This is a genomic window from Maritimibacter alkaliphilus HTCC2654, assembly GCF_000152805.1.
GTDB lineage: Bacteria > Pseudomonadota > Alphaproteobacteria > Rhodobacterales > Rhodobacteraceae > Maritimibacter > Maritimibacter alkaliphilus.
Map to the genome: position 1 here is coordinate 2,483,168 of NZ_CH902578.1, position 112,993 is coordinate 2,596,160.

Annotated in this window: 111 protein-coding genes and 1 tRNA gene (1 of these 112 only partly in view); 53 read left to right on the forward strand and 59 right to left on the reverse strand. The window is 62.3% G+C overall.

What is annotated here, in order from left to right:
- Positions 1-41: 41 nt before the first annotated feature.
- The 3 genes from RB2654_RS13135 (at position 42) to RB2654_RS13145 (ending at position 2,871) form a co-directional block, all read left to right on the forward strand.
- Positions 42-824 (forward strand): hypothetical protein, encoded by a 783-nt coding sequence (locus RB2654_RS13135; RefSeq protein WP_008332331.1) that lies wholly within the window; start codon positions 42-44, stop codon positions 822-824.
- A gap of 99 nt (positions 825-923) precedes the next feature.
- A complete protein-coding gene (locus tag RB2654_RS13140; protein WP_008332333.1) occupies positions 924-1,895 on the forward strand; it encodes a ketopantoate reductase family protein in 972 nt (323 codons plus the stop codon).
- 13 nt (positions 1,896-1,908) lie between these two features.
- Positions 1,909-2,871 carry an alpha/beta hydrolase gene (locus RB2654_RS13145; RefSeq protein WP_008332335.1) on the forward strand — a complete coding sequence of 321 codons (963 nt, stop codon included), beginning with the start codon at positions 1,909-1,911 and terminating at the stop codon, positions 2,869-2,871.
- A gap of 50 nt (positions 2,872-2,921) precedes the next feature.
- On the opposite strand, the gene lysM is transcribed toward RB2654_RS13145, so the two are convergent.
- Positions 2,922-3,335 (reverse strand): peptidoglycan-binding protein LysM, encoded by a 414-nt coding sequence (lysM, locus tag RB2654_RS13150; RefSeq protein WP_008332337.1) that lies wholly within the window; start codon positions 3,333-3,335, stop codon positions 2,922-2,924.
- 161 nt (positions 3,336-3,496) lie between these two features.
- On the opposite strand from lysM, the gene RB2654_RS13155 reads away from it, so the two are divergent.
- Positions 3,497-3,838 (forward strand): DUF2853 family protein, encoded by a 342-nt coding sequence (locus tag RB2654_RS13155; protein ID WP_008332339.1) that lies wholly within the window; start codon positions 3,497-3,499, stop codon positions 3,836-3,838.
- Between the two features lie 255 nt (positions 3,839-4,093).
- On the opposite strand, the gene RB2654_RS13160 is transcribed toward RB2654_RS13155, so the two are convergent.
- The 5 genes from RB2654_RS13160 to tsaD form a co-directional block, all read right to left on the reverse strand.
- The gene (locus RB2654_RS13160) at positions 4,094-4,486 is read right to left on the reverse strand and encodes a DUF1761 domain-containing protein (protein WP_008332341.1); all 393 of its coding nucleotides are present in this window, start codon (positions 4,484-4,486) and stop codon (positions 4,094-4,096) included.
- 67 nt (positions 4,487-4,553) lie between these two features.
- Positions 4,554-4,967, reverse strand: a complete 414-nt coding sequence (locus RB2654_RS13165; RefSeq protein WP_008332342.1) for an EVE domain-containing protein — start codon at positions 4,965-4,967, stop codon at positions 4,554-4,556.
- On the reverse strand, positions 4,967-5,236 hold the full coding sequence (locus RB2654_RS13170; protein ID WP_008332344.1) for a YciI family protein: 270 nt from the start codon (positions 5,234-5,236) through the stop codon (positions 4,967-4,969). Before RB2654_RS13170 ends, RB2654_RS13165 begins: the two co-directional genes overlap by 1 nt.
- Entirely contained in the window at positions 5,237-6,181 is a 945-nt protein-coding gene (locus tag RB2654_RS13175; RefSeq protein WP_040884847.1) for an NAD(P)H-dependent glycerol-3-phosphate dehydrogenase, read from the reverse strand.
- Positions 6,178-7,275: a tRNA (adenosine(37)-N6)-threonylcarbamoyltransferase complex transferase subunit TsaD gene (tsaD, locus tag RB2654_RS13180; RefSeq protein ID WP_008332346.1), complete on the reverse strand. Its 1,098-nt coding sequence runs from the start codon at positions 7,273-7,275 to the stop codon at positions 6,178-6,180. The genes RB2654_RS13175 and tsaD overlap by 4 nt, the downstream gene beginning before the upstream one ends.
- 72 nt (positions 7,276-7,347) lie before the next feature.
- Between tsaD and RB2654_RS13185 the strand changes: the two genes are divergently transcribed.
- From RB2654_RS13185 to RB2654_RS13200, 4 genes are all read left to right on the forward strand, one after another.
- The gene (locus RB2654_RS13185) at positions 7,348-8,013 is read left to right on the forward strand and encodes a uroporphyrinogen-III synthase (RefSeq protein WP_008332347.1); all 666 of its coding nucleotides are present in this window, start codon (positions 7,348-7,350) and stop codon (positions 8,011-8,013) included.
- An 88-nt stretch (positions 8,014-8,101) separates the two neighbouring features.
- Positions 8,102-9,355, forward strand: coding sequence for a COG4223 family protein (locus RB2654_RS13190; RefSeq protein ID WP_008332348.1), 1,254 nt, complete (start codon positions 8,102-8,104; stop codon positions 9,353-9,355).
- A gap of 10 nt (positions 9,356-9,365) precedes the next feature.
- On the forward strand, positions 9,366-10,880 hold the full coding sequence (locus RB2654_RS13195; RefSeq protein WP_008332350.1) for a heme biosynthesis protein HemY: 1,515 nt from the start codon (positions 9,366-9,368) through the stop codon (positions 10,878-10,880).
- Between the two features lie 51 nt (positions 10,881-10,931).
- Positions 10,932-11,007, forward strand: a tRNA-Thr gene (locus RB2654_RS13200).
- Between the two features lie 29 nt (positions 11,008-11,036).
- Here RB2654_RS13200 and RB2654_RS13205 read toward each other — a convergent pair.
- From RB2654_RS13205 to RB2654_RS13225, 5 genes are read right to left on the reverse strand one after another with little or no spacing between them, the layout of a single operon-like run.
- Complete coding sequence (locus RB2654_RS13205) at positions 11,037-12,272, reverse strand: Tm-1-like ATP-binding domain-containing protein (RefSeq protein WP_008332351.1); 1,236 nt, start codon at positions 12,270-12,272, stop codon at positions 11,037-11,039.
- Positions 12,269-13,753, reverse strand: coding sequence for an aldehyde dehydrogenase (locus tag RB2654_RS13210; RefSeq protein WP_008332352.1), 1,485 nt, complete (start codon positions 13,751-13,753; stop codon positions 12,269-12,271). Before RB2654_RS13210 ends, RB2654_RS13205 begins: the two co-directional genes overlap by 4 nt.
- Before the next feature lie 9 nt (positions 13,754-13,762).
- Positions 13,763-15,286: a tripartite tricarboxylate transporter permease gene (locus RB2654_RS13215; RefSeq protein ID WP_008332353.1), complete on the reverse strand. Its 1,524-nt coding sequence runs from the start codon at positions 15,284-15,286 to the stop codon at positions 13,763-13,765.
- Positions 15,287-15,293: 7 nt separating this feature from the next.
- Entirely contained in the window at positions 15,294-15,836 is a 543-nt protein-coding gene (locus tag RB2654_RS13220) for a tripartite tricarboxylate transporter TctB family protein (protein WP_008332354.1), read from the reverse strand.
- 54 nt (positions 15,837-15,890) lie between these two features.
- Positions 15,891-16,826 (reverse strand): tripartite tricarboxylate transporter substrate binding protein, encoded by a 936-nt coding sequence (locus tag RB2654_RS13225; protein WP_040884848.1) that lies wholly within the window; start codon positions 16,824-16,826, stop codon positions 15,891-15,893.
- A 129-nt stretch (positions 16,827-16,955) separates the two neighbouring features.
- Between RB2654_RS13225 and RB2654_RS13230 the strand changes: the two genes are divergently transcribed.
- Both RB2654_RS13230 and RB2654_RS13235 read left to right on the forward strand, forming a co-directional pair.
- A complete protein-coding gene (locus tag RB2654_RS13230) occupies positions 16,956-17,741 on the forward strand; it encodes an IclR family transcriptional regulator (protein ID WP_008332356.1) in 786 nt (261 codons plus the stop codon).
- 42 nt (positions 17,742-17,783) lie between these two features.
- Entirely contained in the window at positions 17,784-19,136 is a 1,353-nt protein-coding gene (locus tag RB2654_RS13235) for an aminotransferase class III-fold pyridoxal phosphate-dependent enzyme (RefSeq protein ID WP_008332357.1), read from the forward strand.
- A 6-nt stretch (positions 19,137-19,142) separates the two neighbouring features.
- On the opposite strand, the gene RB2654_RS13240 is transcribed toward RB2654_RS13235, so the two are convergent.
- The 13 genes from RB2654_RS13240 to RB2654_RS13295 form a co-directional block, all read right to left on the reverse strand.
- The gene (locus RB2654_RS13240) at positions 19,143-19,859 is read right to left on the reverse strand and encodes a hypothetical protein (RefSeq protein ID WP_008332358.1); all 717 of its coding nucleotides are present in this window, start codon (positions 19,857-19,859) and stop codon (positions 19,143-19,145) included.
- A 66-nt stretch (positions 19,860-19,925) separates the two neighbouring features.
- Positions 19,926-20,987: a DUF1513 domain-containing protein gene (locus tag RB2654_RS13245; protein WP_008332359.1), complete on the reverse strand. Its 1,062-nt coding sequence runs from the start codon at positions 20,985-20,987 to the stop codon at positions 19,926-19,928.
- Between the two features lies 1 nt (position 20,988).
- A complete protein-coding gene (locus RB2654_RS13250; RefSeq protein ID WP_040884849.1) occupies positions 20,989-21,966 on the reverse strand; it encodes an imelysin family protein in 978 nt (325 codons plus the stop codon).
- Positions 21,963-23,426 carry a di-heme oxidoreductase family protein gene (locus RB2654_RS13255; protein WP_008332361.1) on the reverse strand — a complete coding sequence of 488 codons (1,464 nt, stop codon included), beginning with the start codon at positions 23,424-23,426 and terminating at the stop codon, positions 21,963-21,965. Before RB2654_RS13255 ends, RB2654_RS13250 begins: the two co-directional genes overlap by 4 nt.
- A gap of 46 nt (positions 23,427-23,472) precedes the next feature.
- A complete protein-coding gene (bfr, locus tag RB2654_RS13260) occupies positions 23,473-23,958 on the reverse strand; it encodes a bacterioferritin (protein ID WP_008332362.1) in 486 nt (161 codons plus the stop codon).
- A complete protein-coding gene (locus RB2654_RS22925; RefSeq protein WP_008332363.1) occupies positions 23,933-24,199 on the reverse strand; it encodes a (2Fe-2S)-binding protein in 267 nt (88 codons plus the stop codon). Before RB2654_RS22925 ends, bfr begins: the two co-directional genes overlap by 26 nt.
- Before the next feature lie 13 nt (positions 24,200-24,212).
- On the reverse strand, positions 24,213-25,472 hold the full coding sequence (locus tag RB2654_RS13265) for an imelysin family protein (RefSeq protein WP_040885700.1): 1,260 nt from the start codon (positions 25,470-25,472) through the stop codon (positions 24,213-24,215).
- Between the two features lie 179 nt (positions 25,473-25,651).
- Positions 25,652-26,950: a TRAP transporter large permease gene (locus RB2654_RS13270; RefSeq protein ID WP_008332371.1), complete on the reverse strand. Its 1,299-nt coding sequence runs from the start codon at positions 26,948-26,950 to the stop codon at positions 25,652-25,654.
- Positions 26,947-27,465 (reverse strand): TRAP transporter small permease, encoded by a 519-nt coding sequence (locus RB2654_RS13275; protein WP_008332373.1) that lies wholly within the window; start codon positions 27,463-27,465, stop codon positions 26,947-26,949. The genes RB2654_RS13270 and RB2654_RS13275 overlap by 4 nt, the downstream gene beginning before the upstream one ends.
- Positions 27,466-27,528: 63 nt before the next feature.
- On the reverse strand, positions 27,529-28,617 hold the full coding sequence (gene dctP, locus RB2654_RS13280) for a TRAP transporter substrate-binding protein DctP (RefSeq protein ID WP_008332374.1): 1,089 nt from the start codon (positions 28,615-28,617) through the stop codon (positions 27,529-27,531).
- Positions 28,618-28,643: 26 nt separating this feature from the next.
- Positions 28,644-29,531: a 4-hydroxyphenyl-beta-ketoacyl-CoA hydrolase gene (locus tag RB2654_RS13285; RefSeq protein WP_008332376.1), complete on the reverse strand. Its 888-nt coding sequence runs from the start codon at positions 29,529-29,531 to the stop codon at positions 28,644-28,646.
- On the reverse strand, positions 29,522-29,995 hold the full coding sequence (locus RB2654_RS13290) for a MarR family winged helix-turn-helix transcriptional regulator (protein ID WP_008332377.1): 474 nt from the start codon (positions 29,993-29,995) through the stop codon (positions 29,522-29,524). Before RB2654_RS13290 ends, RB2654_RS13285 begins: the two co-directional genes overlap by 10 nt.
- Positions 29,995-30,777, reverse strand: coding sequence for a crotonase/enoyl-CoA hydratase family protein (locus RB2654_RS13295; protein ID WP_008332379.1), 783 nt, complete (start codon positions 30,775-30,777; stop codon positions 29,995-29,997). The genes RB2654_RS13290 and RB2654_RS13295 overlap by 1 nt, the downstream gene beginning before the upstream one ends.
- 112 nt (positions 30,778-30,889) lie before the next feature.
- Between RB2654_RS13295 and RB2654_RS13300 the strand changes: the two genes are divergently transcribed.
- From RB2654_RS13300 to rpe, 9 genes are all read left to right on the forward strand, one after another.
- Complete coding sequence (locus tag RB2654_RS13300; protein WP_008332380.1) at positions 30,890-32,716, forward strand: feruloyl-CoA synthase; 1,827 nt, start codon at positions 30,890-30,892, stop codon at positions 32,714-32,716.
- A gap of 64 nt (positions 32,717-32,780) precedes the next feature.
- The gene (locus tag RB2654_RS13305) at positions 32,781-33,506 is read left to right on the forward strand and encodes a GntR family transcriptional regulator (RefSeq protein ID WP_008332382.1); all 726 of its coding nucleotides are present in this window, start codon (positions 32,781-32,783) and stop codon (positions 33,504-33,506) included.
- Between the two features lie 113 nt (positions 33,507-33,619).
- Positions 33,620-35,026, forward strand: a complete 1,407-nt coding sequence (gene ligM / locus RB2654_RS13310; RefSeq protein ID WP_008332384.1) for a vanillate/3-O-methylgallate O-demethylase — start codon at positions 33,620-33,622, stop codon at positions 35,024-35,026.
- A gap of 210 nt (positions 35,027-35,236) precedes the next feature.
- On the forward strand, positions 35,237-36,223 hold the full coding sequence (locus RB2654_RS13315; protein WP_008332390.1) for a TRAP transporter substrate-binding protein: 987 nt from the start codon (positions 35,237-35,239) through the stop codon (positions 36,221-36,223).
- A gap of 3 nt (positions 36,224-36,226) precedes the next feature.
- The gene (locus RB2654_RS13320) at positions 36,227-36,745 is read left to right on the forward strand and encodes a TRAP transporter small permease (protein WP_008332391.1); all 519 of its coding nucleotides are present in this window, start codon (positions 36,227-36,229) and stop codon (positions 36,743-36,745) included.
- Complete coding sequence (locus RB2654_RS13325) at positions 36,742-38,046, forward strand: TRAP transporter large permease (protein WP_008332393.1); 1,305 nt, start codon at positions 36,742-36,744, stop codon at positions 38,044-38,046. The genes RB2654_RS13320 and RB2654_RS13325 overlap by 4 nt, the downstream gene beginning before the upstream one ends.
- Positions 38,046-38,720 (forward strand): alpha/beta fold hydrolase, encoded by a 675-nt coding sequence (locus RB2654_RS13330; protein WP_008332395.1) that lies wholly within the window; start codon positions 38,046-38,048, stop codon positions 38,718-38,720. Before RB2654_RS13325 ends, RB2654_RS13330 begins: the two co-directional genes overlap by 1 nt.
- A gap of 4 nt (positions 38,721-38,724) precedes the next feature.
- Positions 38,725-39,048 (forward strand): YciI family protein, encoded by a 324-nt coding sequence (locus tag RB2654_RS13335; RefSeq protein ID WP_008332396.1) that lies wholly within the window; start codon positions 38,725-38,727, stop codon positions 39,046-39,048.
- Between the two features lie 56 nt (positions 39,049-39,104).
- Positions 39,105-39,800 (forward strand): ribulose-phosphate 3-epimerase, encoded by a 696-nt coding sequence (rpe, locus tag RB2654_RS13340; RefSeq protein WP_008332398.1) that lies wholly within the window; start codon positions 39,105-39,107, stop codon positions 39,798-39,800.
- Here rpe and RB2654_RS13345 read toward each other — a convergent pair.
- From RB2654_RS13345 to RB2654_RS13355, 3 genes are read right to left on the reverse strand one after another with little or no spacing between them, the layout of a single operon-like run.
- Positions 39,797-40,963, reverse strand: coding sequence for a lytic murein transglycosylase (locus RB2654_RS13345; protein WP_083783394.1), 1,167 nt, complete (start codon positions 40,961-40,963; stop codon positions 39,797-39,799). The genes rpe and RB2654_RS13345 overlap by 4 nt on opposite strands.
- Before the next feature lie 33 nt (positions 40,964-40,996).
- Positions 40,997-43,252, reverse strand: coding sequence for a ribonuclease R (gene rnr, locus RB2654_RS13350; RefSeq protein ID WP_008332401.1), 2,256 nt, complete (start codon positions 43,250-43,252; stop codon positions 40,997-40,999).
- A gap of 31 nt (positions 43,253-43,283) precedes the next feature.
- Complete coding sequence (locus tag RB2654_RS13355) at positions 43,284-43,859, reverse strand: TIGR04282 family arsenosugar biosynthesis glycosyltransferase (protein ID WP_008332402.1); 576 nt, start codon at positions 43,857-43,859, stop codon at positions 43,284-43,286.
- 135 nt (positions 43,860-43,994) lie between these two features.
- On the opposite strand from RB2654_RS13355, the gene RB2654_RS13360 reads away from it, so the two are divergent.
- From RB2654_RS13360 to RB2654_RS13370, 3 genes are all read left to right on the forward strand, one after another.
- Positions 43,995-44,606 (forward strand): ribonuclease D, encoded by a 612-nt coding sequence (locus tag RB2654_RS13360; RefSeq protein WP_008332403.1) that lies wholly within the window; start codon positions 43,995-43,997, stop codon positions 44,604-44,606.
- Positions 44,607-44,844: 238 nt separating this feature from the next.
- Positions 44,845-45,420: a ribosome hibernation-promoting factor, HPF/YfiA family gene (gene hpf, locus RB2654_RS13365; protein ID WP_008332404.1), complete on the forward strand. Its 576-nt coding sequence runs from the start codon at positions 44,845-44,847 to the stop codon at positions 45,418-45,420.
- Between the two features lie 48 nt (positions 45,421-45,468).
- Positions 45,469-45,933, forward strand: a complete 465-nt coding sequence (locus tag RB2654_RS13370; RefSeq protein ID WP_008332405.1) for a PTS sugar transporter subunit IIA — start codon at positions 45,469-45,471, stop codon at positions 45,931-45,933.
- On the opposite strand, the gene RB2654_RS13375 is transcribed toward RB2654_RS13370, so the two are convergent.
- From RB2654_RS13375 to cysQ, 7 genes are all read right to left on the reverse strand, one after another.
- Entirely contained in the window at positions 45,934-47,373 is a 1,440-nt protein-coding gene (locus RB2654_RS13375) for a hypothetical protein (protein WP_008332407.1), read from the reverse strand.
- A 7-nt stretch (positions 47,374-47,380) separates the two neighbouring features.
- On the reverse strand, positions 47,381-49,075 hold the full coding sequence (locus tag RB2654_RS13380) for a DUF5927 domain-containing protein (RefSeq protein WP_008332409.1): 1,695 nt from the start codon (positions 49,073-49,075) through the stop codon (positions 47,381-47,383).
- A complete protein-coding gene (locus RB2654_RS13385; RefSeq protein WP_008332411.1) occupies positions 49,072-50,058 on the reverse strand; it encodes a glycosyltransferase family 2 protein in 987 nt (328 codons plus the stop codon). The genes RB2654_RS13380 and RB2654_RS13385 overlap by 4 nt, the downstream gene beginning before the upstream one ends.
- Positions 50,059-50,121: 63 nt before the next feature.
- Positions 50,122-51,342 carry a glycosyltransferase family 4 protein gene (locus RB2654_RS13390; protein WP_008332412.1) on the reverse strand — a complete coding sequence of 407 codons (1,221 nt, stop codon included), beginning with the start codon at positions 51,340-51,342 and terminating at the stop codon, positions 50,122-50,124.
- Positions 51,343-51,352: 10 nt separating this feature from the next.
- Positions 51,353-52,249 (reverse strand): UTP--glucose-1-phosphate uridylyltransferase, encoded by an 897-nt coding sequence (locus RB2654_RS13395; protein ID WP_008332414.1) that lies wholly within the window; start codon positions 52,247-52,249, stop codon positions 51,353-51,355.
- A gap of 136 nt (positions 52,250-52,385) precedes the next feature.
- The gene (locus tag RB2654_RS13400) at positions 52,386-53,612 is read right to left on the reverse strand and encodes a glycosyltransferase family 2 protein (protein ID WP_008332416.1); all 1,227 of its coding nucleotides are present in this window, start codon (positions 53,610-53,612) and stop codon (positions 52,386-52,388) included.
- Between the two features lie 84 nt (positions 53,613-53,696).
- Positions 53,697-54,476 carry a 3'(2'),5'-bisphosphate nucleotidase CysQ gene (gene cysQ / locus RB2654_RS13405; RefSeq protein WP_425463156.1) on the reverse strand — a complete coding sequence of 260 codons (780 nt, stop codon included), beginning with the start codon at positions 54,474-54,476 and terminating at the stop codon, positions 53,697-53,699.
- A 142-nt stretch (positions 54,477-54,618) separates the two neighbouring features.
- Here cysQ and RB2654_RS13410 point away from each other — a divergent pair, with 142 nt between their 5' ends.
- Positions 54,619-55,440 carry an ABC transporter permease gene (locus tag RB2654_RS13410; RefSeq protein ID WP_050772038.1) on the forward strand — a complete coding sequence of 274 codons (822 nt, stop codon included), beginning with the start codon at positions 54,619-54,621 and terminating at the stop codon, positions 55,438-55,440.
- Positions 55,437-56,039: an SH3 domain-containing protein gene (locus tag RB2654_RS13415; protein WP_008332429.1), complete on the forward strand. Its 603-nt coding sequence runs from the start codon at positions 55,437-55,439 to the stop codon at positions 56,037-56,039. Before RB2654_RS13410 ends, RB2654_RS13415 begins: the two co-directional genes overlap by 4 nt.
- Here RB2654_RS13415 and RB2654_RS13420 read toward each other — a convergent pair.
- Complete coding sequence (locus RB2654_RS13420) at positions 56,036-56,641, reverse strand: alpha-ketoglutarate-dependent dioxygenase AlkB family protein (RefSeq protein ID WP_008332432.1); 606 nt, start codon at positions 56,639-56,641, stop codon at positions 56,036-56,038. The genes RB2654_RS13415 and RB2654_RS13420 overlap by 4 nt on opposite strands.
- 211 nt (positions 56,642-56,852) lie before the next feature.
- On the opposite strand from RB2654_RS13420, the gene dnaK reads away from it, so the two are divergent.
- The 3 genes from dnaK to radC all read left to right on the forward strand — a co-directional run bounded on the left by dnaK (position 56,853) and on the right by radC (position 60,815).
- Entirely contained in the window at positions 56,853-58,763 is a 1,911-nt protein-coding gene (gene dnaK / locus RB2654_RS13425; protein WP_008332435.1) for a molecular chaperone DnaK, read from the forward strand.
- Between the two features lie 78 nt (positions 58,764-58,841).
- The gene (gene dnaJ, locus RB2654_RS13430; protein ID WP_008332437.1) at positions 58,842-59,990 is read left to right on the forward strand and encodes a molecular chaperone DnaJ; all 1,149 of its coding nucleotides are present in this window, start codon (positions 58,842-58,844) and stop codon (positions 59,988-59,990) included.
- A 51-nt stretch (positions 59,991-60,041) separates the two neighbouring features.
- On the forward strand, positions 60,042-60,815 hold the full coding sequence (gene radC, locus RB2654_RS13435; protein WP_008332438.1) for a RadC family protein: 774 nt from the start codon (positions 60,042-60,044) through the stop codon (positions 60,813-60,815).
- Positions 60,816-60,820: 5 nt separating this feature from the next.
- On the opposite strand, the gene RB2654_RS13440 is transcribed toward radC, so the two are convergent.
- The 3 genes from RB2654_RS13440 to secA all read right to left on the reverse strand — a co-directional run bounded on the left by RB2654_RS13440 (position 60,821) and on the right by secA (position 66,810).
- Complete coding sequence (locus RB2654_RS13440) at positions 60,821-62,380, reverse strand: substrate-binding domain-containing protein (RefSeq protein ID WP_040884856.1); 1,560 nt, start codon at positions 62,378-62,380, stop codon at positions 60,821-60,823.
- A gap of 55 nt (positions 62,381-62,435) precedes the next feature.
- A complete protein-coding gene (locus RB2654_RS22455) occupies positions 62,436-63,716 on the reverse strand; it encodes a hypothetical protein (protein ID WP_008332440.1) in 1,281 nt (426 codons plus the stop codon).
- A 394-nt stretch (positions 63,717-64,110) separates the two neighbouring features.
- Positions 64,111-66,810: a preprotein translocase subunit SecA gene (gene secA / locus RB2654_RS13450; RefSeq protein ID WP_008332441.1), complete on the reverse strand. Its 2,700-nt coding sequence runs from the start codon at positions 66,808-66,810 to the stop codon at positions 64,111-64,113.
- 177 nt (positions 66,811-66,987) lie between these two features.
- Between secA and RB2654_RS13455 the strand changes: the two genes are divergently transcribed.
- From RB2654_RS13455 to mutT, 3 genes are read left to right on the forward strand one after another with little or no spacing between them, the layout of a single operon-like run.
- A complete protein-coding gene (locus RB2654_RS13455) occupies positions 66,988-67,890 on the forward strand; it encodes a peptidylprolyl isomerase (RefSeq protein WP_008332442.1) in 903 nt (300 codons plus the stop codon).
- Positions 67,891-67,950: 60 nt separating this feature from the next.
- Entirely contained in the window at positions 67,951-69,216 is a 1,266-nt protein-coding gene (argJ, locus tag RB2654_RS13460) for a bifunctional glutamate N-acetyltransferase/amino-acid acetyltransferase ArgJ (RefSeq protein WP_040885706.1), read from the forward strand.
- A complete protein-coding gene (gene mutT / locus RB2654_RS13465) occupies positions 69,216-69,614 on the forward strand; it encodes an 8-oxo-dGTP diphosphatase MutT (RefSeq protein ID WP_008332446.1) in 399 nt (132 codons plus the stop codon). The genes argJ and mutT overlap by 1 nt, the downstream gene beginning before the upstream one ends.
- 174 nt (positions 69,615-69,788) lie before the next feature.
- Here the strand turns inward: mutT and infB are convergent, their stop codons facing one another.
- The 4 genes from infB to rimP are packed head-to-tail and all read right to left on the reverse strand — an operon-like array spanning position 69,789 to position 75,152.
- The gene (gene infB / locus RB2654_RS13470; RefSeq protein WP_008332448.1) at positions 69,789-72,287 is read right to left on the reverse strand and encodes a translation initiation factor IF-2; all 2,499 of its coding nucleotides are present in this window, start codon (positions 72,285-72,287) and stop codon (positions 69,789-69,791) included.
- Entirely contained in the window at positions 72,284-72,922 is a 639-nt protein-coding gene (locus tag RB2654_RS13475; protein WP_008332449.1) for an RNA-binding protein, read from the reverse strand. Before RB2654_RS13475 ends, infB begins: the two co-directional genes overlap by 4 nt.
- 23 nt (positions 72,923-72,945) lie before the next feature.
- Positions 72,946-74,565 carry a transcription termination factor NusA gene (gene nusA / locus RB2654_RS13480; RefSeq protein ID WP_008332451.1) on the reverse strand — a complete coding sequence of 540 codons (1,620 nt, stop codon included), beginning with the start codon at positions 74,563-74,565 and terminating at the stop codon, positions 72,946-72,948.
- A gap of 2 nt (positions 74,566-74,567) precedes the next feature.
- The gene (gene rimP, locus RB2654_RS13485; protein WP_008332453.1) at positions 74,568-75,152 is read right to left on the reverse strand and encodes a ribosome maturation factor RimP; all 585 of its coding nucleotides are present in this window, start codon (positions 75,150-75,152) and stop codon (positions 74,568-74,570) included.
- Positions 75,153-75,372: 220 nt separating this feature from the next.
- Between rimP and RB2654_RS13490 the strand changes: the two genes are divergently transcribed.
- Positions 75,373-76,386, forward strand: a complete 1,014-nt coding sequence (locus RB2654_RS13490) for a ligase-associated DNA damage response exonuclease (RefSeq protein WP_008332454.1) — start codon at positions 75,373-75,375, stop codon at positions 76,384-76,386.
- Positions 76,383-77,942, forward strand: a complete 1,560-nt coding sequence (locus RB2654_RS13495; RefSeq protein ID WP_008332455.1) for a cisplatin damage response ATP-dependent DNA ligase — start codon at positions 76,383-76,385, stop codon at positions 77,940-77,942. Before RB2654_RS13490 ends, RB2654_RS13495 begins: the two co-directional genes overlap by 4 nt.
- Here RB2654_RS13495 and RB2654_RS13500 read toward each other — a convergent pair.
- Entirely contained in the window at positions 77,939-78,553 is a 615-nt protein-coding gene (locus tag RB2654_RS13500) for a class I SAM-dependent methyltransferase (protein ID WP_008332456.1), read from the reverse strand. The two genes, RB2654_RS13495 and RB2654_RS13500, sit on opposite strands and share 4 nt — an antisense overlap.
- Positions 78,550-79,539, reverse strand: a complete 990-nt coding sequence (pip, locus tag RB2654_RS13505; RefSeq protein WP_008332458.1) for a prolyl aminopeptidase — start codon at positions 79,537-79,539, stop codon at positions 78,550-78,552. The genes RB2654_RS13500 and pip overlap by 4 nt, the downstream gene beginning before the upstream one ends.
- Positions 79,540-79,591: 52 nt before the next feature.
- On the opposite strand from pip, the gene ubiG reads away from it, so the two are divergent.
- On the forward strand, positions 79,592-80,338 hold the full coding sequence (gene ubiG / locus RB2654_RS13510) for a bifunctional 2-polyprenyl-6-hydroxyphenol methylase/3-demethylubiquinol 3-O-methyltransferase UbiG (RefSeq protein WP_040884859.1): 747 nt from the start codon (positions 79,592-79,594) through the stop codon (positions 80,336-80,338).
- Positions 80,339-80,375: 37 nt separating this feature from the next.
- Here the strand turns inward: ubiG and hslU are convergent, their stop codons facing one another.
- The gene (gene hslU / locus RB2654_RS13515) at positions 80,376-81,683 is read right to left on the reverse strand and encodes an ATP-dependent protease ATPase subunit HslU (RefSeq protein ID WP_008332460.1); all 1,308 of its coding nucleotides are present in this window, start codon (positions 81,681-81,683) and stop codon (positions 80,376-80,378) included.
- A 9-nt stretch (positions 81,684-81,692) separates the two neighbouring features.
- Positions 81,693-82,244 carry an ATP-dependent protease subunit HslV gene (gene hslV, locus RB2654_RS13520; protein WP_008332461.1) on the reverse strand — a complete coding sequence of 184 codons (552 nt, stop codon included), beginning with the start codon at positions 82,242-82,244 and terminating at the stop codon, positions 81,693-81,695.
- 98 nt (positions 82,245-82,342) lie between these two features.
- Between hslV and RB2654_RS13525 the strand changes: the two genes are divergently transcribed.
- The gene (locus RB2654_RS13525; protein WP_008332462.1) at positions 82,343-83,260 is read left to right on the forward strand and encodes a hypothetical protein; all 918 of its coding nucleotides are present in this window, start codon (positions 82,343-82,345) and stop codon (positions 83,258-83,260) included.
- A gap of 3 nt (positions 83,261-83,263) precedes the next feature.
- Here RB2654_RS13525 and hemH read toward each other — a convergent pair whose 3' ends face one another.
- Together hemH and RB2654_RS13535 are read right to left on the reverse strand one after the other, a co-directional pair.
- The gene (hemH, locus tag RB2654_RS13530) at positions 83,264-84,301 is read right to left on the reverse strand and encodes a ferrochelatase (RefSeq protein WP_008332463.1); all 1,038 of its coding nucleotides are present in this window, start codon (positions 84,299-84,301) and stop codon (positions 83,264-83,266) included.
- Between the two features lie 28 nt (positions 84,302-84,329).
- Entirely contained in the window at positions 84,330-85,139 is an 810-nt protein-coding gene (locus RB2654_RS13535) for a methyltransferase domain-containing protein (RefSeq protein WP_008332465.1), read from the reverse strand.
- A 30-nt stretch (positions 85,140-85,169) separates the two neighbouring features.
- Between RB2654_RS13535 and RB2654_RS13540 the strand changes: the two genes are divergently transcribed.
- The 4 genes from RB2654_RS13540 to RB2654_RS13555 are packed head-to-tail and all read left to right on the forward strand — an operon-like array spanning position 85,170 to position 87,446.
- Entirely contained in the window at positions 85,170-85,886 is a 717-nt protein-coding gene (locus RB2654_RS13540; RefSeq protein WP_008332470.1) for a ComF family protein, read from the forward strand.
- 41 nt (positions 85,887-85,927) lie between these two features.
- Positions 85,928-86,182 carry a glutaredoxin 3 gene (gene grxC / locus RB2654_RS13545; protein WP_008332471.1) on the forward strand — a complete coding sequence of 85 codons (255 nt, stop codon included), beginning with the start codon at positions 85,928-85,930 and terminating at the stop codon, positions 86,180-86,182.
- The gene (locus tag RB2654_RS13550; RefSeq protein WP_008332472.1) at positions 86,182-87,000 is read left to right on the forward strand and encodes a carbon-nitrogen hydrolase family protein; all 819 of its coding nucleotides are present in this window, start codon (positions 86,182-86,184) and stop codon (positions 86,998-87,000) included. The genes grxC and RB2654_RS13550 overlap by 1 nt, the downstream gene beginning before the upstream one ends.
- On the forward strand, positions 87,000-87,446 hold the full coding sequence (locus RB2654_RS13555) for a MarR family winged helix-turn-helix transcriptional regulator (RefSeq protein ID WP_008332473.1): 447 nt from the start codon (positions 87,000-87,002) through the stop codon (positions 87,444-87,446). Before RB2654_RS13550 ends, RB2654_RS13555 begins: the two co-directional genes overlap by 1 nt.
- A gap of 56 nt (positions 87,447-87,502) precedes the next feature.
- Here the strand turns inward: RB2654_RS13555 and secB are convergent, their stop codons facing one another.
- On the reverse strand, positions 87,503-87,997 hold the full coding sequence (gene secB / locus RB2654_RS13560) for a protein-export chaperone SecB (protein ID WP_008332474.1): 495 nt from the start codon (positions 87,995-87,997) through the stop codon (positions 87,503-87,505).
- 104 nt (positions 87,998-88,101) lie between these two features.
- On the opposite strand from secB, the gene idi reads away from it, so the two are divergent.
- Positions 88,102-88,623 (forward strand): isopentenyl-diphosphate delta-isomerase, encoded by a 522-nt coding sequence (gene idi / locus RB2654_RS13565; protein ID WP_008332486.1) that lies wholly within the window; start codon positions 88,102-88,104, stop codon positions 88,621-88,623.
- Here the strand turns inward: idi and RB2654_RS13570 are convergent.
- Positions 88,603-89,097: an FxsA family protein gene (locus RB2654_RS13570; protein WP_008332488.1), complete on the reverse strand. Its 495-nt coding sequence runs from the start codon at positions 89,095-89,097 to the stop codon at positions 88,603-88,605. The genes idi and RB2654_RS13570 overlap by 21 nt on opposite strands.
- 104 nt (positions 89,098-89,201) lie before the next feature.
- Here RB2654_RS13570 and RB2654_RS13575 point away from each other — a divergent pair, with 104 nt between their 5' ends.
- From RB2654_RS13575 to RB2654_RS13585, 3 genes are read left to right on the forward strand one after another with little or no spacing between them, the layout of a single operon-like run.
- Positions 89,202-89,861: a Tim44/TimA family putative adaptor protein gene (locus tag RB2654_RS13575; protein WP_008332489.1), complete on the forward strand. Its 660-nt coding sequence runs from the start codon at positions 89,202-89,204 to the stop codon at positions 89,859-89,861.
- Position 89,862: 1 nt separating this feature from the next.
- Positions 89,863-90,903, forward strand: a complete 1,041-nt coding sequence (gene mltA / locus RB2654_RS13580) for a murein transglycosylase A (protein WP_008332490.1) — start codon at positions 89,863-89,865, stop codon at positions 90,901-90,903.
- 2 nt (positions 90,904-90,905) lie between these two features.
- Positions 90,906-91,499, forward strand: a complete 594-nt coding sequence (locus RB2654_RS13585; protein WP_008332491.1) for a Smr/MutS family protein — start codon at positions 90,906-90,908, stop codon at positions 91,497-91,499.
- On the opposite strand, the gene dnaQ is transcribed toward RB2654_RS13585, so the two are convergent.
- From dnaQ to RB2654_RS13605, 4 genes are read right to left on the reverse strand one after another with little or no spacing between them, the layout of a single operon-like run.
- Complete coding sequence (gene dnaQ / locus RB2654_RS13590; RefSeq protein WP_008332492.1) at positions 91,496-92,188, reverse strand: DNA polymerase III subunit epsilon; 693 nt, start codon at positions 92,186-92,188, stop codon at positions 91,496-91,498. The genes RB2654_RS13585 and dnaQ overlap by 4 nt on opposite strands.
- A complete protein-coding gene (gene coaE, locus RB2654_RS13595) occupies positions 92,181-92,774 on the reverse strand; it encodes a dephospho-CoA kinase (RefSeq protein WP_008332493.1) in 594 nt (197 codons plus the stop codon). Before coaE ends, dnaQ begins: the two co-directional genes overlap by 8 nt.
- Entirely contained in the window at positions 92,771-93,604 is an 834-nt protein-coding gene (locus tag RB2654_RS13600; RefSeq protein ID WP_008332494.1) for a shikimate dehydrogenase family protein, read from the reverse strand. Before RB2654_RS13600 ends, coaE begins: the two co-directional genes overlap by 4 nt.
- On the reverse strand, positions 93,601-94,200 hold the full coding sequence (locus tag RB2654_RS13605) for a Maf family protein (protein ID WP_008332497.1): 600 nt from the start codon (positions 94,198-94,200) through the stop codon (positions 93,601-93,603). The genes RB2654_RS13600 and RB2654_RS13605 overlap by 4 nt, the downstream gene beginning before the upstream one ends.
- A gap of 526 nt (positions 94,201-94,726) precedes the next feature.
- Between RB2654_RS13605 and rho the strand changes: the two genes are divergently transcribed.
- The 6 genes from rho to RB2654_RS13635 are packed head-to-tail and all read left to right on the forward strand — an operon-like array spanning position 94,727 to position 101,477.
- Positions 94,727-95,995 (forward strand): transcription termination factor Rho, encoded by a 1,269-nt coding sequence (gene rho / locus RB2654_RS13610; protein ID WP_040884862.1) that lies wholly within the window; start codon positions 94,727-94,729, stop codon positions 95,993-95,995.
- 26 nt (positions 95,996-96,021) lie between these two features.
- Positions 96,022-97,293 (forward strand): tRNA uridine-5-carboxymethylaminomethyl(34) synthesis GTPase MnmE, encoded by a 1,272-nt coding sequence (gene mnmE / locus RB2654_RS13615; protein WP_008332501.1) that lies wholly within the window; start codon positions 96,022-96,024, stop codon positions 97,291-97,293.
- An 8-nt stretch (positions 97,294-97,301) separates the two neighbouring features.
- The gene (gene mnmG / locus RB2654_RS13620; RefSeq protein ID WP_008332502.1) at positions 97,302-99,179 is read left to right on the forward strand and encodes a tRNA uridine-5-carboxymethylaminomethyl(34) synthesis enzyme MnmG; all 1,878 of its coding nucleotides are present in this window, start codon (positions 97,302-97,304) and stop codon (positions 99,177-99,179) included.
- On the forward strand, positions 99,176-99,796 hold the full coding sequence (rsmG, locus tag RB2654_RS13625; RefSeq protein ID WP_008332503.1) for a 16S rRNA (guanine(527)-N(7))-methyltransferase RsmG: 621 nt from the start codon (positions 99,176-99,178) through the stop codon (positions 99,794-99,796). Before mnmG ends, rsmG begins: the two co-directional genes overlap by 4 nt.
- Positions 99,789-100,568, forward strand: coding sequence for a ParA family protein (locus tag RB2654_RS13630; protein WP_008332504.1), 780 nt, complete (start codon positions 99,789-99,791; stop codon positions 100,566-100,568). The genes rsmG and RB2654_RS13630 overlap by 8 nt, the downstream gene beginning before the upstream one ends.
- Positions 100,569-100,577: 9 nt before the next feature.
- Positions 100,578-101,477: a ParB/RepB/Spo0J family partition protein gene (locus tag RB2654_RS13635; protein ID WP_008332505.1), complete on the forward strand. Its 900-nt coding sequence runs from the start codon at positions 100,578-100,580 to the stop codon at positions 101,475-101,477.
- Here RB2654_RS13635 and hemW read toward each other — a convergent pair.
- Genes hemW through rph form a run of 3 tightly spaced genes read right to left on the reverse strand, consistent with a single transcriptional unit; the run spans position 101,474 to position 103,945 of the window.
- Complete coding sequence (hemW, locus tag RB2654_RS13640) at positions 101,474-102,631, reverse strand: radical SAM family heme chaperone HemW (protein WP_040884867.1); 1,158 nt, start codon at positions 102,629-102,631, stop codon at positions 101,474-101,476. The two genes, RB2654_RS13635 and hemW, sit on opposite strands and share 4 nt — an antisense overlap.
- Positions 102,621-103,235 (reverse strand): RdgB/HAM1 family non-canonical purine NTP pyrophosphatase, encoded by a 615-nt coding sequence (rdgB, locus tag RB2654_RS13645; protein WP_008332507.1) that lies wholly within the window; start codon positions 103,233-103,235, stop codon positions 102,621-102,623. The genes hemW and rdgB overlap by 11 nt, the downstream gene beginning before the upstream one ends.
- The gene (rph, locus tag RB2654_RS13650) at positions 103,232-103,945 is read right to left on the reverse strand and encodes a ribonuclease PH (protein ID WP_040884868.1); all 714 of its coding nucleotides are present in this window, start codon (positions 103,943-103,945) and stop codon (positions 103,232-103,234) included. Before rph ends, rdgB begins: the two co-directional genes overlap by 4 nt.
- A gap of 85 nt (positions 103,946-104,030) precedes the next feature.
- Between rph and hrcA the strand changes: the two genes are divergently transcribed.
- Positions 104,031-105,095 carry a heat-inducible transcriptional repressor HrcA gene (hrcA, locus tag RB2654_RS13655; RefSeq protein ID WP_008332509.1) on the forward strand — a complete coding sequence of 355 codons (1,065 nt, stop codon included), beginning with the start codon at positions 104,031-104,033 and terminating at the stop codon, positions 105,093-105,095.
- A gap of 11 nt (positions 105,096-105,106) precedes the next feature.
- Positions 105,107-105,706, forward strand: a complete 600-nt coding sequence (locus RB2654_RS13660) for a nucleotide exchange factor GrpE (RefSeq protein WP_008332511.1) — start codon at positions 105,107-105,109, stop codon at positions 105,704-105,706.
- Between the two features lie 3 nt (positions 105,707-105,709).
- Here RB2654_RS13660 and mutS read toward each other — a convergent pair whose 3' ends face one another.
- Both mutS and galE read right to left on the reverse strand, forming a co-directional pair.
- Positions 105,710-108,334 carry a DNA mismatch repair protein MutS gene (gene mutS / locus RB2654_RS13665; RefSeq protein ID WP_008332512.1) on the reverse strand — a complete coding sequence of 875 codons (2,625 nt, stop codon included), beginning with the start codon at positions 108,332-108,334 and terminating at the stop codon, positions 105,710-105,712.
- A 92-nt stretch (positions 108,335-108,426) separates the two neighbouring features.
- Positions 108,427-109,434: a UDP-glucose 4-epimerase GalE gene (gene galE, locus RB2654_RS13670; RefSeq protein ID WP_008332513.1), complete on the reverse strand. Its 1,008-nt coding sequence runs from the start codon at positions 109,432-109,434 to the stop codon at positions 108,427-108,429.
- A 235-nt stretch (positions 109,435-109,669) separates the two neighbouring features.
- On the opposite strand from galE, the gene RB2654_RS13675 reads away from it, so the two are divergent.
- The 3 genes from RB2654_RS13675 to RB2654_RS13685 form a co-directional block, all read left to right on the forward strand.
- Entirely contained in the window at positions 109,670-111,928 is a 2,259-nt protein-coding gene (locus RB2654_RS13675; protein ID WP_008332514.1) for an NADP-dependent malic enzyme, read from the forward strand.
- Entirely contained in the window at positions 111,928-112,794 is an 867-nt protein-coding gene (locus tag RB2654_RS13680; protein ID WP_008332515.1) for a ribokinase, read from the forward strand. The genes RB2654_RS13675 and RB2654_RS13680 overlap by 1 nt, the downstream gene beginning before the upstream one ends.
- A gap of 112 nt (positions 112,795-112,906) precedes the next feature.
- Positions 112,907-112,993: the start of a DUF7282 domain-containing protein gene (locus RB2654_RS13685; RefSeq protein WP_040884871.1), read on the forward strand. It continues 330 nt past the right edge of the window; the window shows 87 of its 417 coding nt (coding positions 1-87); its start codon is at positions 112,907-112,909; its stop codon lies beyond the right edge, outside the window.

Genomic DNA, 112,993 nt, shown 5'->3' on the forward strand with positions numbered 1-112,993 from the left:
CGGTTTGATCGGCAATACAGCGACCGAAAAGGAGGATCGTTATGAAACTCAAGACCCTTATGATGGGTGCCAGCCTGGCCGCTCTCGTGGCAGGTGGTGCCTACGCGCAAGACACCGACGAACCCATGGCGGCAGAAGAGCCGATGGCGGCCGAAACCGAAATGGGCACCGACATGACCGGCACGACGGACATGGAAGGTGACGTGGCTGCGGCCCCGACCTTCGCCTCGCTTGACGAGATGACCGTCGGGGACGTCGTCGGCTTTGTCGCCTATGACCCCGAAGACAACCGGATCGGCGAAATCGACTATGTCGTCGCCAATGGTGACGGTGCGGATGCCGTGATCGGTATCGGCGGCTTCCTGGGCCTCGGCGAATACACCGTCGCCCTGCCGCTGGAAGACTTCGAGCTGCGCGAAGACGGCATGTCCTTCGTCCTCTCGACCGACAAGGAAACGCTGAAGGAACAGCCGGAGTTCGATGAATCGGACGTCGAGGGCCTGCCGGACGAGACGCCGGTTGCCGACCTTCTCCCGGCTGAGGAAGAAGCGCCGGCGGCTGACGACGCGACCGGATCGGACGCATCGGCCAGCGCGGATGACGCGATGGAAGGTGAAGACGCGACCGAAGACATGGCCGCGGAAGAACCTGCTGCGGAAGACGGCGTGGTGGAAGAAGACGTCGCCACCGATACCGAGGCGACGACCGAAGGTGCCGCCGAGGAAGACATGGCGGCCGACACCGAAGCGACGGATGAGGAAGCGACCGAAGACGATATGGCCGCGACCGAAGAGGAAACTGAGACGGAAACGACCGCCCAGTAATCCGACATCCCTGAGTGTTGTTGAGGGCGCGTCTTAGGGCGCGCCCTTGCATGTGCGCCGTATACCGGCAGGATCGCATCGAGTTTGCAGGAGGACGTGATGCGGTTCGTTGTTTTCGGTACGGGTGCCATCGGAGGGGCGGTCGCGGCGGCCCTTCATTTGGCGCAAAAGGATGTCATCGCGATCTCGCGCGGGGCGCAGCTTGACGCGATCCGGTCCAGCGGATTGCGGCTTCGGACACCCTTGATGGACGAGGTGGTGAAGCTTCACGCCGTCGGCGCGGCCGACGACATCGAATTCGGTCCTGACGATATGATTCTGCTTGCCATGAAGGGTCAGGATACCGGCGAGGCGCTTGAAGACCTGCGCGCGGCGGGTGTGACCGATCAACCGATCTTCTGCCTCCAGAACGGGGTCGCGAACGAGTCAAAGGCCTTGCGGCTCTTTCCGAACGTGCACGGCGTGACGGTGATGATGCCCGCGCTGTTTACCGTGCCCGGCGAGGTCGTCGTGCAATCGGCACCCAAGACCGGGCTGTTCTACATCGGTCGGTATCCGGGCGGCATGGACGACGCCGATCGAAACCTGTGTGCGGCACTGACCGACGCTGGCATCGCCGCTTTCCCGAAAGACAACGTGATGGCCACGAAATACGGGAAGCTGCTCATGAACCTGTCGAACATCGTCGGCGCTGCGCTGGGCCATGGCGCCCCCGCCCCCGGACTGCGCGAAACGATGCGCGCCGAGGCCGAAGCGGTTCTGGCCGCCGCGGGCATCGATTGGGAAGACGTGGGAATGGATCACCCGGACCGAAAAGCCCACATGTCGTTCACCAAGGTTCCCGGTGTCGAGAACGCCGGAACCTCGACGACCCAGAGTTTTCTGCGAAAAACTAAACGTGTCGAAACGGATTGGCTGAACGGCGAGATCGTCTGGCTTGGGCGAATGCATGGGGTTCCGGTGCCGGTGAACGCGGCCCTCACCCGGATCGCGGCCCGCATGGCGCGCGACGGGGTTGCGCCCGGCAGCGTGACAATGGATGAGATCGAAGCAGAAATTCGAACGTCTTGAAGGCATTGCACCCGTGAAATTCATTCTCATCCCGGCGATTTCGGTCGGCATCTTCTTTGCCATCGCATTTGTTCTGATCCTGTCCCAGCCGCCCAAGGGTTTCGTCTCGGCCGAAACGCTCGACTTTCCCGAGGGCGATTCCGGCGCGTCGGTGTCGGAACTCTTGACCTTTACCGCGCGGGATGGGGCGACGCTTGGCTATCGCGATATCGCGGGAACGGGTTCGGGCGACATGATCCTGGTCCACGGGTCAGGGTGGCACGGCGCGGCCTATGAGCCGCTTGCCCAAGCGATCTCGCAGCGGTGCGGCTACCGCGTGATCGTTCCCGACCTGCGCGGACACGGGCCGCTGGCCGATCCGCGCGGCGATATCGCCTATGTCGGACAACTGGAAGACGACCTTGCCGATCTGCTGGATCATCTGGGGTTGGACCGCGCCGTGTTCGCGGGGCATTCGTCGGGGGGCGGTCTGGTCATCCGGTTTGCGGGCGGTGCCCATGGGGCACGCATGGACCGTGCGGTTCTGATCGCGCCCTTTTTGAAATACAACGCGCCGACCGCCACCGAGGGGTCCGTCTGGGCCCGTCCGTTGACGCGCCGGATCATTGGTCTGTCGATGCTGAACGCGGTGGGCATCCGCGCACTGAACGGCCTGACCGTGATCGAGTTCAACTTGCCCGAAACCGTGCGAGCCACCGAACAGGGGCAATGGGCCACAGCGTCCTATAGCCACAGGCTGAACACCGGATATGCACCCCGTTCCGACTATCTCGCCGATATCGCCGCGCTTCCGCCCTTCCTCCTGCTGGCCGGGTCCGATGACGCGGCCTTTCGGCCCATGGAGTATGAGCCGGTGATGTCCGGCGCCACGACCAACGGGAACTACGAGATCCTTCCCGGTCTCGGTCACCTTGGCATTCTCGACGCGGCGGAAACGACCGAGGCGATTGCGGGTTTCCTCGGCTGCCCCAAATAAGAAAGGCCCGGAACTCAGCCGGGCCTTCCGCTTGAAGAACGATGCGCCGATCAGGTCGGAATGCGCAGCACCTGACCCGGGTAGATTTTGTCCGGGTGCTTCAGCATTGGCTTGTTCGCCTCGAAAATCTCGTTGTAGCGCGAACCATCGCCCAGTGTTTTCTGGCTGACCGCCCAAAGCGTGTCGCCCTTTTCGACGGTATGGAACAGCGTCTCAGTCTCGACATCGGCTTCGACCTCGGAAATGCCTTCGACGTTACCGACGGCAAGGATGACCTTTTCCTTTTCTTCGGTCGTCATCGAGCCGCCGGTCACCTTGACCTTGTCACCCTCGACCTTGATCTCGAGCCCCTCGGTCGAAACGCCGAGCTCCTCGACCTCTTTCTTGAGCGCGTCCTCGTTCTTGGCGTCTTCGCCGCCGAAAAGCGACTTTCCCGCCCCTTTCACAAAACTCCAGAGTCCCATCGTACCCTCCGATTGATAAAATGCGCCCCCATGTTGCGCCATCCGGGCCGTGATGGGTAGAGGGAATGATCGGGGGATAATTTTCTTTCGATTTGGCACATTTGCGCCTAGGCTCCCCGGCGAGGGACGGACGCCCTCGGGACAGAACTGGGAGTCTTTTCATGGGAAAACGTGACGACAAGATCGCCACTTACGCGGACGATCTGAAGAACAAGTGCGGGATGACCCCCGACATGGACCTGCTGACCAAGGTGACGATCGGCTGCGGTCCGGCGATCTACAACCCCGACGCCGAAACGGTGGCCGGAAGCCAGGCGCACGAGCTTGAGACCGTCAAAAACAATTTCCTCATCAAGAAACTTGGCCTGACCGATGGCCCGCAACTGATGGACGCGATCAACGCGGTGATCGAGACCTACGGCAAGTCCGAGCGCAACAAGTACCGGGCCGTGGTCTATTACATGCTCGTCAAGCATTTCGGCAAAGAGTCGGTCTACGCCTGACCCCATACCTTTCGTTGTCATGCTTCGAGGGCGGCCGCTGGTCGCCCTTTGTCGTTCTGCCCTTCGCGTCGAATTTGGCTAAAATCCCAGAGACTTGGAGATTGAGCGACTCGATGGGATGCCCTATCTCTCTTCTCGAAGGCCAGGACGGTCGGACCCTAAATTCAGAGACACGTGCGGTGCTGAGGGAGCACGTGGGGTGGATGGAGGGTTCGGCGCGGGGCCGGACCCTCCAGTTTTTTCGGGCTGCGTTTCTCAGAACGCCATCAGGATTGCGCCGATGATCGCGCAGCCGCCGACGGCGTAGCCTCCGTCGATCACGGTCAGCATGAACGGCCGCCCCGGGTAGGCGTTGTTTATCATCGTCCACGGCGTGATGAAGAACAGACCAATCCCCAGACCAGCGACAAAGCCCTTGCCGATGGTGTCGATGGTAGTCATCGCGAAGATGTGCCGCATGAAGCCGGCAACGACGATCATCGCCACGGCCGACAGGATGAAAGGAAGCGCCCCGCCCATCGGGCGCCCAGTCTGTTCGTCGATCTTGACGCCAGACACCCGCATCCACGGTTTCGACAGCACCATGTACCAGACGGCCCCGAAGACCCACGCCGCGGCAGCCGCGACCAGAACGTTGACGATTTCCATGATTGTCCCTCACTGACACAGTTTGTTGTGAGCCAATCATGCCGTGAGGGGGCAATTTCCCCTAGTCCTATTCTCCGGCCAGTTCGAGAACGACGTTCCATTCCGCTTCGGTCACGGGCTGCACCGACAGGCGGGTGTTGTTCACCAAGACCATGTCGGCAAGGCGCGGATCGTTCTTGCACATATCCAGCGTCACGGGTTTTTTCACCGGGCGGACCGCCTTGATGTCCACGCATTCCCAGCGGGGATCGTCGGTCGTGCTGTCGGGATGGATCTCCTTGCAGACCTCGACGATCCCGACCACGCGTTTTTCGTCGACGGAATGGTAGAAGAAGCCAAGGTCGCCCAGCTTCATCTCGCGCATGTTGTTGCGGGCCTGATAGTTGCGTACACCGTCCCACTCCTCGCCCGCCTCGCCTTTGGCGACCTGATCGTCCCATCCCCAAGCGTTCGGTTCGGATTTGAACAGCCAGTAACGCATCAGCCGACCACCTTTTTCCATTCCTCGATCCGCACGTCGGCGAACAGATCGGCCTTGGCATACGGGTCACCCTTGGCCCAGTCGAGTGCCGCCTCGCGCGAAGTAACGGACAGGATGACGAGTGAGCCGTTCATGTCGCCGTTGTCGTCAAGAAACGGCCCCGCCATGACGACGACGCCGGTGTCTTCGATATAGCCGAGGTGCGCGTCACGGTTGGCTTTGCGGATGTCCAGGCTTCCGGGCTTGTCGGTGCAGATCACTGCGAACATTCATTCCTCCTTGAGCGGGCGGGCGAGCAACAGATCGCTCGCCTCGTTGATCGTAATATGGCCGGACATGACCGCGACGACCATATTCGTGATCGGCATCTCGATCCCGGCCTTCGTGGCGGCGCTCGCGACGGCCTTGGCCGTGGCCTTGCCTTCGATCGTCACGCCTTCGGCCTGCGGCTCGCCCCGGCCAAGAGACAGGCCATAGGCGAAATTGCGGGATTTTTCCGAAGTGCAGGTCAGAGTCAGATCGCCGAAACCGGACAGGCCCTGAAGTGTGTCGGCCTCGGCCCCCCGCGCGACGGCGAAGCGGTTCATCTCGGCGAACCCGCGCGTCATCAGGGCGGCGCGGGCGGATTCGCCAAGCCCGGCGCCGATGGCAAGCCCGCAGGCAATGGCGATCACGTTCTTCATCGCCCCGCCGGTTTCGACCCCGATCATGTCCGTCGACCGATAAAGCCGCAGATTGCCGCCCGTCAGCGCATGTTGAAGCGGTTCAGGCTCGGATGCGGCCAAGGTCAATGCAGTGGGCAGGCCCGCCGCGACGTCGACGGCAAAACTGGGACCGGACAGAAGCGCGGGCGTCGCGTCGGGGCAGAGACGGCGAATGATCTCGCCCGGCCCTTCGCCGGTCTCGACGTCGATGCCCTTGCAGGTCGCGACCAAGGTGCGCCCTAACAGCACTTCACAATACTCGGACAGGAACGCGCGCAGCTTCTGCATCGGGACGGCGAGCAACACGACATCGTCCGTGACCGCGGATATGTGTTTTGTGATCACAAGCTTGTCCGGGAAGGCGAAGCCGGGCAGGCGAAGAGTATTCTCGCGCTGGTCCGCCATATCCCGAACATCGCGCGCCCAAAGTGTCACGCCCTTGCCGGACCGCGCCATGGCGATGGCCAGCGATGTTCCGAAAGCCCCTGCACCAAGGACAGCCACGCTCATGCTTTCGCTCCCTTCTTGCCGAACCCGAGCATCGGCGCCGCACCCTGATCCAACGGCCAGCGCGGGCGGGCGGCCAGCGTCATGTCGTCGGTGTCCCCGGATCGGAATTTCTCGATCCCGGCCCAAGCAATCATCGCTGCATTGTCGGTGCACAGGGCCAGCGGCGGCGCGATAAAACGGACGCCCGTTTCGGCCGAAACAGTCTCTAACGCGGCACGAATGGCGGAATTCGCGGCCACACCGCCCGCGACCGCGATCACGGGTTCCGTTGGCGACAGGGCCAGATATTCGGCAATCGCGCGGCGGGCTTTTTCGGCCAAGACATCGGCAACAGCCGCCTGAAAGCCCGCGCAAAGGTCGGCTCGATCCTTGACCGTGATCCCGCCTTGAGCGGTGACGAGTTTGTCCCGTTCGCGCAGAAGCGCCGTCTTGAGGCCAGAGAAGCTCATATCGCATCCCGGCCGATCCAGCAGGGGCCGCGGGAGGCGAAACCGCTTCGGGTCGCCCGCGCGCGCCTCGGTTTCGACCGACGGGCCGCCGGGTTGCGGCAGGCCGAGCAAACGCGCGGTCTTGTCGAACGCCTCGCCGGGCGCGTCGTCGATGGTGCCACCCAGCCGCGTGAACCGATCCGGTCCATGCGCGATCAGGAACTGGCAATGACCCCCCGATACGAGAAGCATGAGATAGGGATAGGATGTGCCATCGGTCAGACGCGGTGTAAGCGCGTGGCCTGCAAGGTGGTTCACCCCGACAAGGGGCAATCCCGTCGCCACCGCAAGACCTTTGGCCGTCATCACCCCGGCCAGAACGCCGCCGATCAGACCCGGTCCCGCCGTCACCGCGATGGCGTCGAGGTCACGCAGCCGCAGCCCGGCAGCCTCAAGGGCCTCTTCGACGCAGAGGTCGAGCTTCTCCGTATGCGCCCGCGCGGCGATTTCCGGCACGACACCCCCGTATGCCGAATGCAACTCGGTTTGACCGGCCACGACCGATGACAGGATCTCGGGATCGTGCCCCGGACGGTGGCGCACGACCGCAGCTGCGGTGTCGTCACAGCTGCTTTCCAGCCCGAGAATCGTGATGGTGCGCGACATGGTGCGGCGGTTGCTCCGAAGGTCTCGCCGGGATACCAAGACACACCGTTCCCGTCCATCCCGCGAGACGCCATGACCCCGAAACCCACGGTGATACTGACCCGCCCGCGCGAGGCGAGCGAGCGTGTCGCGGCGGCCTTGTCGGGGATCGATGTGATCGTGTCGCCTGTGACCGAGATAAAGGGGACGGGCGCTTCGGTCGATCCGGGGGAATATGCCGGTCTGATCCTCACCTCGGCACATGCCGTTTCGTTCCTGCCGGATCTGGCCGGAGTTCCGGTCTATTGCGTCGGCGCACGCACCGCCGAAGCCTCGGGCGGGGAGGTCAGGCTCGTCGCGCGGGATGCCGACGATCTGGTGCAGCGCATCGAAGCGGAGGGGCCGCTGCTTCACGCAAGGGGACGCGAGACGCGCGGCGAGATTGCAGAACGGCTGAACTCCGCCGGAATAGAGACACATGAGTGCGAGGTTTACGCGCAGATCGCGCGCGACCTCAGCCCCGAAGCGAAAGCCGCGCTCGAAGGACAGGACCGCATGATCCTGCCCCTGTGGTCACCACGATCTGCCGAGCGTGTGGGAGACCAGTTGGCAAGGATTGGATCCAACCTCCACGTGATTGCGTTGAGCCCGGCGGTCGCCACTGCGTGGACAAGCGCGACCGGCGGACGAAGCGAGGTCTGCACCGATCCGGACGGCGACGAGATGATCGCGCGAATTGTCGCTGCGGCATCTCGGTGACCCGCCTTGAGACCTTGGTGCGCCGTAGCTAAGTTTGAACCGAAGTCCGGCTTGTCCGACAATGAGTTAAGATTCGAAAGGTGCACGCGTGGCGAATACCCCGAAATCCGACGACACGACCGAAACGGGCGAGCCCGACTCGCCCAAGGTTGCTCAGGATGCCGTGGAAGACGCGGTCGTCATCGAAGAAATCGCGCCTGAGGACGAGCCTGAAGTCACCATCCTGACCGATCAGGACGGGACGCGTGACGACAGCGGGGCCGACACCGACGAAGAGGCGCCAGCGCAGGACGCGGACCCCACGCCGAGCATCGCGCCCGTGGTGCGTGAAGAACCGCGGCGCGGCGGCGCGGCGCTCCCGTTCGGGGGCATGATCGTCGGTGGGCTGTTCGCGGGTGCAATCGGGTTCGCGGCGGCGCAGGCGTTTGTGCCCGGCAGTTGGCCGTTCGGTTCAGACCCCGACCCGGACCCGGTGCAGGAGGCGCTGAACGCGCAATCGGAGCAGATCGCGACGCTTCAAAGCACCATCGACGAACAATCCGCGACCATCAGCGCCCTTCAGGTCGACACATCGGTCGAAGATCTGGGCGGCACGCTGCGCGCGGACATCGTCGCGACCCAGAACCGGATCGAGGATCTAGCGGCCACCGTCAGCGGATACGACGAGCGTATCACCGCGCTTGAAAAGATGCCTCAGGGCGACAGTGCGGAAGCGGCGGAAACCGCGGCTGCCGCCTACGAACGGGAGTTGGCGAGCATCCGGTCGATGCTCGAAACCGAACTTGAAAAGCTGCGCGCCGAACAGGCCGACGCGGAAGAGCTTCAGGCCAGCGCGGCGCAGGCCGCGCAGGCGGCGACGGGGCGCGCCGCCTTGTCCCGGATCATGGCCGCGCTGGACTCCGGTCAGCCGTTCGAGGACGCGCTTTTCGACCTGACGACCGCGACGGGGGCCGAAGCACCTGACGCACTGGCCGCAGTCGCTGGCGACGGTGTGCCCACGCTGGGCAGCCTTCAGGAAAGCTTCCCCGACGTGGCGCGAGAGGCGCTTGACCTCAGCCTGCGCGCGATGGTCGAGGCGGGCGAGATCGGGCGGGGCGAGGCGTTCCTGCGGACACAGCTTGGAACCCGGTCGCTGGAGCCGCAGGAGGGCGACGACCCGGATGCGATCCTGTCGCGCGCCGAGTTCGCCCTGAACAACGGTCGCATTGCCGAGGCACTCGACGAACTGTCGGCGATGCCGGACGCCGCACAACCGGCGATGACCGACTGGATCGACCGCGCGCAGACGCGGCTTGCCGCGCTCGAGGCCGGATCGGCCCTTGCCCAAGACCTGAACCAATAAGGAAGACGTAATGCTCTGGTCCCTGTTCAAGATCATTCTGTTCGTCGTCCTGATCGGTGCGGCAACGGTCGGCGCGACCTATCTGCTGGAAACCGACGGCGGCATCCGCGTCGACATCGGCGCACAGGAATACAACCTTGGTGCGCTTCAGGCGGTCATCGCCCTGATCGTTTTGGTCGTCACGCTTTGGATTTTGTTGAAGCTGGCTGGCCTGATCGTCGCCACGATCCGGTTCCTGAACGGAGACGAAACCGCGATTTCCCGGCACTTCGACCGCAATCGCGAGCGAAAAGGGTATGAGGCGCTCGCGGATGGGATGATGGCGCTCGCCTCGGGCGAAGAGCGGACGGCGATCACCAAAGCCGCACGGGCAGAACGGTATCTGCGCCGGCCGGAACTGACCAACCTCATCACCGCGCAGGCCGCCGAAATGGCCGGCGACCGGAAGAAGGCGACCGAGGTCTACAAACGGCTTCTGGCCGATGAGCGCACGCGGTTCGTCGGCGTGCGGGGTTTGATGAAGCAAAAGCTGGAAGAGGGCGACACGGACACGGCGATGAAGCTGGCCGAGAAAGCCTTTGCGCTCAAACCCCAGCATGCCGAGACCGGAGACGTGCTGCTCGCCCTGCAAGCCACCCAGAACGACTGGCACGGCGCGCGGGAAACGCTGGGCAAGAAGGTCAAGCATGGCGCGCTTCCCAAGGACGTCGGCAAGCGCCGGGATGCCGTGCTCGCCCTTCAAGAAGCCAAGGGCATTTTCCAGGACGGCAATTCGATCCGCGCCCGCGAGGCGGCGATCGAGGCGAACAAGCTGTCGCCGGATCTGATCCCCGGATCGGTGCTCGCCGCGCGCAGCTATCTGGAGCAGGACAACAAACGGTATGCGGCACGGGTGCTGACGAAGACCTGGAAGGTGCAGCCGCACCCGGACATTGCCGAAGCCTTCGCCGAGATCGAGCCGAACGAAACGCCGGAGCAGCGGCTGAAACGGTTCAAAGCCCTGACCAAAGAGCATCCGGATCATCCCGAGAACAAGATGCTTCTGGCCGAGTTGCACATCGCCGCCGAACAATTCGACAAGGCGCGTGAGGCTTTGGGCGATCTGCCCACGACCAAGCCGACGCAAAGGGTGCTGACCCTGATGGCGGCCATCGAACGCGGGCTCGAAGCGCCGGACAGCGAAATCCGCGCATGGCTTGCCAAGGCCGTCGTCGCGCCGCGCGGACCGCAGTGGGTGTGCGACAAGTGCCATACGGTTCATGCCGACTGGGGCCCGGTCTGCGAGAACTGCGGTGCCTTCGACACCCTGTCATGGAGCGAACCGCGCGAGACGGACATGAAAATGCCGGGCGGAACGCGGATGGACGCGCTGCTCGTCGGCGCTCCGGACATCGCCCCGGACCGTGAGATGGTCGCCGAAGCCCGCGCCGAGGACCACGAAGCACTGGTCGGCGGCTCCGATCCTGCCGACGAGGCGGTCGACGTGACCCCGGCGGAAGCCACGGAAACCGAGAGCAAAAATTAGGGCTACACACCGCGCAAAGGTGGTGATAATGACCCCGCACCGAAGCGGTGTGCCGCTGTAGCTCAGCTGGTAGAGCACGTCATTCGTAATGATGGGGTCGGGGGTTCGAGTCCCTTCAGCGGCACCACTTCGGGACCAGTCCGACAGACGCGACCATCAGGGGCGGGGCACGATGCCCCGGGCCAGCCAGTCGTCGAAGGTCGCCAGCACCGTATCGACGAAGGCATCGTCATTGATGTGGGCGTCCAGAGCCTTGAGCGTCACGTTGTCCGGGCAGACTTTCGTCAGTTCATCCACGAAAGCGGCAAGTCCGTCAGGATCGCACAGATCGGCCCCCGGCCGGTCCAGGGCGTGGCATCCTTGCGTGGGCAGGACGAACACCGTCTCGCCCTTGGCGCCTGCCACCCGTTCGGCCAAAGCGCGCGCCACATCGCGGCGGCGGGGTGCATCCAGAACGACGGACGTCAAAAGACGGTTGTGGGCATGGGACGGCAGGCCCTGCAACGCTTCGGGCATCGGCTGCCACCCCGCCAGATCCACAAGGTCGTAGCAGCCCGACGACACGATCTGCGGTATGCCTGCGCGTCCAGCGGCGGTCAGGCGCGATTCGCCTGCGTGGATGGCGGACCCGTTGATGAAATTCCCGACCTCCTGCGTGGCGAAATCCATAACGCAGGCAAACGCGCCTTGGGCGGCAAGGCTTTCGAACGCCCGGCCCCCCATCCCCGTCGCATGGAACACCGCGACATCGAAACCACGGGATTCCAGTGCCGGTTTCAGCGCGACCATGTAGGACAGGAAGGATTTGCCGAAGCTCGTCATGCCGATAAGCAGGCGTTTCGTATCCGGCTTTTCCACGGCGCGAGCCGCCCCCAGAACGGCCCCCGCGGCTTGGGAGAGAGACGCTTTGCAGACGGCATTGAGCCCGTAAAGCCCCCCGGCCCAGAGGATCATCTGCACATCGGCCGGCAAACGCTCGGCCGGGATCAGGGGTGAAAACGAGACGGTCGAAACGATGTATTTGGGAACGCCAAGCGGCACCGCGTTACAGACATCGAGGGCAAGGTCCGTGCCCATCGTGCCCCCAAGCACCAGAAGGCCATCGAAGCGTCCATCGGCACACAGGCGAGACACGAGCGTCGATGCACCCTGCGCCATGATCTGCATCGCCGTGTTTTCGTCGCCGCTGTCGATGGCGGCTTGAATGGAACTGCCGCCCGCCTCGGCCACGTCATGCTTGGAAAAATCCGTCGGTTCGGTCGGGTCGCCAAGCACGGACACGTCCATCGTGACCACCCCGCCGCCTTGCCCCCGGATCACCCCGGCGATGTAGTTCAGTTCGTCGTCCTTGGTGTCGTAAGTCCCGACGATCAGGATCGTGCGGTCGGTCATAGTTTGATCCATGCGGTTTTCAGGTCGAGGTACTTGTCGAAGGCATGGAGCGATTTGTCATGCCCGTTTCCGGATTGCTTCACGCCCCCGATCGGCACGGTCACGTCGGGTCCGCCGTATGTGTTGACGTGAACGACCCCTGCCCTGATCGCCCGGATCATCCGGTGCGCGCGGGAAAGATCGCGGGTCCAGACCGCTGCGGCAAGGCCGTAGTCCGTGCCGTTGGCGATCCTGACCGCCTCGCCCTCGCTGTCGAACGGGATGACGGCAACGACCGGTCCGAACACCTCGTTCTGGGCGATCGGATCGCTTGGGTCGACGCCGGTGACGATGGTCGGCTCCATGAAGTAGCCCCCCGTCTCTTCGAGGATGCGCGCCCCGCCGATGACGACACGCCCGGCCGACCGTGCCTCATCCACGAAACGAAGGTTCTGATCGAGTTGGCGCAGGGAATTGACCGCCCCCGCGCTGGTCGAGAGATCAAGCGGGTTGCCGACCGACATCGTTTTCACGAATTCGGCCAGTTTAGAGACGAATTCGTCGTGGATCGCACGCTCGACCAGCAGTCTCGACCCGGCAACGCAGACTTGCCCGGCATTGCGGAAAATGCCGTTGGCCGAAACCTTGACCGCCTCGGTCAGGTCCGGGGCGTCTGCGAAAACGATGTTCGGGGATTTCCCGCCGAGTTCGAGGTACACGCGTTTCAGATTGGACTTCGCAGAATACTCCAGAAGCCGCCTGCCCACCGGACCGGACCCGGTGAAGACGAGCACGTCGACGTCCATCGACAGCCCCATCGCCTCACCCACAACAGCGCCTTCGCCCGTGACCACGTTGAACACGCCGGGCGGGATACCGGCCTCGAGCGCCAGCTCCGCGATGCGAAGAAGCGTGAGCGATGCGGTCTCGGCGGGTTTCAGGACGACCGAGTTTCCGGCGGCCAGTGCGGGCGCGACTTTCCACGCGCCGATCATCAGCGGAAAGTTCCACGGAACGATGGCGCCGACGACCCCGACCGGGGCGCGGTGCACGAGGGCGAGGACAGAGGGGTCGGTCGGGGCGATCTCGCCATAGAGCTTGTCGATCGCCTCGGCGTAGTAGCGGATCGTCGCGACTGCCGACAACGGCTCGGCCTTGAACGCCATTCCGATTTCGGTCCCGTTGTCACGCACGCCCAGAACCGCAAGTTCCAGGGCGTTCGCCTCGATCAGATCGGCCCATTTGAGGAGCGTCCGCTTGCGGGCTGCGGGTGGAAGTTCGGCCCAGCGGCCATCCTCGAACGCACGACGAGCGGAGGCGATTGCGCGTTCGGCGTCCACACGCGTTCCGCGCGGGATGGTGGTCAGAACCTTGCCGTTGAGGGGTGAAATCACATCCATTTCGCCACCATCGGACGCGCCGCGCCGCTCGCCGTCTATGATATGCGCACCGGGGCGCACATCCTGTGCTGCCAAGGTGTCGATGCGTGCCTGATCGAGCATGAAACCCCCTTACCGCGTCTGGCTGTCATGGATGTCGTGATCGTGTTCGTTTTCCGGCACCGCGCGGCGTTTCTCGCGAAACAGACCCCAGACATGACCGACGATCAGCAGGACGATTGCGATGGCGAGAAGCGCGGCGATGGGCCGATCCACGAAGTCGAGCGGCGTCTTCACCCGGGCCATCGCAGCGCGCAGTTTGACCTCCATGATCCCGCCAAGGACCATGCCGAGAACGATGGGCACCACCGGCAGGTTCATGCGTTTGAGCACAAGGCCGATGATACCGAAGCCTGCCGCCAAGGCGCAGTCGATCACCGAATTGCGCAGCGAATAAACCCCGACGAATGACAGGGTCAGGATCATCACGCCCAGAAAACGGGTCGGCACGCGGATGATGCGGATCAGCCAGTTCGAGGCGAACAGCATGAACACCACGACGATCACGTTAAGCAGGATCATCGCGATATAGAGCGCATATACGAAGTCCATGCTGTTCTGGAACAGCCCCGGACCCGGAACGACGTTGTGGACGTAGAACACCGACAGCATCATCGCCGTCAGCGCCTCGCCCGGGATGCCCAGCGCGAGCAGGGGGATCATCGCGGCGGCGGGCACGGCGTTGTTGGCCGATTCCGAGGCGACGAGGCCCTCGGGGCTGCCGTTACCGAAGGCGTCGGGGTCTTTGGAGGTCTTCTGCGCATAGGTGTAGGTCAGAAACTGCGCCGTGAACTCCCCGACGCCGGGGATCATGCCCATGAGCACGCCGAAGAACGACCCTGCCCCCGCAACCCGTTTGTGCCGGAACACGCCGAGCATCGCGGTGAACATGTTGCCTTGGACCCGTTGCGTGATGGGCGCGCGTTCCGGGTCGGTGAGCAGCACGAAGGCCTGACTGAGCGCGAAAAGGCCCAGAACCACGACGATCAGGTCGACGCCGGACGACAGCCAGTCCTGCCCGAAGGTGAACCGCTGGGTGTAGCGCACAGGCTCCAGCCCGATCGTATTGATGAGGATGCCGAAGGCGGCGAGCGATCCCGCGACGAGCGTCTGGCCACGATGCGCGATGACCACGAGGACGATACCGAGCAGGGCCGCGAGAAAGATTTCACGGCTGCCGAACAGGGGCGCGACCTTGGCCAGCACCGGCGACAGCAGGATCAGGGCGGCGATGGACAGGATGCCGCCCACGAAGCTCGCCCCATAGGCCAGACCCAAAGCTCGCAGCGCCTCGCCCCGCCGGGTCATCGGGTGTCCGTCATAAGTGGTCAACGCGTTGACGGCCGTGCCCGGGGTGTTGATGAGGATGGCGGGGAGGGAGCCGCCATACATCGACGACCCGTAGATGCCGAGCAGCATGGTCAGACCGACGAGAGGTTCGAGCGCGAAGGTGGCAGGCAGCAGGATCGCGATGGCGACCGCCGCACCGACACCCGGAACGGCACCGATCACGACTCCGCCGATGGACCCGATGAACAGTGCAAAGACGACCGCCGGATCGGCGAGCAGATTCAGACCGGATAGAAAATCGCTCATGCCGCCCTCACAGCCAGATCATCACGAAAAGTCGGAATTTGCCCGATGGCAGAAGCGAATAGATCTCGCCCGATGGGATTTTCACATGCAGGAGGCCCTTGAAGATCACGACGACCGCGATTGAGAACAGGGTTGCAAAGGCGAACCAGCGTGCTTGCCGGTATCCCAGACGAAAGACGAGGAGGTTCGTGAATATCAGCGTCGAGGGCAGGTATCCAAGACGCGGCACGATCAGCACATAGGCGATGAACCAGATCGCGAACTCGATGGATCGCAGCCAATAGACCACCTCTTCCGTTCGGCCCCGGATGCGTTCGGACAGCATGGCGCCCAAAAGGTGAAGGCCGGAAAAGACGACCATCGCCCAGACCGCAACCGTGGGCCAGAATGCCGGTTGGCCGAAAAGCGGCTGACCGTCGACCCATGTCGTCTGGCGCGGCAATGCGGCAAGGAGAGCCAGACCGAACAGGAACGAGACAAGCGAAATGATGAAATCGCCCGGTCGCCGGTAGCGTTTGAACAGATCCTGAAACGTCTTGCTGCGTGCCATGTCCTGCCTCGTGAAGGACGCGCCCCGATGTGACCGGGGCGCGCGTTGATGGCGTTACTCGAGCATGGACGAGATGGTGCCGAGCGTTTCGGTATCCGCCTCGATCTGGGCCGCCGATTCCTCGGCATTCTGCCAATAGATCAGGGCGCCCGTGTCCTCGGCCAACTGCTTGGCCGCGTCGGAGGTGACGACCTTCTGGGCCACGGCGACGATCTTTTCGCGCACATCTGCGGGCGTGTCCTTGTGAACGAACAGACCGTTCCACAGCGACACGTCGAGCGCCGGGGCGACCTCCCCGACCGTCGGGGCGTCGGGCGTCAGCGGGATGCGTTCCGCACCGATGGACGCAAGAACCTTCACGTCGTCGAGGCAGGGCAGGATAAGTTGCAGCGTCGTGTTGATGACATCGGCATCACCCGAGGCCAGCGTGTTGCAGTCCAGCGCGTCGAACGCCGCGTCCGAGGCGAACGAGAACCCCTTTTCCTTGGCGAGGGCCAGCGTCACCTGCGTCGGGACGAGCGGCGCACCGAAGTGGCCCAGAACGACGTCGTTGTCCTGCGCATAGGCGGCGAGTTCGTCGACCGAACCATAGGGCGCATCGCCGGAGGCCGCGATCACGAAGGGATAGGTCAGGAAGATGCCGAGCGGATCGAAGGGGTTCGGGTTCAGCGCCGGGATGCCGACCTCGGGCCCGACGATCGGCACGGCGATGACGAACGACCCGATGGTGTAGCCGTCCGCCGGAGCACTGGCGACTTCGGCGGCACCGGGGAACGGCCCACCGCCGCCACCCGGCTTGTTCACGACCGCGGCCGGAACGCCATAGGTGGCCTGAAATTCGTCCGCGATCATGCGGGTCAGAACGTCTTCGAGGTCACCGGGCGGAAACGGCACGACGAACTCGACCGGCTTTTCAGGATACTCGGCCTGCGCGGCCATCGGCAGGGCTGCGGCGGCGAGTGCCACGGCGCTTGCAAGGACTGTCTTCATGTCTGGCTCCCGTTGGTTGGGTTCATTATTTGAACCACTGGTAGCATTTATTCTTGCAGCTTCGAATCTTTTCTGTCAACGTCGAGACGAAAAAATTGCACTCGCAACGATCGGACGACCGGCCCGCAGATGGGAACGATTACCAAAGCGCTGGACCTGCTGAATTTCTTCGCAAAGCAGAAACCCGAGATCGGGCTGACCGAGTTCGTGCGCCTCGTGAACCGGGACAAGGCGACCGTGCATCGCCACCTTACCGAGTTGATGGAAAACGGTTTTCTCGAACAGAATCCGGTCACGCGGGCCTATCGTCTTGGCCCTGCGATCCTGCGTTTGTCCGGGGTGCGCGAAGCGACCCATCCGCTGAGATCCGTCCTGCGCCCTATCGTCGAAGACATCGCGAGACAGGTGGGAGAGCTCACTCACGTCTCGCTGTTGCAGGGCGATGTCCTGTCCCCCGCGCTGCATTTCGACCCGATGACCCATGGCACGCAGGTGGCCTTCGACGAATCAGAGATCCTGCCTTTGCACGCCACGTCATCGGGGCTCGCCGTTCTTGCCTTCGCGGATGAGGACGTGACCCGAAGCGTTCTGAAGCGACCCCTGACCAAATACGCGGACGGGACGATCACCACGGCAGACGAGCTTCGGTCGGTTCTGGACGAGGTGCGACGCACCGGCACCGCATCGCAGGACCGGACATTCGACAGCGAAGTCTGTTCGCAAGGCGCCCCCCTGTTCGGCGTCGGCGGCAAGGTCGTCGGCGCGGTGTCCATCGCGCTGCCCGCCGTGCGCGACACGGACGAGAAACGGGCCGAGATCCGCGAAGCCCTGCGTGATGGAATGGTCAGGATCACCCAACAGCTTGGCGGCGACCTGCCGCCCGAACACGCCGAAAAATGGCAGTCCGCCGTCTGAGGCAGGCTTTCCAAGAACCCCGAGACGACAGAGGACCGGACCATGAAAGACGCGAATTTCCTCAAAGAACGCAACGCCCGTGCGATCTGGCATCCGATGGCGCATCCGGCCGACAGTATCGCCAACCCGCCCGACATCATCGTGGGTGGCGAAGGCGTCACCATCACCGATGTGGACGGCCACACCACGGTCGATGCCGTCGGCGGCCTGTGGAACGTGAACCTCGGGTTCTCCTGCCAGCCGGTGAAGGATGCCATCGCGGCCCAGTTGGACCGCCTGCCCTATTACTCGATCTTTCGCGGCACATCGAACGATCAGGTCATCGAACTGGGCGAGATGCTTGCGGATTTCTTCGCGCCCGACGGCCTGACGCGCGCATTCTACACCTCCGGCGGGTCGGATTCGGTCGAAGTGGCGCTGCGACTGGCGCGCCAGTATCACAAGGTGCGCGGCGAAGCGGGCCGGGTGAAGTATCTGTCGTTGAAAAAGGGCTATCACGGCACGCACACGCTGGGGGCATCGGTCAACGGTAACGCCAATTTCCGCACGCAGTACGAGCCCTTGATGCCGGGCTGCTACCACGTGCCGGCCCCCTACACCTATCGCAACCCGTTCAACGAGACGGACCCCGCGAAGCTCGCCCAACTCTGCCTCGCCGCGATCGAGGACGAGATCAAGTTTCAGGACGCTTCGACCATCGCGGCCTTCATCATGGAGCCGGTGTTGGGCGCGGGCGGGGTCATCCCGCCGCATGAGAGCTTCATGCCGGGGGTTCGCGAGATTTGCGACAAGCACGGCATTCTGTTGATCGCGGACGAGGTCATCACCGCTTTTGGCCGCACCGGCGACTGGTCGGGAAGCCGCCATTGGGGCGTGCAACCGGACCTGATGTGCACGGCCAAGGCGATTACGAACGGCTATTTCCCGTTCGGCGCCGTCATGATTTCGGAAAAGGTGTCCGACGTGTTCGAGAACGACACCACCGGCAAGGGGGCCATCGGGTCGGGATACACCTATTCCGGTCACCCGGTCGGTGCGGCGGCGGCAATCGCCTGCCTCGGCGAAACCGTCCGGTTGAACGTCAAAGACAACGCGGCAGCGCGGGGCGAACAGCTTTTCGCCGGTCTGAAGGCCTTGCAGGACGAATACGACGTTATCGGCGATGTGCGTGGGGGACATGGCCTGATGCTCGCGCTGGAACTGGTCTCGGACCGCGCCACCAAGACGCCCATCGACAAGCAGGCCATCGGCAAGCTGCACCGCGTGACATATGAAAGCGGGGCGATGGTCCGGGTTTCGGGCAACAACGTGATCCTGTCCCCCTCGCTCATCCTGAGCGAAACGGAAGCCCGCACGATTCTCGACGCTCTCCACAAGGGATTTGCCGCGATCTGATCCGGGTCAGCCGCCGACCGCGCCCTTTTCGCGCAGGTTGACCCCTTCCCAGCTTCCCTCGGCCCAAAGAAGGGTCATGCGCGTGAACGACCCTCGGGCAAGGTCGGGGTGATCCGCGACTTTCATGGCCGAGCGATGGGGTTCGCTGCGGTAGGCGGCCGAAATCACGGCGCCCTCGTTTTCCCAGAGCGATAGGGTCGGCGCATCCAGACGTTGGTCGTCCGGCAGTAACTGCTGTTCGAGGATCACGGACGGCAGGTCGGAAAAGGCCTGCCTTACCGCGCGCGTCCCTTTGCCGAAGGCGATCATGCCTTCGCCGGGATTGCCGATCCCCAGTGTCGTAAGGACGAAGACGGGCCGGGACGACTTCGGTCGCGGGCCGAGGTCATGGAACACCGATGCCGCCTTGCCGTCAGGGTGCCAGTTCAGGTCGCCGTGGCTTTGGTAGGGCAGCAAAAGCCCGCTCCACCACTCTTCCGCCTGCGTCAGCAGGGGAATGTTTTCGACCCGCCGCTTCAGAAATCGTCGTCCGGCATCGCGATCCGGCCACAGCGCGATCCAGGTCCGAATGGTCCGGTTGCGAGAGGGCAGCCCCGCCTCGTTCCACGCCACCTCGGACCCGGCAAGGGCAAAGTCCGCGCCCTCCGGCCCGCCGCTCGTGTCGTCGGTCGCGGAGAGGTCGCGGGGAAATCTGGCAGAAATGATCGTGAATGCCTGTGCCACCCGAACCCCCTTTCGACCCGGAGCCTAAGGGGTAAGTGGCGAATTACCAAGCATTTGGCCGCGCGATCAGATCGCGATCAGATGATTGTCCCAAGCCGAGGGCGTTCGGTTCAGGGCGCGTGGCCCGGCATGGTCGAGGGCGATCAGGCCGCCAAGCCCGTCCGACGCCAGATACCCATCCCCCAACGTGGCAAGTCCGCAAACGTCGCTTCGCGCGAAAGACGCGATGAAATCGCCGTCGGGTGTGAACCGATGCAGGCGCCCGCCGCGGGGCGAGGTGATGGCGACCTCGCCACCATTTCCCGCGAAGGCGATGCTGCCCGCATAACCCTGCATCAGCAACTGTTCGTCCAGCGGGGCGCTCGCCAAGATTGGTGCCTCGGTCATCCGGTGCAGGCCAAGCAGAGGCATCGCCGCGCCCTCTTCGCCCTGCCATTGCATCGCGAATGCCACCAGACCGTCGGGGCGGATCGCAAGGTGGCGGATCGAGTTCTGGTGGAGGTCCGGGTCGAGGATCAGTTTGTCGAGCACCCGGCCCGACAGGTCCGTGTAGACGAGGCTCGGCTCCATCCGGTCGATGTTCATCTTTTCCCGGTCATCGGTTTCGATCCCGCCATTCGCGACCACGAGCCGGGCGCCGTCCGGCATAAGCCGTATCTCGTGCGGGCCTAGCCCGGTCGTCGGGAAGCTGCCGAGGCGCGTGTAGCTGTCGGTATCCCAGATCCCGACATGGCCCGCGCTTCCAACGATCTCCTGCTCGGAAGTGAACAGCGTCGATCCATCCTTGGAATAAACGCCGTGCCCGTTGAAATGACGGTCCGCTGGCGGTTCGAGATTACGCAGGACGACGCCTGTTGCGCAGTCGATCACAAGCGCGAAACGTCCGGGGCGGCGCGCGAACCCGATCGCTTCTGCCCGCGTCGGGTGCCCGCAGGCCGCATGGCCGCGTGCGGGCAGTGGGATCGAGAATGTTTCGCGTCCGTCCGCGTCGATCCCGTGGATCGCGTAGGTTCCATCGGGTTCCCTGGCTGCCGCGATGTACGACGGCGAGCCGACCGCCGACCATCCCAGTCGCGGCGCACCGGCGGCTGCGATCAGCCCACCCAGAAACGCGCGTCTGTTCGTCATGTCAGTCTCCGTCCGACGAATTGAAGCCGGGCGTGATCCCGTATCGGGTACCCACTTCGACTTCGACCGCGTTCTCGACCGCATCGATTTTCTGCTGAAGAATCTCGACGTCCAGACGCTTCATGAGATCGCCGATGTTCTGAAAAGACGGGTCGGTGATGGTTTCGGCCTGCTCGCGAACAGCGTCGAGCGCCGCACGGGTTTCAGGGAGTTCCCAGTCGGCCAGAGCCTCGGCCAGCCCGACCGCCGCTTCGGTCGCCAGCACGGATTGAGTGAGGCTGCGCCCGGACCGCCAGGCTTCGGCGCGCGTCGGTCGAGCGCGGGCGACCTCACCCAGCGGCCGCCCAAGCCGCGTGTCTTTCGTGAATTCGAGGGCTGAAAGGATCTGCGTATAGATCGCGCGCTGGGCCTCGGCTTCGTCGAGGTAGGTCGTGTTGCCCGCGCTTCCCGGGTCGAGGAGGAGCGGCGCGAAATCGTTCCATTGCGCTTGAAGCGCAGTCGCCTGATCCACCACGTCGCGCGTCAGCGCCCGGACCAGCGTGCAGGCATAATCGCCCTCGGCATAGTCGTTGAATTGACTGTCATAGAGCATCCGCTCCAAGGCGAAGAACCCGCGTGCCGCGATGGAAATTTCTTCGAACGCCGCCTGATCTTCGACCACCGGGTCTTTGTTCGAGATCAGGTCCGCGAGCGTTCTCTCGGTGAAGCCGCGTTTGTCAGGCCAGAAAGACAGGGACAGGGCGCCCTGTTCGCTTGGCCCCAGCCGCACGTCGGCGACCGCCATCCAACCGTCGAACGCGGCGTTGTATGGCCCGACAAGCCCCTCGGCCTCGCAGCTTTCCTGCGCGGCGTCGTCCAGCACCTCGGCGGCCTCGGTGAAGGCGGCGAGATGTGGAAGGATGTAATCGTTCACGGCCTCTTCGACGCCTGCGACGGCGGGCGTGGCGATCAAGGCGGCAGCGTAGATCAAGTGTCTCACAGCGACTCCAGATATTTTACAAGAGCGTCACGATCCGGCTTCGGTCGCGCGACGATGGCGTCTCGGGCGGCTTGCGCTTCCCCGCCATGCCAGAGAATCGCTTCCATCAGGGTGCGCGCACGGCCATCGTGCAGATAGTTTTCGTGGCCCGACACGAGCTTCGTCAAACCGATCCCCCAAAGCGGTGCGGTGCGCCATTCATTGCCGGTCGCGCGCCCCTCGGGCCGGTTGTCCGCCAGCCCATCGCCCATGTCGTGCAGGAGCATGTCTGAATAGGGCCAGATGAGTTGGAAACTCTGGGCGGGCTGGTCGGCTAGGCGGTGGGTCACGAATTTGGGGGTGTGGCAGGCGGTGCAACCCGCGTCGTAGAACACCTGTTTGCCGCGCAGAACATCGGGATCGTCCGAACCGCGCCGGGCGGGCACCGCAAGATTCCGGGCGTAGAAGGTGACGAGGTCCAGTCCGGTGTCGTCGACTTCGAACCCGCCCTGTGCATCGTCATCGCCGTGGGCCGCCCCCACGCAGTCGGTCTGGTTGTCGGTGCATTCGCCCCAGGCATTCGGAAACAACGGTGTCGAAATTCCGATGTCGCCGGAAAAGGCGGCGGCGCTCTGGTGCCGGATCGTCGGCGTGCCGGCCTTGAGCCCGAAACGTCCGAGCATGATCTTTTCATGTTCGATCGACCAGACGAGGTTCGGGCGACCCGATATTCCATCCCCATCCTCGTCCGCCTCGTCGACATGGGCGAGGATGTCCTGCGCGGGAATCGCCTCGAGCAGGCCGAGACCGATCATCTGCGGCGTCAGTCGCGGCGACAGCATCGCATCCGGGTGCAGGGGACCATAACCAAGGTCCGTCAGGGCGTAGGTCGGGCTGCGAAGGGTGACGATTTCGCCCCCGGCCAGCTCGACCGGAATATCCTCATAGGTGATCGAGACCTGCGCTTCGGCGGGCAGGCCGGAGGTGCCGAAATCCTGTATCTGGCCGCCATAGTTGGGTTCTTCGGTGGCCCCGATGAAATCCTCGACCTCCTGCATGTCCCACGCGACTTCGGCCGGAATAGACACGCGAAAGAAGAACGAAACCGCATTGTCGTCGGGCCCTTCGGGCAGATGCCCGCGCCCGTCCTTGATGTGGCAGTTTTGGCAGCCCCTGGCGTTGTAGAGCGGGCCGAGACCATCGGACGCCTCGGTCGACGAGGGTGCCGTGACCCAGATCTTTCGGAAAAGGCCGTTGCCGACCTTGAACTCCAACTCCCCCTCGAAGCCGATGTTGGCCGAGGGCTGGCTGAAGGCGTCGGCATTGTCACGCGCCCGCACGGTGGCGGCGCCGGCCGGACGTTCTTCGAATTGCTCGGGCGCAGAAAAATCTGTCGTCGGCGCGGTCACCTTGGCGATCCGCGCCGCTTCTTCTTGCGTGCGTGGCACGACGTGCAGATGCTCGTCGTCAAGCGTCGTCATGTCGAACCCGACGACTGGCCCGGCGGCGATCAGAAAAGCGGCAAGGCTACTCGTCGCTATCCATTTTGGCGGCGTTGAGATGCGCGTAGTTTTCGGCCCCGATCCTTTCGTAGAGGTCGATCTGGGTTTCAAGAAAGTCAATGTGGCCCTCTTCATCGGCAAGCAGGTCCTCGAACAACTTCATGCTCACATAGTCGTTCTCGTCCCGGCAGACATCGCGCGCTTCTCGGTACAGTTTGGCCGCCGAATACTCTGCCGCAAGGTCGCAGTCGAGCGTCTCGCGGGGTGTTTCCCCGATCCGGAGCGGGTCGAGTTTCTGAAGGTTCGGATGCCCTTCCAGAAAGATGATCCGCTCGATCAGCTTGTCGGCGTGCTGCATCTCTTCGATGCTTTCTTCGCGGCTCTTGGCCGCCATGTGCTTGAGCCCCCAGTCATCCTGAAGACGATAGTGCAGCCAATACTGGCTGACCGCCGTCAATTCGTGCCGAAGCGCCGAATTGAGGTATTCAATAACTTTCTCGCTGCCCTTCATGGCGCTTCTCCTCTGCCGGGTGCCTGCGCAGATTGCGCAGGCTTAAAGGTACATGGAGGCTATCACTTTGGCGCATCGTCGCAACGAAGAGCGACATGCAGCCACCGCAATCCGCGGATTTCCCGAGCGCATGGTAGATGCGCCCGGGGGTGATGATCGTCCGTTCATCCGCGGCGCGCATCCAGTCGATTGCGGCGTGGATGTCGCGATCCGAGATGTTCTGGCAGTGACAGACGATCATACCGCGTAGCGCCTTACTGAAAGACCGCGTTGGGGTTGTCGAGGCTGTCGGAGCCTTCGAACTCGATCGCCTCGAGGCCCAGATCGGCCACGATACGTTCGATCGTCGCGGTCTGGTCGATAAGGCCGTCGATGGCGTCCATCATCAGCTTTTCGCCTTCTTCATTGCCGGGAGCGAGCATCTGATCCACGGCCATACCGTTTTCGGCCGCGTCCGAAATCGCCGTCATGGCGGTCATGGTGGTGTCCAGCTTTTCCTTCATCTCGGCGTCGAGATCGGCGTTGGCTTCGGCCACCAGATCGGACAGCGACGGCCCTTCGACGACCGTTCCGTCCACGCGGGTGTAAGACCCGAGGTAGACGTTCTGCACACCGAGGCCGTCGTTGTAATGCGACCGATGGGTGTTGTCCGAGAAGCAGTCATGCTCTTCTTCCGGGTCGTTCAGCATCAGGCCAAGGCGCATACGCTCACCAGCCTGTTCACCGTAGGAGAGAGAGCCCATGCCAGTCAGGATCGCGATGATCCCGGCGTCTTCGTTCGCCATCACGGCTTCGCGGGCTTCGCCGCCCTGACCCCATGCCGCGACCATTTCTTCGAGGTCGGAAATGAGCAGGTCCATCGACGCTTCGAGATAATCGACGCGGCGGTCGCAGTTGCCATTGGTGCAGTCGTCGCCCTGAGCGAAATCGGAATAGGGGCGGTCGCCTGCGCCGGCGTCGGTGCCGTTCAGATCCTGACCCCAGAGCAGGAATTCGATGGCGTGGTAGCCACGCGCGACGTTCGATTCGATCCCGTCGGCTTCGTTCAGCGTGTCCGCGATCAGTTCAGGCGTGATGGACGAAGCGTCGACCTCTTGCCCCGCGATGGTGAGCTGCGGGTTCGCGATCACGTTGACCGCAGCGAAGGGGTTTTCGTCGGTGGCGCCGCCATAGCTTTCGTCGACATAATCGATAAGGCCCTCGTCCAGCGGCCACGCGTTCACCTTGCCTTCCCAATCATCGACGATCGGGTTGCCGAAACGGTATACTTCGGTCTGCTGATAGGGCTCGCGCGCCGCGACCCATGCCGCGCGTGCCGCAGCGAGCGTGTCTTCGGACGGGCTGGCGATCAGCGCCTCGACAGCATCGTTCAAAGCCTGCGCGGTGGTCAGGCTGTCTTCATAGCCCGCGTGTGCGATATCGGCGTAGGTCGTGAGCACTTCGCCCTTGGTTGCCGCAAAAGCCGGAACGGTGCCGAGGATCAGGCCAGCCGCCGTAAGTGTCGCGCGTTTCATCATATCAGTCCCTTTGGTCACTTCGTAATTCTGGTGCTTGGCCGAATAGCTGATTGATTTGGTCGGATATGTCAAGGAATGCCCGAGTAAAGTGATCGGGAATTTGGAATGGTTCCAATCAGAAACGAAAAAGGGCGGCCCAGCGGACCGCCCAGATGCGTTTTTCATGGCCTATGGCGTCAGAACAGGTCCGGCAGGAACAGAACGAGCGCCGGGAAGGCGATCACCAGCGCGACCACGAGGATGTCGGACAGCAGAAAGGGAATCACCCCTTTGAACACCTGCACGACGCTGACGTATTTGCTCGCCACGTTCTTGATGACGAACACGTTCAACCCGACTGGGGGCGTAATCATCCCGATCTCCAGCAGTTTCACCACCAGCACCCCGAACCAAACGAGGTCGATGTGCTGGGCTTCGAGCACGGGCAGGAACACCGGCAACGTGACCAGCATCGCGCCGAACGGCTCCATGAACGTGCCCAGCGCGAGGTAGATCAGAACGATGATGAACATCAGACCGACATAGCTGATGTCCGCCCCCGCGACGGCCTGCGCGATGAAGCTTTGCAGACCGGACAGGCCAAGGAACCGCGTGAACATCGTTGCCGCAAACCCGATGATGAGCAGCGATCCGGTGGTGGTCACCGTTTCGATCAGGGACCGCGAAATCGCTTTGCGGGTGAGCTTTCCGGTCGCGCCCGCGACGACGAAGGTGCCGAGCGCGCCGATGGCCCCGGCCTCGGTGGCCGTGAACAACCCGCTGAAAAGCCCGCCGAACACGATCAGGATGAGCACCAAAACGGGGAGGAGCGACAGGAACACGCGCGCACCCTCGCCTTCGTCCACTTCGGCGCGACGGGGGATGACGTCAGGCCGGGTCAGGCTGATGACAAGGATCACGAGCGTATAGGCGATTGCAGTCGCGATCCCGATACTGATGCCGCCAAGAAAGACCTTGGTGACCGAGGTTTCGGCGATGATGCCGTAGATAATCATCAGGATCGAGGGCGGGATCAGCGCCCCGATGGTGCCACCCGCCGCGATGGATCCGGACGCGATAGACGGTCGATAGCCCGCCTTGACCATTTCCGGGATCGCGATGCGTCCCATGGCCGCTGCCGTGGCGAGCGAAGATCCGGAGAGGGCGGCGAAGCCGGAACAGGCGAAGATGGACGAGATCGCCAGACCGCCGGGCAATCGGGCGAGGAACACCTTCGCCGCATCGAACAACCCCGCCGTCAGGCCGGTGTGAAACGCGACGAAGCCCATCAAGAGGAACATGGGAACCGCGCTCATCGTCCAGCTTGCGACGAAGCTGTAGGGCGTGTTCTCGAGGATGCCGAGCGCGGGTTTCAGCCCGATCATCGCCCAGATACCCGAAAAGGACACGAGGATCAGGGCAAGCGCGACGGGCAGACGCAGGACAAGCAGGATGGCGAGCGCGATGACGCCATAAATGCCGGTTTCGACGCTCATTCTGTGGCCTCATCCAGTTGCGCGGCAAGTGTCGGGTTCAGATAGCCGATCGCCAGCAAGGCGGAGATGACGGTCGCAAGCGTGAACCCGATCGGCGCGAAGTAGAACGAATGCCAGACCGGCATCTTGTAGGTCGCGATCTCGACGAGGGTACCGACCCGCGTTTCGGAAAGGGCCTTGTCCCAGTTGGTCCAGGCGAGAAAGCCATAGATCACCGACGCAACGACCATGACGAGTGCGTCGGAATACTGCCGGACCCGTTCGGACAGCGCGAAGTCGATCAGTTCGACCGAGATCATCTGTCGGCGAAGCTCCAGCCAGCCGAGCGGCAGAAACGCAAGCGCCGTCATGTAATACCGCGCCACGATTTCAGGCACGGTGTTCATGGAGATACGGAACAGGTTGCGCAGAACGACGTCAAGCGAGATGTGAAGCATCATGGCGACGACGGCGAATGCGCCGATATACCCCATCGTTCGGGCAATCATCCGCGCGATGGCGACCAGCTTTCCCATAGTGCGACCCCGAGATGAGTGGTTGGGGTGCCCCGGCCCACGAACAGGGCCGGGGCGTCGGCATCACATGCCGTAGGTTTCAAAGTCGACCTTGGACCAGATCTCGTCCCAGGCGCGGGCGGCGAGAGCTTCGGGGTCTTCACCCACTTCGGCCACGATCCCGTCCCACTTCTCGATCAGCGCGGCGAAGTCGGCGGCCAGCGGGTTGCTGTCGATGCGCGACTGCACGTCCTGTTCGGCGAAACCGTTCGATGCCGCGAGGAACTCTTCCGACGGTTCGGTGTCTTCGATCCCAGCCTCCGCCACGGCGGCGTTGGCTTCACCCGGCATCTGGTAACCCCAGCGGTCGGTCAGCTGCGGGTCGGCGCGGTTGGCGGCTTTGGCGAACTGGGTCCGCTGTTCCACCGACATATCCGCCCAGACATCTGCGGCGACGGTGAAGTTGGACGTCACGTGATAGGTGCCCAGCGGCACGCGCAGCACGTTGGTCGCCACGTCGACGAGACGGTAGGACAGCATGTCCGCGATAGACGCCATGGTGCCGTCGATGGTGCCCTGGCTCAGGGCTTCGAAGGTCTGGCCGACCGGCAGGTTCACCGGGGTCGCGCCGAAGTTCTCGGCCCAGCGCGAATACGGCGCGCCGCCCGAACGCAGGCGAAGGCCCTGAAGGTCTTCGATGGTGTTGACCGGCTTGGTGGTCATCAGCACGTAGACGTCAGACGACCCGGAACCCAGGAACACGCCGCCGAAAGCCTTGTATTCTTCCTGACAGGGCGCGCAGTTCACGACCCATTCGGTCATCGCCCAACCCATCGCGTGCGGATTGCGCCCGGCCAGGGCGAGGTCGCCCGCCACGCCGGTTTGCGGGAAGTCAGCCGCGAAATAGAGCGGGAGCGAGTTGCCGACGCCGGCAAGCCCGGTCTGAAGCGCATCCTTCATCTGGGGCAGCGAGACGACCTCGGGCCCGATGACGTTCGCGGTCATTTCGCCGCCGGTTTCCTCGGCGAGGAACTCGGCGAACTTACCGTACATATAGGCCGCCGGGTGCGCCGGAGGGGCGGCCGGGGCGGCGACGACGGTTTCGGCCTGCGCCGGAACCGCGAAGGCGAGGGCAGCGGCAAGGGCCGCACCCGTTACGTTCCAAGTCTTCATTGTGGTTCTCCTCCCAATCAGACGTCCTAAAGGTTCAGAAGACGCTTCGCGTTTTCCTTGAGGATGAGCGGACGTACCTCATCCTTGAATGGAGCTTTCTCGAAATCGGCCAGCCAACGGTCCGGCGTGATCGCGGGCCAGTCGGAACCGAAGAGCATCTTTTTCTTCAGCATCGAATTCGCGTATTTCACCAGAATTTCCGGGAAATACTTCGGGGACCAGCCGGACAGGTCGATGTAGACGTTCGGCTTGTGCTGGGCGACGGCCAGCGCCTCTTCCTGCCAGGGGAAAGACGGGTGGGCCATGATAATCTTGAGGTCGGGGAAATCCACCGCCACGTCGTCGATGGACATCGGGTGCGAGTATTTCAGCCGCATCCCCATGCCGCCGCGCATCCCCGAACCGACCCCCGTCTGCCCGGTGTGAAACAGGGTGATGACGCCTTCTTCTTCCAGCACTTCGTAGAAAGGATAGGCCATGCGATCATTGGGCCAGAAGCCCTGCATGGTCGGGTGAAACTTGAACCCGCGCACGCCGAAATCACGGATAAGCCTACGCGCCTCCCGCGCGGCCATCTTGCCCTTCCACGGGTCGATCGACGCGAAGGGGATCAGGATGTCGTCGTTCTCGGCGCAGATCTCGGCCACTTCTTCGTTCGAGTAGCGGTGGAAGCCGGTCTCGCGCTCGGTGTCGACCGGAAAGATGACGGCGCCGATCTTGCGCTCGCGGAAGTATGCGGCGGTCTGGCCGGGCGACGGAAGCATCCCGTCGGCCCCTGCGGGGTTGCCGAAATACTTGGCCATCCCGGCCTGAAACTCCATGTAACCGTCGTCACGGGTTTCGCCGTGTTTGCACGGCTCCTCCGCGTGGGTGTGGATGTCGATGGCGACGAGTTCGTCGACGTTCAGTGGCATGCGTTCAGTCCTGTGAATTTCTTGAGCAGCGAGGTCAGTTGATCCGCCTCTTCCTGGCTCAGGTTGTCTTTTTCGGTGAAGTTGAACGAAAGGAAGTTCTCGCGGTGCGCTTCGACAAAGCCGCTCCCCTCCTCGGTCAGATAAAGCCGCACCGCCCGCCGGTCCGACTTCGGCGTCTTGCGCGTGACGAGCCCGCGCTGGACCAGCCGCGCCGTGAGTTTGGTCATATGGGCCGGCTTGATCCGAAGCGTGTTCGCGATACTGCCCTGCCGCAGTCCGGGGTTCAGACCGATCACCCAGAGCACCGTGAACTCGCCCGGCTTCAGCCCATGGTCGCCCAGATTCTCGAAGAAGTTGTCGAACGCCTTGATCTGGGCCAGACGGATAAGGAAACCGAGCGAATCCGTGATGGCGCCCATCCGGATCGGTGCGTCTTCGGCTTCCTGTTCCATCGCGTCCCGCATCAGTCGTCCTTGGTCACCGCGACCTTGCCCGCTTTCTTGTTCAAGAATGCGTTCAGCCGCTCTTCCGCTTCCGGGCTCGTCGCCGTGAACGAGGCGATGAAGCTTTCCACGAACAGGCCATCGTCCGAGGCCATATCCTGAATGCGGGGCAAGGCATTGATGATCGCGTAGTTCGAGATTTCGGCATTGGTGGCCGCGTGCGAGGCCAGCGCGATCGCCTTTTCCAAAGCCTCGCCTTCGGGCACGACATACTGAACGATATTCCAGCGTTCAGCGGTGTCGGCATCGACCGCGCGACCCGTCAGCATCATGTCGGTCATCCGCGCCAGTCCCATAAGGCGCGCGGACCGGACCGACGCCCCGCCGCCGACGAAAATGCCGCGCTGGCCCTCGGGCAGCGCGAAAAAAGCCGACTTGTCGGCAACCCGCACGTGAACGGACGAGGCCAGTTCCAGACCACCGCCCACGACGGCGCCGTGAAGTGCGGCGAACCACGGCAGTTTGCCCTTTTGAATCCAGCCGAACACCTCGTGCCAGCGGCGCGATCCATGAACGCCCTCAAAAGGGGTCTTTTTCACATGCTCGGCCAGATCGAGGCCCGCGCAGAAATGGGTGCCATGCCCGTGAATCACCGCCGCTTTGGCCTCGGCTTCCGCCTTGCGCACGATCAGCGCGAGCTCTTCGACGAAGGCATCGGAAATCGCGTTACGCTTTTCGGGCCGGTTCAGGCCGACGAGCGCCACGTTCCCCCGCAGCTCGTAGGTGAGGTATTTCAGGTCCAACGATGTCCTCCCAACCGACTTTTCGAGTCGCGTTGAAACCACTATCCACGGATTTAGTTTCCGCGTAAACTAAATTTTGTAACGCGTCGGGAGGGACGCAAGGGAGGAATGAATGACGAAGGCAAAGCTGCGCCCTGTCAAACTCTGGCAACCGGACATCGCGTGGGAAGAATCGGACGATGGCACGATCTTGGTGCGTCAGACCGCGCCGTTGGGCGACTACCCCGACAAGATCACGGACCGACTGGATCACTGGGCGGATGTCGCGCCGGACCGTCTTTGGATGGTGGAACGGGGCGTCGGCGAGGCGGAGTGGACCGGGCTGACCTATGCCGAAGCGCGCGCTCAGGTCCGTTCGATCGGGCAGGCGCTTCTCGATCTGGGCCTTTCGACGGACAGGCCGCTTGTCATTCTGTCGGGTAATTCGGTCGCCCACGCGCTGATGGCGCTTGGCGCGCAGTATGTCGGCGTGCCCTCTGCGGCCATCGCCCCCGCCTATTCGCTGGTGTCGACGGACCACGGCAAACTCAAAGGCGTCCGGGATCAGATCACGCCCGGCGCGGTCTTCGTCGATGATTTCGCGCCGTTCGAGCCGGCGATTGCGAATGTCTTTCCAGAACTGACGATCATCGCGAAGACAGGCAACGAATGGTCGTGGAGCAGCCTGGTGAACACGCCGGTGACCGACGCCGTCGATGTGGCGAATGCGGCGATCACGCCCGATACCGTCGCGAAGTTCCTGTTCACCTCCGGCACCACCGGCAGCCCGAAAGCGGTCATCCAGACCCAGCGTATGCTTTGCGCGAACATCGAACAGGTGACGGATTGCTATGCCTACCTGCGGGACGAGCCGCCCATCGTCCTCGACTGGGCGCCGTGGAACCACGTCGCGGCGGGCAACCTGATGTTCAACATCGTGCTGCACAATGGCGGCACGTTCCATATCGACGCGGGGCGGCCCACCAAGGACATGATCGGAGAGACGATCCGAAATCTTCGCGATGTCTCGACGAACTGGTATTTCAACGTGCCCGCCGGGTTCGAGATGATCCTGCACGAGATGGAGCGCGACCCGACATTCGCCGATGCCTTCTTCCGCGACATGAAACTGATGTATTACGCCGGGGCGGCGATGGCCCAGCATACGTGGGACGACCTGAAAGCGATGGCCGTTCGCACGACCGGCGAGGAAATCCTGCTCGCCACCGGGCTTGGCGCCACGGAAACGGCGCCGTTCGTCCTGTTCCAGACCGAGCCTCAGGCAAGTCCGGGCAATATCGGCGTTCCCGCAAAGGACATCACCATCAAGCTGGTTCCCAACGAGGGCAAGCTTGAGGTCCGCGTCAAAGGCCCAAACGTGACGCCCGGCTACTGGCAGAACGAGAAACTGACCGCCGAGGCCTTCGACGACGAAGGCTTCTACATGCTGGGCGACGCGCTGAGGTTCGCCGCACCGGGCGATCCGTCCAAAGGGTTCTTCTTCGACGGGCGCGTGGCCGAAAACTTCAAACTCCAGACCGGAACATGGGTGTCGGTCGGTGCCGTGCGCGCGAAACTGACCGATGCGCTGGGCGGCCTTGCCCGCGATGTCGTGTTGACCGGCGACGGCGAGGAAAAGCTGGGTGCCCTTCTCGTGCCGTTCCGTCCCGCCATCGCGGCGCTCGTGCCGGGTGGGGCCGAGATGAGCGATGCCGATCTGTTCACCCATCAGGCGCTGCGCGACGCAGTCGCCGAACGGCTCGCCGCCTACAACGCGAAGGCGACAGGTTCGTCGATGCGGGTGCCCATCGCCATGGTGCTGGTGGACCCTCTCGACCTCGACAAGGGCGAAGTGACCGACAAGGGCTCGGTCAATCAACGCGCCGTCCTGCGCGAGCGCGCCGATCTGGTCGCCCGGCTTTACGAGGAGGGGCCCGAGGTCATCCGTTCAGGGCGCTGACGTCGATTGTCTTTGCCTTGCCGCGCCAATTGTATACATTTCAGTGTATACATGGGAGCGGTAGATGACTGAAACGCGCGGCAGCACACATGCGAAACGGGCAGCCTACGATCTGCGTCAGCGGATCGTGAAGGGCGAGTTGCCGGGCGGAACGCGGCTTTACGAGGTCGCCCTCGCGGAAGAACTGGAAATATCCCGCACGCCCGTGCGCGAAGCGATGAGCCGTCTTGCCGAAGAGGGCCTGTTGGAGCGCGCCCGGGGCGGGGGATTCGTCGTGCGGTCCTTCACCTATGCCGATGTCCTCGACGCCATCGAACTGCGCGGCGTGCTGGAAGGCACTGCGCTTCGGCTGGCGGCCGAGGCCGGCGTTTCGTCGGAAAAAATTCAGCATATCAAGGGTTTGATCGCGCAGATCGACGCGGGTTTCAGTGCTGCCGGCGATCCGCCGGACCTTGAGGCCTATTCGGGTCTGAACGAGCAGTTTCACGACGATATCGCGGATCTGTGCCCGTCGGGTATCGTCCGGTCCGAATTGCAGCGGGTCAAATCGCTTCCCTTCGCCTCACCCTCGGCCTTCGTCTTCCGTCGCCGCGAATCACAGACGATGACTCAGTCCATCGTGATCGCTCAGGCGCACCACCACGCTATGATCGAAGCGATCGAACGGCGGGAAGGCGCACGGGCCGAGGCGCTTGCGCGGGAACACGCGCTGATCGCCCGAAGAAACCTTGAAGAAAAGGCACTTGCGCCGGGCGAAGGCAATCCGGCGCTCGCTCTGATCGTCGATTAAGACCCGCCCGCGCATACATTCTGGGGCCGATTCAGCGCAGTTCGCCGGATTTTGCTTGCAAAATCGCGTCAATCGTCGTTCCATGTATACATTCTGATGGTAGGGAGGTCATCATGGCGAAGAGCCTTGAGCAAATCATGCAGGAGACGAACATCGTCACGCACCTGCGCAATTCCAAAATCGGCATGTACATCTATCCGGGCGTCGCCCCGGAGTTCACGAACTGGCGTTCGGAACAGATGGCATGGCGTGACTCGGTCGTTCTTTACGACCAATCGCACCACATGGACGAAGTGACCGTCGAAGGACCGGACGCGCAGGCGTTCCTCGCCCACGTCGGTATCAACGACTTCGGCAATTTCGACATGGGCCGCGCGAAGCACTTCGTGCCCGTGACCCCGGCGGGCCACGTGATCGGCGACCACATCATCTTCCGTCTGGACGAAAACAAGTACGTGACCGTGGGCCGCGCCCCGACCTCGAACTGGATCATGTTCCAGGCCGCGATCGGCAAGTGGAACGTCAAGGTTTCGCACGATCCGCGCTCGGATTCGCGTCCGGACGGCAAGGCGATCTACCGCACGCACTACCGCTTCCAGATCCAAGGCCCCGACGCCGACAAGATCTTCGAAGAGGTCAACGGCGGCCCGGTGCCTGAAATCAAATTCTTCCACGTCGACACGATCAACATCGGGTCGCGCAAGGTTCAGGCCCTGCGTCACGGTATGGCCGGTGCGCCCGGTCTGGAAATCTGGGGCCCCTACGCGGACAAGTCCTACATCCAGTCGACCATCGCCGAGGCCGCCAAAAAGGTCGGTGTCGAGATGCATTTCGTGGGCTCGCGCGCCTATTCGACCAACACCGTCGAATCCGGCTGGATCCCCTCGCCGCTGCCCGGCATCTACACCGGCGACGGCATGATGAAGGACTACCGCGAGTGGCTGACCGAACAGTCGTATGAGGCCGCAGGCTCCATCGGCGGGTCCTATGTCTCCGACAACATCGAAGACTACTACGTGAACCCGTTCGAACTGGGTTACGGTTTCTACATCGGCTGGAAGAAGGACGACTTCATCGGCAAGGACGCCCTGACCAAGATGAAAGGCGCCTCGTCCAACCGCAAGAAGGTCACCTTCGAGTGGAACGCGGAAGACGTGATGAAGGTCATCGCTTCGAACTTCGCGCCGGGCGAGAAGAACTACAAGTGGATCGACTTCCCGCAGCCCAACTACGCCTCGTCCACCGCGGACAAGGTGATGCAGGGCGACAAGATGGTCGGCATGTCGATGTTCAACGGCTACTCGTTCAACGAACGCTGCCTGCTGTCGCTTGGCGTCGTGGACCAATCGGTCGAAGTCGGCGATGTGCTTGAAATGGTCTGGGGCGAGCCCGACGGCGGGTCCAAGAAGACCTCGGTCGAGCCGCATGAGCAGACCACGATCCGCGTTCGCGTGTCGCCGACGCCGTATTCGACGGAAGCGCGCACCAACTATGCCGACAGCTGGCGCACCAAGACCTGATCGGTCTGGCCAAGCTTTCCTGCGGCGGGATGGGTCATCCCGCCGCAGACAACCCCGAGATGCCTTGTTCAAGCGGTAATCATCGGGGAAGAATAGACAAACCTTATGGGACAACGCTGAATGTGACTTGACCGGCCCCACGGCTCCCATACCGTGCGGCCACCTCTATAGCCCGAATTCGGGCGCGACATCTGACTGGGAGGACTACAGATGATCCAAGGAAACATTTTCCGCACTGCCGCCGCAGCCGCGGCCGTCACGGTGGCAGGCATGGCTCCAGCCCTTGCCGAAACCGTAAAGTTTGCGCACTGGGTTCCGCCCGCGCACACCCTCACCGCTTCCACCATCGAACCGCTTCAGGCCGCCGTCGAAGGCTCCGGTCTTGAGATCGAAGTCTACCCCGGTGGTGAGCTTGGCGCCGGTCCGCTCGAGCAATACGTCCGCGTCGTTCAGGGCGTGGCCGACATCGTGTGGGGGCTTCAGGGCTATACCTCGTCTCAATTCCCGCTGACCATGGTGTCGGAACTGCCGGGCGCCCTGCCCGAGGGCATGACCGGCTACGACATGCTGTGGAACGCCTATGAGGCCGGGCAGCTCGACGGCGAGTTTCCGGGCACCGTTCCGCTCGCCCTGTGGCTGTCGGAACCGAACATCTTCATCATGAAAGACGTCGACGTTCGCACGCCCGCCGACCTTCAGGGTCTCAAGATCCGCGTGTCGGGTTCCGCTGCGGCGGCCGCCGTCGAAGCCCTTGGCGCGACGCCCGTCCAGATGCCCGCTGGCGAAATCTACAACTCGCTCCAGACCGGCCTGATCGACGGTGTCATCACCGGCGCCTCCGCCGTCGGCGACTTCAAGCTCGACGAAGTGGCGAACAGCTACACGCTCAATGCGCCGCTCGGCCACATCTCGTTCTACGTCGTCATGAACAAGGCGAAGTACGAAGGGCTGCCCGCCGAGATGAAGGAAGCCATGGACTCGATCATCGGCCGCAAGCTGTCGCAGTCGGCGGAAGAGGGCTGGAACGCCCGCGCCGCGAGCGTGATCGAAAGCCTCGAAGCCGCGGGTGACAACACCGTCTATACGCTGTCGGACGACGAGCGTGCCGCCTTCGAAGAGCTGACCTACCCGATCCGCGAGAAAGTCGTCGGTGAAGTGGGCGGCGAGGACGTGCTCAAGACCATGCAGGGCATGTAAGCCTTGGGCGCACGCGTAAGCACCTGGGCAGACGGGCTTATCCGCCTGTCTGCCCTTGTCGGCACCATCGGCCTCGTCATCGAGGTGGTGGTGATCCTGATCGACGTCATCGGCCGTTTCTTCGGCAGCCCCCTGACCGGAGCGCAGGACATCAGCCAGATGAGCATGGTCCTGATCGTGTTCGGCGGCATGGCGCTGTGCGACAAGATCGGCGGTCACGTGAACGTCGACCTTCTTGAAAACGCCATGCCACGCTGGATGATCTGGGCCGGCGATTTCGCCTCGGCCGTCATCGGCGCGGTTATCTTCATCGGGATCGCATGGACCACTTGGTCTTCGATCTACCTGATGCGGTTCCAGCTTGGTGTCGTTCAGAAAACCAACATCATTGACCTTCAATTCGACTGGTTCAAAGGCGCCATCGTCGTCATGTCGATCATCACCGCAATCGGGATGATCCTGCGCGCGATCGGATTGGTCCTGACCGGCGACAACGGTCAAGAATCTCGAGGCCACGCATGAGCGTTGAAATGATCGGCCTGCTCGGGCTGGTGGCGTTGTTCGTCCTGCTCGGGCTGCGCATCCCCGTAGCCTTCGCCATGTTCACCGTCGGGTTCATCGGCAACATGATCCTGAACTCCCCGCAGGCCGCGATGAGCCAGCTCGCCTCGGACAGCTTCTCGCTTGCCGCGACCGTGGAACTGGTCGTCGTGCCGCTCTTCATCCTGATGGGCAACGTGGCCACCGAAACCGGGATGAGCCGTAAGCTTTACGATGCCGCCTATGCCTGGATCGGATCGATCCGGGGCGGGCTGGCCTCGGCCACCGTCGTCGCCTGTGGTGGGTTCGCCGCCCTGTCCGGCTCGTCCGTCGCGTCGGCCCTGACCATCGGGCGCGTGTCGCTGTCGGAGATGGAGCGGTTCAAATACGACAACCGCCTGTCGACGGGCGTGGTTGCGGCCGGCGGGACGCTCGGCATTCTGATCCCGCCTTCGACCGGGTTCGTGATCTATGCGCTGCTGACGCAGCAATCCATCGGCCGCCTGTTCCTCGCGGGCGTTCTGCCCGGCCTTCTGCTTTTGTCCATGTTCATCCTGACGATCCTCGTCATCACGTGGTTCAAGCCGGAGATGGGGCCGAAAGGCCCGAAAACGACCCTGTCCGACAAGATGCGGTCAACGGGTGGCGCGACCCCGATCCTGCTGGTCATCGTGCTGACCATCGGCGGCATCTACACCGGCATCTTCTCGCCCGTCGAAGCCTCGGCGGTCGGCGCGGGCCTCATCATCCTGATCGGCGCACTGTCCGGCAAACTGACGCTCAAGACGTTCTGGAAAGCTGCGCAGGACAGCGTCGTGACCACCGCGACCGTCATGCTGATCCTGATTTCGGCCTACATGATCAAGACCTTCCTCGCCCTCAGCCACATTCCGCAATGGCTTGGCGGGTTCCTTGAAACCGCCGACATCTCCACGCTTGGCGTCTTGTCGATCATGCTGCTGATCTACCTGATCCTCGGCTGCTTCCTCGAAGGGTTCGCGATGATGGTGCTGTCGATGCCCATTTTCTTCCCTGTGGTGCAGCAGCTTGGCATCGATCCGATCTGGTTCGGTGTGCTGGTCGTTCTGACGTTGGAAATGGGCCTGATTTCACCGCCCGTGGGATTGAACGTGTTCATCGTGAAAAGCGTGGCGCCGAACGTGTCGCTCGGACGGATGTTCCGGGGCGTGGCACCCTTCTGGCTGGCCATGTTCATCACGCTCATCATCCTCGTCGCCTTCCCGCAGATTTCGCTGATCCTGCCGGACACGATGATTAACTGATGACCGCGATCCTGATCCCCGGCCTGCTGTGCGACGGGTTCTGCTGGGAACCCGTCACCGCCAGAATGCCCGCCTACGTGGCCGAAGTCTCGTCGCAGGACCGGATCGAGCAGATGGCGGTCGATTGCCTTGCCATCGCCGAGGGGCCGCTCGAGGTCGCCGGGCATTCGATGGGGGCCCGCGTCGCGATGGAAATGGCGCGGATCGCACCCGGGCGCGTGCGCAAACTCGCGCTTCTCGACACAGGTTTCGGGCCGCTCAAGGACGGCGAGACCGAGAAGCGGGCGGACATCGTGGCCTATGCCCATGAACACGGGATGCAGGCCTTGGCCGACCGATGGTTGCCGCCGATGGTGTATGAACCGAACCAGACGCCGACGCTCATGGGTGCTTTGACCGAAATGGTCCTGCGCAAGACGCCTGAGCAACATGAACGGCAAATTCATGCTTTGGTGCACCGGCCCGATGCCTCGGCGTATCTGGATCAGATCGCCTGTCCGACGCTGGTGATGGTCGGGCGGCAGGATGCATGGTCGCCCGTCGAACAGCACGAGGAGATGGTGAAGCTGATACCCGACGTGCGGCTGGAGATCATCGAAGAGGCCGGCCATTTCGCGCCTGTCGAGCGCCCGAACGAGGTCGCGGACCTTCTGGTGCCGTTTCTGAAAGGGTAACCTTATGTTTTTTCTCATGGAAAACATCCATCACCCCGGCAAACAGGACGAGCGGGACCGCCTGCGACCCGATCACCGCGATTGGGTCGGGTCCGGGGGAAACGGGCTGTGTTCGGTCCTGATCGGCTCGGCGCTTTGGAATGACGACGGGGACGCGATCGGTCACTGGGGCGTGCTGGAGGCCGACACGCTTGCGGATGCACGCACTTTCGCCGAAGGCGACCCGTTCTACACGCAGGGGGTCGTCGCAGACCTCAAACTGACCCGTCTGGCGGACGGTTTTCAGGCCCAGCGCATATCGGAGCGCATGAGTCCCGCGATTCCGTAACTGGACCCACACGGGCCGGGGCGCTATGTGCAGGGAAACCGCACATGAGGCCTGCCATGACTTTCGACCGTTCCATCAAGATCGCCCCGTCGATCCTGTCCGCCGATTTCGCCAACTTCGGCGAGGAAATCCGCGCGATCGAAGCTCAGGGCGCGGACTGGGTGCATGTCGACGTGATGGACGGGCATTTCGTTCCGAACCTCACCTTCGGCCCGCCCGCCGTCAAAGCGTTCCGCCCGCATGTGAAGACCGTCATGGACGTCCACCTCATGATCGCGCCGGTCGACCCCTACATCGACGCCTATGCCGAGGCGGGGGCCGATATCCTGACTGCGCATATCGAGGCCGGGCCGCACACCCACCGGACGCTTCAGGCCATTCGGGGCGCGGGAATGAAGGCGGGGGTCGCGCTCAACCCCGGCACGCCGGCGGACGCGGTCGAGCACCTGCTGGATCTGACCGACCTGATTTGCGTGATGACCGTTAACCCCGGTTTCGGCGGTCAGAAGTTCATCGACATGACCGCCAAGGTGCGCCGCCTGCGTGAGATGATCGGTGATCGTCCGGTCCACATCGAAATCGACGGTGGCGTCGATCCGACGACGGCCCCCTTGGTGGTCGAGGCGGGTGCGGACGCGCTCGTCGCCGGGTCCGCCGTGTTCAAGGGCGGTTCGGTGGGCAATCCGGACGTTTACGGCGACAATATCCGCGCCATCCGCGCGGCGGCGGAAGGCGCGCGCAAGGCAGCCTAGGCCGCGCCGCCTTTTTCACGCAGAAGGTCTAGGACCGTGCCCGACAGGTAACCGTCGGGCACCAGCCCTTCATCGGTCTGGAAAGCGCGCACGGCGCGGCCCGTGTTGGGGCCGCGCATTCCATCGACGCCCTGCGTCGAATAGCCAAGACCGCTGAGCAGTTCCTGCGCCTCGCGCACCTCGCTTCGGGTCAGAACGCGATCATCGAAAGGCCATGGTTGCACCAGCCCCTTGTGGCCACCGATCCGGTCAGCCAGCACTCCGACACCCAGCACATAGGCTTCGGCATTGTTGTAGCGAAGAAGCGCATGGGCATTGCGCAAGAGCATGACGGCCACTCCGCGCGCCCCTGCCGGCAGCAGGATCGATCCGACGCCATAATCCGGCAGCCTGTCCCCCGTCACGGTCCGAACACCGCGATCATCCCAGAACGGGGCGCCATGCGCCTGATCCATTCCGACGAGCGCATAGTCGAACCCTTCCGGCAACGACACCTCGTAGCCCCAGGGCTGCCCCCGCCGCCATCCGTGCTTGGACAGGTAATTCGCGATGGACGCGACCGCGTCGGTCGGGTCGTTCGACCAGATGTTCTTGCGCCCGTCGCCATCGAAATCGACGGCGAAGTTCAGAAAGCTCGACGGCATGAATTGCCCGTGACCCATCGCACCGGCCCATGACCCGACCATCTTTTCGGGCGTCGTGTGGCCGGATTGAAGGATACGAAGGGCTGCGACCAGTTCATCCTCGAAAAACGCCTGCCGGCTGCCGCGCCACGCCAGCGTCGCGAGGGCGGACAGGATGGGCACCGAACCCCGGTTCACGCCATAGCCGGATTCCAGCCCCCAGATCGCGGCGACGACTTCGGGTTCTACCCCGAACCGGCGCTCGATCTCGATGAACAGTTCCCGGCGCTTGCGAAGGGCGGTGCGGCCATTGCGAACACGCTCCTCCGATGCGGCGATGTCGAGGTATTCCCAGATCGGCAGGACGAATTCCGACTGGTTCATCTGCCGTTCGACGACATCGGGCAGGAACTGCGCGGACCCCATCGCCTTGTCGAAAACGTCTGCCTGGATCATGCGACCCAGCGCGCGCGGGCGAACCACGCGCGCAATCCAGTCATGGAAATCCGCCTGACTTATGTCAGATTGCGGGACGGTCATGCTCCAACTCCTCGCGTCGCCGGAGCGACGTTCTTATTTCCGCGTTCGACGCACCTTGGCACGTGTTTTCGCTGATTTTTTTCCGGCTCGCGCAGGTTTTCTCCTTACGCCTTTCCCGCCCGGGGTGCGACCTGTCGTTTTGACAGGTTTGCCAGCAACTTCAAGAAGCTGGAACATGAGACCACCTGTCACAGGCACCGCTTCCGAAAGCCTGACAAGGACCGGAAGGCCCACCGTCAGCTCCAATCCGGAGCGCTCGCCGACAAGGCTCTGCGACGGCTCTTCGTAGCGGAAATATTCCGCCCCGATGCTTGAAACCGGCACCAATCCATCGGCGCCTGTTTCATCGAGCCTGACGAAAATCCCGAATCGTTGGACGCCCGCGATGCGCCCGGTCATCTCGTTCCCGACGCGATCCGACAGGAAGGCGGCAAGGTAACGGTCGGTCGTATCGCGTTCCGCTTCCATCGACCGCCGCTCGGTCTGCGAGATATGGGTCGCCGTCGCCTCCAACTGGTCGATGTCGTCCTGCGACAGACCATCGGTGCCCCAGTTGTGCCCCGAGATCAGCGCGCGGTGCACGATCAGGTCGGAATACCGGCGGATCGGCGAAGTGAAATGCGCGTAGTTCTTCAACGCCAGACCGAAGTGGCCGAAGTTCTGCGGGAAGTAATAGGCCTGCGTCATCGACCGCAGCGTCGACATATTGATGAGTTCGTCGAATTCGCTGCCTTCGGCCTGAGACAGAAGTTGGTTCAGGTGCCGGGTCTGAAGCACCTGCCCTTTCGCCAGCGTGAAGCCCGAGGCTTGCGCCACCTCCCGCAAGGCTTCGAGTTTTTCCTGCGATGGTTCCTCGTGCACCCGATACAGAAGCGGGCGGCCAAGCCGGTTGAGTTCCTCGGCCGCGGCGACGTTGGCCAGAACCATCATTTCTTCGATCAGCCTGTGGGCGTCGAACCGTTCGGCGAACCGCACGCTTTCGACCTTGCCTTCGTCCGAGAGCACGATCTTGCGCTCCGGCAGATCGAGGTCGAGCGGCTGACGCGCCTCGCGCGCCCGGCGCAGGGCAAAGTAGGCGTCGTAAAGCGGCGTGATGACCTCATCCATGAACGGCGCGACCTTGTCGTTCGGGCTGCCGTCCTGCGCCTGCTGCACCTCGCCGTAGTTCAGAGAGGCGTGAGATTGCATTAGGCCGCGAATGAACGAATGGCTTTTCTTTTCGCCCTGCGCGTCGATGACGATCCGGGCCGCCAGCACGGCACGCGGCACGCCTTCGTGCAACGAACAGAGATCGCCGGACAGCCGGTCCGGCAGCATCGGCACAACCCGGTCGGGGAAATAGCTGGAGTTGCCGCGATTGCGCGCCTCACGGTCCAGGGCGGACCCCGGCGTGACGTAATGGGCCACATCCGCAATGGCGACCCAGATGACGAAACCTCCGGGGTTCTTCGGGTTGTCGTCGGGATGGGCATAGACCGCATCGTCGTGGTCGCGGGCATCATGCGGGTCGATGGTGATGAGCGGCAGGTGACGCAGATCTTCGCGCCCTTTCAGTCCCGCGGGCTTCATCTTGTCGGCTTCCGCGATCACCTCATCCGGGAATTCATCGGGAATGCCGTGCTGATGAATGGCGATGAGCGAGACGGCACGCGGCGCGGTGGGGTCGCCCAGACGCGCGACGATCTGCGCGCGCGGCAGGCCCATCTGGCCTTTCGGGCCGGATTGCTTGGCCTCGACCAGCTCACCATCCGTGGCACCGTTCACGGCACCTTCCGGCACCATCCATTCCTTGTCCGATCCCTTGTCGACGGGAATGATCCGCCCGCCTTCGTGGCCTTTGCGGTAGATGCCAAGGATGCGGCGGGCGTTCTCGCCGATCCTGCGAATAAGCCGCGCCTCGTAGTCGTGGTCGCCGCCATCCACCTCGGTCATCCGACACAACAGGCGGTCGCCCTTCTTCAGCGCGGGATCGCCTTGCTTTGCCACGTACAGCACGCGCGGCTTGTCGCCCTCCCCCTGCCACTCCAGCGGGTCTGCGAAGATGTCGCCGTCAGGCGTGATCTCGGACACTTCGAGGATCGACACGGGCGGCAGTTTGTCCGGATCGCGATAGGTCTTTTTCCGCTTTTCCAGATGCCCCTCCGCCTCAAGCTCCTTGAGCAGGCGCTTCAGGTCGATCCTGTCCTGCCCCTTGATGCCGAAGGCCCGCGCGATATCGCGCTTGGAGGTCTGGGTCGGGTTCTCGGAAATCCACGCGAGGATTTCCTCTTTGCTGGGAATACGTGCCATGTCATCGGCGTATCACGGCGCCACGAGGCCGTCAGTCGGAAAGTCGTGCGAGATCCGAGGCCGTATCGACGTCATCCAGCAAAGGCAGGTAGGCAGGCGGCGGGCAGGTCGCCAACGTGTCGGACAGGGCGTTTTCCGTAGACCAGCGGACACCTTGGAACAGGTTTGCCGGTATGGGCCGCCGGGTGTCGAGGCCGATGGCCCAGAAACCCCCGTCGCTTGCGGGACCGATCACTGCCTTGTGCCGCGCGATCAACTCGAACCCCCGTGCGACGTGATCGCGGGTCAGTCCGGGGATATCCGTGCCGACGACAAGCACCGGGCCGGGCGGGGCCACCCTGAACGCACGCGCCATGCGATCACCCAGGTCACCCGGTCCTTGTGGAATGCGGAGGGCACGTGGAATCAAAGCCGACGTCATGGCGCGGTTCGGCGCAACCGCCAGCACGACCGTCCATCGCTCATGCGCAAGCGTGCGAACCATGGTTGCGATCCGGTGGCGAACCCAGAGTGCTGCGGGCAAAGCGCCGATATCCGCAGCCAGCCGCGTCTTGACCAGACCCGGTCGCGGTTCCTTGCACATGATGACAAGCGTGTGCGCGGCCATATGCCGACCTCCATTCGGACCGCCAATGAGGCATGGTTCCGCCGGAACAGCCAGCGGAAAGACGCAGGTCGCGGCCGGGCGCCGGAGTTGATCCGCAGAACCGCGCGCCGTATCACGAAGGAAACGGAGGCTCCCATGGCGAACCATCTTTACAAATGCGATCTGCCGGACGGGCTCGACCTTGGCCCCGTTGTGGCCATCGATTGCGAGACAATGGGCCTGAACCCCCACCGGGACAGGCTTTGCGTCGTCCAGATGTCGGGCGGTGACGGCCACGCACATATGGTGCAGGTCGAACGGGGACAGACCGAGGCGCCGAATTTGACCGCGATGCTCACCGATCCGAACGTCCTGAAGATCTTTCACTTCGGCAGATTCGATATCGCCGCCCTGCTCAATGCGTTCGGCGTCGTCACCGCGCCGGTCTATTGCACCAAGATCGCGTCCAAGCTGATCCGAACCTACACGGACCGGCACGGCCTTAAGACCCTGCTCGAAGAGATCCTCCGAATCGATATCTCTAAGTATCAGCAGCAGACGGACTGGGGCGCGCGGGAACTGACCGAAGCGCAGCTCGACTATGCCGCATCCGACGTTCTTTACCTGCATCGCCTGCGCGAAAAGCTGGACGGGCGGCTTGCCCGCGAAGGCCGGGCGGAGCTTGCTCAGGCCTGCTTCGACTTCCTGCCCGCGCGTGCGCAGCTCGATCTGGCCGGTTGGCCGGATACCGACATCTTCACTCACTAAAGGCTGCCTTCGCAGCATCTTATGTGGATTGACATGGGTTCAAATCGGGCGCTGAATGAAGTTGATGCATGAGTACGCGCCACTTGTTTCGTGCTGCAAGAGAACCACTCGCAGCACGTCATGCGCCCAGGGAAACCGGGCGGCGCGCCTCGCACAACTCCCTGAAATCCGTCCCTTTTTCGTGTCTTTGCGCGCGTCGCGCTAAGGCTCGGGGGCATTCCATCCAAGAGGAGGAAACATGCAGTATCAAATCAGTGGCAAGCAGATCGACATCGGCGAGGCGCTTCAGGTCTATGTGAAAGACGGACTGGGTGCCGTGGTCGAAAAATACGCCGAACGGCCGACCGATGCGCATGTGATTTTCTCCAAGGTGGCGAGCGAATTCTCATGCGAGGCCATCGTGCACCTGTCGACCGGCCTGACGGCGCAAGCCTCGGCCAAATCGCACGATATCCACTCGGCTTTCGACCAATGCGCTGAAAAGATGGAGAAACAGCTTCGCCGTTACAAACGCCGTCTGAAAGACCATCACAAAGCGCGCGTTGACCCGGTTGAAGTTTTCGGAGGGGCCTCGTATATCCTCGCCGCGGAAGATGGGTCCGACTCGTCGGAACCCGAAGGCATGGAGCCAATGATCATCGCCGAGATGGAGACGCGGATCCCCGCGCTTTCGGTTGGCGAAGCGGTCATGCAGATGGAGTTGGCCCATGCGCCGGTTCTGGTCTTCCGCAACGAAAAATCGAACGGCGTGAACGTTGTGTATCGCCGTGAAGACGGAAACATCGGTTGGATCGACCCCGGCAACCTCGCCTGAGTTTGGCAGGTTAGAGCAGGAACAGGCCCGGGTCAGCAAGTGGGACTTATGGAACTATCCGAAATCCTTCGGCCCGCCGCCGTGAAGGTGGTCGCCAACGTTTCTTCGAAGAAACGTCTGTTTCAGGATCTGGGTGATCTTGTGTCGGCCACCTATGGGATCGACAACGCCGCCGCCTTTGCCGCTCTGCAAGAGCGCGAGACGCTGGGGCCCACCGGCGTGGGCCACGGCATCGCTCTGCCGCATGCAAGGATCGAAGGTCTCGACCGTGTGGTCGGGGCCTTCTTCCGGATCGAAAAGCCGGTGGATTTCGACTCCGTCGACCGTCAGCCGGTGGATCTGGTATTCGCGCTTTTCGCGCCCGATGGCGGCGGGGTCGACCACCTGAAAGCTCTCGCTCTCGTGTCGCGCACGATGCGGGATGCGGGCGTCACGGCCAAATTGCGCGCCAATGCGGACCCTGAGACCCTGCACACCATCCTGACGGAAGCGCAGGCCACGCGGGCGGCCTGATCAGCGCCCGTCTCGGTCCCATTTCTTGAAGCCGAAAGCCATGTAGTCGCGCGCATATGCGTCGCGCACGGCTTTTTCCACCTCGTCGTCATAGATCGACGCCAGCGGGAACGGCTCATCCGGGATGGCGTCTCCCAAGGGCGGCGGGTCGATCCCGATCTCCATCGCCAAGACGGCCAGCCCTTCGTTGATCTGCGTCTCACGCAGAACGTGATCCGGCGCCACGAACTCGGAAAACCCACGGAGGAGGTTGTCCTGAGTCGCCCAGATCGGTTCCACCCCATGCACGCTGGACCCGCCCAGCGACCCGGTCACGAAATGCAGGAACCGCAGGAACGCCTTGCGGTGGCGCACGCGGTCATACCCTTCACCGATGGGCGTGTCCCACGGGATGTCTAGGTCATATCGTTCGATCAGCCCGTGCCGAAGCTCCCACATCGTCCAGGGCGTGTGGTTCAGCACGTAGCGGCAGAAGACCGAATGCGCGCGCGCGACCGGGTGACGCAGCACCGTGAAGCTGCGGTGGCCCTTGTTCTGGTTCTTCCACTGCCGCAGCTCTTTCTGCGTAAAGCCGGTGTCCAGCACATCGCGGTGGACGTCGTCGATGGCGCCCAGCCAGTCGCGGATTTCCTGATCCAAGGCCCCCGGCACCGGCATGAAACATAACGGCGCCTTGTGGGCGGTGACATAGGTCGGAACGGACGGGCCGCGCGGGGGTTCGAAATTGGGCAGCGCGCCAAGATCGTATCGGTCGATCTCGTTCACCGTCTTTTCGATATCTTCGAAATTGCGGACCTTGTCCGCCAAAGGCTCGGGGTTCTGCTTCTTGAACTTGCCCGAGAAGTGCTTGATCTCTTCGGTTTCACCCAGAAATCTGGCGAGACCGTTGACCACCTTGAGGTCCTGAATGTCGTCGTAGTCGATATAGAACCCTGCCTGCCCCTCGACCTGAAGCCGCCGCGCGATGCCGCGTTGCCGGTCCTTGACCGTGAAGTAGAAGTGCTTGAAATCCTTGGGGTCGAACTTGACCTTCCACTTCTTCACGTCGGCATGGTCGCCAAGCTGCCACTGCTTCGTCGACCATGCGATTCGCTGGCTGACCCATGCATCGACGAGGTTGCGGTTCAGGATGATCTTGGCGCAGCGCCGGTCCCCCATCACATGCTCGAATACGCGCGGATCATGGTCATGGAACAGGCGGAAACCCGGAATGCCGTCCGTGTTTTCCTTCATCGCTTCGATCATACCGATGGGGTCGGCATCCCGCTTGGCCATGGTGAAGCCGAACAGCTCGGTCCGGTCGGGATCGACGATGAGGTAGGGGTTATAGGCCTCGCCATAGCAGGTGATGCCGGGAAAGGCGTTGAGATTGGATTCGAGGAAATTCGACCCTGTGCGCATCTCGGCAAGGATGACGAAATAATCGAAGGGGCGGTCCATCGCGGTCCTACTTCACGAGGTATGGCTTGCGGGGTTTCTGGCGCGACGGCACATTCGCCCCGGTCGGGAAATCGCCCATGAGGTGTGGCTGCATCCCCTGATTCTTCAGGTTTTGCAGGAATTGTCCGAAACCCTCAAGCGATCGCATCCTTGGCGCTTCGGTCAGGCGGTTGGCATTGCGCGCCCCGATCTCGTCGATGATCGTCTGAAGCGGCTCCATCGGCGATTCCACGAAATCGGCGAGTGTCCAGATCCGCACGCGCGCCTTGGTCCAGACCGACCGCAGCACCTCCAGATGAACCGCCTCGATCTTTTGAAGCGCGGCCGCTTCGCGCCGGATTTCCGAAAAGTTCGCGTTGGAATAGAACAGCGGTACGGCCCAAGCGCCCGAAATGACGCTGATCTGAGCGTTCGGGTCTTTGGCGATATCCCACGAGATATCCTGCGTATCCGCCGGGCCGAACATGAAACACTGTCGCTCGCCCCGCGTGTTCCAGATCAGGTTGGTCAGGAACGCGCGCGGGTTGTAGTCGCGCAGTTCGGCGCTGTCGGTCAGCGCGCCGGCAAAGACCTTTTGCCCCCCGGAAAACTCGACCCTGTCGGGGCCAAAGATATGCCCATGAACACGGGTGCCGGTGACACGGGCCAGCCAATCCTCGAAATCCTCGAACAGTTCGGTGAACCCCTCGAACACCGAATATTGCGACGATGTCAGGCCGTTTTCCCAATTGTCGTTCGGAAACCGGCTTTGCATGTACAGCCCCGGCCGCCCCTTCGTGCGCCGTTCGACTGCCTTGGAGAAAATGCGGTCGATCTTGCCGGGGTTCGGTTCGGCGCCCGTGAAGATCGAGCCATCGTCGGACAGGAACCCGGAGTAGAGCTTTTCGGCTTCGGGCCAGATCTTTCGCGCCACGAAACAGTCGGACCGGCGCAGAAGCTGCATGTGGTCGTCGTAGAAAATGTGCGGTTTGCCCTGAAAGTCGAACTTACTCAGCGTCAGCGAGCGGCTTTCGATATTCGTGGAATAGAGCCTGACGAGGGTCTGAAAATAGCTTTCGTCGGGTATCCAGACCTTCGAGAAATAGCGGTCGAACGCCGGGCGCTGCGGATCTTCGAGAATGGCGGTCAGGGTCTGACGGGTCAGGCACCACCACTGGCTTCCCAGATGCGGCACGAGCCCCTCGGGAATGCGCCGTTTGAATTTCCATCGGCGCTGAAAATTGACGTACCAGTCAAAGGCGCGACGCTGGCGTTTCCATGAAAAAGGGAATCTGAACGTGAACCGTTCGATATCCAGACCGCCGACCGTCCAAGGCACATCCTCGGTCGTGACGCTTTCGATGAAGTTGGTCATCGGCCGTTCGGCGAGGTATTCCTTCATCTCCTCGACCGGACGAAGCGGCAGGCACGACCCCGACGCGAGGTAGACGTGCCGCACCTCGGGAAATTCGGCGAGCAGCAACTCCGAAGCCGATTGGCTAGCCTCGACAAGGCTCCATGTCCCCCAGTCGCAACTGTGCCGTTTGCAGAACTTGACGTTGTCGAGGTCCGCAAGGCTCGCCGTCAGTTCAAGGTATTTGCGGCGCTTCACCTTCTTGTCGACATGGATCACCACCGGGCAGTCGTTCTTGGCCCAATGGCGCGCAACCTGCGCCGCCCGGCCCAGCGCGGTATGGACCAGCATGGCGAACCCGACCGTCACGCCCAGTTCCCCTTGGACATGATCCCGAGAATCTCGAGCTGCCGCCAGTTGATGTATTTTTCGGACCACTTGCACCACAGGTCCGGGTCATCCTCGAGTTTCTCGTGATACGCCTTGTATTCATGGCTGGCGGCATAGTGCTGCTTGCGCTCCAACTCCTCCGCCGCCTTGATCGCGAAAGTGTCGAGGAACTTGGCGTGCAGCAGGCAGCCGGACGCCTTTTCCCCGCCCCACTCGTCGTAGACGAGGTTCAGACCGCGGGGCAGCAGGTTATGCGTGGACGAGACATAGGTGTAGTTGCGATGCCATTTGACCAGCGGAATCTTGTTCAGCGCGGGGGCGCGGGCCGGGTTGTCGGGAAAGAACATGCGCGCGCGCGGACCGCCCTGAATCCAGAGGTTTCCGAACTTCTTGTTCTTCTCGATCATGTAGTTGCCGGCGTCGAACCAATTCGCGATCTCGAACGGGTCCTGCCCTTCGCGGTAGGGCTGCCGACCCATCGGACCCTTCGGATACATATCCAGTAGCATGGCCCCGAAACTTTTGATCGAAGACGCGTCGAGCCAGTCGGTCAGCGCCCGTAACCCCCGCGTGTCGCAGAACGGAAAAACGAGGAACTCGTCCGGGTCGATGGTCAGGCACCAGTGGCCATGACCGTGGCGCCGCATCAGCCAGTTGAGCCAATCCATCCCGAACCGCGCGCGCTTGTAGCTCGCTTTCGAGGTCCAGACCGACACATCGGGTTGCTGCGCCAGATACTCGGCAGACCCGTCGTCGCTGTCGTTGTCGACGAAGATGAAGTGCCCGACACCCATGTCACGGTAGAACCGCAGAAAATACGGCAGTCGCACACGTTCGTTCCGCGCGGTGCAAAAAACAAGAATGTCACGAGGCTTGATTGTGTCGGTTTTGTCGACAATCGGCTTGATCTCGCGACGTTTGCGGAAGGCACGAATACGCCAGCGCTTTCGCAGGAGACGCAATCGGTATGTCCGCACAATGCCCAAAATCGCCCCTTCCACGCCGCACAAGCTTGGTCGCCTGTATCATAGGCACTTTAAGACAAGGTTGAAGTGATCATCCCACGTTGGAAGCGATGATGCCGTTGCCTGTGCCCCGCGGTTCTTTGTCGCGAATGTTCTTATCTGTTCCACCCAAGAATACAGATCGTGTGGATCGAGGTAAACGAGATTGTTTCCAAACACTTCACGATAAACTGGAAGGTCCGAGGCGATCACGGGGCAGCCCAGCGCAAGCGCCTCGCCTGGCGGCAGTCCGAACCCTTCGACGAGGCTCGGCATGAGCAGGGCTTGCGCGCGTGTCAGCAGGCTGGCGACCGCGCCATCGGGAAGCGGACCAAGCTCCCGCACATGGGCCGGGCCTTTGTCCAGCCGATCGAAGACGGGTTCATTGCGCCAACCGCGCGATCCGACGATGTAGAGCATGGGCATATCGTCGCCCGGCAACCGGGTGGCGAGTTTGGCCCAAGCGTCGAGAAGCAACGCATGGTTCTTGCGCGGTTCGATGGTGCCCAGCACAACGAAATAGGGTCTATCCCGCCTGATATTGGCCGAAAGCTGCGTGTCGTCGGGGACCGGTGCGTCGATACCGAGATGCGCTACGATGCCGTCCGGCACCCTGCCCTCACGTGCGAAATGGCGTTCGGTCAGCTCGCGCGTGGCCTGCGCCGTATGAACCACCAGATCGGCCTTGCCCGCGACTTGCTGTATGCGGGCGCGGAAACTGTCGACCGTCCCTTCGCGCTGCCAATCCGGGTGGTCGAGCGGGATGGTGTCATGGACAAGCACGACGACCATTCCGCCCAGCCGATGCACGGCGTCGAACACGCTGACCTGAAGATCGGAATGGCCGACGTTGATCCAACAGGGTGGGCCGGGAAGCGTATCCCTCAACAGACCCGGCAAAGCACGACGATTCGCACGACCAAGGCTCAGGCGGCGCACGTCGGCCTCGGCCCGCCGTTTCTCGGGATGCGCCTTCAGAAACAGACGTGACAGCGTATCGGCCTGACCCCATGGAATGCGGCCGAACAGCCGATCGGCGAGCGCGTGTGATCCGGCCCGGTCGAAAAGCGTGAACCCGAACGAGGATCGAACGAGCGCGAAAAGGGGCTCATCCTCGGCGAGCAGCCGTTGCAGATAGGCCGCTTCGACCCGGTCGATCCCGGTCCACGCGCCCCGTCCGACGCGGGAAACAAGGCGCGACAGGTCGAGAAGTCGAACCGTGCCCGTCGCGCCCGTGGTCAATCCGCGCCCCTTATTCGGCGGCGCGTTTCATCGCGACGATCTGCTCGAGGTGCTCCATAAGCTCGTCGTGCAACTCTTCGCGTTCCAGCCCGAAGGAAACGGTCGCTTGCAGGTATCCGGCCTTCGACCCGCAGTCAAACCGCTGGCCATCGAACCGATAGCCATGCACCGCTCGGCCCTGCGTGATTTCATCCGCAATCGCGTCGGTGAGTTGAATCTCACCGCCTGCCCCCTTCTTGAACGACCCGAGGTTGTTCAGCACGTCCGGCGTCAGGATGTAGCGGCCGATCACGGCAAGGTTCGTGGGCTGGGTGCCCGCTGCGGGCTTTTCGACCATCGCTTTGACCTTGGCCAGACGCCCGTTCTCGCTTTCGACGTCGAGGATACCATAGGACGACGCCTTGTCCTCCGGCACTTCCATGCAGGCGACCATCGCGCCCCCGGTTTCCTCATAAGCTTCGACCATCTGTTGCAGGCAGGACTTGCCATTGGTCGCGATCACGTCGTCGGGCAGGATCACCGCGAACGGTTCGTCGCCGATCAGGCGGTGCGCGCAATAGATCGCGTGGCCCAGACCCAACGCCTTGTGCTGGCGGATATAGGCGATGGCGCCCGATTCCATGTTCGTCGCATTCAGGACATCGAGAAGCTTGTCCTTGCCCTTTTCCTTCAGGTCCTCTTCGAGGATCGGGGCACGGTCGAAGTAATCTTCGAGCGAGCCCTTGCCGCGTGACGTGACGAAGATGAACTCCTCGATCCCGGCCGCGCGGGCCTCGTCGATCGCGTATTGGATAAGCGGTCGGTCAACCAGCGTCATGATCTCCTTGGGGATCGACTTGGTCGCGGGCAAAAAGCGCGTCCCAAGCCCCGCCACGGGGAAAATCGCCTTGGTTACCTTGTTCGTCATTTGGATCTCACCTTTTGAAATCTTGCCGTGCTGCACGTGCGTATCAATTGAACGCAGTGGCGGGAACCTTAGGTCCCGATTGCGACAACCATATGTTCAGCCCATGGGCACGTCACCCAGATATTGGGCAATCTGCCTATTTGAAACGCAGCTTGGAAAGTCTTGCCTGTTCTTTTTGCACCCGTGCGCTGAAGCTTGCCCATCTGAACCATGGGCCGTCACGGACCGAGCGACCGAACAATCCCCCCCATTGTTCCCAATATCCCTCTGGGTTGAACGCCGCGCGGTGCGACAGGGCTGTCGGAGAGAACCGAAACACCGTCGCGACCTCACCCTGCGCCACCGCTCGTTTCGCTTTCACGGCAAGTGTTCGTCGTTGCCACGAGCGACCCGAGAAGACTGACGATTGCCCGGATGAAAGCGGAGCGTAGGGCAGGAACGGTTCAGGCGTGGCCGGGAACTCCACCGCTTCGCCAACCGACGTTTTGCGACCCTCTGCGATGCCGGTTTCCAGCGTGACGAGAAGCGGCGCGATCTCGTCAGGCGAAAGCGCACCATCGACCATTTGTCCGATCAATCGCGCTTTCTGGCTTGAATAGAGTCTGTTCAACGCCCCTTCCAGCACGCTGTGAGGCGCATGTTTTCGCAGAAAAGCCGCCGTAGACACCCCGATATCCGTAAGGTCCGATGCGCCACGATTGGCGCGCCGTCGGGCCGATCCGGCAAAGCCGTGATGCACCTGCGCCAAGGGAACAATCACCGTCTTTCGGTCACGCAGACGGTAGTTCACTTCGGTCTCGTCCAGATAGAACCGGAACGCGGGATCGAAGCCGCCGAGGTTTGTGATCACATCGCGCCGCACGGCCATGTTCGTGCCTTCGGTCTTTATGGCCTCACCTTCCTTCACGGCGGGCGTGAACGGCGCGTCCTGATCCAGTGACAGGTTACGGGTCTCGCCCAGCGCGTTCACCGCGCGGACGGGCCATTGGAACGTGATCCCGTTCCGCCCCCGCACCAAACCGCCGACCTGCACGACCTCCGGGTCACGGAAGGGGTCACAAAGGTGGGTAAGCCATGTCGGTTCCGGCACGGCGTCGTCGTCGATGAAGGCTACAATCTCGCCCGTCGCACGGTCGATGCCGATGTTGCGCGCGACCGAGATGTTCGCTTCGTCACAGGCAGCGAGCTTGACGCGATCCTGCCAGCCCATCCCGACCACGGCATCGCGACCCTGTTCGTCCGCAACGACGACGATTTCGAATTGCGGATACCAAAGCTGCCCGATCCCGGTGAGGGCACGTTGCAGCAAACCGGGCCGACCGCGGCTGACGACGATCACCGACACGGGGATCGCGCCAGTCACGCCATGCTCCCGTTTGTCGCCACGGCCCGCCCGCCGCACATGATGGTGCGGACTTGTCGTCGGTGTCCCGTGGCGGTGCTCACGTCACGCCGACTTCAACTCCACGCCCGGGGCGTAGGCGATGAAGAAGGGGTTTTCGTAGATCGGTTTGCCATAGGTCAGGGGCTCGTGGTTGTCGAAACGCACAACCTCACCCCCCGCGCCCTTTAGCACGGCGTGCCCTGCGGCGGTGTCCCACTCCATCGTGCGCCCGAGACGGGGGTAAAGGTCCGCCTCGCCCGTCGCGACAAGGCAGAACTTCAGGCTCGATCCCGCGCTGGTCATGTCCTTGACGGCGTATTTGGCGATGTAATCGTCGGTCGCCTGATCCCGGTGCGATTTCGAGGCGACGACCATGAGGGCGCCGTTGTCCGGGTGCGACACGCGGATCGGGGTGCAATGGCCGGGCATGTCGGGGTGCAGGTCGCCGGTTTCCTCGACCGAGGCGCCGTCTTCCATCGTATAGAACATCCGCTTGCGGGCGGGTGCATAGACGACGCCGCGCACGGGGGTGCCGTCGACGACATAGGCGATATTCACCGTGAAATCGCCGCGCCGCTTCACGAATTCCTTGGTGCCGTCGAGCGGATCGGCGATCAGGAATTCCGAGGCGCTTTCGCTGTGGCTGTCGGCCTGTTCTTCGGTCACGACCAGCACGTCGGGAAACGCTTTCTTCAACCCGGCCGAGATCAGGGCATCCGCCGCTTCATCGGCTTCGGTTACAGGGCTGTCGTCCGACTTCGAGCGCACCTCGAAATCGTCGGCGTCGTAGATCTCCATGATCCTGTCGCCCGCCTCGATCGCCAGACGCCGCATTACGCCCATAAGCTTTTCGTAATCCAAGGCCGCTCCTCTCGCCGGACCCTCCGGCATCATTGAATTAACACATCATGCCCCTTATGCTGCCGCATCAAGGGAACAGCAAGATTTCCAAGCGAAAATTGGCGGGCAGGCCACAGGACGCATGATGTTCAGAGTAGACACCCGACCCAGCAGACTGACCGTGATCGTCGGCCTTCTCGAGCTGATCTATCACGCGACCGTCCACAACCTGCGCAAAACGCATTCCAATGCGCTCATGGGGCTGTTCATCAACATGCTCCAGACCATGATGCTCGTCGCGGTGTTCTACGTGATGTATTCCGTGCTCGGCCTGCGCGGCGCGATGATCCGGGGCGACTTCTTGCTCTACATCATGTCCGGCATCTTCCTTTACATGACGCAGACCAAGACGATGGGTGCGGTCGTGGGTGCCGATGGTCCCGCCTCGCCCATGATGCAGCACGCGCCGATGTCGACCTTCGTGTCGATCCTGTCGAATGCACTGGGCGCGCTCTACATCCAGATCCTGTCTGTGCTGGTCGTGGTCTACATCTATCATATCGCGGTCAATCACGTGACGATCCACAATCTTGCGGGCGTCTTCATGATGCTGCTTCTCGCGTGGTTTTCGGGCATCGGGATCGGCATGGTGTTCTATGCGCTCAAGCCGTGGTTCCCGCAGTTCGCGACCGTTGGCTCGACGATCTATGCCCGCGCCAACATGATCGCATCCGGCAAGATGTTCGTGGCCAACACGGTGCCGTGGAACATCATCGTCCTGTTCTCGTGGAACCCGCTCTTTCACATCATCGACCAATGCCGCGGGTTCATGTTCATCAACTACAACCCGCATTACTCGAACTGGCTTTATCCCCTGATCGTCTCGACCGTCCTGCTGGTCATCGGGTTCATGGGTGAAAGCTACACGCGCAAGCACGCGTCGTTGTCTTGGAGTGCCCGCCGATGAAACGCCTTTTGCTCGCCCTGTTCCTTGCCCCGACGCTTGCGTTTGCCCAGTCCGTCGAATTGCCTGCGCTGTACGATGTGACGGGTGTGGCCGCGGACGACACGCTGAACGTCCGCGCCGGGCCGACAGTGAATGCCGAGGTGATGGACGAGCTTGGACCTGAGCGTGACGGGGTCGAGGTCGTCGCCTTTGCCGACGACCGCAAATGGGGCCAGATCAATATCAGCGAAGGGACCGGCTGGGTTTCCATGGCCTATATGGAACGGCAGTCGGGGCAGGATCCGGTGTCGAAAACGCCGGTGCCGCTGTGGTGTTACGGGACCGAACCGTTCTGGTCGCTGGAAATCGGCCAGTCCGACGTTAATTTTACCGATCCCGGCATGGACGCGCCGGCGCTGGTTCAGCCGACCGAGTATTACGCGTCTGTCCCGCACAGCCCGCGCGGCGCACTGGTCGCGGGCGACATCACCGGGTTCGTGTCGCGTGAGATGTGTTCGGATGGCATGTCGGATCGTCAATACGCGTGGCGGATCGATTTTCTTCGCACCGGGAACGGCGGGCAGTTCATGTTTTCGGGGTGCTGCACGCTCCAGCCCTAATCCACCACCCGCAGCGTCAGGTTGATCCGCCCCCCTTCGGCCAAAAGCTGGCTGGTCCCGAAGCGTATGCGGTCGATCCCGTGATAGGCCAGCCGCGCCTCACCGCCCAGCATGAGCACATCGCCGGACCGCAGCCAGACCGACTGCGTCTTGCCGTCCCGCTCGGTCCCGCCGATCCGAAAGAGGCCGTCATCGCCGAGGCTGATCGACAGGACGGGCCAAGAGAAATCGGCTTCGTCCCGATCCTGATGCAAACCCATCCTCGCCTTCTCGCGGTAGAAGTTCACGAGACAGCAGTCGGGTTCGCGCGCCACCCCCGTGACCTCGTGCCAGAGCTTCAGGATGCGCGCCGGGATCGGCGGCCAGTCCACACCCGTCGGGTGCTTGCGTTCGTAGCGGTAGCCCCGCCGATCCGAATACCATCCGTATTTCCCGGCCGACGTCATGCCGACCGACATCGGTTTGCCGAACCGCGTTTCGGGCGAGAAAAGCGGCGCGGCGGATACGACATCGCGCAGGTCCGCAACGATCTTCGCCTGCTCATCCGCAGGGATGAGACCCTCATAGACCGCGGCCCCGCCGACGGTCAGCGATGGCACCATTCCCTTTCCTTGCTCATCCATTGCCAAAACCCTGAAAACGACTCGCTTTTTTCCGCGAAATGGCGGTTTTCGCCGCCTTGCAGGCCCCAAATCCCCTCCTTATATACGCCCAGACGCCGGTTAGGATCATCCCTGCCGGTTACCTTATGGGATCGGGCGACGGTGCCTTTCGGGCCAGAGCCCAACACATCGCCAAAGAGAGGAAAAGAGCATGGGTAAAGTCATTGGTATCGACCTGGGGACCACCAACTCCTGCGTCGCCATCATGGACGGCTCGCAACCGCGGGTCATCGAAAACGCCGAAGGTGCACGGACGACCCCGTCGATCGTCGCTTTCAAAGACGAGGAACGCCTCGTCGGTCAGCCGGCCAAGCGTCAGGCTGTCACCAACCCCGACAACACCATCTTCGCCGTGAAACGCCTGATCGGCCGCCGCGTCGGTGACGCTGCTGTCGAGAAGGACAAGAAACTCGTCCCCTACGCCATCGTCGATGGCGGCAACGGTGACGCGTGGGTCGAAGCGGCCGGTGAAAAGTATTCGCCGTCGCAAATTTCGGCCTTCATCCTCGGCAAGATGAAGGAAACGGCGGAAAGCTATCTTGGTGAAAAGGTCGATCAGGCCGTCATCACCGTGCCCGCCTACTTCAACGACGCCCAGCGTCAGGCCACGAAGGACGCCGGCAAGATCGCCGGTCTGGAAGTGCTGCGCATCATCAACGAACCGACGGCGGCTGCGCTTGCCTATGGTCTCGACAAGAAAGAGGCGCGCACGATCGCGGTCTATGACCTTGGCGGCGGTACGTTCGACGTCACGATCCTTGAGATCGACGATGGCCTGTTCGAAGTGAAATCCACCAACGGCGACACGTTCCTCGGCGGTGAAGACTTCGACATGCGGATCGTCAACTACCTCGCCGAAGAGTTCAAGAAAGAGAACAACGTCGACCTGACGAAAGACAAGATGGCCCTCCAGCGGCTCAAGGAAGCTGCGGAAAAGGCCAAGATCGAGCTTTCGTCGGCCTCCCAGACCGAGATCAACCAGCCGTTCATCTCGATGGGTTCGGACGGTCAGCCGCTCCACATGGTCATGAAACTGACCCGTGCGAAGCTGGAAAGCCTTGTCGGCGATCTCATCAAGAACTCGCTCAAGCCCTGTCAGGCCGCTCTGAAAGACGCGGGCGTGTCGAAGGACGAGATCGACGAAGTCATCCTCGTCGGCGGTCAGACGCGTATGCCGAAGGTCGTTGAAGAGGTGACCAAGTTCTTCGGGAAAGAGCCGCACAAGGGTGTGAACCCGGACGAAGTGGTGGCCCTCGGCGCCGCCATTCAGGCGGGCGTTCTGCAAGGTGACGTGAAAGACGTCGTCCTGCTCGACGTGACCCCGCTGTCGCTCGGCATCGAAACGCTGGGCGGCGTGTTCACCCGCCTGATCGACCGCAACACGACGATCCCGACGAAAAAGTCGCAGATCTTCTCGACCGCGGAAGACAACCAGAACGCCGTGACGATCCGGGTGTTCCAGGGCGAGCGTGAAATGGCTGCGGACAACAAGATCCTCGGTCAGTTCAACCTCGAAGACATCCCCCCGGCACCGCGCGGTATGCCGCAGATCGAAGTGACCTTCGACATCGACGCCAACGGCATCGTGTCGGTTGGGGCCAAGGACAAGGGCACCAACAAGGAACAGAAGATCACGATTCAGGCGTCGGGCGGTCTGTCGGACGACGAGATCGAACAGATGGTCAAGGACGCCGAGGCGAACGCCGAAGCCGACAAGGGCCGCCGCGAGCTGGTCGAAGCCAAGAACCAGGCCGAGAGCCTTGTGCACTCGACCGAGAAGGCGCTCGAAGAGCATGGCGACAAGGTCGACCCCACCACGGTGGAAGCCATCGAACTGGCCATCGCCGCGCTCAAGGACGAGCTGGAGACCGACAACGCCGACAAGATCAAGGCGGGCATCCAGAACGTGACCGAAGCGTCGATGAAGCTGGGCGAAGCCATCTACAAGGCGCAGCAGGCCACGGACTCGGGTGAAGCCGACGAAGATCAGGGCCCGTCCAGCGTGGACGATGACATCGTCGACGCCGACTTTGAAGACCTCGACGACGACAAGCGGTCGTAAGACCCATGACGCGAAAGGGCCGGTCCGTCACATGCGGGCGGACCGGCCTTCGCGTTCCTGACAAGGGGACGACGATCCATGTCGAAACGTGACTATTACGAGGTTCTCGGAACCACCAAAGGCGCATCGGCGGATGAGATCAAAAAGGCCTATCGAAAGAAGGCCAAGGAACTCCACCCTGACCGGAACGCCGACAATCCCGACGCCGAGAACCAGTTCAAAGAAGCGAACGAGGCCTACGACGTCCTGAAGGACCCCGAAAAGAAAGCGGCTTACGACCGTTTCGGCCATGCGGCCTTCGAAGGCGGTATGGGTGGCGGTCCGCGACCGGGCGGTCCGGGTTTCGGGCAGCAAGGCGACTTCGCCAGCGCATTCTCGGACGTGTTCGACGACCTATTCGGCGACTTCATGGGCCAGCGTGGCGGCGGTCGGTCGCGGGCGACCCGCGGATCTGACCTGCGCTACAACCTGCGCGTGACGCTGGAAGAGGCCTATGAGGGTCTGCAAAAGACCATCAACGTGCCGACCTCGGTCATGTGCGACACCTGCGAAGGCACCGGGTCCGAAGCGGGCGCCGATCCCACGACCTGTCCGACCTGTTCGGGCATGGGCAAGGTGCGCGCGCAGCAAGGCTTCTTCACCGTTGAGCGGACCTGCCCGACCTGCCAGGGCGTGGGCCAGATGATCAAGAACCCGTGCAAGACCTGCCATGGTCAGGGTCGGGTCGAGAAAGAGCGCGCGCTGTCCGTCAACATCCCTGCCGGTGTCGAAACCGGCACCCGTATCCGTCTTGCCGGTGAAGGCGAGGCCGGGATGCGCGGCGGGCCGTCGGGCGACCTCTACATCTTCATCCAGGTCGCTGAACATCCTCTGTTCGAGCGCGACGGGGTGAGCCTGCATTGCCGTGTGCCGGTGTCGATGACCTCGGCCGCAATGGGCGGCGACATCGAAGTGCCGACGATCGACGGCGGACGGTCTCGGGTCAAAATCCCGGCCGGGTCGCAATCCGGGCGTCAGATGCGCCTGCGCGGTAAGGGTATGCCCGCGCTGCGGGGCGGCGGTCATGGCGATATGTATATCGAATTGGCCGTCGAAACGCCGGTGAACCTGACGTCCAAACAGAAAGAGCTTCTGCGGGAGTTCGAGAAGCTGTCGGAAGAGAACAATCCCGAAAGTTCGACCTTCTTTTCGAAGGTGAAAAGCTTCTGGGACGGGATGAAGTACTGACTCCCTTACGGCGTTAACCTTTCATTCACCGACTCGTAGCAGGCTGGGATCATGTCCCAGCCTGTTTCACATCTGGCCGAAGTGGCCCTTCCGCTGTTCGAAACCGACGAGGCGCAGCCTGTTCCGGTCATGGGAACCAAGGCGCGACTGCCCTCCTACATCTCGGACCATCGCGCGCGTCTGCGTGAACGGTTCATGTCGGGCGGTGCCGCCGCCTTGCCCGATTACGAGATGCTGGAGCTTGTGCTTTTTCGTGCGATCCCCCGCCAGGATGTCAAACCTCTCGCCCGGCGGCTGCTGGACCGGTTCGGCGACTTCAACGGGGTTCTGTCCGCGTCACCGTCGCGCCTCAAGGAAATGCACGGGGTCGGCGATGCGGTCGTGCAGGAGTTGAAGATCGTCGAGGCTGCCGCGCATCGCCTGTCACGTGCCCGCGTCATGGGCCGGCGGGTGGTTTCGTCCTGGGACCAGTTGATCGACTATTGCCACACCACGATGAGCCACCGGGAAACCGAGCAGTTTCGGGTGCTCTACCTCGACCGCAAGAACACCCTGATCGCAGATGAGGCCGCGGCCGAAGGCACGGTAGGGCACGTGCCGGTCTATCCGCGCGAGATCGTCAAACGGGCGCTGGAACTCAGCGCCTCGGCCCTGATCCTCGTGCACAACCACCCTTCCGGGGATCCCAGTCCGTCGCGTGACGACATCGACATGACCGAGCGGGTTCGGTCGGCCGCCGCTGCGCTGGAGATCACGCTGCACGACCACATCATCATCGGCAAGTCGCGCGAAGTGAGCTATCGGAGCGACGGGTATCTGACCTGACCGGCCTATTCGACCCAGACTTCCACACGCCTGTTGATCCGCCGGCCCCAATCCGTGTCGTCGCAGGCCATCGGAAGCGCCTCGCCAAAGGCCTCGGCCTCGATCACAACGCGCTCAGGGTCGAATGTCTCGGCCGCGTCGAGAACGGCACGGCGAACCGCGTCCGCCCGCCGAGCCGCGAGCCTCAGGTTCAGCGCGGCCGCGCCCTGACCGTCCGAGAACCCGACGAAGGTCAACCTGCGCCCGTCAAAAGCGCCTGCCTCGAGCGCATCGGCAAGCAAAGCCACGTTCGAGCGGGAGGGGGCGTCCAATGCCGTCGATCCACCCTTGAATCGATACGTGAGCGTCAGCCGCCGCATACCATCCATCAGCGCCACCATGCGCTGTAACTCGGAAAGCCCGACTTCCGGACCGGCTTGCGCGATGGCGTTCGCCAACCTCGTCCCCTGCACCGAAAACGGGATTTCCTCGATCTCCTGATCGACGAGCCCGATGCGCTGGATCACCCGGCCCGCCGATGCGGTCCGCAAATAGCGCATGAAATCCCGGCCGACTTTCGGCAGTCGGATCGCAGGACGGTAAAGATAGATCGGGGCGGCGAGCGGATAGTCCCCGGCCTTGATCGCCATCTGGCTTGGCGCGATCTCGAAGGCGCACGCGCCGGTCAGCGTCACGATTTCGGTCAGGCCGGGGCGAGAAAAGCTCGCGATCCCCAGGCCGAAAGGGTCTTCTTGAACCGCGAGCGTCACGCCATCGTTCGAAGCCTTGGTGAGAATGGAGGGCGACAGGGCCCTGTCCTGCGCGGTCACCACGTCCCGCGCAAAAGCCATCCCGAAACCAGCGTCGGGGTCGCGCAGATAAAGCGTGACGGGTGCCGCCTCGCCGCCTATCGCGTCCCAACGCCCGATCTCGCCCGCATAGAGCGCCGCCAAAGTCTCGAGCCCCAGTCGCCGGATCGGGTTTCCGGGGTTCACGACGGGAACAAGGGCATCGAGCGCGATGACACGCGACTGCCGCACCGCGTCGAGGTCGCCCAGACCCGCGTCGCGCGCCATCAACCGCTCCGCGCGCGTCGGTTCACGCAGGGACAGGACCATGTCGGCCTCTTCGCCCAGAAGATCCGCGAAGCCCTCGGAGGAGGTGGTCTGCCGAATGGTGAAACGCGCTGCCGGAACCGAGTTGTCGGCTTCGTAGAGGCTGTAGGTCAGCCCGATCCCCGCCTTTTCCTCCCGCGTGACGGCGTAGTTTTCCGATAGCGCGAAGGCTTCGATCAGGGCGGGCATCAGGGTCGATCCGATCTCGGCCTCACCCGAGATGGTGATGTCGGCGGTGAACGACATCAGGTTCGGGCAACCGGGCCCCTCGCAGTTGACCCCGGAGCCATCGACGGTCAGCACGCCGTATTCGGTGTCGATCCGATAGAACTGGCCGTCATAGCCAAGCAGGGTGCCGGACATCTCCATCGACCCGTCGCGAGAGGTCAGGGTGACGTCGTCGGCCGCCGCGAAAGACGAAAGAACGATTGAAACGAGTGCGGCGCACACCGCCACACGCAGATGTCTCATGGTGACTGCCCCGCACCCCGCCGCTGCTCTTGTCGGGCGGGTGGATCACCCGCCTTTAGTTGCGGGCGATTGTCAGGTCTTGGGGCAGGTTTTTCAACACAAGATATTCGCCGACCGCATCACAGTCCGGTACGACCATACCGACTTGAGTTCCGGTCGGTTGACCGTTCTGCACAGAACGAAGGTAATCACCGACGATGGCCTGTTCGCAGGTGGTTTCCAGAACCTGCGCTTCGATGGAAACGGCCGGGGCCGTCGGCATGGACACCGGATAGGTGTAGACGTCGGCGGCATAGCCCCCCGTCGTCGACCCGAGCACGGTGATGAACCCGCCCTGACCGTCCGTGGCACGTGCCGGAAGGCCCGGCTCTTCGGCCCAGACATGCCCTTCTTCGCCGTAGTAGGCCCCATTCTCGAGCGCATGAAGCTGAAGCCCGGTGCCGCCTTTCCAGATCAGCGCGATACGGTCGTAGTCGTCCATATCCTCGATCTGAATGCGTGCTTCAGTCATCTTTTCCTGGTCACCGAACGTCGCGGTGATCGCGGCTTCGCGGGTCATCGCCGGCACCATGACCGTGAGAGCGCCATCCTGATCGAGCGTTTCCGTGAACTTCAGACCCGCGTGGTCGAACTGGACCTCACCCCCGGCGTCGCACGGCGCGCGAAGCTCGGTGTAGATGAGTGCGCCGGGCAGCGGGGCAAGCGACAGGGTCGGCGTACAATCCTCGGCCGCCGTTTCATCAGTTTCCGGCTGCGCGATGACATCGGCCGGGGCCACATCGAACTGGGTCTCGGGCAGGGCCGGACGCGGCAGATCTTCGGTCGTGGCGGCACGCGAAACTTCGGCAATCTCCAACGGTTCGACCAAACCCTGATCCGGACGGGCCGCCGTTTCAATCGGCTCGGCCTGTTCTTCGCGCTCCGGCGCGCTTGCCGCAATTCGATCGTCACGCATGACGTCGGGCGAGGTCGGGCTGTCCGGCGCGGGGCGGTCCGCCACCTGCGGTTCCGGCAATGGCGCAATCGGGTCGGTGGCCGGCGCGTTGTCGGCCTTGGTAACCTCATCCGGTGCCGCGTCTTTGGCAGGGACGGGAAGCGGTTCCGGCGTCGCTTGTGCCGTTTCGACGGGTGCGGCAGGGGGTGTCGACATGGCTGGAATGACCTGCCCCTGTGTCACCTGGGCCTGCTGCACACGGGCATCCACCGGCGCGTTCGGCTGATTGACCGTTCGTTGCATGACGTGCCCGGTCGCCAAAGCCACCACGAGAGCGCCAACGGCAGTATAGACCCGTTTCTTGTCGAGGTTCGTCGAAATCGACTGGATTTTTTCCAGCATGGCGAGGCTTCCTTTCCCACGTTCGATGGGAACTCTGCCAATGCAATAGGCCGATAGAATGAATAAATGGTGACCGGAAACGGGTTGTTTCCGGATTGTGGAAACCTCTGAAAACGTGGGATTTTCCGCCAGAACCTGCGGGAATTGTCAAATCTTCGCCCGATTCACGCGGTTTGCGACCGAGAATCCCGGCCCGCCGAACAGTGCAGTAAGGACCGCTCCGAGCACTGGCACCAGTGCGAACAGGCCGGGGATGGGCGTTGCCGCGTGGAACAGGATGACCGGGACGGTAGCTGCAACCTCGGGGGCTCACAAGCCATTGACGGGGCCCGAAATGGTCGATTCCGGGCCCGCATCATACTGATGCCTATGAATTGGGATCAGGCGGGCGAGATCAGACCTTGCCGTGGCAATGCTTGAACTTCTTGCCCGACCCACAGGGGCACTGTTCGTTTCGGCCCGGATTGCCCCAGGTCGAGGGGTCGTTCTCGTCGAATCCGTCGCGCGGCGTGCCCGGTTCGGATGGGCCGGAAGCTTCGGCAGCTTTGGCTTGGGCCGCTAGCGCGTCCTGCTGCTGCTTCAACTGGTCCATCATCGCCTTTTGTTCGTCCTCGGTCATGGGACGAACCTGTCCGATCTTCTGGCTGACTTCGGCGCGCAGGCTGTCGAGCATCGACTCGAACAATTGGAAGCTTTCGGTCTTGTACTCGTTCAGCGGATCACGCTGGGCGTAGCCACGGAACCCGATGACCGAACGCAGATGTTCGAGCGTCAGAAGGTGCTCGCGCCACTTCCCGTCGATGGTCTGAAGCAGGATCTGCTTTTCGATGTTGCGCATCGTGTCCTGGCCGAAAGCTTCGGCCTTTTCCGACATCTGCTTGTCGCTGGCCTCATAGAGCTTTTCGCGCACCGTATCGTCGTCGGCACCTTCCTCGGCCGCCCATTCCATGACGGGCACGTCGAGGTTCAGGGTTTCCAGGATAGCGGCATAAAGACCTTGGGTATTCCACTGATCCGCATAGGACTTGGGCGGCATGTATTCCAGAATCAGGTCGTCGATGACCTGATGCCGCATGTCCTGAACCACGTCCGAAAGATCCTCGGATTCCATGATGTCGCGGCGCTGGTTGAAGATCACCTTGCGCTGGTCGTTCATCACGTCGTCGAACTTGAGAAGCTGTTTGCGGATGTCGAAGTTGCGACCTTCGACCTTGGCCTGCGCGCGTTCCAGCGACTTGTTCACCCACGGGTGAACGATGGCCTCGCCCTCTTTCATGCCAAGGCCCGAAAGCACCTTGTCGAGCCGTTCGGACCCGAAAATCCGCATCAGATCGTCTTCCAGCGACAGGAAAAACGACGACCGGCCCGGATCACCCTGGCGGCCCGAACGACCGCGAAGCTGGTTGTCGATGCGGCGGCTTTCATGCCGCTCGGTGGCGAGCACGAAAAGGCCGCCCGCCTCGAGCACCTTGGCTTTCTCTTCGGCGACTTCCGCATCCATCTGCTTGCGCAGCGTTTCGGGATCGGCGTCGGGCGTTTCGTCGAGGGCCTGAAGCACCTTCATCTCGACGTTCCCGCCCAGCTGGATGTCCGTGCCGCGGCCCGCCATGTTCGTCGCGATGGTGACCGCCCCGAGACGCCCGGCTTCCGCGATAATCTGCGCTTCCTGCTCGTGCTGGCGTGCGTTTAGCACGTTGTGCGTGATGTTTTCCTTGGTCAGAAGCTGGCTCAGGGCTTCGGACTTCTCGATCGAGGTCGTGCCGACAAGAACCGGCTGTCCCTTGGCATTGGCCTTTTTGATCTCGTCGACGATGGCCCCGTATTTTTCGGCCGTCGTGCGATAGACGGCGTCATGCTCATCCTCGCGCGCGATGGGCTTGTTCGTCGGCACTTCGACCACCCCCAGCCCGTAGATTTCCATGAATTCGTCTTCTTCGGTCAGCGCCGTGCCGGTCATCCCGGCGAGCTTTTCGTAAAGACGGAAGTAGTTTTGGAACGTGACCGACGCCATGGTGACGTTCTCGGGCTGGATCGGCACGCCTTCCTTCGCCTCGATGGCCTGATGCAGGCCCTCGGACAGACGGCGACCGGCCATCATGCGGCCGGTGAATTCGTCGATCAACACGACTTCATCGCCACGAACGATGTAGTCCTTGTCCTTCGTGAACATCTTGTGGGCGCGCAGGCCCTGGTTCACGTGGTGGACGATCGTGGTCGATTCCGGGTCGTAAAGCGTCTGTTCCTCCGGCAACACGCCGATCTGGTGCAGGCGGTTTTCGAGGAAATCGTTGCCCTCGTCCGTAAACGTGGCCGAGCGCGCCTTTTCGTCGAGGACGAAGTGCTCTTCGGTCAGTTCCGGGATGATCCTGTCGATGGCCACGTAAAGCTCCGACTTGTCATCGGACGGGCCGGAAATAATAAGCGGTGTGCGCGCCTCGTCGATCAGGATCGAGTCGACTTCGTCCACGATGGCGAAGTGATGGGGGCGCTGGTTCATGTCTTCGATCCGCGACTTCATGTTGTCGCGCAGGTAGTCGAAGCCAAGCTCGTTGTTGGTGGCATAGGTGATGTCGGCGGCATAGGCGCCTTTCTTCTCACCGTCCGGCTGCTGCGGATAGACGACGCCGGTCGTCATCCCGAGCGCGGCATACACCTTGCCCATCCAGTCCGCGTCGCGTTTGGCGAGGTAATCGTTCACTGTCACGATATGCACGCCCTTGCCGGTGAGCGCGTTCAGATAGGCGGGGAAGGTCGCGACCAGCGTCTTGCCTTCGCCCGTCTTCATCTCGGCGATGTTGCCTTCGTGAAGGAAGATGCCGCCCATGAGCTGCACGTCGAAGGCGCGTAGGCCCAGCGCACGGCGCGCGGCCTCGCGGCAGTTGGCGAAGGCTTCGGGCAGGAGATCGTCGAGTTTCTCACCCTTTTCCAGCCGCGCCTTCAATTCCGCCGTCTTGTCGATCAGTCCCTGATCCGTGAGTTTTTCGAACTCCGGTTCCAGCGCGTTGATCTTTTCGATGGTCGGTCGGGTTGCCTTGATCTTGCGGTCATTGGGCGTGCCAAAAACCTTTTTGGCGATGGTTCCGAAACCCAGCATGTGCTCTCCGCTCGATGAGCTCTGACATTCTCGTGATTGCGCGGGGTGCTTGCCCGTGTCCGCGCGCCCCCATATCAAGGGCGTGAAGTCGGCCCCCCAAGGACCATTGCGATGTAAGGGTGGGGGCCGGGATAGTCAACGATGCCGGGGCTTCCGGCACGACCATGAGGAGGTTTCATGACCCATACGTCCACCCGCGCGTCGCTTTTCGCGGCCACGCTGCTTTCGGTTTCGCTGGCTCTGCCCAGCTGGGCCCAGGATGCGGCCCCCGAAGCCGAGGCCGAAACGGATGCCGCGCCGGCGATGGAAGTGACGGTCGACACCGTACTGGCCACCGTGAACGGCGAAGAGATTACGCTTGGTCACGTCGTGGCAGCCAAAGAGCAGCTTCCGCAGCAATATCAGCAACTTCCGAACGACGTTCTGCTGCCGGGTCTGATCGACCAGTTGATCCAGCAGACGGTTCTGAGCCAGGCGATCGACGAGGTCGGCGCCGGTGTCGAGGTCCGTTTGGAGAACGAGCGTCGCACGCTCGTCGCCGCCGAAAAGATCGACGACGTCATCACCGAGGCCGTGGATGAAGACGCCATTCAGGCGGCCTATGACGCACAGTATGCCGATGCCGAACCCACGACCGAGTGGAACGCGTCGCATATCCTTGTCGAGACCGAAGCGGAAGCTGCGGATCTCGTCGAGCAGGCCAAGGCGGAAGATGCCGACTTCGCCGCGCTCGCCAAAGAATTTTCGACCGGTCCCTCCGGCCCGAACGGCGGTGAGCTTGGCTGGTTCTCGGCCGGCATGATGGTCGAACCCTTCGAAACGGCCGTGGCCGACATGGCCGCCGGCGATATTTCGGACCCGGTCCAGACGCAGTTCGGCTGGCACGTCATCAAGCTGAACGAGACCCGCGAAAAGGGTGCCCCGCCGCTTGAAGAGGTTCGTGAGGACATCATCGGTCAGCTCCAGACTTCCGCCGTGGAAGAGGCGCTCAACGCGCTGATGGACGGCGCGACCATCGAACGGACCGACGTGACGACGCTTGATCCCGCCGTCCTGTCGGATATGTCGATCTTCGAGTGATCGACGCGGGAGGGGACAGTCGTGGGCAAAAAGAAGAAGATCAAGAAGCTCAAGGGTAAGGTGAAATCGCTCGAGGCGGCGCTCGCCTCGGCGAAGAACCACAAGCATGCGGTCGCACCGCTTGCCCCCAAAGACGGCTTTCCCAAATTGCCGAAGATCGGCGGCGTTCGTTTCGCCGCCGTTCAGGCCGGGGTCCGCTACGCCGGGCGTTACGACGTCATGATGGCGCTGTGTGACCCGGGCACGACGATTGCGGGCGTCTTCACCCGGTCTTCCACGCGTTCGGCCAATGTGCTGGACTGTCAGGCCAAGCTTGGCTCGGACCCGTCCGGCGGCGCGGCGATCATCGTGAACTCCGGCAACTCCAATGCCTTCACCGGATCGTCGGGCGAGAATGCGGTAGCCGAGATTTCCAAGACCGTGGCCGATGTCACGGGGGTCGCCGAAAACAGGGTCTATACCGCCTCGACAGGCGTCATCGGTGAACGTCTGCCCTTTGATCGGATCACGGCGAAGATCGGAGATCTGAACGACGCGCTCGACGAAAGTGGCATCGAATTCGCCGCTCGCGCGATCATGACCACCGACACGTTCCCGAAGGGTTCAATGGCCGAGGTCGAAATCGGCGGTCGGACGGTCAGGATCGCGGGCATCGCCAAAGGCTCCGGCATGATCGCGCCGGACATGGCCACGATGCTGGTCTACATCTTCACGGATGCGAAGGTGGAGCAGAAGGTTCTGCAAGCCTATCTCTCTGGCCTGATCGACGAGACCTTCAATTCGATCACCGTGGACAGCGACACCTCGACGTCTGACACCCTGATCCTTGCCGCCACCGGCGCCAGCGGTGTCGAAGTGACCCCCAAGGACGAAGCGTTCCAAACGGGCCTTCGGTCGGTGATGATGGACCTCGCCCATCAGGTGATCCGCGACGGGGAAGGGGCCACCAAGTTCGTCGAAATCCATGTGAGCGGGGCCAAGTCCAAGGCCGACGCGCGCACCCATGCCATGTCCATCGCGAATTCCCCGCTGGTCAAGACGGCCATCGCCGGGGAAGACCCGAACTGGGGCCGGATCGTCGCCGCGATCGGCAAGTCGGGCGCCGCCGCCGACCGCGACAAACTTTCGATTTCATTCGGGGACATCCTTGTCGCCGAAAAAGGCTGGGTTTCGCCGGAGTACCGGGAAGAGCAGGGCGCCAACTACATGCTGGGCGAAGAGATCGTCATCAACGTGGATCTCGGCCTCGGCAAGGGCGAGGCCACGGTCTGGACCTGTGACCTGACCCACGCCTACATCCAGATCAACGCGGACTACCGAAGCTGATGAAAACGGTTCTCGTGTCTGCCGTCGCGCTCGTCGACCGTGACGGGCGCGTGCTTCTGGCCCAGCGCCCCGAGGGCAAGTCGATGGCCGGGCTATGGGAATTTCCCGGCGGCAAAGTCGAAGACGGCGAAACGCCCGAGGCCGCGCTGATCCGCGAACTTCATGAAGAACTCGGCATCGACACCTGGCAATCCTGCCTCGCGCCGCTGACCTTCGCATCGCACAGCTATGACACCTTCCACCTTCTGATGCCCGTCTTCGTCTGCCGGAAGTGGGAGGGGACGCCGCAACCGAACGAGGGCCAGACCCTCAAATGGGTGCGCGTGCGCGACATGCGTGACTATCCCATGCCCCCCGCCGACATCCCGCTCGTCGCGATGATGCGGGATATGCTCTGACCCTTCTCTGTTTCAGGAAACCTTCGGGGGTGGCCGGAGGGGGCCCGAGGGCCCCATTCGGCTGGGGGGTTTGGGGGGACTGGTCCCCCCAAGCACCGCCGCGGGGGCGCTAGCCCGCGCAAAGAAAAAGGGCGGCCCGATGAGCCGCCCTTTCTATTCCAATAGGTTCGCAGATCAGGAGAGCGTGCGCTCGACCTCTTCGCGTTCGAAGATCTCGATGACGTCGCCCTTGCGAATGTCGTCGTAGTTCTCGAATGCCATACCGCATTCCTGACCCGAGATGACTTCCGACACCTCGTCCTTGAAACGCTTGAGCGTCTTGAGCGTGCCTTCGTGGATCACAACGTTGTCGCGCAGCAGGCGGACACCTGCGGAGCGCCGTGCCACGCCTTCGGTGACGAGACACCCGGCCACGTTGCCGACACCGGAGACGCGGAACGTCTCCTTGATCTCGGCGTAACCGGTGAACTTCTCGCGCACTTCTGCGGACAGCAGGCCCGAGGCCGCCGCTTTCACGTCGTCCACAAGGTCGTAGATCACGCTGTAGTAGCGGATTTCCACGCCCTTCTGGTTGGCCGAATTCCGGGCCGGCGCGTTCGCACGGACGTTGAAGCCGATGACCGGGCAACCGGACGCTTCGGCAAGACCCACGTCGGTTTCGGTGATCGCGCCGACGCCGTAGTGGATCACGCGCACGCGCACTTCGTCGTTGCCAATCTTCTCCATCGCCTGAACGATGGCTTCGGCCGACCCCTGCACGTCCGCTTTCACGACGATGGGCAGTTCGGCGACGTTCTCGTCCGCCTTGGCCTTGGCCATCATCTGTTCCAGTGTGGTCGCCGCACCGGCGGCTGCGCGTTTGTCCTTGGCGGCGTTCGCGCGGTATTCCGCGATCTCGCGCGCCTGCGCTTCGGTATCGACCACGTTCAGAACGTCGCCTGCTTCCGGCGTGCCGTTCAGGCCGAGCACCTCGACGGGCACCGACGGTCCGGCTTCCTTGACGCGTTCACCGCGATCGTTCTCCATCGCGCGGACCTTGCCCCACTGCTCGCCGACGACGAAGATGTCGCCTTGGCGCAGCGTGCCGTTCTGGACGAGCACGGTGGCGACCGGGCCACGGCCCACGTCGAGCTGCGCTTCGATCACGGCACCCTGGGCGGACCGGTTCGGGTTCGCCTTGAGTTCGAGGATTTCCGACTGGAGCGCGATGGCTTCGAGCAGTTCGTCCAGACCCTGACCCGTGTGGGCCGACACTTCCACGTCCTGCACGTCGCCCGAGAGTTTCTCGACGATGACTTCGTGCTGAAGCAGGTCGGTGCGCACCTTGTCCACGTTCGCGGCGGGCAGATCGACCTTGTTGATCGCGACGATCATCGGGACACCGGCCGCCTTGGCGTGGTTGATGGCTTCGATGGTCTGCGGCATCACCGCGTCGTCGGCAGCCACCACGAGGACGACGATATCCGTCACCTGCGCGCCACGGGCCCGCATCGAGGTAAAGGCCGCGTGACCCGGCGTGTCGAGGAACGACAGAACCGTGCCGCTATCGGTCGTGACCTGATAGGCACCGATGTGCTGGGTAATGCCGCCGGCTTCGCCCGCGACGACCTTGGCGTTGCGGATCGCGTCGAGAAGCGAGGTCTTGCCGTGGTCGACGTGGCCCATGATCGTGATGACCGGCGGGCGGTTCTCAAGATCTTCGGCCTTGTCTTCGGTCGTGGTGATGACATCCTCGACGTCCGAGTCCGACACGCGCACGATCCGGTGACCGAATTCTTCGATGATGAGTTCGGCCGTGTCCTGATCGATGGTCTGGTTCTGCGTGACCATCATGCCCATCTGCATGAGCGATTTCACGACATCGGCGACGCGTTCGGCCATGCGGTTGGCAAGTTCCTGCACCACGATGGCCTCGGGCACCTGCACGTCGCGCACGACCTTTTCGCGCGGCTCGGCGTTACCCATCGCCTTCTGGCGCATGCGTTCCTGCTTGCGGCGCATCGCGGCGACCGAGCGTTGACGCCCGCCTTCGCCCCCGGTGAGCGCCTGGTTCACCGTCAGCTTGCCGGACCGGCGGCTGTCGTCACGACCGCCCTTGCCACGGTTCGACCGATCGTCGGCCGGCTGCGGCGCACGTTCGCGTTCGGTCTTGCGCGGGCCGGTCTTGGCGCCACGGGCCTCGGCGGCCTGAGCGGCGGCCGGGTCAGGGTCGGCGGCCGGGGCCGGCTTGTTCTTGGCCGCTTCTTTTTCCTTGCGGCGACGCTCGTCTTCCTCGGCTTTCTTGGCCGCGGCTTCGGCGCGTTCCTGTTCTTCGCGGGCCTTGTCCTCGGCTTCCTGCCGACGACGCTCGCGCTCTTCCTCGCGGGCCTTCTCTTCTTCTTCGCGCCGCTTCGCTTCTTCGGCCTCGTTGGCCTTGGCTGCGGCAAGCGCCTTCATCCGGCGCTCGAGTTCGGCGTCGGAGATACCTGCGGGGCGCTTGGACGGGTCCGTCGCGGGGGAGCCATTGCCGCCGCCCGCACCGCCACCCGCACCGGGTTTGGGCACGACGACGCGCTTGCGCTTCGTCTCCACCACCACGTTCTTCGTGCGCCCATGGCTGAAGGATTGCTTGACGGAACCCGACCGGGGTCCACCTCGCAGGCCAAGGGGCTTCTTGCCGTCCGTATCGCTCATCTGGTCGTCTTACCTTTCCGGCGGGCGGTCCCACCGTCGTTCATATCGCGCATGCCCGAAAGCTTCGCGGCTTCGTCTACAACACGTTTCGTGAGTCCGCCACCCGCGAGTGCGGCATGTATCACATGTTCCCGCCCGAATGCCAAACCCAATTCATCTTGGGTCAAACAGGTGATCAGGGTGCCTTTGCCACGGGGTGGGCGGAGCTTGGATTTCCCGCGATCAGAGCCGTCGGAGGCCTGCAAAAGCACCTCAGCCTGATCCTTGGCGAGCCAGTCTTTGACCTTTTCAAAGCCGGCAATTGCCTCGCTCGCCTTTCGAGCAAGAGAGATAAGGTGGATCACGCGTTCTGCAAGACCCGCCTCGACTTTTGCGAACAGATCCTCAGGGACCGTCACCTGTTGTTTCGCGGCGCGGGCGAAGGCGCCCTTCTTCGCGGCAAGGGCAAACGCCTTGGGCGAGGGCGTGATCCAGAACCCCCGGCCGGGCAGTTTACCCAGCAGGTCGGGATAGACCGCGCCATCGGGTCCGACGACGAACCGGATCATCAGCGAGGTGTCCTTCACCTCGCCGGTTCCGATGCACCGCCGTTCGGGTTCCCCCGTCCGGTCTTTTTCACGGCCGCCGCGCGTCACGCGCTAACCCCCGAGGCCTGGGATCAGGCCCCGGCCTCCTCGGTGGCTTCGCCGTCTTCCTCGGTCTCTTCTTCCGAGACGAGATCGGCGGGGTCGACCCAGCCAAGCTGGATGCGGGCGGTCATGATCATGTTTTGGGCTTCCTCGAGGCCCACATCGAAGGGTTCGAGAACCCCGTCATCCTTGCTGCGTTCGCCGTCGACGGTCGTCCAGCCACCGGCCAGTTCCCAGTCGGCACAGGTCGCGAAGTCTTCCAGCGTAAAGACGCCGTCCTTGGCCAGAGCCTCGATCATCTGCGGGGTGAGACCCTCGAAACCGATCAGGCTGTCCTGAACGCCCAGCGCCTTGGCGTTTTCCAGCGCCTTGCGGTTCTGTTCGTCAAGGAAGTCACGGGCGCGGGCCTGAAGCTCGTTCGCCGTATCTTCGTCCACACCATCGATGACGAGGAGTTCGTCCACCTCGACGTAAGCCACCTCTTCCAGATTAGTGAAGCCCTCGGACACGAGAAGCTGGGCGAAGAATTCGTCCAGATCGAGCGTGTCCATGAACAGCTTGGTGCGCTCGGCGAATTCCGCCTGACGACGCGCGCTTTCTTCTTCTTCGGTCAGAATGTCGATGTCGAGCCCGGTCAACTGGCTGGCCAGACGCACGTTCTGACCGCGGCGGCCGATGGCCAGCGACAGCTGATCGTCGGGCACGACCACTTCGATCCGCTCGGCGTCTTCGTCCAGAACGACCTTGGCGACCTCGGCAGGCTGAAGCGCGTTCACGAGGAAGGTCGGCATATCCTCGTTCCATGGGATGATGTCGATCTTTTCGCCCTGAAGCTCGTTCACCACGGCCTGAACGCGGCTGCCGCGCATACCGACACAGGCACCGACCGGGTCGATGGAGTTGTCATAGGACACGACACCGATCTTGGCGCGCGAACCCGGATCACGGGCCACGGCCTTGATCTCGATGATGCCGTCGTAGATTTCCGGCACTTCCATCTTGAAGAGTTCGGCCATGAATTCCGGCGCGGTCCGGCTGAGGAAGATCTGCGGCCCACGTGTCTCACGCCGCACGTCTTTCACATAGCAGCGGATACGGTCGTTCGGGCGATAGCTTTCGCGGCCGATCTTTTCGTTGCGGCGCAGGATCGCTTCGCCAGCGCCCACATCGACGATGACGTTCCCGTATTCCTCGCGCTTGACGACGCCGTTGATGATGGTGCCGGCACGATCCTTGAATTCTTCGTACTGACGATCCCGCTCGGCTTCGCGAACCTTTTGCAGGATGACCTGCTTGGCCGATTGCGCGGCGATCCGGCCCAGTTCCACGGGAGGCACTTCGTCGACGATGGTGTCACCGACAACGGGGTTGTCGAGGTACTGCTTGGCCTGTTCCACGGTCAGCTCGGCCTGATAGTTCTCGAGCTCTTCATCCTCGACCACGGTGCGGACGCGGGTGAAGGTGGCACGGCCCGTCTTGCGGTCGATCGACACGCGAATGTCCATCTCGGCGCCGTAACGCGACTTGGCGGCACGGGCGAGGCTTTCCTCCATCGCTTCGATGACGAGCGACGGGTCGATCATCTTCTCGCGCGCGACCGCTTCGGCGGTCTGGAGCAGTTCGAGCTGGTTGGCAGAGGTAATGGCCATTCTTATTCCTCCTCGGACCCTTCGTCCGTTTCGATGTCATCGTATTGGCTTTCGTCGATGATGCCGGCGTCCTTGCGCTGTTTCAGCATCTCGGCAATGAGTTCGTCGGTCAGAACCAGTTTCGCATCCGCGAGCAGATCGAAGGTCAGGCCGATGGTCACCGGCTCGCCCTTGTCCTCGATCTCGATCAGGATCTCACCGTCTTCGGTGCCTTGAAGCGTGCCCTTGAACCGCTTGCGCCCTTCGATCAACTCGCTGGTCTCGACCTTGGCGATCCAACCGTCCCAGGTGTCGAAATCCTTGTAACGGGTCAGCGGTCGGTCGATGCCGGGCGAAGAAACCTCGAGGTTGTATTCCCCCTCGATCGGGTCCTCGACATCCAGCGTCGCGCCCAATGCGGTGTTGATCGCCGACAGATCGTCGACCTCGATCCCGCCTTCGGGTTTGTCGGCCATGATCTGAAGCGTCTGGGTGTTGCCGCCCTGAAGCCGCAGGCGCACAAGCTCGTATCCCATATCCTCGATCACCGGGCGCACGATATCGGCGAGCCGGCGGTCGATGGCAGTTCTGGCGACGAGATCGGTCATGTGGTCCTTTCAGGCACAAAAAAACGGGCCAGCGGCCCGTCGGTGTGTTCCGGTGGAGCGTCGGGTTTGGACCCCAGCGCCTCCGCTGTTGACGCGGATATAGGGGAGGGCGGGTGAGTCTGCAAGGAAAATGACGAACCGCTGGCGGATGGGTGCCGTATCATGTGGGAACGTGCCGCGCCGCGGGCGCGTTCGTGAGTGCCGCAATGTGGAATGACCGATGGGTGAACCCGCCTTCGAAGACATCCTGATCCCAAGACCCGAAGGGCTCTACTGCCCAGTCGGGGATTTCTATGTCGATCCGGTGCGGCCCGTCGCCAAGGCGCTTATCACCCACGGACATGCGGACCACGCGCGGTCGGGCCATGGCGCGGTGCTCGCCAGCCAGCAGACGCTCGACATCATGGCGATCCGGTATGGGGAGGATTTCGCCAAGTCGCGGCAAGCGGTCGACGGGCCGGTCGAGGTGAACGGCGTTACTGTCAGTTTCCACCCGGCGGGCCATGTACTCGGCTCCTGCCAGATTCGGCTGGAGGCCAAGGGGATGGTCGCGGTCGTGTCCGGCGATTATTCCCGCGTCGCCAACCCGGCCTGCGCGCCGTTCGAGCCGGTGCCCTGCGATCTGTTCATCACCGAGGCGACCTTTGCGCTGCCCGTATTCAAGCACCCCGATCCGGCGGACGAGATCGCCAAGCTGCTCGCCTCGGTCCGGGCCTTTCCCGAACGGCCCCACCTGATCGGGGCCTATGCGCTCGGCAAGGCGCAGCGGGTCATCATGCTCTTGCGCGAGGCGGGGTATGACGCACCGATCTATGTTCACGGGGCGCTGCAACGACTGAGCGATTATCACATCCAACAGGGCGTGCCGTTGGGCGACCTGCGCCCCGCGACGATGGACAAGGCCGAGGCGCGGGCGCTGCGCGAGGCGATCGTGATCTCGCCGCCGTCCGCCTTCGCCTCGCCGTGGGTGCAGCGGTTCGCGGACCCGGTGATCGGCTTCGCCTCCGGCTGGATGCAGATCCGCGCGCGGGCGCGGCAGCGGGGGGTCGAACTGCCGCTCATCATCTCGGATCACGTCGACTGGCCCGACCTGACCGCCACGATACAGGAGATCGACCCCGGTGAATTCTGGATCACCCACGGGCGCGACGACGCGCTGATGCGGTGGGCCGAATTGAACCAGCGCCGTGCGCGGCCGCTGCATCTTGTGGGATATGAGGAGGAGCCGGAATGAAAGCCTATGCCGCCCTTCTCGAACGGCTCGCATTCACGCCGGGCCGCAATGCCAAGCTTGCGCTCCTTCAGAATTACCTCACGACCGCGCCGGACCCGGATCGGGGGTATGCGCTTGCCTCGCTCACCGGAGAACTCGACTTCGCCGGGGCGAAACCCGCGCTTCTCCGCGCGCTCGTGTCCGAGCGGGTGGATAGCGAGTTGTTCACCATGTCCTACCACTACGTCGGTGACCTTGCCGAAACCATCGCCCTGATCTGGCCGGGGCAGGGCGAGGCGCGGGATGTGCCCTTGTCCGAAGTGGTCGAACGGCTGAACGCGGCATCCAAGACCGAAACGCCCGCGATGATCGCGGATTGGCTCGACGCGCTGGACCCGTCGGAACGTCTGGCGCTGCTCAAACTGATGACGGGCGGAATGCGTGTCGGCGTGTCGGCGCGACTGGCCCTTACCGCGCTGGCGGGCACGGGAGACGTGCCGCTCGACGATATCATGGAGCTTTGGGCTGGGTTCAAGCCGCCGTACGAACCGCTTTTCGCGTGGATCGCAGGCGGGCCGAAGCCTGAACCGACGATCAAGGCGCCCTTCCGGCCCGTCATGCTGTCGACCCCCAACGATTATGAAGGGTTGTCCGCGCTGGACCCGGCCGATTTCGCCGCCGAATGGAAATGGGACGGCATCCGCGTGCAGGCCGCAGCGCATGGCTATGAACGGCGGCTTTATTCGCGGACGGGCGAGGATATTTCGGCGGCCTTCCCCGATATCGTTGACCGCATGGAGTTCTCTGGCGCGCTCGACGGTGAGTTGATCGTGCGGCGCGCGGATGAGGTCGCGCCCTTCGGCGATCTTCAGAAGCGGCTGAACCGGAAAACGGCGAGCAAGGCGCTGCTGTCCAGCCACCCGGCGGCTCTCCGGCTTTATGACATTCTGATCTGGGACGACGAAGACATGCGCGAGCTTCCGTTTCACGAACGCCGCGCACGTCTGGAAGCCGCCGTCACAACCCTCGACCCTCTGCGCTTCGATGCCTCGCCCTTACTCGACTTCGACACGTGGGACGCGCTTGCCGCCCACCGTGCCGATCCGCCCGCCGCCGTGATCGAGGGCGTGATGCTGAAACGGTTGGACAGCGCCTATGTCGCGGGCCGGCCGCGCGGGCCTTGGTTCAAGTGGAAGCGCGACCCGATGATCGTGGATGCGGTCCTGCTTTATGCCCAGCGCGGACACGGAAAACGCTCGGGCTTCTATTCCGATTTCACCTTCGGGGTCTGGGATGACGACAGGCTCGTGCCGGTCGGCAAAGCCTATTCCGGGTTCACCGACGAAGAGCTCAAACGGCTCGACAAGTTCGTTCGTCAGAATACCGTGGAACGGTTCGGGCCGGTGCGGTCCTTGTCCCCCGAACTTGTCGTAGAGGTGGCGTTCGAGGGCCTGAACCGCTCCAAACGGCACAAATCCGGTGTCGCAATGCGGTTCCCACGCATCTCACGTATCCGTTGGGACAAGCCTGCGAAGGAAGCGGACCACCTGACGACGTTGGAGGCGATGCTGCCCTAGCCGGGTTTCTTCGCGACGATGAACCGTGCGGCGTGACCTTCGGGTCGTTCGTCCACGGCGATGTCCAGCCCTGCATCCCGGATCATGTGGCGCATGTCGTCTTCAGACAGAAACGTCAGATGCGGTATCGCGCCGAACATCTGCCCAAGCGGTGCGATGAGCTTCAGGAACTTCATGTTTCCCAGCACTGCGGTCGAGGAAACGAAATACCCGCCGGGGCGCAGGCTTTCTCCGATCTTCTTCACCGTGAACGCCGGGTTGGGCAGAAGGTGCAGGACGGATAGGGCGAGGATCATGTCGTAGCTGCCGGGGGCCACATCGGCCCGGTCGAAATCCGCGTGAACGAAACGCATGTTGTCCGGGATGGGGCCCTGTTCCTTCGCGGCCTCCAGCATCGCGGACGAGATGTCCATCGCCGTGTAGCTGCGAACGAGCGGCGCATGGCGACGTCCGGTGTTGCCCGAACCACAGCCGATCTCGAGCACGTCCATGTCGGGCCGCATGTAGGATTGGGTGATGCCGAGCTTCCACTCGTAGGTGTCGAGGTCCGAGATCGGCGACTTGATGTAGCGCTTGGCGAGTTTGTCCCAGACCTGCGCTTGATCCTTCATAGCCCGAGCGTATCCCGCTGCCGTGCAAGCTTGTCCGTGGTGCGCACCAGTTCCGCCGCGATGCCGGGTTCCGAAACGGCGTGGCCTGCGCGCGGGATCATGCGAAACTCGCTCGTCGGCCATGACTTGTGCAGGGACCATGCCGCTTGCGGGGGGCAGATCATGTCATGACGACCCTGCACGATGGTGCCGGGAACATGGGCGATCCGGGTCATGTTCCTGAGAATCTGCTGATCTTCGGACAGGAACGCGCGGTTCTGGAAATAGTGGTTCTCGAGCCGCGCGAAGGCGAGCGCGTAGTCGGCCGGGCTATCGATCATGGCCCCGTCATTCTCGATACTGGCGAGCGCGTTTTCCCACGACGCCCAGACGCGGGCATGTTTCAACTCGTCGCCCCGATCACCGGAGAACAGCCGCTTGTGATAGGCTTCGATCAGGTCTTCGCGTTCGTCCGCGGGAATGAGGTCGGTGAACCGCGCCCACAGATCGGGCCAGAACTGTCCGGCGCCTCCGCCATAGAACCAGTCGAACTCCCGCTCGGTGGCGAGGAAGACACCGCGCAGCACCAGCCATGCCACACGGTCCGGGTGGCTTTGGGCATAGACCAGCCCCAAAGTCGCCCCCCAGCTACCGCCGAATACGATCCAACGGTCGATCCCGAACGTATCGCGGATAAGTTCGATGTCACGGATGAGGTGCCAAGTCGTATTGGCCTTCACTGAGGCATGCGGGCGGGAGCGGCCGCAGCCGCGCTGATCGAAAAGGATGATGCGATACTTTTTCGGGTCGAAGAACCGGCGCATGGCGGGGGAGCATCCGCCGCCCGGGCCACCGTGCAGCACGACGACGGGCATCCCGTCTTTCGCGCCGCACTGTTCGACATACACCGTGTGGCCATCACCGACCTCGAGCATCCGACGGTCGAATGGCTCGATCGGGGGATACATTTTCCCCCCTGCGGTGTTTTTTCCTGCGGCCTGTTCCATAGGGAACCTATATAGGTGCTGCGACAAAGACGCCATGAAAGACGAGGCTAACATGAGTGCCGGACAAACGACAGTCGATCCCAGCGAAGTCGCCAAATTCGAAGCGATGGCAGCAGAATGGTGGGACCCGACGGGGAAATTCAAGCCGCTTCACATGATGAACCCCGTGCGTCTCGATTACATCACGTCACAAATCGCGGCGGAGTTCGGGCGCGACCTGTCCGACGACAAACCTTTCGCTGGTCTGCGCATCCTCGACATCGGTTGCGGGGGCGGTCTTTTGTCGGAACCGATGGCGCGGCTCGGGGCCGACGTCGTGGGGGCCGACGCCGCCGAGCGCAACATTCCAGTGGCGCAGGTCCATGCCGAGCAATCGGGGCTGGACATCGACTATCGCTTCACCACCGCCGAGGCGCTGGCGGTCGCGGGCGAACAGTTCGACGTGGTTCTGAACATGGAAGTGGTGGAGCATGTGGCGGACCCGTTGTCCTATCTCACCGCCTGTCAGCAGCTTCTCAAACCCGGCGGTCTGATGGTCTGCTCGACGATCAACCGGAATCCCAAGAGCTTCATGGTCGCGATCGTCGGCGCTGAGCACGTAATGCGTTGGCTGCCGAAAGGCACGCATGAGTGGGACAAGTTCATTACGCCCGACGAACTTGGCAACCTCATCACGGAATCCGGGCTGCGACTGGTCGACAAGCAGGGCTTCGTCTTCAATCCGATCCTGTGGAGCTGGTCGATCTCGTCACGCGATCTGTCCGTGAATTACGTGACGGCGAGCGTCAAAGCGGCCTGAGGCTGGCGCGTCCGGCCCGCGCCGGACGCCGCCTTGGCTACAGCATGTAACGACCGACGTCGGTGCTCTGCATCAGCTCGCCGAGGTTTTTCTGAACGAAAGCCTCGTCCACGACCACTTCTTCGCCCGACTTGTCCGGCGCGGTGAAGCTGAGTTCTTCGAACACACGCTCCATCACGGTGTAGAGCCTGCGCGCCCCGATGTTCTCGACCGTCGTGTTCACCTCGGCGGCGATCCGGGCCAGCGCGGCGATCCCGTCTTCGGTGAAGGACACCTTGACCTCTTCGGTGCCCATGAGCGCGGTATATTGCAAGGTCAGCGCATTGTCCGTCTCGGTCAGGATGCGCACGAAATCCTCTTCCGTCAGCGCACGCAGTTCGACACGGATCGGCAGACGACCCTGAAGTTCGGGCAACAGGTCCGAAGGCTTCGCGATGTGGAACGCACCCGAGGCGATGAACAGCATGTGGTCGGTTTTCACCGGGCCATGTTTGGTCGACACCGTCGTGCCCTCGATCAGCGGCAGCAGGTCGCGCTGAACGCCTTCGCGGCTGACGTCGCCGCCGCGGGCATCGGAGCGGGCGCAGACCTTGTCGATCTCGTCGATGAAGACGATCCCGTTCTGCTCGACCGATTCCAAGGCGATCTTGTTGACCGCTTCGTCATCCAGAAGCTTGTCGGCTTCTTCGCCCATCAGAATTTCATAGCTTTCGGCGACGGTCATCTTCTTGCGCACGGTGCGCCCGCCGAAGGCTTTGCCGAACATATCCGACAGGTTCATCATGCCCATGTTCATGCCGGGCTGGCCGGGCACATCGAACATCGGCATTCCGCCGCCCGTATCCTGCACGTCAAGTTCGATCACGGTGTCGTCCAATTCGCCCGAGCGGAGTTTCTTGCGAAACATTTCGCGGGTCTGCTCGCGGGCCTGATCCCCGGCGACAGCAGAAATCACGCGTTCCTCGGCGTTGTGTTCGGCCGCGGATTTCACGTCTTCGCGCATCCACTCGCGGGTCTGGACGATGGCTGTGTCGACGAGATCGCGCACGATCTGTTCGACATCGCGGCCCACGTAACCGACCTCGGTGAACTTGGTCGCCTCGACCTTGATGAACGGCGCACGGGCCAGTTTGGCCAGACGCCGGGAAATCTCGGTTTTGCCGACGCCGGTCGGGCCGATCATGAGGATGTTCTTCGGATATACCTCGTCGCGCAGGTCGTCCGACAATTGTTTGCGGCGCCAGCGGTTGCGCAGCGCCACGGCCACGGCGCGCTTGGCGTCCTTCTGGCCGATGATGAACCGGTCGAGTTCCGATACGATCTCGCGGGGGGTCAGGTCGGTCATGTCCGTCTCTTATGTCTTGAGCGTTTCGAGCGTCAGGTTGCCGTTCGTGTAGACGCAGATGTCGGCTGCAATCGCCATCGCGGCGCGCGCGATCTCTTCCGCCGATTTGTCCGTGTCCATCATCGCCCGGCCGGCGGCGAGGGCGTAGTTTCCGCCCGAACCGATCGCGGCCACGTCATGTTCGGGTTCCAGCACGTCGCCCGCGCCGGTCACCACGAACAGATCCTTGCCGTCCGAAACGATCAGCATCGCTTCGAGTTTCTGAAGGTATTTGTCGGTGCGCCAGTCCTTTGCGAGCTCGACGCAGGCCCGCGCGAGTTGCCCCGGCGTGGCTTCGAGTTTCGTCTCGAGCCGTTCGAGCAGGGTAAAGGCGTCAGCGGTCGATCCTGCGAACCCGGCGATGATGTCATAGCCGCCGGGCGACAGCCTGCGCACCTTGCGCGCCGTGCCTTTGATGACCGTGTCGCCCAGGCTCACCTGCCCGTCGCCCGCGATCACCACTTCGCCGCCTTTGCGCACGCCACAGATCGTGGTGCCGTGCCAGCCGGGAAACTCGCTCATGTCCGCCTCCTTTTGGTTCCGACGCTATATGGACCCCCGGTTTGCCCGCGACAACCACCCGGCTTGACCGGACGGGGCGGGCAGGTAGCTTGCCGCCCATGGAAGCCCGAATTCTGCGCATCTACCTTGACGACGTCATGCTGGACATGGCCCAGCGGGGCGAGTTCGGGTTCGTTGCGCGGGTGACCAAGGCCTTCGAGGGTGTCGGCTTTCGCGTCGAGCTGCGCCGCAATTCGTTTCAGGAACGGCTGAAGTCGGCGGCCCGCAACGGTTACTCGCTTTTTCTGATGGATGACCCGTTCCACCCGAAATCCCTGACGATGCGCAAGAGCTACTATTTTCCGTTCTGGCGGATCGAAGCGACGCCGAAGCGGTGGGAATTCGAGGTCGCGAAGAAAACCTTCGATCCGGCTGAAATAGACACTGATGTCGCACAGAACTGGGTCGGCAACTGGCGCAAATGGCTGTTCAAGCGAGGGCCGGAGACGGCGGGGCGCACTGGGCTGATCTACGTCGCCCTTCAAGGCAAATTGCTTGAACATCGCTCGTTCCAAACCATGTCACCCATCGACATGATCGCCGAAGTGCAGGCGCGCGCGGGTGACAAGCGTATCCTGCTCGGGCTTCATCCGGGCGAGGATTACTCGGACGAAGAGCGCGCGACGCTCGACGCTATCGCCGCGAACGACCCGCGGGTGGCGGTTCAGACCGGGGGGATGGAAGAGGCGCTCAGGGTTTGTGATTTTGTGATCACACAGAACTCGGCCGCGGCCCTGTCGGGGTTCTTCTTCGAAAAGCCCGCGATCCTCTTCGGGGAATGCGATTTTCACCACCAGATGCCGCGCGTCTCGCAATTGGGGGTGGATGAGGCCTGGCGACAGCTTGAAAGCACCCCCCCTGCCTATGCGGAATACCTTTACTGGTTCGTCGCGCTGAACTCGATCAAAGCGGACGTGGAAGGGGAAGCAGAGGCGAAGATCCTTGCCACGTGCAAACGCTTCGGATGGGATGTTTAGGCTTTAATCCAGCCAACCGCGCAGGTTGTCGACCGCCACGTTCGTCAGCGCGGCGATGTGCTCGTCATCATCATTGAGGCAGGGAATATAGGTGAAGCTATCGCCTCCGGCATGTTCGAAGCTCTCCCGGATTTCACCGTTGATCTCTTCCAACGTCTCGATGCAGTCCGCCGAAAACGCGGGCGCGAGAACGGCGATCGACTTGACCCCGTCCTCTTTCACAAGCCGCGCGACTTCGTCCACGGTGTAGGGCTTCAGCCATTCCTCGGGTCCGAATACCGACTGGAACGTGGTCACGATCCGGTCCTTCGACCATCCAAGGCGTTCGGTCAGAAGACGCGTCGTTTTCTGGCATTGGCAGTGATACGGGTCGCCCTCCATCAGGTAGCGTTCCGGCATCCCGTGGTAGGAGCAGATGATCCGCTCCGGTGCCTGATCCTCGGACGGGTAGACGCGCAGCACCGAGGCCGCGAGCGCCTCGATATAGTCGTCGCGGTCGAAATATTCCGGCGCGGTGCGCACCGAAGGCATCCGGTTTTCGTCCATCAGCGCCCGGAAAAACTGGTCGTTCGCCGTGCCGCTCGTGGTCGCGGAATACTGCGGGTAGAGCGGGAAGAAGAGGATCTTGGTGCACCCGGCCTCGACCATGGCGCGCACTTTGGATTTGGTCGACGGGTTGCCGTATCGCATACAGAAATCGACGACGACCCGATCCCCGAACCGCTGTTTCAGCGACGCGTCCAGCTTGGCGACCTGATCCTTGGTGATCGTCATCAACGGGCTTTCGCCTTTATCGTGATTCCAGATCATCTTGTAGTTCGCGCCGGAGCGGAACGGGCGGATCGTCAGGATCGGACCCTGTAGGATCGGCTGCCATTTCCAGTTCGGGTAGTCGATGACGCGTTTGTCCGAAAGGAATTCGTTCAGATAGCGCCGCATCGACCAATAGTCATAGTTGTCGGGCGTGCCGAGATTGGCGAACAGAACGCCGACCTTCGGCGTGGGAACCCTGGGATGGGCCTTTGGCATGTGTTCGTTCATGGTCCTGATCCTGTTCGTGGCCCGTCTGTTACGGCTTGTCGTTCAATTTGGTTTCATCCGTGTTCAAGGCATCCGCGAGACGCGCCTCGGCAGACCCCGGTCGAAGCGGTTTCTGCTGGCTTTCATGCGGGGCCCAGCCCGCAAGGAACACCAGTTCGAACGTGGCGTGGATGCGGCCCGCTTCGTCGGCGTCCGAGGCATAGCGCGCCGCCGTTTCCGCGAACACACCGCGTGGTGTGAAGCCCGCGCGGGTGGCGAGCGCATTGCCTTCGCCCATCTTGCGCAGGTCGCGCATCAGGGCGAGCGCATCGGAATAACTGACATCGCGCAGGGAACTGTCGGCGACCGGCAGGGCGAACCCGGCCCGCTGAAGAAGGCCGCCAAGGTCGCGCAGCTCACCCATCGGCAACATGCGCGGTGACAGGCCCCCGGTCTGGGCGATCTCGGCAGCGGTGATCGCCGCCCGCAATTCCCTGAGCGTCTCCCCCCCGAACATGACGCCCATGAAGAACCCGTCGGGCTTCAGCGCCTTGTGGCATTGGATCAACTGCCCCACCGGATCGTTCGACCAGTGCAGCGACAGGCCATGAATGACGAGATCGTGGGCGCCCGGTTCGAGCGTCAGCACCTCGTCATCGGGAACGATCACGGCGTCGGGAAAGAATTTTCGCCAGATCGCGGGGAATCCCGTCACGACGGCAGGCGCCGTAAAGGTTCTGTTAACCTCTTCCAGCCGATCCTGAACTTCGAAGGCCGCTTCTTCCTGAAGGAACATGCCATCCGCCTGCGCGCGGGCGCGGGTCAGGGTCAGACGGGCGGGATCGGTCAGCTTCGACATGGCGCGGCACCATAGATGGAGGCCTGAGGAATGCAATCGCTGCTCCGCGCGATCTACCCCGCGCAATGCGCATCCTGCGGCGAAATCGTCGAGGGTGACGGTGGGCTTTGCGGGCCTTGCTGGCGCGAAACCCGGTTCGTGACCGGGCACGTCTGCGACAAGTGCGGGGTCGGGCTGCCGGGCGAAAGCGACGGGCATCTGGACCTCTGCGATGACTGCATGACCATTGCGCGCCCGTGGTCTCAGGGGCGCACGGCGCTGGACTATACAGGAAACGGGCGCAGGCTGGTTCTGGCGTTCAAACATGCCGACAGGCCCGACATCGCAGAGCCGGCCGCGCGATGGGTGGCGCGGGCGGCCCAGCCGTTGTTCACGCCGGGGATGCTGATCGTTCCGGTCCCGTCGCATTGGACCCGGCTTTATCGCCGTCGGTACAATCAGGCCGCCGAGCTGGCCCGCGCGCTGGGGCGCGCTACCGGACACGGCGTCTTGCCGACCGCGTTGGTGCGGACCCAAGGCGGGGAAACGCAGGAGGGTAAGACCGTGGATCAGAGGTTCGCCAACCTGCACGGGGCGATCCGACCCCATCCGAAACGCGGCGCGGCATTGGAAGGAAAACGCATCCTGATCGTGGACGATGTGATGACATCCGGTGCCACGCTCGCCGCCGCAACCGAGGCCGCTTTCGTCGCCGGTGCAGCGGACGTGAAGATCGCGACACTGGCGCGCGTTGCCCGCGGACCCTAAATGTCCTTCAATCGGGGTAACCCGGATGAAGGATACAGAAAATGCAGCCTGTCACGATCTACACCACGCCGTTCTGCGGCTTCTGCCATGCGGCCAAACGGCTTCTCACCTCGAAGGGGGTCGCCTTCGACGAAATCGACGTCAGCGTCGATCCGGCTTTGCGTCAGGACATGATGGCCAAGGCCGGCCGACACACCGTCCCGCAAATCTGGGTCGGGGAAACCCACGTCGGGGGCTTCGATGACCTGAACGCGCTCGAGCGTTCCGGGAAGCTCGACCCGCTTCTCGCAGCCTGATGCGCGCGGCGCTGATCCAGCTTTGTTCCGGTGATGACCCGGCGGCGAACCTTCCCGTGACGCTCGGGTTCGTCGCCAAGGCGGCCGAGGCGGGTGCCGAGCTGATCCTGACGCCGGAAGTGACGAATTGCGTCTCGACCTCCCGCAAGAGGCAGGCGGCTGTGCTTCAGCGCGAGGATGACGACATCACGCTCGCCGGATTGCAGGAGGCCGCGAAAGCACACGGGGTCTGGATTTCGGTGGGGTCTCTCGCGGTCAAGACCGACGACCCGGACGGGCGGTTTGCGAACCGATCCTACCTCATCGCCCCTTCGGGCGAAGTGACGGCGCGCTATGACAAGATCCATATGTTCGACGTCAACGTGTCGGAGACGGAGAGCTACCGCGAAAGCGCCGGATACAGGCCCGGAACGCGGGCCGTCGTCGCAGACACCGACACCGCGCGGATCGGCTTGACCATCTGTTACGACCTTCGATTTCCGCATCTCTACCGCGCGCTCGCACAAGCGGGTGCTCAGATCATCACCGTGCCGTCCGCCTTTTCGACCGGCACAGGCCCCGCGCACTGGGAGGTCTTGCTGCGGTCCCGAGCGATCGAAACCGGATGCTTCGTCCTGGCGGCGGCCCAGACCGGACAAAACACCGACAAACGCGCGACATACGGTCACGCCCTGGCCGTCGCCCCGTGGGGCGAGGTTCTGGCGGATGCGGGGACGGAACCTTGCGTCACCTTGGTTGATCTCGACCTTGCGACCGTGGAAAAGTCGCGCAAACGCATTCCGTCGCTGTCACACGACCGCTCTTTCGAAAGACCCTGATGCCAGATAGCACCGCCGATAGCCTTTCGGTCGCCCTGTTCAGCGAGATGTTCATGGCGGACCAGTTGGCGCGCACGGCGTTGTCGAAGGCGCTGCCCAAGGGGATGGAACTCAGCCACTTTTCCGTGCTCAACCATCTGGCGCGGGCGGGCGAGCCGAAAAGCCCCGCGCAACTCGCAAAGTCGTTTCACGTGACGCGCGGCGCGATGACCAACACCCTGAACAAGCTGGAATGGGCCGGGCACATTCATATTCACCCCGACTGGGACGATGCCCGGCGCAAACAGGTCACGATTTCGCCCGCCGGCCGCAAGGCGCGGGACGCCGCCCTGGCCTCGATCACCCCGATCATTTCCGATGTGGTGCGGTCCATCGGAACCGAAAAGGTTCGCTCGATGCTGCCCATTCTGCGGGCCATGCGCGAACGCTTCGACGCGCAGGACTGACCAACGAAAAAGGGCCGCCCGATCAGGCAGCCCTCGGTTGTTTCATGCGCTCAGGCTCAGTTGGCCTTGGCGGCTTCGCCCTGTTGCTGACGACGGGCGAGTTCGGTGCGATACAGCTGCACGAAGTCAACGTTGTCGAGGTTCACCGGCGGGAAGCCCCCGTCGCGGGTCACGTCCGACACGATGCGCCGCACGAACGGGAAAAGCTGGCGCGGGCATTCGATCAGAAGGAACGGGTGAAGCTGATCTTCGGGCACGTTCTCGATGTGGAACAGGCCGGAATATTCCAGTTCCATGATGAACAGCTGGGCATCGTTGCCTTTGTTCGTCGAGACGACCTTGTACTTGGTGATGACCTCGTACTGGTTTTCGACCTGACGCTTCTTGGCATCCAGCGCGACCTCGACCTTGAGGTCGGGCTGCATTTCGCCGGTCATGCCTTTCTGCACCACGATGTTCTCGAACGACATATCCCGAATGAACTGTCCGAGAATACGCATCACGGGTTGCGTGGGTTGCTGCGGTGCGCCGGTGGGGGCTTCGTCCGCCATAATCTTTCTCCCTGGAATCCAAAGTCGCGGCTTTCTAGCAAGAAGCGGCGAGGGCCTCAACGACAACCCTTCCTTGTCGGTGCGTGCAAAGGTATCAGCGACATATGGCACACATGATCCCCGCCTGGGTGGATGGCACCCTGCAACCCGTCGAAAAGCTCGCCGCGCATGTCGAAGGGCTGCGGCATCGTGCGGTGTCGGTGTTCCTGATCCACGACGACGAAATCCTGATCCAGCAACGCGCTACCGGGAAATATCATACGCCCGGTCTTTGGGCGAACACCTGCTGCACCCATCCCCATTGGGACGAAGCGCCGCTCGCCTGCGCGATCCGTCGGTTGGACGAGGAACTGGGGATCAAGGGCGTCGATCCGGTCTGGAAAGATCAGATCGAATATCGCGCCGATGTCGGGGATGGCCTGACAGAGCACGAGGTTGTCGATCTTTTTCTCGTGCAGACCGATGTCCGCCCCGTCCTGCACCTGAACCCGGAAGAGGTCGACGGTGTGCGTTGGGTGTCACTGACCGATCTGGAAGACGAGGTCGCACGCCACCCCGAACGGTTCACGCCGTGGCTTCGGATTTACCTCGCCGAGCACAAGTTGTCAGTGTTTGGTCCAGCCTGAGGGCCCGCGCGTCGGTTCATGCGTCGGTTTCTTCGGCGGGCTGACGTCTTCGTACTCCCCGTCGATCACGTCAGTCGACGAATAGGTGTGCGTCTGTCCGCCCGAATGGACGGTAAAGCTTTTGTTCACCTGCACGCGCCGCGAAATCTGTTTGAACGCCCAGCGCCGCACCGCTGGGACGAGCAGAAGGAAGCCGACCGTGTCGGTGAAGAAGCCGGGGGTCAGCAGCAGCGCGCCGGAGAACAGGATCATCGCGCCGTGGGCAAGCGGTTCGGACGGATCGGACAGCTGTTTGAAGCTGTCACGGACCTGACCCAGCGCGATCGCCCCCTGCGCGCGGACCATGTACGACCCGATGATCGCCGTCACGAGAACGATGAGAAGGGTGGGCCAGAGCCCGATCAGCCCGCCGACCTGAATGAAAAGTCCGATCTCGACCAACGGAACGGCGATGAACGCAAGCAAGAGCCACATGGCATCCTCATATCGTGTTTGGGGGCTGGTAGACTTGCTCCCGCCCAGCGCCTACATATGTTCCGAACGCGGAAAATCAAACCGCGCCCTGAAATGAGGTTCGAATGTCTTCACCGATCATCCAGCTGATCGTTCTCGCCGCCATCGCGATTTTCCTGATCCTTCGCCTGCGCGACGTCCTCGGCACGCGGGAAGGGTTCGAAAAGCCTGTGGTTTCCCGGACCGAGTCCCAACGGGTCGACAACCGCGGTAAATTCGAGGTGATCGAGGGGGGTCCGGACACGGACATCACCGACCACGTCGAAGACCCGGCCAGCATCGAGGCGCTTGCCAAGATGAAAGGCGCCGAACGGTCCTTCGCCGTCGGGGATTTCCTGAACGGGGCGCGTGGCGCGTATGAGATGATCCTCATGGCGTTCGAGGCCGGTGAACTGGACAAGATCAAGCCGTTTCTGTCGGACGAGGTTTACGAAAGCTTCGCCACCGTCGTCGAACAGCGTGAAAAGGACGGCTACAAGATCGACGCGAACTTCGTCGGCCTGCGCGAAATGAAGCTGGTCGAGGCCGAATTCGATGATGAAAGCCGCGAAGGCGAAATCACCATCCGCTTCATCGGTGAAATCACCTCTGTCGTGCGCGACAAGTCCGGCGAGATCGTCGAGGGCAATCCGACCGAGGTGAAGCGGCAGAAAGACGTCTGGACCTTTGCCCGGATCATGGGGTCCGAGAACCCGAACTGGCAGCTCGTCGCCACGGGCGGTTGACGTGGGCAAGCTGGTCGGCCTCGCACTTGCAGGGCTGATCGCCTTGGCCGCGCCCGCGCGCGCGGAGCTTGTGGAAGCTGAAATCACGCTGCTCGACTTCACCGACCTCGTGGGGTGGGAGCTCGACGATCATCAGGCGGCGTTCGACGCGTTTCTTCACACCTGCGAACTGCTGGACGATCCGCAATGGGATCCGATCTGTTCCATAGGGTTCGATTTTACCGGGGCGCCGAAAGCGTTTTTCGAGTTGTTCTTTCGCCCTGTGAAGATCGAAGATGGGCAGCCGGGTGTTTTCACCGCCTACTACGAACCCGAAATCCGGGGGTCCGAGCGCCGCACCGGGCGGTACGACATCCCCGTCTATCGCCGCCCCCCCGAAATCGCCGCCGGAACCGCGAATTACACCCGTCGCGAAATCGAAGAGGACGGTGTGCTCGAAGGGCGCGGGCTTGAGATCGCGTGGGTCGAAGACCCGGTGGAACTCCAGTTTCTGCAAATTCAGGGGTCGGGCCGGATCAAGCTGCCCGATGGCTCATCCATCCGGCTCGGATTCGGGGGTCACAACGGCCACAGCTTTCGCTCGCTCGGGGACGAATTGGTGCGGCGCGGCATTTACAACATCCATCAGGTCTCGGCCGAGGTCATCAAGAATTGGGTATCGCGCAACCCTGTCGAAGGCCGCGACCTACTGAGCCACAACACGTCTTACGTGTTCTTCACCGAGCTTGAACATCTGCCGTCGCATTCCGGTCCGATCGGCGCAATGGCACGGTCGATTTCCGCGGGTCGGACCTTGGCGGTCGATCCGGCCTATACCCCGCTTGGCGCGCCGGTCTGGATCGAAAAGGGCGGGGCCGAACCGTTTTCGCGCCTGATGGTCGCGCAGGACACCGGATCGCGCATCAAGGGCGCGCAACGGGCCGACATTTTCTGGGGCACCGGCGACGAAGCCGGGAAGGCGGCCGGGCGGATCAAGGACGCCGGGCGCATGGTCGTCCTCCTTCCGATCCAGCGTGCTTACGCGCTCGCCCCGGAGGAATAGGTTTGGCGCGGCGACCCCGGCATCTGAGTGCCGACGAAAAGGCACTCTGGGACGAGGTTGCGAAACGGGCGACGCCGATGCATCCGACGCGAACCCAGGAAACGGCGAGCGAGGCTTTGGTGTCGAAGCCGAAGCCCGCGCCGCCGTCACCGGACATCAAACCTTTTCGGATCGGAACGCGGTCGGACACCAAACTGCCCTCGAACGATCTGGCGCCGAAGGTCGAAGACAGCGTGGCCCGTGCGCCCGTCGCGATGGATCGGAAACGCTACCAGCAGATGAAACGCGGCAAGCTGTCGCCCGAAGCGCGGATCGACCTTCATGGTCTGACCATGGCGCAGGCGCACCCGCGTCTTTTGTCTTTCATCATGAACTCGGTCGCCGAGGGGCGGCGGTTCGTTCTGGTCATTACGGGCAAGGGCAAGTCGCGACCCGACGACGGCCCGATCCCCGAACGCCACGGCGTCTTGCGGCATCAGGTTCCGCACTGGCTGAACTCGCCACCGCTACGGTCCCACGTCCTCCAGATTTCCGAGGCGAACCGAAAGCACGGTGGTCTGGGCGCCTATTACGTTTACCTGCGCCGGCCCCGCTAGGCGAGTTTGGACCAGAGCGCAGACGCGCCGAGTTTTTCCACAAATGCCTGATGTGCCGCGCGTTCTTCTTCGGTGATCCGCGATGGCAGGGCTTCAGGTCGGGGCCGGGGGCGCCAATCCTCGTTCTGTGTCGTGTCGGACGTTTGCGACCCGCCACCGCCAAGCACCAGGTCGGGCTGTCGGCCACCGATCAGCTCCAGATAGACTTCGGCCAGAATTTCCGAGTCGAGCAACGCGCCGTGCAGCGTGCGGTGCGAGTTGTCGATCCCGAAGCGGCGGCATAGGGCATCGAGCGAATTGCCCGCACCCGGAAACTTCTTGCGCGCGATGAGGAGCGTATCGATGGATTGATCCATCGGGATCTGCCGCCGTTTGCACCAGCCAAGTTCGGCGTTCAGAAACGGAACGTCGAAGGACGCATTGTGGATGACGAGCTTCGCGTCCCCGATGAATTCGAGAAACGCATCCGCGATATCGGCGAACACCGGGTAGTCCTTCAGGAATTCCTCGGACAATCCGTGGACCGCGAAGGCCCCCTCCGGCATATCGCGCTGCGGGTTGATGTACTGGTGATAGGTCCGGCCCGTCGGCATGTGATTGAACAGCTCGACCGCCCCGATCTCTACCATCCGGTCGCCCGTCTTGGGATCGAATCCCGTGGTTTCGGTGTCGAGCACGATCTCACGCATCAGCCAATTTCCTTCGGATATCGTCGAGCACAGACTGGACCTGCGCCTGCGCGGCTTCAAGTGTCAGGGTTTCGATGATGTAGTCCGCCTTCGCCCGTTTTTCGGCATCCGGGGTTTGTTTCGCGCGGATGCTTTCGAATGTCGCCTCATCCATCGTTCCACGTGCCAGAACCCGCTCGCGCTGGACGTCTTCGGGGGCCGAGACGACAACGACCGCGTCCATGGCGGTGTTTCCGCCTGTTTCGAACAAAAGCGGGATGTCCAGAACCACCAGATCGGCAGAGGTGTCCGCGAGAAAGGCGGCGCGGTCCTGCGCCACGAGGGGATGAACGATCATTTCGATCTGTTTCAACGCGGAGGGGTCTTCGGCCATCCAGCGTTTCAACGCCTCGCGGCTTACGGCCCCATCTTCGATCACGTCCGGGCGCAAGGCCCGAAACGGCTCGACCGCCGCGCCGCCCGAGGCGTAAAGCCGATGAACGGCGGCATCCGCATCCCAGACCGGAACGCCCGCTTCCGCGAACATTCTGGCCGTCGTACTTTTGCCCATGCCGATGGAGCCGGTCAGTCCGATGATAAAGGTCATGAGGCCGCGGCGATCCTTGCATCTTCGTCATTTGGCGGTCGCTGGCCGAACCACCGTTCGAAACTGGGGGACGCCTGGCAGATCAACATCCCGACACCGTCGGCGACATGACACCCATAGGCGGCAGCCTGTTGCAAAAACCGGGTCGCAGGCGGGTCGACCGTCAGATCGCAGGCGACCGCGCCCGGCGTCAGCCCGTCCAGCGGCACGCGAAAGTCCGAGTTGCCGCGGGTTCCCAGAGGCGTCGCGTTCACCACCGTCGCGGCCCCTTCCGCCATATTCCCCGCCTTCAGCCAATCGACGACCTCGATCCGGGTGCCGAATTCGCTGCGAAGCTGCTCGGCCTTCGGGCGGGTGCGCGATGTCAGGCGGATCTGTCCGACCCCGACCTCGATCAAGGCCGAGATCACGACGCGGGCCGCGCGCCCGGCGCCGAAAATGGCAGCGGGGCCAAGGCGCGCATCCCACCCAGGCACACTCAGACGGATGTTTTCGATGAAACCGTAGCCATCGGTGTTGTCGGCATGGATTTTCCCATCACGCCGGAAGATGAGCGTGTTCGCACCAGACATCAGCGCAGCGCGGTCCGTGATGATATCGGCATGATCCAGAACGGCCTTTTGGTAAGCCGCCGAGATATGGAGCCCCACGAAACCGGCTTTGGGAAGCGCCGAGATCACATCGCCGATATCCTGCGGCTCGACCGTCAACGGAAGGTAGCGACCGGGAAGCTGCGTCGCCCAGAGCCAGTGGTCGAACAACACCGGCAACCGGCTGGTTTCGCCGGGTGCAAGCATGACCGCTGCTATGGGCGTCGACGCCTCGCTCATGTCTCAAGGTCTCCCCTCACGATGAGATAGGATATCAACTCGGTCAGCGGCAACCCGAGAACGTTGAAATACGATCCGTCGATCTGTGAGAAGAGCCGGACCCCTTCTTCCTCGAGTTTGTAGGACCCGACCGAGTGCCGGATGCAGTCCCAGTTCCTGTCGACGTAATCTTTCACATAGGCATCGCTCAATTGCCGCATAGTCATGCGGACCATACCGACATGGCGCCAGACGGGTTCGTAATCGTGATAGATGACTGCGGCCGACATCAAGTGATGCGTCTGGCCAGATAGTCGGGCCAACTGTTCCCGCGCCACTTCGGGCGTCTCGGGTTTGTTCAGAATCTCACCTTTCAGCGCCGCGACCTGATCGCAGCCCAGCACAAGCGAGGTTGGGTTTTTCTGCCCGACCTTGCGCGCCTTGTATTCCGCCAAAGCGTCCGCGACATCGCGCGGGGTCGCTTGTTCGGCGGCCAGACCCGCCCGGATTGCGGATTCGTCGATCCGCGCCGGTTCGACATTGAAGGCGATCCCGGCGTTCGCCAGCAATGTCGCCCGAATTTCGGACCCGGAAGCGAGGATCAGTCGTGTCGGCATGTTGGGAACCCTGTGGAGAATCCTTGTTTGTTCCTCGTTATGCGATTGTGCGTGGAACGGTGCAATTCCGGCGTTCCGTCTTATCGGCGGGTTTCCGACATTCCGTTCCTCGGCGCGCCAACACGGGACAACCGGGTTCGCCCATGTTGTGAGTTCCGGGTCCACGCACAGAACGGTCCACGAATTTGTTCACAGGCTGGGTATCACGTAAGTATCTGTTTTTGAATTCATAAACTGGCATCTCACCGGTTTCCGACGGTCTTATCCAACCGCGCTCATTCGTGACGAAAACGCTGCGGACAAGTCGTTAATCCCCAATACCCACAGGCCCTACAATTCAATACAGCCCTTTTTCTTTCTTTTCTTTATTAAGGGAGGGCGGACATGCCGGCGAGATTTGCAAAGAACGCCAAGATTGACTTGAAAGGTCCGGTTCCCTATATCCCGCGTCCAAAGGGCCGTCCGGTCCGTGTTTCCCACTCTACAACGCTGACTGAGCAAATGGCTCGTCCTATGGTGATTTCCCATGACTGAACGCTTGAACCTGTCCGACCTCAAGGCGCAGAGCCCGAAAGACCTTTTGGCAATGGCCGAAGAGCTCGAGATCGAGAACGCCTCGACCATGCGCAAGGGCGAGATGATGTTCCAGATCCTTCAGGCGCGTGCCGAAGACGGCTGGGAGATCGGGGGCGATGGCGTGCTCGAAGTGCTTCAGGACGGCTTTGGCTTCCTGCGCTCGCCCGAGGCGAACTATCTGCCCGGCCCCGACGATATCTACATGTCGCCGGACATGATCCGAAAGCATTCGTTGCGCACCGGTGACACGGTCGAAGGCGTCATTGCGGCACCGGGCGAGAACGAGAATTACTTTGCGATCACCCAAGTCGAGAAGATCAACTTCACCGATCCGGAAACGGCGCGGCACAAGGTGGCCTTTGACAACCTGACGCCGCTGCACCCGGACGAGCGTCTGAAGATGGAAATCGACGATCCGACGATCAAGGATCGTTCGGCGCGTATCATCGATCTGGTCGCGCCGATCGGTAAGGGACAGCGTTCGTTGATCGTGGCACCGCCGCGGACCGGTAAGACGGTGCTGATGCAGAACATCGCGCATTCGATCTCGGTCAACCATCCCGAGGTCTATCTGATCGTCCTGCTGATCGACGAACGGCCCGAGGAAGTGACGGACATGAAGCGGTCGGTGAACGGCGAAGTCGTTGCCTCGACCTTCGACGAACCCGCGTCGCGACACGTCGCCGTGTCGGAAATGGTGATCGAAAAGGCGAAGCGTCTGGTGGAGCACAAGCGGGACGTGGTCATCCTGCTCGACTCGATCACGCGTCTTGGCCGTGCGTTCAACACGACGGTGCCGTCCTCCGGCAAGGTCCTGACGGGTGGTGTGGATGCCAACGCATTGCAGCGCCCGAAGCGGTTCTTCGGTGCTGCGCGTAACATCGAAGAGGGCGGTTCGCTGACCATCATCGCGACGGCCCTGATCGACACCGGAAGCCGCATGGACGAAGTCATCTTCGAAGAGTTCAAGGGCACGGGTAACTCGGAACTGGTGCTGGATCGCAAGGTCTCGGACAAGCGGATCTTCCCGGCGATCGACATCCTTAAGTCCGGCACGCGGAAAGAAGAGCTTCTGGTGGATTCCAAGGACCTTCAGAAAACCTATGTGCTGCGTCGTATCCTGAACCCGATGGGCACGACGGATGCGATCGAGTTCTTGATCTCGAAGCTCAAACAGACCAAGACGAACGACGAGTTCTTCGACTCGATGAACGCATAATCCTGTTTTAATTCAACAGGTTAACCATGGATACGATCTTTGCGCTCGCCTCGGCACGGGGCAAGGCAGGCGTTGCCGTCATCCGGGTGTCCGGCCCGGACGCCTTTTCGGCTGGTGAGGTTTTGGCCGGTGCATTGCCGCCAGCGCGGACAACCGGTCTGCGCACGCTGCGCAACGGAAATGATCCAATCGACGAAGCTTTGGTTCTGTCGTTCTCGGAGGGTGCGAGCTTTACCGGCGAACCTGTGGTGGAGTTCCACCTACACGGATCGACCGCCGTCGTGTCGAGTGTCCTGTCGACATTGTCTTCGGTGCCGGGTCTGAGGATGGCGGAGCCGGGCGAGTTCACGCGCCGCGCGATGGAGAATGAGAGGCTGGACCTTGCCCAAGTGGAAGGGCTTGCCGACCTCATCGACAGCGAAACGGAAGCCCAAAGAAAGCAGGCGTTGCGCGTTCTTTCCGGTGCGCTCGGTGACAAGACATCCCAGTGGCGCAAGGATCTGGTGCGGGCGACCGCGTTGCTGGAAGCGACGATTGATTTCGCTGATGAAGAGGTTCCGGTCGATGTCTCGCCGGAGGTTCTGGACCTCGTTGATAGAACGCTGGCCGGTGTCCGGACTGAGACGGCCGGCGCGCGTATTTCGGAACGCATTCGCGATGGGTTCGAAGTTGCGATCGTGGGGGCCCCGAATGCTGGAAAATCCACGCTCCTGAATGCGCTCGCCGGCCGTGACGCCGCGATTACATCCGAAGTGGCGGGAACGACGCGGGACGTTCTTGAGGTTAGGATGGACCTTGCCGGGCTTCCCGTCACAATTCTCGACACAGCTGGATTGCGTGAGTCGGAAGATGTCATCGAGCGGTTGGGAATCGAGCGAGCGAAGGCGCGTGCTGCGGATGCGGACCTGCGGATTTTCCTGTTGTCAGGCGAGGTTCTGCCGATGGACCCGATGGATGGCGATATCGTCGTCCAAGGGAAATCGGACCTCACGGGTACGGGTATTTCGGGTAAGACCGGCGAGGGCTTGGATTTTCTGGTAGAGCAAATCACATCGGTTCTAAGCGAACGGGCGAGCCACGCGGGAACAGCGATCCGGGAGCGACACCGCGTGGCGCTGAGTATGGCGCAAGTGGCTTTAGAAAACGCTCGAATCGAGGTACAGAGCGGCTCCGAACGTTCCGAACTCGCCGCTGAAGAACTCTGGTCCGCAATCCGCGCTCTCGATGCCCTGATGGGGCGTGTGGATGTGGAAGTCGTGCTTGACGAGATTTTCGCGAGTTTTTGTCTGGGGAAGTAGAGAGAGGCATGTTTCACGTGGAACATTCTGATTTCGATGTCGTGATCGTTGGCGGAGGCCACGCTGGTGCAGAGGCTGCGGTCGCTTCAGCACGGATCGGCGCGCGCACGGCTCTGGTCACCTTGCGGGCGTCGGATCTGGGCGTCATGTCCTGCAATCCGGCAATCGGAGGGTTGGGGAAGGGCCATCTGGTTCGTGAAATCGACGCCCTCGACGGAATCATGGGGCGTGCGGCGGATGTGGCGGGTATCCAGTTTCGCCTGCTGAACCGTTCGAAAGGCCCAGCCGTTCAGGGTCCGCGTGCGCAGGCGGACCGAAAACTCTACCGCGCTGCGGTCTCAGAACTTGTTTCGGAGCAAGAACACCTGACGGTTGTCGAGGGAGAAGTCGCGTCGCTTGCAATGTCGGGCGATAAGGTCTCTGGCTTGATCCTTTCTGATGGCTCCGAGATTTCGGCGCGCGCGGTGGTTCTTACAACTGGCACCTTCCTGCGCGGGGTGATCCATATCGGCGATGTCCGTTGGGAAGGTGGTCGCATGGGCGATCGCCCGTCCGTCAGGCTGGCTGAGCAGATCGAGTCTCTCGGTTTGCCGTTTGGACGGCTCAAGACAGGAACGCCGCCGCGATTGGATGGTCGTACCATCGATTGGGGTAAGCTGGAAACTCAGCCTGGCGACGAGAATCCCGAGGTTTTTTCATTTCTGAACACCAAACCGACGGCACGGCAGATCTCGTGCGGCATCACGCACACGAACGAAAGAACGCATGAGATCATTTCGCGGAACCTTGAACGGTCGGCCATGTATGGAGGGCATATCGACGGCGTCGGCCCAAGATATTGCCCGTCCATCGAGGACAAGGTCGTGCGATTTTCAGACAAGCCGTCGCATCAGATCTTTCTGGAACCGGAAGGGCTGGACGATCATACAGTCTATCCGAACGGTATTTCGACGTCTCTGCCTGAGGACGTTCAGCAAGCTTATGTAGCATCGATTTCCGGTCTGGAGAACGCGCGAATTCTGCAGCCGGGATATGCGATTGAATACGACTATGTCGATCCGCGCGCGTTGCGCCTGACGTTGGAGCTCAAGAATGTCTCGGGCCTGTATCTTGCGGGTCAGATCAACGGCACAACGGGCTACGAAGAAGCTGCGGCACAAGGCATTGTCGCAGGATTCAACGCTGCCCGGGCTGCGCTCGATCAGGAAGAGGTCATTTTTTCCCGGTCGTCGTCCTACATCGGGGTGATGATCGACGACCTTGTGACGCGTGGCGTCACCGAACCGTATCGCATGTTCACATCGCGGGCTGAATTCAGGTTGGCGTTGCGCGCCGATAACGCCGACCAGAGATTGACGCCTTTGGCTATCGACCTGGGAGCTGTTTCCGCAGAACGGAAAAGGCGTTTTTCCGAGAAGATAGAAAAGCTTGACGCGGCGAAGTCCTTGTTGAAAGGCCGCTCGTTCAAGCCGCAGGAAGTGAACGCAGCCGGTGGGTCGGTGAGCGAGGATGGGACACGTCGGACCGGGTTCGATCTCCTGTCGATCCCTGGGATCACGTTCGCATCGCTAGTGAAGATGAATGACGTATTTGCCACCGTCGATCTCGACACGCGTTCGCAAGTTTCGAAAGATGCATTGTATGCGCGGTACATCGAAAGGCAGGCGCGGGAAGTGGAGGCGCTCCGCCGCGATGAGCACCAAGTCATTCCGAGCGATTTCGACTATGCCGGCCTTGATGGACTGACGGGCGAGTTGAAGCAGAAGCTTTCCAAAGTTCAGCCGGAAACCCTAGCTCATGCAGGTCGGATCGAGGGTATGACACCCGCGGCTCTTGCTCTGATTTTGGCAAAGGTCCGGCAGTCAGCGCGAAGGAAGTCCGCGTGAGTAAATCCGCCTTCTTGGAGGCGGTGAGTGTTTCACGTGAAACAGAGCGGCGGCTTGATACCTTTGCAGAGCTCCTGACAAAGTGGAATCGCCACATAAACCTGGTCAGTGCGTCGACTCTGAAGGATTTATGGAGCCGGCATTTCCTGGATTCCGCGCAACTCTTATCGCTTGCCGAGGGCCGATCCCGCCTTTGGCTCGATGTCGGCACCGGCGGAGGCTTTCCTGGAATCGTTGTCGCAATCATAGCCGCCGAGGCGCAGCCGGACCTGCGGGTTCGATGCATCGAAAGTGACCAAAGGAAAGCGACGTTTCTTAGGACCGTGGCCCGAGAATGTGGCGTGTCGGTTGAGGTGCTGTCCGAAAGAGTCGAGAGGGCTGATCCGATGAATGCAGATGTGATTTCCGCACGTGCGCTGGCGCCATTGGACGACCTTCTCGCTTATGCGCAGCGGCATCTGAAACCCGGAGGTTTGGCGCTGTTTCTGAAAGGCGCCGGATACAGGGAAGAGCTTGAAACCGCTCTTGTAAACTGGCGTTTCCAAGTCGATACATACCCCAGCAAGACCAATCCGGACGCGGTCGTCCTGAAGATCGGAGATATCGAACGTGCCTGACGCCAAGATCATAGCGGTGACCAACCAGAAAGGCGGCGTTGGCAAAACCACGACCGCGATAAACCTGGGCGCAGCTCTGGCGATGAAAGGGAATAAGGTCCTCATCGTCGATCTCGACCCGCAGGGTAACGCATCGACCGGGCTTGGTATCGAGCCGCAGGACCGAGAAAGCACGACATATGATCTGTTGTTGGAGGAGTCGCCGCTCGAGTCCGTCGTTCTCCAAACTGTGATCGAAAACCTCTGGATTGCGCCGGCGACAACGGACCTGTCTTCGGCGGACATCGAGTTGGTCGCGAATGAGAAACGGTCGCATCTGCTACATGATTCCCTGCGTGCACCGACGGCCGAGAGGTTGGGGTTGGACTACATCCTGATCGACTGTCCGCCCTCTCTGAACCTTCTTACCGTAAATGCGCTCGTGGCTGCTCATTCCGTGCTTATCCCGCTGCAATCCGAGTTCTTTGCGCTGGAAGGCTTGAGTCAGCTCATGCTGACGATCCGCGAGGTGCGCGAGGCGGCGAACCCGAAACTGAGGATTGAAGGCGTCGTGCTGACGATGCACGACATGCGCAATAATCTTGCACAACAGGTAGAGGCGGATGCGCGGGACACCCTTGGAGAATTGGTCTTCAAGACCGTGGTTCCAAGAAATGTCAGGGTTTCGGAGGCGCCGTCTTTCGCCATGCCGGTGATTTCCTACGATCCGAGTTCCAAGGGCAGTCAGGCGTATATTTCATTGGCACAAGAACTGATGGCGAAGGCCGGGTAGGAGGCAGATATGGCAACGAAGAAACCGAACCGCGGGTTGGGGCGCGGGCTTTCCGCGCTTATGGCCGATGTTCAGACGGATGCCGAAGTGGCACATGTTGGGTCTGAAGTGCAGCGAAAGCCCGATATGTTGATTCCCATCGAGAACGTGGAAGCCAACCCAGACCAACCGAGGCGCAGGTTCACGCCCGAGGGGTTGGAGGATCTGGCCAACTCGATCCGTGAGAAGGGGATCATCCAGCCCCTGATCGTCAGGCCGCACCCCGCGAAAGAGGGTGCGTATGAGATCGTCGCCGGCGAACGCCGGTGGCGTGCGGCTCAGGTCGCCCAGTTGCATGAAGTTCCCGCGATTATCCGTGGCTACAACGATACCGAGGCGCTGGAAGTCGCGATCATCGAGAACATCCAACGCGCGGACCTCAATCCAATTGAAGAAGCCGCAGGCTATCGCGATCTGATGGAGAAGTTCGGACACACGCAGGAAAAGCTGGCGGAGGCTCTCGGGAAATCGCGGTCGCACATCGCCAATATGATGCGTCTGCTGAACCTGCCGGAAGAAGTGCTCGAGATGGTTGTGGATGGACGCCTGTCTGCGGGTGCTGCGCGGGCAATTATCACAGCGGAAAATCCGATAGAGCTTGCGCGCCGGGCGGTGAAAGAAGGGCTTTCCGTTCGCGATATCGAACGTCTGGCGAAATCTCCCACGTCACCGAAAAAGCAGTCTACCCCTGCCCAGAAGGCCCAAAAGGACGCGGACACGGTTGCGCTTGAAAAATCGCTTTCCGCTGCATCGGGCATGAAGGTTTCGATCGACCATAAGGATGGTGACGATCAGGGGACTGTGACGATCCGGTATGCGACGCTCGATCAATTCGATGATCTGTGCCGCATGCTCGGCGGTGACGTCTAGCTTGGCAAGAGCTCACGAATGACCGCGTTCAGGACGGCGCGGCCAGATCGTGTCGGGGCGAGGTAACGGTTGTTCAGGTTCAGGTAGCCATTCTTGACGAGGTCCTGAAGAACCATTTCATCCAGCGGCACACCAGAAATAGCCTCGTATCGGTCTAGATCTAGTCCTCGTGTGGTCCGCAGACCCATCATCAGGTATTCACCGGCTTGGTCCGCGCGACTCAAGGCTTCGCGACCAGCCTCGCCGTTGTGCTTCAACGCCTGATCCAACCATTTCGACGGCGACAACTCGGTCCAGGTGGACCAGCGTCGACCCCCAAGGCTCAGGCGCCCATGTGCGCCCGGGCCGATGCCTATGTAATCACCAGCGGACCAGTAGATCAGATTATGCCGGGATTCTTGGCCGGGTTTGGCGTGATTAGAGACTTCATAAGCCAACAGTCCGGCATCTTCGCAGATGTCTTGCGTGGCAAAATACATATCCGCAGACAGATCTTCGTCCGGCAGGCCCCGCAGCTTTCCGCGCGCGAACCGATCTCCGAATGCGGTGCCGTCCTCGATGGTGAGTTGGTAGAGCGACAGGTGATCCGGCTCAAAACCCACCGCCCGTTGAAGTTCAGCGGTCCAGTCTTCGAGTGACTGGTCCTGACGTCCGTAGATGAGGTCGAAATTGATCCTGTCGAAGGTCGAACGCGCGACGTCCAAAGCAGCCAAGGCCGTTTCAACGTCATGGAGCCTGCCGAGCGCCTTCAGATCCCCGTCATTCAGGGCCTGAAACCCCATCGAAACCCGGTTCACGCCCGCCGCTGCATAGCCAGCGAAGCGTTCGGCTTCCACCGAGCTCGGATTCGCTTCGAGCGTGATTTCGATGTCGTTGGCGGGCGTCCAGTGCCCCGCGACTGCATCAAGCACCGCACCGACGACAGCGGGGTCCATCAGGGAAGGTGTCCCGCCGCCGAAGTAAACCGAGCTCAGAACCCGGTTCGGGGTTTCGCGTGCATAACGCGCCAACTCGGCAAGATAGGCGGCCTGCCAGTCGGCCATGACGATTTGTGAGGACACATGGCTGTTGAAGTCGCAGTAGGGGCACTTGGCGGCGCAGAACGGCCAATGGATGTAGAGGCCGAAACCGCCCTCTCTCCAGTTATCGGTCAAAGCAGCCCTCGACCAGCTTGGCGAATGCGACGGCCCTATGGCTCATCTCGTGCTTCTGTTTCGGGTCCATCTCGCCGAATGTGATGTCGAAACCGTCCGGGATGAAGATCGGGTCGTATCCGAAACCCTGATCGCCGCGCATCGGCCATGTCAGACGACCAGACACGCGGCCCTCGAAAATCTCGTCATGTCCATCCGGCCAGGCGAGGCACAGTGTACAATTGAAAGACGCCGTGCGTGGTTCGGCTGCGCCTCGTTCGTCGAGAAGATCCCACGTCTTTCTCATGGCCATGGGAAAATCGCGACCGTCCGGTGTCTCGGCCCAGTCCGCCGTATAGACCCCGGGGGCACCGTCGAGCGCATCGACCATGATCCCACTGTCATCCGACAATGCGGGCAATCCGGTTGCCTTCGCCGCGAAGTGGGCCTTGATCCGGGCGTTCCCGGCGAACGTGTCCTCGGTCTCATCCGGTTCTTCGAGCCCGAATTCCGATGCCGAGGAACAGGTCACGCCAAACGGCTCAACCAAGGCGGCGATTTCGCGCAGCTTGCCTTTGTTATGCGAGGCGATGACCAAACGGTCGCCGGTGAACGCGCGGGTCATGCCACGGCGGCCTTTTGTGCGGCCACCAGCTCTGCAACGCCCTTTTCGGCAAGACCCATAAGGTCATCCATCTGAGCGCGGGAGAAGGTGGAACCTTCTGCCGACATCTGCACCTCGATCAATCGCCCGGTTCCCGTCATGACGAAGTTCCCGTCGACACCGGCTTCGCTGTCCTCGGGATAGTCGAGGTCGAGGACGGGCTGACCGGCATAAATGCCGCAAGAGACGGCGGCGACCGGATCGATCAAGGGGTCCGACACGATGTCGCCGGCCTTCATCAGTTTCTGAACAGCAAGGCGCAGAGCGACCCATCCGCCAGTGATCGAGGCGCAACGCGTGCCTCCATCAGCTTGAATGACGTCGCAATCGACCGTGATCTGACGTTCGCCAAGCGCCTGCCGATCGACACCCGCGCGCAGCGAACGACCAATAAGCCGTTGAATTTCAACGGTTCTTCCGCCTTGCTTGCCTGCCGTCGCCTCGCGCCTCATACGCGAGGATGTGGACCGCGGCAGCATTCCGTATTCGGCGGTGACCCAGCCCATGCCGGTGTTGCGAAGCCAGGGCGGCACGCGCTCTTCCAACGATGCGGTGCACAGCACATGCGTATCGCCGACCTTGATGAGGCAGGACCCTTCGGCATGTTTCGTGACGCCCGTTTCAATTGAAATCGGGCGCAGTTCATCTACATTCCTGCCAGATGGGCGCATGGCGTATCCTTCCTGATTTTTCTGCGGCGTGGGTGTCACGCCGCCATGAAAAAAGCAAGGGCGGCCGCCCGGTGGAGACAATGGCATGACCGACGGGTCACCCAGACTGGACGAACTGAACGACCGATCGCGTGAGGTGTTTCGGCGGCTGGTCGAGGCATACCTTGAAAGCGGTGATCCGGTCGGCTCCCGCACCCTGACGCGCACCTTGTCGGAAAAGGTCTCGGCGGCGACGATCAGAAACGTCATGCAGGATCTCGAATACCTCGGGCTGTTGAATTCCCCTCACGTCTCAGCCGGTCGCATCCCGACCGAGCTTGGCCTGCGCATGTTCGTAGACGGCTTTCTCGAAGTCGGTGATCTGACCGACGGCGACCGCGACAAAATTCAGGAAACGCTCGGTTCGAACTCCGCCGATGTTCCGGCGTTGATGAGTTCGGTCGGCAAGGCTTTGTCCGGTATCACGTCCGGCGCAAGCCTTGTGCTCACACCGAAGTCAGAAGCGCCGATCAAGCATATCGAATTCGTAAGCCTTGGCGTGGACCGCGCGCTCACCGTTCTGGTCTTTGCAGATGGTCAGGTCGAAAACCGGCTGTTCACCCCGCCGAAAGGTCACACCCCCAGTTCGATGCGGGAGGCTGCGAATTTCCTCAACTCGCTGGCCGAGGGGCGGACGTTGTCCGAACTGCGGGAGGTGATCTTGCGGGAGGTCGAAAAGCGACGGCGCGAAGTCGACGAGGTCGCGCGCGCCCTTGTCGAAAGCGGGCTTGCGGTTTGGAACAAGGATGGTGCGGGAACCGACCGCTTGATCGTGCAGGGGCGGGCGAATCTGATTACCGACCCAGCGGACGAGGCCGAGCTTCACCGGATCAAGAGCCTCTTCGATGACCTTGAACGTAAGCAAGACATCGCCGAGTTCCTTGAACTTGCGGAAGATGGCGAAGGTGTGAGGATTTTTATTGGCTCTGAGAACAAACTTTTCTCACTTTCCGGTTCCTCTCTGGTGGTTTCTCCATATATGAACGCTGACCGAAAGATCGTCGGTGCGGTTGGGGTCATCGGACCCACCCGGCTCAACTATGGGCGGATCGTGCCGATCGTGGATTACACTGCGCAACTGGTCGGGAAACTGATCTCCGACCGGGGGTAATGAGGGAAAGAATGGCCGACCCGAAGAAGAAAGAGCCGCTCGAGGATATCGAGGCTGCAATCGAAGAAATCATGGCGGATCAGGGCAAGTCCGATCTGCCGGAAGACGAAGACGTGGCACCGGAAGCCGATCCGCTCGAAGAGGTGGACGAGGTCGAGGCGCTCCGTATCGAGCGCGATCAGCTCAAAGACAAATTCATGCGGGCCTTGGCGGATGCCGAGAATGCGCGCAAACGGTCCGACCGGGATCGGCGCGAGGCCGAGAACTACGGCGGATCGAAACTCGCCCGTGACATGCTGCCGGTCTACGACAACATGAAACGCGCGATGGAAGCGATTGACGACGATCTGCGCGAAAAAGCCTCGGGCCTGACCGAAGGTCTGGAACTCACCATGCGCGAGTTGCTGAACATCTTTTCGAAACACGGCATCCGCATTCTTGCGCCCGAAGTGGGCGACAAGTTCGACCCGATCGAGCATGAAGCCATGTTCGAGGCGCCCGTGCCCGGCACGAACAAAGGCGAAATCATTCAGGTGATGGCCGAGGGTTTCATGCTGCACGACCGTCTGCTTCGCGCGGCGCAAGTCGGCGTGTCGTCCAATCCGGGCTGACGCCTAGTCGTTCTCGAGCGATTTCAACTCGTAAATTAGATCCAGCGCCTCACGTGGCGTCAGCTCGTCGGGATGAATCCCGGCGAGCTTTTCTTTGAGAACGGAAGGCGCCGTTTTCACCGGGGCGGCCTGCACGGGAACGGCCGAGAACAGCGGAAGATCGTCGATTAACGCCTTCTGCGCCGCGCCGCCTTCGCGTTCGCCTTTCTCAAGCGCATCCAACACGATCCGGGCGCGGTCGATCACACTCGATGGAAGTCCGGCCAGCTTCGCCACCTGCACACCGTATGAGCGGTCGGCGGCCCCCTTGATGACCTCGTGCAGGAAAATCACCTCGCCGTCCCATTCCTTGACGGCGATGGTCGCGTTGTCGACACCGTCCAGCTTTCCGGCCAGTTGGGTCAGCTCGTGATAATGCGTCGCGAACAGGGCGCGGCATCGGTTGGTTTCGTGCAGATGTTCCAACGTCGCCCAAGCGATGGACAAACCGTCGTACGTCGCAGTCCCGCGTCCGATCTCGTCAAGGATCACAAGCGCATGGTCGTCGGCTTGATTGAGGATCGCTGCCGTCTCTACCATCTCGACCATGAAGGTCGACCGACCGCGGGCCAGATCGTCGGCGGCGCCAACGCGCGAGAACAATTGGCTGACAATGCCGACCCGCGCCGATGTCGCAGGCACGAAACTTCCGGCTTGAGCGAGAAGCGCGATCAGGGCGTTCTGGCGAAGGAATGTGGACTTACCCGCCATGTTCGGCCCGGTCAAAAGCCAGATGTCGGCCCCGTCTGACCCGTCCGCCAAGTGGCAATCGTTCGCGATGAACGGATCGCCGCCCTGCGCACGAAGCGCACGTTCGACAACCGGATGCCGACCGCCCAAAACCTCGAACGCGCGCGAATTCTCGACAACGGGCCGACACCAGTCTTCGCTGGCCGCAAGTTCAGCCAGAGCCGCTGAAACGTCGAGTTCGGCAAGACTTCGCGCCGCGTCACCAAGCGCCGCTGCGTTGGAGAGGACTTCGGCTTTCAGGCTGTCATAGAGACGCTTTTCGATCTCCAACGCCCGGTTTCCGGCATTCAGAATCTTGGTCTCGAGTTCCGATAGATCGACGGTCGTGAAGCGAACGGCATTCGCGGTCGTCTGACGGTGAATGAACGTCTCGGACAGCGGCGCTGACAGCATCTTTTCCGCATGGGTCGCGGTGGTTTCGATGAAATATCCAAGGACATTGTTGTGCTTGATCTTGAGCGACGAAACCCCGGCCATCTCGGCGTATTTCGCCTGCATTCCAGCAATGACACCGCGCCCCTCGTCCCGAAGGGTCCGCGCTTCGTCCAGCTCCGCGTCATAGCCCGCGGCAATGAACCCTCCGTCCCGAACCAGCAGGGGCGGGTCGGCCACGAGAGCACGATCCAGCAGCCCCACGAGCGCATCGTGTCCGGTCAAGAACATGTCGGCTTCGCGCATCAGCCTTGGCGGTTCAACCGAAGAAAGCTGCGCGGCGATCTCAGCGGCTGCCCCAAGGCCGTCACGAATGCCGGTCAGGTCGCGCGGACCGCCACGGTCGAGGGCTAGGCGGGAGACGGCGCGATCGATATCCGGCACCTTGCGCAGCGCGTCGCGCAGATCGGCCCGAAAAAGGCTCTCGTCTACCAGAAAAGCAACCGCTTCAAGACGGCTCTCAATCGTATCGAGGGTTCTTGACGGGCTGGAAAGACGGCGTTCGAGCAAACGTCCGCCACCAGCCGTCACCGTCTTGTCGATTGTCGAAAGCAACGATCCGTCACGCCCGCCCGCAAGGGCGTGGGTCAGTTCAAGATTTCGGCGCGTCGCGGCGTCGATCTGCATCGCGGCTTGGCTGATTTCAACGACAGGCGGGCGCAGAAGCGGGAGTTTGCCCTTTTGAGTGATGTCGAGATATTCGACGATCGCACCCAATGCCCCCAGATCCGCCCGCGAAAAGGTGCCGAATGCGTCCAGTGTCGACACGGAAAACAGATCGCAAAGGCGTTTCTCGGCACCCGTGCTGTCGAACGCCGCCCGACCGAGCGGTGTGATCGCCGCACCCAGATCAGTGACTAACTCAGTCAATTCGGCTTCAGATGACTCGCTGACGACGACTTCGCGCGGTGCGATGCGCGCAAGTTCAGGCCCAAGGCGGGAGCGGGGACATTGCATGATCCGAAACGCGCCCGTCGAAATATCGACCCATGCCAGCGCACCCTCGTCCCGAACCTCGGCGAACGCGGCGAGGAAATTGTGACGCCGTGCGTCGAGCAGAGAATCCTCCGTCAGCGTTCCGGGCGTGACCAGACGCACCACATCGCGTTTCACGACGGACTTGGAGCCGCGCTTCTTGGCCTCGGCGGGATCTTCCATCTGCTCGCAAACGGCGACCCGGAAGCCCTTGCGGATAAGCGTCAGCAGGTAACCCTCGGCGGCGTGGACGGGCACGCCGCACATGGGAATGTCGTCACCCAGATGTTTGCCGCGCTTCGTGAGAGCGATATCCAGCGCCTCGGCCGCCGCGACCGCGTCGTCAAAGAAAAGCTCATAGAAGTCGCCCATGCGGTAAAACAAGAGAGCATCCGGATAGCCGGATTTGATCTCAAGAAACTGCGCCATCATGGGCGTTACGGCAGCGTTGGCAGTGTTCACGCGGGTCCCCCGACCGACAGGCTTTGGCGGAATCTATCGGGCACGGCGAGGGGTTGAAACCCCTAGCTGTTGCGGATGCGCGAGACCCAGTTCCACGATGTCTGGCACATGTCGTCCAGACCGCGCTTCGCCTCGAACCCAAGGTAATCGCGCGCGGTGGTCGGGTCGGCATAAAAGCAATCGATGTCGCCTGCGCGACGTGGCGCGATTTCGTAGGGCAACGCCTTGCCACAGGCCTTTTCATACGACTTCAGCATGTCGAACACGGAATATCCCGTGCCGGTGCCGAGGTTCACGACATGCGTGTCGCCCTCGTCGATCAGTTTGTTCACGGACTGCACATGGCCCTGCGCCAGATCGACGACGTGAATGTAATCGCGCACCCCGGTTCCGTCGGGCGTATCGTAGTCGTTGCCGAACACGTTCAGATGCGGAAGCTCCCCTGTCGCCACTTTCGCGATATACGGCATGAGGTTGTTTGGGATGTCGTTCGGATCTTCGCCGATCAGGGCGGAATCGTGCGCGCCGGCGGGATTGAAGTAGCGCAGGACGCCATAGGTCCAGCGATCGTCCGACTCCTTCAATTGGCGCAAGAGGGTTTCGCAGATCACCTTGGTTTGGGCATAGGGCGAAACCGGCGCGATCCTGTGGTCTTCGGTATAGGGCAGCGAGACGGGTTCGCCATAGACGGTCGCGGTCGAGGAAAAAACGACCCGGAAAACGCCGGCATCCTTCATCGCCATCAACAGGTTCGAAAACCCGGCGCAATTGACCTCGAAATAGTCGAGCGGCTTTTGCACGCTCTCGCCCACGGCCTTGAGTGCGGCAAAGTGAATGACGGCGTCGAAGTGATGGCGCCGAAAGACGTCGGCAAGAAACGTCTTGTCCAGCACATCACCCCTGTAGCAGGTCACCGGCCCATCCGTGATGGATTGAAGCCGTTCCACCACATCGGCCCGTGCGTTGGAGAAGTTGTCGACAATCACGACCTCATGTCCGGCCGACACGAGTTCCACATAGGTGTGGGATCCGATGTAACCCGCACCGCCGGTAAGAAGGATTGTGCCCATTGTGATCCCCTGCCTGATTCGGAACAAATCTAGTATGGGCGGGGGTGAAGTTCACGCCGGAAGGGCCATTTCGGTGGGACATGGGGGTGCATACGAATATTGCGCTTGAACCCGCTCGCCATTTACGAAAATGTCGCCAAGCCCGAAGAATGGCGAATTAAAGAAACGGGATAGCGGTTGAGGCGGCAATGCGCCCCGGCTAGAGAAGCCCGGACGACAGGAAGGGACGACCAAAATGCCGCAAAAGCCCAAGATCACGCGCGAAGAGGCGCTTCAGTTCCATATCGAACCGCGCCCGGGCAAGTTCGATATCGCGCCGTCGGTGCCGATGACGACCCAGCGTGACCTGTCGCTTGCCTACTCGCCCGGTGTGGCTGTTCCGTGCGAGGCGATCCACGCGTCGCCCGAGACCGCATATGACTATACCAACAAGGGTAACCTCGTCGCCGTCGTCTCGAACGGGACTGCCGTTCTGGGCCTCGGCAACCTCGGCGCGCTTGCGTCGAAACCCGTGATGGAGGGCAAGGCGGTGCTCTTCAAAAGGTTCGCGGACGTGAACTCGATCGACATCGAGTTGGACACCGAAGACCCGGACGAGATCATCAATGCGGTTCGGTTGATGGGGCCGACGTTCGGCGGCATCAACCTTGAGGATATCAAGGCGCCCGAATGCTTCATCATCGAACAGCGGCTCAAGGAAGAGATGGATATTCCCGTCTTCCATGACGACCAGCACGGGACGGCGGTGATCTGTGCCGCCGGGCTTATCAATGCGCTGCATATCTCGGGCAAGGATATCGCCGATTGCCGCATCGTGTTGAACGGGGCAGGGGCGGCGGGGATCGCCTGTATCGAACTGCTAAAGACGATGGGGGCCAAGCACGACAACTGCATCGTCTGCGACACCAAGGGCGTAATTTTTCAGGGTCGCACCGAGGGCATGAACCAATGGAAATCGGCCCATGCGGTCAAGACCGACCTACGCACGCTCGAAGAGGCGATGGTGGGCGCCGATGTGTTCCTCGGCGTGTCGGTCAAAGGGGCCGTGACGCAGAAAATGGTGTCTAGTATGGCGGAAAACGCCGTGATCTTCGCAATGGCGAACCCGGACCCGGAGATCACGCCGGAAGAGGTGCACGATGTCCGCGAGGATGTGATCGTCGCCACGGGTCGCTCGGACTACCCGAACCAGGTCAACAACGTCCTGGGTTTTCCCTATCTCTTCCGTGGTGCGCTCGACATCCATGCGCGGGCCATCAACGACGAGATGAAGATCGCCTGTGCCGAGGCTTTGGCCAAACTCGCCCGTGAGGATGTGCCGGACGAAGTCGCCATTGCCTATGGCAAGAAGCTGACATTCGGACGCGACTACATCATTCCGACGCCGTTCGATCCGCGTCTGATCTACACGATCCCGCCTGCCGTGGCGAAGGCCGGGGCCGACAGTGGGGCGGCGCGGCGGCCGATCATCGACATGCACGGGTATGAGAACCAGCTCAAGGCGCGGATGGACCCGACCGCCTCGATCCTTCGGTCGATCAATGCCCGTGCGCGCGCCGCGCAGGCCACGATGATCTTTGCGGAAGGGGATGATCCGCATGTTCTGCGGGCCGCCGTCGCCTATCAGCGCAACGGTTTCGGCAAGGCGCTGGTCGTCGGGCGCGATTCCGATGTGAAAGAGAAGCTCGAAGGTGCGGGGCTCGCCGATGCCGTCGCCGAACTCGAAGTGGTCAATGCCGCCAACACCCATCACCTCGCGACCTACAAGGCGTTCCTTTACGAACGGCTTCAACGCGCTGGGCATGATCGCAAAGACATCCATCGGCTTGCCGCCCGCGACCGGCACGTTTTCGCGTCGCTGATGTTGGCGCATGGTCACGGAGACGCCCTGGTCACCGGCGCAACCCGGAAATCGGCGCATGTGCTGGAACTTATCAACCACGTTTTCGATGCGCGGCCACAGGATGGCGCGGTCGGTGTCACCGCGCTGCTTCATAAGGGCCGGATCGTGCTCATCGCGGACACGTTGGTTCACGAATGGCCCGAGGCCGAAGACCTCGCCAATATTGCCGAAGGCGCTGCGGCCGTCGCCCGCGACCTTGGGCTTGAGCCGCGAGTCGCCTTCGTGTCGTTCTCGACCTTCGGTTACCCGATTTCGGAACGGGCCGAGAAGATGCACGAAGCTCCGGGTATCCTCGAAGCGCGGGGCGTGGATTTCGAGTATGACGGGGAAATGACGGTCGATGTCGCGCTCAATGCCGACGTGCTGTCCCACTATCCGTTTTGTCGTCTGTCGGGACCGGCGAACATCCTCGTCGTGCCTGCCCGTCACTCGGCCTCGATCTCGGTCAAGCTGATGCAGGAAATGGCTGGCGCCACGGTGATCGGCCCGATTTTGACGGGTGTTCAGAAACCCATTCAGATCTGTTCCACCACCTCGACCGCGAACGACATTCTGAACATGGCGGTTCTCGCGGCCTGCAAGGTCGGCTGATGACGATCTTCAATCTGGGGTCCATCAACGTCGACCATTTCTACCGGGTGCCGCATCTGCCGGTTCCGGGTGAGACGTTGGCGGCCACGGGTTACGATTTCGGGCTTGGGGGGAAGGGCGCGAACCAGTCGGTCGCAGCCACCAAAATGGGGTCGAAGGTCGTTCACATCGGCATGGTCGGGCCGGACGCATCGGGGCGCGACATGCTTGCCGAGTTCGGCGTCGATGTGCGGTATGTGGGGACCGACGGATCGGTGACGGGGAACGCCTGTGTCTACGTCGACGGCGAAGGCGAAAACCTGATCGTCGTCCTGCCCGGCGCGAACCACGAACAATCGCTCGACCTGATCGAAGGTGCCTTGGCCGAGGCGGTGCCCGGCGATCACTTCATGCTCCAGAACGAAGCGACGCTCGGCGCGGACGCCGCCCGTCTGGCGAAGGCGCGGGGGTGTTTCGTGGTCTATTCCGCTGCACCGTTCAAGGCCGGGAAGGTGGCCGAAATGCTGCCCCTCGCCGATCTCGTGGTGGTCAACGACATCGAGGCGCAGCAATTGGCCGACCATCTGGGTTGCGACATATCCGATCTTCCGGTGCCCAACCTCATCGTCACGCACGGGGCCAAAGGGGCGACATGGCGCGGGGCAAAGACTTTTGAGCAGCCCGCCTTCCCGGTCGATCCGGTGGACACGACAGGGGCCGGGGACTGCTTTATCGGGGCTGTGGTCGCGGCGCTGGATCAGGGCCGCCCGGTTCCCGAGGCGCTACGCTTCGGTGTCGCAGCCGCAGCACTACAGGTGACGCGGCCGGGAACGGCGCAGGCGATGCCTGACCGTGACGAGGTCGAAGCACTCCTTCGAGGTGAGTGATCTGACGCTTCCGTGATCCCGCGTGATCGCAAACCTGAAACTTTTCTGATCGTCCTACGTGTGTTCGGGGGACTGCGGGCAGACGCAGTTTGAAACCAACAGGAGACGATTCATGAAATTCGCATTTGCTACCGGACTTACCGCTGCCGCCCTCGCTACGACCGCTTTCGCTGCCAGCCACGAAATGGCTCCGATGGTG

Bases quoted from the DNA above. Each gene is read 5' to 3' on its own strand.
- RB2654_RS13285 (WP_008332376.1), bottom strand. From the start codon at position 29,531: ATGCCACTGAACGTCGACGAACTCGTCGCCATCGACATCCACACCCAC.
- tsaD (WP_008332346.1), bottom strand. From the start codon at position 7,275: ATGTCGCGCACCATCACGATTCTCGGGCTGGAAAGCAGCTGTGACGAC.
- RB2654_RS13195 (WP_008332350.1), top strand. From the start codon at position 9,366: ATGCTCTGGTCCCTGTTCAAGATCATTCTGTTCGTCGTCCTGATCGGT.
- mnmG (WP_008332502.1), top strand. From the start codon at position 97,302: ATGTTTCACGTGGAACATTCTGATTTCGATGTCGTGATCGTTGGCGGA.
- rdgB (WP_008332507.1), bottom strand. From the start codon at position 103,235: ATGACCCGCGCGTTCACCGGCGACCGTTTGGTCATCGCCTCGCATAAC.
- RB2654_RS13315 (WP_008332390.1), top strand. From the start codon at position 35,237: ATGATCCAAGGAAACATTTTCCGCACTGCCGCCGCAGCCGCGGCCGTC.
- RB2654_RS13525 (WP_008332462.1), top strand. From the start codon at position 82,343: ATGGAAGCCCGAATTCTGCGCATCTACCTTGACGACGTCATGCTGGAC.
- RB2654_RS13290 (WP_008332377.1), bottom strand. From the start codon at position 29,995: ATGCGGGACGCGATGGAACAGGAAGCCGAAGACGCACCGATCCGGATG.
- RB2654_RS13420 (WP_008332432.1), bottom strand. From the start codon at position 56,641: ATGGTGCCATCGCTGACCGTCGGCGGGGCCGCGGTCTATGAGGGTCTC.
- coaE (WP_008332493.1), bottom strand. From the start codon at position 92,774: ATGACCTTTATCATCGGACTGACCGGCTCCATCGGCATGGGCAAAAGT.
- RB2654_RS13370 (WP_008332405.1), top strand. From the start codon at position 45,469: ATGGAACTATCCGAAATCCTTCGGCCCGCCGCCGTGAAGGTGGTCGCC.
- RB2654_RS13140 (WP_008332333.1), top strand. From the start codon at position 924: ATGCGGTTCGTTGTTTTCGGTACGGGTGCCATCGGAGGGGCGGTCGCG.
- radC (WP_008332438.1), top strand. From the start codon at position 60,042: ATGTCCCAGCCTGTTTCACATCTGGCCGAAGTGGCCCTTCCGCTGTTC.
- RB2654_RS13555 (WP_008332473.1), top strand. From the start codon at position 87,000: ATGCCAGATAGCACCGCCGATAGCCTTTCGGTCGCCCTGTTCAGCGAG.
- rimP (WP_008332453.1), bottom strand. From the start codon at position 75,152: ATGACCGATCTCGTCGCCAGAACTGCCATCGACCGCCGGCTCGCCGAT.
- RB2654_RS13335 (WP_008332396.1), top strand. From the start codon at position 38,725: ATGTTTTTTCTCATGGAAAACATCCATCACCCCGGCAAACAGGACGAG.
- ubiG (WP_040884859.1), top strand. From the start codon at position 79,592: ATGAGTGCCGGACAAACGACAGTCGATCCCAGCGAAGTCGCCAAATTC.
- RB2654_RS22455 (WP_008332440.1), bottom strand. From the start codon at position 63,716: ATGCTGGAAAAAATCCAGTCGATTTCGACGAACCTCGACAAGAAACGG.
- hemH (WP_008332463.1), bottom strand. From the start codon at position 84,301: ATGAACGAACACATGCCAAAGGCCCATCCCAGGGTTCCCACGCCGAAG.
- RB2654_RS13570 (WP_008332488.1), bottom strand. From the start codon at position 89,097: ATGTGGCTCTTGCTTGCGTTCATCGCCGTTCCGTTGGTCGAGATCGGA.
- RB2654_RS13455 (WP_008332442.1), top strand. From the start codon at position 66,988: ATGACCCATACGTCCACCCGCGCGTCGCTTTTCGCGGCCACGCTGCTT.
- RB2654_RS13270 (WP_008332371.1), bottom strand. From the start codon at position 26,950: ATGAGCGTCGAAACCGGCATTTATGGCGTCATCGCGCTCGCCATCCTG.
- nusA (WP_008332451.1), bottom strand. From the start codon at position 74,565: ATGGCCATTACCTCTGCCAACCAGCTCGAACTGCTCCAGACCGCCGAA.
- RB2654_RS13355 (WP_008332402.1), bottom strand. From the start codon at position 43,859: ATGGCCGCGCACACGCTTGTCATCATGTGCAAGGAACCGCGACCGGGT.
- RB2654_RS13410 (WP_050772038.1), top strand. From the start codon at position 54,619: ATGTTCAGAGTAGACACCCGACCCAGCAGACTGACCGTGATCGTCGGC.
- RB2654_RS13490 (WP_008332454.1), top strand. From the start codon at position 75,373: ATGGGTGAACCCGCCTTCGAAGACATCCTGATCCCAAGACCCGAAGGG.
- RB2654_RS13245 (WP_008332359.1), bottom strand. From the start codon at position 20,987: ATGACGAACAGACGCGCGTTTCTGGGTGGGCTGATCGCAGCCGCCGGT.
- RB2654_RS13660 (WP_008332511.1), top strand. From the start codon at position 105,107: ATGGCCGACCCGAAGAAGAAAGAGCCGCTCGAGGATATCGAGGCTGCA.
- RB2654_RS13175 (WP_040884847.1), bottom strand. From the start codon at position 6,181: ATGAGCGTGGCTGTCCTTGGTGCAGGGGCTTTCGGAACATCGCTGGCC.
- ligM (WP_008332384.1), top strand. From the start codon at position 33,620: ATGGCGAAGAGCCTTGAGCAAATCATGCAGGAGACGAACATCGTCACG.
- hslU (WP_008332460.1), bottom strand. From the start codon at position 81,683: ATGACCGACCTGACCCCCCGCGAGATCGTATCGGAACTCGACCGGTTC.
- idi (WP_008332486.1), top strand. From the start codon at position 88,102: ATGGCACACATGATCCCCGCCTGGGTGGATGGCACCCTGCAACCCGTC.
- RB2654_RS13635 (WP_008332505.1), top strand. From the start codon at position 100,578: ATGGCAACGAAGAAACCGAACCGCGGGTTGGGGCGCGGGCTTTCCGCG.
- infB (WP_008332448.1), bottom strand. From the start codon at position 72,287: ATGAGCGATACGGACGGCAAGAAGCCCCTTGGCCTGCGAGGTGGACCC.
- mutS (WP_008332512.1), bottom strand. From the start codon at position 108,334: ATGATGGCGCAGTTTCTTGAGATCAAATCCGGCTATCCGGATGCTCTC.
- hpf (WP_008332404.1), top strand. From the start codon at position 44,845: ATGCAGTATCAAATCAGTGGCAAGCAGATCGACATCGGCGAGGCGCTT.
- rph (WP_040884868.1), bottom strand. From the start codon at position 103,945: ATGCGCCCATCTGGCAGGAATGTAGATGAACTGCGCCCGATTTCAATT.
- RB2654_RS13500 (WP_008332456.1), bottom strand. From the start codon at position 78,553: ATGAAGGATCAAGCGCAGGTCTGGGACAAACTCGCCAAGCGCTACATC.
- pip (WP_008332458.1), bottom strand. From the start codon at position 79,539: ATGGAACAGGCCGCAGGAAAAAACACCGCAGGGGGGAAAATGTATCCC.
- RB2654_RS13205 (WP_008332351.1), bottom strand. From the start codon at position 12,272: ATGACCGACCGCACGATCCTGATCGTCGGGACTTACGACACCAAGGAC.
- secB (WP_008332474.1), bottom strand. From the start codon at position 87,997: ATGGCGGACGAAGCCCCCACCGGCGCACCGCAGCAACCCACGCAACCC.
- RB2654_RS13550 (WP_008332472.1), top strand. From the start codon at position 86,182: ATGCGCGCGGCGCTGATCCAGCTTTGTTCCGGTGATGACCCGGCGGCG.
- RB2654_RS13680 (WP_008332515.1), top strand. From the start codon at position 111,928: ATGACGATCTTCAATCTGGGGTCCATCAACGTCGACCATTTCTACCGG.
- RB2654_RS13605 (WP_008332497.1), bottom strand. From the start codon at position 94,200: ATGCCGACACGACTGATCCTCGCTTCCGGGTCCGAAATTCGGGCGACA.
- RB2654_RS13225 (WP_040884848.1), bottom strand. From the start codon at position 16,826: ATGAAGACAGTCCTTGCAAGCGCCGTGGCACTCGCCGCCGCAGCCCTG.
- RB2654_RS13375 (WP_008332407.1), bottom strand. From the start codon at position 47,373: ATGGACCGCCCCTTCGATTATTTCGTCATCCTTGCCGAGATGCGCACA.
- rho (WP_040884862.1), top strand. From the start codon at position 94,727: ATGACTGAACGCTTGAACCTGTCCGACCTCAAGGCGCAGAGCCCGAAA.
- lysM (WP_008332337.1), bottom strand. From the start codon at position 3,335: ATGGGACTCTGGAGTTTTGTGAAAGGGGCGGGAAAGTCGCTTTTCGGC.
- hslV (WP_008332461.1), bottom strand. From the start codon at position 82,244: ATGAGCGAGTTTCCCGGCTGGCACGGCACCACGATCTGTGGCGTGCGC.
- RB2654_RS13215 (WP_008332353.1), bottom strand. From the start codon at position 15,286: ATGAGCGATTTTCTATCCGGTCTGAATCTGCTCGCCGATCCGGCGGTC.
- RB2654_RS13135 (WP_008332331.1), top strand. From the start codon at position 42: ATGAAACTCAAGACCCTTATGATGGGTGCCAGCCTGGCCGCTCTCGTG.
- RB2654_RS13395 (WP_008332414.1), bottom strand. From the start codon at position 52,249: ATGACGAACAAGGTAACCAAGGCGATTTTCCCCGTGGCGGGGCTTGGG.
- RB2654_RS13220 (WP_008332354.1), bottom strand. From the start codon at position 15,836: ATGGCACGCAGCAAGACGTTTCAGGATCTGTTCAAACGCTACCGGCGA.
- cysQ (WP_425463156.1), bottom strand. From the start codon at position 54,476: ATGGGCGTAATGCGGCGTCTGGCGATCGAGGCGGGCGACAGGATCATG.
- RB2654_RS13360 (WP_008332403.1), top strand. From the start codon at position 43,995: ATGGCGAACCATCTTTACAAATGCGATCTGCCGGACGGGCTCGACCTT.
- dnaJ (WP_008332437.1), top strand. From the start codon at position 58,842: ATGTCGAAACGTGACTATTACGAGGTTCTCGGAACCACCAAAGGCGCA.
- RB2654_RS13155 (WP_008332339.1), top strand. From the start codon at position 3,497: ATGGGAAAACGTGACGACAAGATCGCCACTTACGCGGACGATCTGAAG.
- RB2654_RS13535 (WP_008332465.1), bottom strand. From the start codon at position 85,139: ATGTCGAAGCTGACCGATCCCGCCCGTCTGACCCTGACCCGCGCCCGC.
- secA (WP_008332441.1), bottom strand. From the start codon at position 66,810: ATGCTGGGTTTCGGAACCATCGCCAAAAAGGTTTTTGGCACGCCCAAT.
- RB2654_RS13255 (WP_008332361.1), bottom strand. From the start codon at position 23,426: ATGACGACGCTTGACGACGAGCATCTGCACGTCGTGCCACGCACGCAA.
- grxC (WP_008332471.1), top strand. From the start codon at position 85,928: ATGCAGCCTGTCACGATCTACACCACGCCGTTCTGCGGCTTCTGCCAT.
- RB2654_RS13540 (WP_008332470.1), top strand. From the start codon at position 85,170: ATGCAATCGCTGCTCCGCGCGATCTACCCCGCGCAATGCGCATCCTGC.
- RB2654_RS13600 (WP_008332494.1), bottom strand. From the start codon at position 93,604: ATGAGCGAGGCGTCGACGCCCATAGCAGCGGTCATGCTTGCACCCGGC.
- dnaK (WP_008332435.1), top strand. From the start codon at position 56,853: ATGGGTAAAGTCATTGGTATCGACCTGGGGACCACCAACTCCTGCGTC.
- RB2654_RS13305 (WP_008332382.1), top strand. From the start codon at position 32,781: ATGACTGAAACGCGCGGCAGCACACATGCGAAACGGGCAGCCTACGAT.
- RB2654_RS13440 (WP_040884856.1), bottom strand. From the start codon at position 62,380: ATGAGACATCTGCGTGTGGCGGTGTGCGCCGCACTCGTTTCAATCGTT.
- RB2654_RS13300 (WP_008332380.1), top strand. From the start codon at position 30,890: ATGACGAAGGCAAAGCTGCGCCCTGTCAAACTCTGGCAACCGGACATC.
- RB2654_RS13330 (WP_008332395.1), top strand. From the start codon at position 38,046: ATGACCGCGATCCTGATCCCCGGCCTGCTGTGCGACGGGTTCTGCTGG.
- mnmE (WP_008332501.1), top strand. From the start codon at position 96,022: ATGGATACGATCTTTGCGCTCGCCTCGGCACGGGGCAAGGCAGGCGTT.
- RB2654_RS13495 (WP_008332455.1), top strand. From the start codon at position 76,383: ATGAAAGCCTATGCCGCCCTTCTCGAACGGCTCGCATTCACGCCGGGC.
- RB2654_RS13185 (WP_008332347.1), top strand. From the start codon at position 7,348: ATGACCCCGAAACCCACGGTGATACTGACCCGCCCGCGCGAGGCGAGC.
- rpe (WP_008332398.1), top strand. From the start codon at position 39,105: ATGACTTTCGACCGTTCCATCAAGATCGCCCCGTCGATCCTGTCCGCC.
- RB2654_RS13160 (WP_008332341.1), bottom strand. From the start codon at position 4,486: ATGGAAATCGTCAACGTTCTGGTCGCGGCTGCCGCGGCGTGGGTCTTC.
- hrcA (WP_008332509.1), top strand. From the start codon at position 104,031: ATGACCGACGGGTCACCCAGACTGGACGAACTGAACGACCGATCGCGT.
- RB2654_RS13275 (WP_008332373.1), bottom strand. From the start codon at position 27,465: ATGGGAAAGCTGGTCGCCATCGCGCGGATGATTGCCCGAACGATGGGG.
- RB2654_RS13165 (WP_008332342.1), bottom strand. From the start codon at position 4,967: ATGCGTTACTGGCTGTTCAAATCCGAACCGAACGCTTGGGGATGGGAC.
- dnaQ (WP_008332492.1), bottom strand. From the start codon at position 92,188: ATGCGTGAGATCGTGCTCGACACCGAAACCACGGGATTCGATCCCAAG.
- RB2654_RS13210 (WP_008332352.1), bottom strand. From the start codon at position 13,753: ATGCTCGATCAGGCACGCATCGACACCTTGGCAGCACAGGATGTGCGC.
- RB2654_RS13230 (WP_008332356.1), top strand. From the start codon at position 16,956: ATGGGAACGATTACCAAAGCGCTGGACCTGCTGAATTTCTTCGCAAAG.
- RB2654_RS13675 (WP_008332514.1), top strand. From the start codon at position 109,670: ATGCCGCAAAAGCCCAAGATCACGCGCGAAGAGGCGCTTCAGTTCCAT.
- mutT (WP_008332446.1), top strand. From the start codon at position 69,216: ATGAAAACGGTTCTCGTGTCTGCCGTCGCGCTCGTCGACCGTGACGGG.
- RB2654_RS13235 (WP_008332357.1), top strand. From the start codon at position 17,784: ATGAAAGACGCGAATTTCCTCAAAGAACGCAACGCCCGTGCGATCTGG.
- RB2654_RS13265 (WP_040885700.1), bottom strand. From the start codon at position 25,472: ATGAAACGCGCGACACTTACGGCGGCTGGCCTGATCCTCGGCACCGTT.
- RB2654_RS13575 (WP_008332489.1), top strand. From the start codon at position 89,202: ATGTCTTCACCGATCATCCAGCTGATCGTTCTCGCCGCCATCGCGATT.
- rnr (WP_008332401.1), bottom strand. From the start codon at position 43,252: ATGGCACGTATTCCCAGCAAAGAGGAAATCCTCGCGTGGATTTCCGAG.
- RB2654_RS13325 (WP_008332393.1), top strand. From the start codon at position 36,742: ATGAGCGTTGAAATGATCGGCCTGCTCGGGCTGGTGGCGTTGTTCGTC.
- bfr (WP_008332362.1), bottom strand. From the start codon at position 23,958: ATGAAGGGCAGCGAGAAAGTTATTGAATACCTCAATTCGGCGCTTCGG.
- dctP (WP_008332374.1), bottom strand. From the start codon at position 28,617: ATGAAGACTTGGAACGTAACGGGTGCGGCCCTTGCCGCTGCCCTCGCC.
- RB2654_RS22925 (WP_008332363.1), bottom strand. From the start codon at position 24,199: ATGATCGTCTGTCACTGCCAGAACATCTCGGATCGCGACATCCACGCC.
- RB2654_RS13345 (WP_083783394.1), bottom strand. From the start codon at position 40,963: ATGACCGTCCCGCAATCTGACATAAGTCAGGCGGATTTCCATGACTGG.
- RB2654_RS13415 (WP_008332429.1), top strand. From the start codon at position 55,437: ATGAAACGCCTTTTGCTCGCCCTGTTCCTTGCCCCGACGCTTGCGTTT.
- RB2654_RS13170 (WP_008332344.1), bottom strand. From the start codon at position 5,236: ATGTTCGCAGTGATCTGCACCGACAAGCCCGGAAGCCTGGACATCCGC.
- galE (WP_008332513.1), bottom strand. From the start codon at position 109,434: ATGGGCACAATCCTTCTTACCGGCGGTGCGGGTTACATCGGATCCCAC.